The sequence below is a fragment of the Vibrio olivae genome (assembly GCF_042428525.1).
Taxonomy (GTDB): Bacteria; Pseudomonadota; Gammaproteobacteria; order Enterobacterales; family Vibrionaceae; genus Vibrio; species Vibrio olivae.
Window position 1 is genome coordinate 1 of the sequence record NZ_JBHMEP010000008.1, and the last position, 115,343, is coordinate 115,343.

Here is a 115,343-nt window from a genome sequence, read left to right on the forward strand (position 1 = left end):
CTCGTGTTGCGGTGGAAGCTGGTATTGCTGATTACTGGTACAAGTACGTGGGTCTTAACGGCCGCGTTGTGGGCATGACAACCTTTGGTGAGTCTGCGCCAGCTGGTGAGCTATTCAAACTGTTTGGCTTTACGACTGAGAATGTGGTTAAAGTTGCCAAAGAAGTTCTCGCATAAGCGCAAAAGTACTGACGAAAGCCCCGCCTTTGCGGGGCTTTTTATTTGTCGTTCAAAACTACATGCTCCACTTGTTTTTCTTCGCACCCGACGCCCCCGTTAACTCAACATTCTAAAAATGATCTTTAGGAACAAAGCTCATGTGCCTAACATTGACATGACCTTTAAGACAACGTACATAAAATCCGTTTTTGTCAGACGCAAAACTTAAATCTGTTATGCAAAACTCTCCCTGCTGAAACAGCAATTCGCTAGAACACCGGTCAATAACGGCAGTCAATTGAATACTGTCTGCCTCCGGTATAGATAAACTCACTTCATGAGCAAAATGGTCCTGATAGTTTTTTTCGCCTTCTATACCAATTGTTCGTTTGGTTGTGATTAAATAGCCCCCTTCAAGACGCTGTAAGGTATAAACTAAAGATGCATTCCCCAAAGGCGAAAAAATCATTGTCGTTCCATGACTTAATACAAATTCACCCTCGAGTATCCCAGTTTGATGATGCTGATTTGCGAACAGGCTTTCTCCAATTCGCAACGTATGATCTTGCATTATAATAGAGCCTTGCTGATTGCCCCAATTCTGAGGTAACGAAGATAAAAGTCGCAGTCCTGATGGCGTTTGTGCCAGTTTTAACTCTCGAGGGATAGTCATAGCACTTCGCCATGCTTTAGTAGGCACATCGTTCGCATACAGCCAATTACTCATCCAAGCGATTGACGTTCGATGCCCATTACCGGTATCAGACCAAGTTTGTGCTGCATAGTAATCATGACCATAATCCAGCCACAAAACGGTTTTCGCATCGTTAAGATTGGTAAACCCTTCCCCATCAAATTGTCCAATAAAATATTGAGTGCCAGAGCCGCCTGCGTAACTACCCCGCTGCACACCAACAATTAATACCCAATAACACATATCTGAATCTTCCAATTGGATTGGAAATAGATCCGGACACTCCCATGGTAATTCATCATGCTTGCCATCATTCAAGCCAAAGTTAGACGTTTTATCCCAATGTTTAAGGTCTTGTGAGCGGTAGAACCCTATCTCCTGTCCTTCGGTAACCACCATAACCCAATGTTGAGATGGCGAGTGCCAAATGACTTTCGGATCACGAAAATCATTTAATCCCGGATTGGGAAGAATGGGATTATCACTAAATTTCTCCCAGCTAAATCCGCCGTCTTTGCTATACGCAAGACTCTGCATTTGATCGCTATCTCGTCCATTGTCATGAGCAATACATGCGGTGTAAAACGCCAGTACTCCAGGCTGCTCAATGTTATCAAATAGCCCACTCGTATTGTGCCAATCCACTATAGCGCTACCTGAAAAGCACATTCCATTGGCATCAGGTACAAGCGCTGGCGGCAGGTGCTGCCAATGACACAGATCGACGCTGACAGCATGTCCCCAATGCATCGGGCCCCACTTATTTGCGTATGGAAAGTACTGATAAAATAAGTGATATTCGTTATTAACGTAAACCAAACCATTTGGATCATTCATCCAACCAAATGGTGGAGTAAAGTGTATGTTCGGTCGAAAAGGGTCCGCGACTAATTTTTGCATATCATTACTTCCAAGTATTGGCCTATACGATTGAAAAAAAGATGAGTCTAAGCGGCAATCTCAAACGCAGCTTTAATCAGTTTTTGTGTGTATTCCATTTGTGAATTTTCCAGCACGTCAATCGTTAAGCCTTCTTCCACAACTTCACCATGTCTCATCACCAAGACCCGATGACAAAGTGATTTCACCACGCGTAAATCATGGCTAATGAACAAGTAGGATATCCCTCTTTTGGTTTGCAACTGCTTAAGTAACTGAACGATCTGATTCTGAATGGTTAAATCCAAAGCCGATGTTGGCTCGTCCAATAGAATTACTTTAGGATCGAGAACAAGAGCTCTGGCTATTGCAATTCTTTGCCGCTGACCACCGGAAAATTCATGCGGATAGCGATTGAGGATATTCGCGGGTAACCCTGCGTCCAGTAACGCTTTTTCAAGTTTGATCAGGCGTTCACTGGGATCTGTGCATAACCCATTAACTGTCAATCCCTCTTCAAGTATTTGCTTGACCGAAAGACGAGGATTGAGAGAGGAGAACGGGTCTTGAAATACAACTTGGAGTTCTTTGCGCAAAACACGAAGTTGCTCGTTGGTGATAGTATTTAAACACTGCCCTTCATAAGTCACATTCCCCCTAATCTCACCCGTATTGAGTAGCTGGAAAATCGCCATGGCGAGTGTTGTTTTGCCTGAACCACTTTCACCAACAATACCTAATGTTTCGCCACGCTTGAGGGAGATAGATATATCATCAACTGCCAGCAGTTTTTTCTCTGGCTTGCGACTGAACCAGCCTTGATGGCCTAATTTAAATTCAACACTCATGTTGTCAGCATGCAAGATCACAGGCGACACCTGAGGCACAGGCAGAGCAGTGCCTTTCGGCTCGGAATCAATTAACATCTGGGTATAACTATGCTCTGCTTTGGTGAAGATCTTCTCGGTTAATCCATGCTCAACCACTTCACCACGCTTCATGACATAGATATAGTCCGCAAACTGGCGAACAATGGTTAAATCATGCGTAATCAACAAGACACTCATGCCAATATCTTGTTGTAAGTTCTTTATGAGACGTAATATATTTGCCTGAACAGTGACATCAAGTGCGGTCGTAGGTTCATCCGCGATGAGTAAGTCGGGGTTATTCGTCAATGCCATCGCAATCATAACCCTCTGGCGTTGTCCTCCAGAAAGTTGATGAGGGTACTGATCAAAACGTTCTTGAGGATGCGGAAGTTGTACCGCTTCAAACAGTTCAATCGTTCTTTTTTTTGCTTCAGCCTTCGATATTTTTTGGTGAATTAAAATCGCTTCACTGACCTGTTCACCTAGCGTATACAGTGGGTTCAATGAAGTCATAGGCTCCTGAAAAATCATGGACATCTTGTTACCACGTAACTTGAGTAACTGACGTTCGCTTGCCGTGGTGATGTCAACGTCGCGATAGCTAATTTTGCTTTGTTGCCCCACTTTGGCATGATTAGGTAGTAGCCCCATTAACGAGCGAGCTGAGACCGATTTCCCAGAACCACTCTCACCCACTAGTGCGACCATTTCCCCTGCTTTAATGCTGTAACTCACCCCGCGCAGTGCTTGCACCAGACCATCTTCTGTTTTGAACCCAACATTAAGGTCTGCAACACGTGCGATAACCTCTCTGCTAATCGATTGATTATCAGATTTCATTCTATCTCTCATCTTATTTCCTCAACATAAGCGCTTAATTGGAGTAAGGATCAACCGCATCTCGAAGACCATCACCCAAAGCGTTAAAACCTAATACCGCCACTAAAATGAAACCAACGGGATAAAGTAACCATGGATAGGAACCAATTGTTTGGAATTGTCCTGCCGCGTTAAGTAACGATCCCCAACTAAACATGGGAGCTTTAACTCCAACGGCCAAAAAACTAAAGAAACTTTCGGTAAGTACGATAGTGGGTAACATAATTGTCGCTAGCACCACCACATTGCTGGTGACATTAGGCAGAATATGCCGCAGTACAATACGCATATCTTTGGCTCCGACCGCTTTGGCTGCTTTGATATAATCAAGATTGCGCATCGATAAGGCTTGAGCCCTTACCTGACGGGCGACAAACGCCCATTGCAGCGAAGATAAAATAATGATCAGCATAATAAATACGTTTAATGAGTCCGCTGTTTTGGGCAGTACAGCAATTAACGCTAAATAAAGTGGCACAGCCGGAAAGGCCAATGCCAGTTCTGCTATTCGCTGAACAACGAAATCAAACCGTCCACCATAGTAACCAGATAGAATGCCGACAACCGTACCAACGGCGATCACGATAAATACAACAGTAATCGCAAAAATCAATGTGATACGGCTACCAAAGAAACAACGCGCGAGCAAATCTCGCCCCAAATTGTCGGAGCCCAGCAGAAATAAAGGCGCATCATTTTCTAATCCAACCAAGTGAGTTGTGAAGGTCATACCAAGAAAGTCATACTCCCACCCCTGATGAAAAAACGTTAGGCTAATACGCTGCGCCCTATTTTCTTTAACAACTGGCAAAAAAGTCGTTGGGTCAAGTTCAATGACTTTTTCATAGACGAATGGTCGTAAATGAAAATCGCCCTCTGAGTCAAAAAACCGAATGTTAGCAGGCGCATCGTAAATATGTTCGCTAAAGCGAACCTTTGGGTTATTCGGTGAAAAAAAAGGGGCAAAAATAGAGGTTAAACCAAGTAGCGTAAGTAAAACCAAACTCGTCAGTGCCATTCTATTTCGTTTAAAACGTATCCAAACTAGGCTGGAATAACTTTGTGATTGTTTCATGATGACGACCTACGATAAGCGAATTCTGGGATCAAGGATGGCTAGCAACAAATCAGAGATTAAATTGCCAACGATAAGTAACGCAGCGACGAGCAGCATGATTGTTCCGATCACGTAAGTATCCTGCTCAGCCATAGCCGAAATGATAAGAGGCCCAATCGTCGGAATACCCAATACCATCGCGGCTTCCATTTCTCCAGTAATCATGTAAGGCAAGGCGACGCCTTGATAAGAAATCAAACTATGTAGCGCGTTCGGAACTGCGTGTTTATAAATCACTTTGCTTTCACGTAACCCTTTCGCTCGGGCTGTTTCGATATATTGCATTCTTAAAATATCGAGTAAGTTGCCGCGCATTAATCGAAGATTGAACGCCATGCCACCAAAAGCGGCAATAAAAATGACAGGCCATATATGAAGCAAAGTGTCGAAGAACTTGTTCCAAGACATGGGCGCAAATAAATACTCGGGAGAGTTCATTGCCCCAATCGAGCCGATATCCCAAGCAAATATCATGAAATAAACAATAATGATGGCCATCACAAATCGCGGAACTGTCATCGCAATAAAAGACAGCAACGTTGCAACTCGATCTCCAATTCTATTTTGATTGGTCGCGGCAAATATTCCCGCAAATACACCTAGTAACGTCGCTCCGATGTGGCACCCGAGAGCGATAAAAATCGTTCTAGGTAAACGCTCTCCAACGACATCCATGACGGGTTTGTTGTAAGCAAATGAATACCCAAAATCAAAATGGAAAACGATATTTTTTAACCAATTAGCGTACTGAGTTAAGATCGGTTGGTCTAAACCGTAACGTGCCCTAGCAGCATCAGCCAAACGTTGTGCTTGTTCCGGAGAGGCCCCGCCCATAGAAATCGCTTGGTTTTTGATTAAATCACCATAATCCCCATCCGGGAGCTGGATAATAACGAACGTGATGGCACTCAGTATCAGCAGTAAACCGACCGTACTCAGTATCCGTTTAGTCATAAATTCAAACATGTGTATCCCTTAAGCCGGCGGGATTAGCTTCCCGCCCTATGCTGGTTTTACTCGTACTCTGGAACGGTATGTGGTTTCAAACCTTTTAGCTGCTGCTGTTTTGGTACCCAAAAACGCTCACGCATAACGGCATCTTCAGCCCATTGATAGGCCGTAATTGGTGCATTAGGCACATTACGAATACGTTTATTGACGAGTAGAGCACCAGGGTATGCAACTAACCCTACGTGATACACATTTTTGGTCATTTCATGGTTTAACTCACCAATAAGATCCGCTTGCTTTTTATTATCTCGCTCAGCGAAAATTTCATGTGCCAAGGTAACCATCTTCTGCTCAAACGGTTGCAGGACCTGCGGATTATTTGCCGTGCCTCTGTGCCATACCGGACCACTTTGTGCAATCGGCGCTAACCATTCCATGCGCTGCATTGGCACAATCAGTTCTTTATCACTACGGTTTAATCGCCAATCAAAATCGCCAGCATCACGCGCAGAATCGCCTTGAACACTATCGAGTAATCTTGGAATCAACTTGATACCGATATCTGCCATCATCGAAACTAAATTATCGTTAAACACACTGTCTGCGGTGCCATTGCCGCTATTGAACACAATTTCTAAATCGTCACCGTGATTAATATCGTCTGGGAAATTAACCACACCATTCCCATCAGAATCCACGAGTCCAAGTTCCGCCAGATATTGCTTGGATAGTCTTGGGTTATATGGGTAATACACAACATCACTTTGTCGATAGAACGCCGTCTCAGGATGCAAGCCTCCAGCGTATTCAGCCGTGAAAGGACCTTTTACCAACGCCTGCCCGAGACTTTTTCGATCAATCGCATGAGAGATCGCTTTACGAAACTTAAGCTTCCGATTCAATTGGCGAATCGCCGCCTCTCGATCATCTCTAACCGATAACGTCGGATTCATATTCATTTGAATTTGGAAAGCTAGATTGCGTGGGCCAAACATTGCACGCGTCGGGGAGTTAGAGGCAGCAAGTTTACGCAGTGTTTCGATGTAGATTGGAGGATTCTCCATATTCGAAAAGTCTGCACTACCGGACATTGTTTCCAGTGTTCTCGACTCCCAGGTCGAGAGTTTGTAACGCACCTCATCCATATAGGGCAATTGATTGCCCTTCTCATCCACTTTCCAATAATAAGGATTGCGACGAAGTAGTATGATTTGATCTTCTTTGTAACTCACGGGAACCCAAGGCCCCATGGTAACCGTAGGCACCTCATTCGCCGGCAATGCATTGCTAAAGTCTTCAAAGGTCGCTTGGTTGTTATATTTAGGATGTAAAGGTTTTAAAACATGGGCAGGGCCTGGACAAAACGTCATAAATGCCATGTTATAAAGTGCTTGGTTTTGAAATGGCTTATTGAAAGACCAGCGAATGGTATACTCATCGATAATAGTCAGCTTGGCGCCGTCACCCAGCGCATTTTGAGAAGAGAACGACGGAACTCTTGGCTCTAAAACCGTATCTTCCCAGTAAAAACGTACATCCTCTGAAGTAAATGGCACCCCATCAGACCACTTGGCACCTTTTAGCAGGTGCATAGTCAACGTCTTACCATCCTTTGACCACTCCCAGCTCTGGGCTAAGTTTGGCAACACCTGTAATTGATCCGTCTTGAGCTGATACATGGGACCTGTGCGGGTTAAACATTGCTGTACAATATAGTTAATACCACCCCAACCTTGAGAGTGAGCAGCTGACCAATTCCACCCCTGCGGACGCCCTCCGGTTACCTGGCGTAACACACCACCATAAACACCAACACCATCAGGCATTGAGGCGGTTTTCATGACCATAGGAGCCTCAGGTAAACGCTGCTCAACAGGCGGCAGTTTGCCTGTCTTTACGTAATTATCCGTGAGCCATTTCGGCTCTGAGTAATGGTCAAGTTTTTTAAACTCAAAAATTTGATCTGGAGAGAAATATTCGATCGACAAGCGGTTCGGGATTTCAGGCGTGCTCGGAATTTTTGTAGCCCCTTCTGGCAGCGCTTCCGATAAAACAGGAAAACACATAGATAAAATTGATAGTCCTAATAGATGCTTATTATAATTCATCATGCTCTATCCTTTGATATTTAATGTAGGTTACATGTTATTTGATTTATAGATTCAACTTATCCGACTCTTGAGCTGTCATCAATTCGAGTTGTATTCCGACGTCACCTTTTATTACTTTTCAAGAGTAAATAGGATCACTTTCTCATACCAAGAAAATTTTCTTATAAATAAAAAATCGAATAACCCCAAAGATTTTTAAAGTAAAATTAGTACGCCCTTAAACCTCATCTATAAACGTTGATAACGAAGATATCCATTTTCATATACGGGTGTATCGGTTTAGAGATGGAGGATATTTACTAATATCAATGAGTACGTTTAAATATTATATGCATAGTAGTTAATAATGAGTAATAAAATATTTATGATAAAAAATCATTTAATACGATAACAATCTATATAGAAAAATATGCCCATACGTAAAAATGAAAATTAATAAGCCATCATTGACCTGTAAAATTCAACGATGACTTAAATTCACATACATCTAAGTAAGGTTAAAACGCGTAATAGAGTCGAACTCGCATTCCATAATCGTCATCTTCTTTAAAATATTCATTCGGTAATGACTGCGTTAACTTACTGGAAATAGCCGTGTAATACGAACCTAAAAGGATGGAAAAGTCCTTAATATCCAGAGTATCCCTAAATGCATACGAAGCGTAGATTGTTGCAACTTCGACGTTACCATCAACCCAGCCTGACAACTCTTTATTATTGTATTCATTATCTGCATAGACATAGCCAATACCAACGTTATCCCAAACCATATTTATGCCAGAACTAAAATTCGTCTCATCTACGGCATCTAAATAGGCGACATTAACATTAATTGACCAATTTTCATTAGACCAGTTACCAGTGAGTCCATAACCAGTGCGCTGTGAAATATCTACTCCATTGGCAACGACCGAATTGGAAACCAAATTGGTTTCCATTGCAGCAGAGAAGCGGAACTGCCCCAAAGAGTAAGCAATAAGAGGACGAATTAAAAATGAATCTTTGCTTTTATCAATCTCATGGCCGTGATAGCTTCCATCAATACCGTCTCTAAATAAGTTAGATCGGTCCCCCATCATTGAACCCACTTCGATGTACAAATTGTCAAAAGTTTGGTGATACATTAATTGACCATCCGCTCCGCGGCCACGGGCTTCTTTCATTTGGTAAGTATAAGCCCAACCATCAGTGTAAAGATCGTTAGCCGTATCGCCCGAGTACTCTAGAAATACATCCAAGCCAACAGGAAACATGTCAGCAGCTTCAAAACGACCAGCTTTAACTGCCCACCCATCTTTTTTACCAAACTCAAAGTAGGCATCATCTAATACAACATTACCCGTACTTTCAAATAGGGGTTGAGCTTTGACACCAACAAAATAGTCATGATTGGAGTATTTTTCCCCCGCAAATTCAACAAGTACCCGCCCATCTTGGTTAAACTCTTGGTCGCCTGAAACATTTGACTCTCGATCTCGATAGTTAAAATTTAACTCAACATTACCAGCAATAGCAAAGTTACCTCGTTCATTGTCAATGATACTGATACCCGCGTTTGCTGATAATGAAAATAGTACAGTGGCAGAACCTAAAAATAATTTATGTGCTCTATTCATAATTTTACCTATAGTATTATTTTTTATTAGTTAATAAAATTTAGATAATAAAAACCTTGCCTTTATGTCAAAGGCCATTATTTCGTTATTTGGATAAAGTTATCGAAGTAGATAGTTAATTATAAACTTAAAATAGAATTTTCGAGTTATTTTCACCTCCTTTGGTTATAAAGGTACCTAATTTAATAATTCCACATTCACTTATCACATCGCTCGTATAGACTTAAAACCATACCTTAACATCGTTTCTTCAACTTTATTTTTATCAAACCCATTGTGCAGTCTATAGAATTTTTTATATATAATAATACTTGCTAACATTAATAATGTGGGTAGCCATATCATCATAAACTCTAATCCAGAGATAGTTTCTGTGGTTTGAACTGCATTTGGAATATATCCGACTAATGATAACCCGACACCAACAACAAACCCGCCAGCAGCTCCGGCAAACTTCACTAACATTGTTTGCACGGAAAAAATAACACTTTCACTACGATGTCCTGTCTTATATTCACCATAGTCGACAACATCCGCTAGCATGACAGTTTGAAGTGCGTTTGTTAATCCTACGCCAAATTTAATTGCCCCACCTGATAGCGCGACTAAAAAGACACTGCCCGGAAAATACGTGCACATAACCAATAGGGATAAACTTGATAGGATTGGAAAGCTCATCGCAAATAACCATAAATTTTTTCGCGGAATTATTCTTGCGATGCGAGGCAATAAAAATACCCCAGCAACTTCTGATATCCCTGAAACCATCATGTAGATAGAAAATAACTCCACTTTATTCAATGCGTAAGTAAAATAGTAAATGGCAAATCCACCTACAATCATATTCGCAATTTGAAAGGTCAACACAGAGCTAATTAAGGCTTTTAATTGATCATTAGACTTTAAAATATAAACAACATCTTTTAAGTTAAATCTCGCTGTTTTTTGGTCAACAGTAGTATTCTCTTTAACATTTCTCGCCACCAAAAAAGCACTCATAATAAATAAGACCGCCACTAACAATGCAAGATTCGAAAAACCTTCACCTTGATCGCCATTTCCCAACTTTTTGATTATCGTTAAACCATAAGTCCCCGTGACAAACCAAGCCATACTGGCAAAAATACGCGGCCAAACAACAAGTTTCTCTCTTTCCTGACGGGAACTGGATAGCGCAGGTATCATAGACCAAAATGGAATATCCATTATGGTATACGTTAATCCCCATAAAATATAAGCAGCCGCTGCATATATATAGAGAGGTGTGCCTTCAAAGGTATGAGTTCGGAACAAAGCAATAAGCACCACGGAGTTTAGAAGTGTCCCAATAACAATCCAAGGGCGAAACTTTCCAAATCTCGAGCGCGTATTATCCACGATCATTCCCATTATCGGGTCCGTCACCGCATCAATGACTCTCGCTGCGAGAAATATGGTCCCTATAAAACCTGCCGAAATGCCAGCGACATCGGTAAAATAAAACATTAGAAATATATAAATTGGCGCACAAGCAAAGTCTTTACCCAATGCTGCAAGCCCGTAGGACGCTTTGGTTTTTATGGTTAATTTACTAGACATGTTACTACCCCATGTTTGCCATCGATATACATATATCGATGGCACATTATGAACAACCAGTACTGCCTTCCTTTATTAAAATGGGCAGTTAACTGATTTTTTCAGCTTTAATTAATATTGCCGTTTCCGGGTCTAATATCGGCATACTTAATCCCACTTCCTTACACCATTCACCGCTCAATTCACATCCTTCTTTGCTCCACGGCGGTTGAAAAACCACAATATCGTTATAGTTTTTCGGTTTATCGAGAATATAAATTCGATACGTCGAATTACTATCTAGCCCAAGGATTCGAAGGTTACCGCTCAAAGAGTGTGTTGGCATTGCACTCTGTGTAACCATAACAACGGCTTGTGATTGATCCTCTGAAACCACCGACAACACCTGATGTGCTGGATCATCCGTTGGGGTGCGCCACATTGTTCCTGTGTGTAAAAGCGATCTTAATTGTTTGTGCAGTGCAACATAACGAGCAAAATGCGCTTTTTCCTCGCCATCTTCTTTAACCGGATCAAGCTCAATTCCCATATGGCCAAACAATGCTGTGACCCCACGGAACTCAATACTATGACGGCGGCGCGTACAATGACATTTGTCTGCACCAATATGGCTCCCCATGACTTCTGGCGGGAAGAAATAGCTCATTCCTCTTTGGATCCCTTGCCGTTCTAGCGCATCATTATTATCCGAAGCCCAAAAACGGTCGGTGCGTTTTAAGATCTCGTAATCAATGCGACCACCACCACCAGCACAAGACTCAATACTCACATGAGGAAACTTCGCTCTGATCTTGTCGACTAATTGATAATAACGTTCTGTCTGTTTACACCCAGACGCCACGCCATCGTGCGCAGGCTGAACAATTTCTCGATTCATATCCCACTTTATATAACCAATATTGTAAGCGCTTAGGAAATAATCCAATCGCTCATATAAGAAGTTGAAGGCATCATCATTCTGTAAATCAATAACATACTGATGTCGACCTGTGGGCTGTTCATAACCATCAACAGCAAGTAACCAGTCGGGATGCGCTCGGTATAAATCCGAATTTTTATTGATCATTTCGGGCTCAAACCATAGCCCAAACTCCATCCCCAACTGATTGACATGCTCGACAATTGGCAACAGACCGTTTGGATATTTAAGTTCGTCTAAAAACCAATCACCAAGCGCTGCCGTATCATCATTCCGACCTTTAAACCAGCCATCATCAATAATAAAGCGCTCAACACCTAACTCAGCCGCTTGCGAAGCCATTTCCATGATATATTCAGGTTCGTGATCAAAATAAATGCCTTCCCATGTATTTAGGTGTACAGGGCGGGGCTTATTTTTAAAATCATCAGCCAGAACCGATTCCCTTACATGATCATGAAAATGATGGCTCATTTGATTAAGGCCGTTTTCGCTATAACTGGCATACAACCATGGTGTAGATATGCTTTCCCCTTTTTCAAGCGAAATCTCTCCAGGAAAATAAATCACTTCAGCTTGCATCATTCGACGACCATCCGTTTTCACATCAGCGCGAAGTCGATGATTACCACTCCAAGCAAAATGAAATCCCCAAACCTCTCCCTGAATCTCACTAAAATTAGCCGTTCCGCAAACCATAGCGGGATAGTGTTCATGGGATGTACGACCACGTCTATTCTCTTGTTGATAACCATTGTGAAGTAACGGCTGACGTTGAGTTTGGAACTCTCTTGCCCAGCGTCCATGAAATGTCATCAACTCAGTGGTTCTTGCGGGTAATGGCATCGAGTTTGCAAAGCGATTGACAAAGTATTTCCCTGACTTGGTATTGATTAAAGTGTGGCGTGTTTTCACGACATCAAATTCATCAAGACAAATCTCAGTTAGCAAACTTAATCCGGCCCGTTGATCTTCGCTAGTAAGGCTCAGAATGTCGCCACTTTTCTCGACGTTTTTTAGGAAGAAGACAGGTGCCCAATGATGACCATCACGATGGCCTTCTAAGCCAGGGCTACTAAAGACACCACGACCTAATTCAGGCAATGTCGTCATGGCAACATCGTTATCTAAACGTCCATGGGGAATTGGACGATACAAAGACTGACGGAAACTTTCTAAGCTTCCAGAGATTTTCTTACCCCAATGGAGAATTTCTGCAAAATCACCGACCTCAACAACCAGCTGAGATGATGTGCCATTTAACTGGAACAGTGTTTTTTCTTTCATGACATCTTACTCGACATATGACCAACGATTAACGTGTAATCAAATTAAACGACTCTTGTTTTGTCATCAAATCGAGATAAAAGCTCAAGTCACCGAACCTTACTTTTTCAGATTCTTAAGATAAAAAGCTGAAACCCGTATCCTTGTTGTCGTGAAAATCTGCTTCTATGATTTCTTTTACTACAAAGGCCAAAGCAAAGATCGATCACATATTAACGAAATACTATCTGATAGGCTGAAACATAAAGCTTACTTTTTGGCACAATGAAAATGCTTTAGGGATAAATGAGCATGAATAATTTGAAAGTGTTTCAGTCTGAAAACGTCAACTATTTAGTCAATGACCTGCGCTTTGCGCCATTACTCGATGTCGAGACAGAGTTGAGTTTTGAACAACGCAAACCTTTTTATATGGCCGAATATCATTGGCATCAACAAATTGAGATTAATGTGCTTCACAAAGGCACTCTCGAATATGCAATTAATAATGCCAAGGTCCAAATCACGGCCGGAGAGATGGCCGTATTCTGGGCAGTGACACCGCATCGAGTAAGCAAAGTCAGTGAGGATGCTATGGTGGGTATTATCAATATCCCCTTGAGCGCTTTTCTGGGTTGGGTATTACCACAGGAGTTCATGCAACAAGTTATGCACGGTGGAGTCATTACATCATCAACCGATGGGGTTGTCAGTCTTGCTGAAAGTAATCGCTGGCTTAGTTGCTATCACAATGAAAATAGCGTGCGAAACCGAATAGTCAGTGATGAAGTTTGCTTAATGTTGCGACGCCTCTGTTCATTCGACTATAAGGTGGAAATGTTTAGTTTCCTTCGTAATGGCTCATCTCGCCACCCAAGTGATACTGGTTATAAGAACGTCCAGTTGATGTTAGACTACATTGCCAAAAATCATAATAAAGATATTAAAGTTGATGACATTGCGGCTCATGTAAAACTCCACCCCAAATATGCGATGGGATTATTTAAAAACATGCTCAGTGTCTCGATAAAACAGTATCTAATCATCATGCGAATTAATCATGCAAAAGTCCTGCTGAGTAATACGAGAAACCCTATAAAAAATATAACTAACGACAGCGGCTTCAAGCATCCAGGATCTTTTTTTGCTGCTTTTAAAAAACACGTCGGTATTACACCTCAGGAATTTCGCGATCAAACAATGTAAATAACTCGCATCTCTTTGAAGTATATTGATTCCCAAGAACCTGATACCGACTTGATAAATGAGCGGTTTCGCATAGGAATGGATGGCATTAATTGGTAGCCTACTTAAACACCCACTTCGTCAGCTTTCAGGAATTCACATGAATAACTTTACCTATTTTAACCCAACTAAAGCGCACTTTGGTAAAGGGCAAATAGCGACTCTCAAAGAAGAAATTGCAGCGAACAGCCGCGTTTTGCTCACTTATGGCGGCGGCAGCATCAAGCATAATGGCGTTTATGACCAAGTCATCGATGCGCTTAGCGAATGCACTGTTGTCGAATTTGGTGGCATTGAACCTAACCCGCACTATGAGACCCTTATCAAAGCCGTGGAGATCGCAAAACAGCAAGATATCGATGTGATTCTTGCGGTGGGCGGAGGCTCTGTGATTGATGGCAGTAAGTTTATCGCTGCAGCCGCCTGTTATGAAGGCGATTACTGGGACATCATCACGACAGGTGGAGGGTGTGTCACTCGAGCTTTTCCTTTAGGCTGCGTACTAACATTACCTGCAACCGGCTCTGAGATGAATCGAAACAGTGTCGTGACACGTGCCGCCACACAAGACAAATTGTCTTTCGGCTCTGATCTGGTTCGCCCTGCCTTTTCTATTCTTGATCCAGAAACAACGTATTCGCTTCCGCCAAGACAAATCGCGAACGGCGTTGTCGACAGCTTCGTTCATATCATGGAGCAATACATGACCTACCCGGTCAACGCTAAAGTGTCAGACCGCTTTGCAGAAAGCCTATTGCTTAATCTATTAGAAGATGGACCTGAGGCGCTCACTAAGGCCGAAGATTACGATGTGCGCGCCAACTTAATGTGGACCGCTACCATGGCGCTGAATGGAACGCTCAAAAATGGTGTACCAACGGACTGGGCCACTCATGCAATCGGTCACGAACTGACCGCCTTATATGGGCTTGACCATGCGCAGACTCTCGCGATAGTAATGCCTGCGCTGTGGCGCTACAAAAAAGCGCAAAAGAAACACAAGCTGCTGCAATACGCTGAGCGAGTGCTGAATATCACTGCCGGTACAGACGATGAGAAAGTGGCGCAAGCCATCAAAAAAACCGAGGATTTCTTTATCCAAATGGGTAATCCAGTGACATTAGCAGCGTACAATCTAAGCGCTGATGCTATCCCTGCGGTTAAAGAAAAACTCATTGAACACCGGCACCTTGCGATTGGTGAACATCAAGATATTACCCCGCAAGACGCAGCGGAAATTTTAACACTCGCTTTATAAGCGTATTCGCACCCAAGGTACTCGCCAGCCAGTTAGCGTATCTTGGGTGTTTTTGTACTCAGTGACATTTTAAGATAACTTCCCCTCATCCATGCTTATTCTGGCGAGTCTTTCTCGCTATCTCTCTGAACAAAGAGAAGATTTCACTAACAATGATTAAACCGAAATTGGCCGAATTTCGCCTAATGAATGTGGCAACTCTTTAATCGTCCTCCTATAGTTTATATAGCGATAAATTGGAATCATCGACGGTTAGGTGCACTCAATGGCAAACCCCCTGTTTTCAAAAAAATCAGTCCCTAAATCAGCACAAGCTAAAGTAACAGACATTAAGCTAGACGAAGCGCTTACCCCATGGAAAGTCGCGCTCATAGATGATGAAGATGATGTTATTTCAATTTCAGAGATGGTTTTAAAGCGTGTACTGGTCGACAGTCGCCCGCTCGAATTTTTGAAGGCCCATTCGGCTCAAGAAGCCAAAGACCTCTTTGAACAACACTCAGACATAGCGATAGCGCTTGTCGATGTGGTTATGGAAGACGATCATGCCGGGCTCGATCTTGTGAAATGGATACGGGAAAGTAATAAAAACACCACGACTCGACTCGTGCTGCGTACAGGGCAACCTGGCGAAGCGCCTGAAGAAGATGTGATACGTGATTACGACATTAACGATTACAAAAATAAGGCCGAGCTGAATTCCACCCGCTTAAAAACTACGATTTATGCCGCGATTCGCTCATACCGAGATATTCTCGAAGTTCAGCATGGGCAAAAAGGGCTTGAAGATGTGGTCAGTGCCACCACTCGTGTGCTGCAATCTGCTAATAGTGAAGAGTTTTGTATTCGAGTTTTCAAAGAAGCTAACGATCTGCTCGGGCAAGAAACGGGGGCTTTCTATCTTCACTATCACTTAATCAATGCTTTGGGCAATGAAGAACAGATCCAACTCGCGTATGATGGCTCGCGCTATCACATCGATACTCACCTTGAGCACGACATTTACCCAGACTCGGTTAAAAAGACAATGAGCCAAGCGATGTCCAGCCATAGTAATGTTGAGCAGGATGATAGGCTGTGTAACTTTACTCAGCTTTCTGAAACCAGTTCATGTGTCTCCTTGGTAAGCCTTGCTCATCCCACCACGTCACTCACACGCCGTCTACTCAATGTGTTGCTAACTAAAGTTTCTATTATCTTTGAAAATCTCACTCGCCTTGAAGATATTGAACGAACTCAGCAGGAACTAATGTACATTCTTGGCGAGGCGATCGAGAAGCGCAGTAAAGAGACGGGGTCACATGTTCGCCGAGTTTCGCTCATCTGTGAGTTTTTAGCGCAGCGTTTAGGTTTAGACGAGCACTTCGTCCAGCTTGTCAAACATGCAACACCGATGCATGACATCGGAAAGATAGCAGTACCAGAGCGTATTTTGCACAAACCAGGCAAATTGGACGGTGATGAGTGGGAAGTCATGAAAACACACGCCCAAGTCGGCTATGACCTACTGTGCAACTCCAAACGCGCTCTTCCTCAAATTGGTGCTCGCATCGCTTTATATCACCATGAAAAATGGGATGGTTCTGGCTACCCCTCCGGTCTTAAAGGCAAAGAAATTCCTATCGAAGGCAGAATCATGGCCATCGCAGATGTAATCGACGCGTTAGCCGCACGCCGCTCATACAAAGAGCCTTGGCCGCCACAACAAATTCTTGCTCTCCTTAAAGAAGAACGGGGGCGTCATTTTGATCCGGAAATCTGCGACATTGCGGTTGACCATTTTGACAACATTATGGCGCTAAGGGCGATTTACCCAGATGATGAATAGCCTAACCTCTAAAACATTCAACATAGAGAGGGGTCAAACCCTCTCTTTTACGTTGAATACTAATTTAAATTCCACACCTTGCCCTTCAATACTAAGGCACTCAATCGTGCCACCCAGTGCGTTTTTCACTATGTTGTAAGTCACATTCAAACCAAGCCCCGTCCCTCCATTCACACGGTTAGTGGTAAAGAATGGATCGAAGATACGAGGAAGGTTTTCTTTATTAATGCCTTTACCATCATCCTGATATGTGAGAGTAAAGCGAGTGTCACTCTGTTCTCTTACCGCAATAGTGATCCTGCCATCCGACTTTTTACTAAAGCCATGATAAATCGAATTGACGATCAAATTCGTGAGGACTTGAGAAATTAACCCGGGATTTGCGACGACATTGTAATGATTGGCGCAATCTAACTCGATATAAGCATTCGCTTTTCGGGTCACTGAACTTAAACTAAATATCACCTCATCAATATATTCTTTGAGATTAATCGCTCGATCTTCTTCACTGGTTTGATCGACAGCAATCTGTTTAAAGCCTCTGATTAACTGCGCCGTTCTCTCCAAGTTTTTATTGACGATATCGGACAGCTCAGTGGCACTATTTAAAAAGCTTTCAAACAGCGCTTCATCCAGCTCCCCGTTTTGATAGCGCTTACGGATTGCACTAATTTCGTCGATAAACTGACTAATCCCCATTAACCCAACCCCGACAGGAGTATTGATTTCATGAACGACCCCTGCCACTAGCGAACCCAAACTGGCCATCTTTTCTGATTCGACCAGTTTGTCTTGGGTTTGCTTTAGGTTTTCAAGCATATGCTCAAGGTTAGTGTTTGACTGATCCAGCTCAGCATTACGATGATACAGCTTGAGTTCCAAACTTTTCTTCTCAGAAATATCGCGAATCACTGCATAAATCGAATCCACGCCATTGAGCGTCACTTTGGTAATAATCACTTCGGTCCAAAACTCTGTACCATCGGTTTTCTTATGCACCCATTCAAATCTCGCACTCCCTTTGTCTAACGAGTCCATAATTAACGCTTTTGCAGCATCTTTAGAGGGGGTTCCGTCTGCTTGAAAGTGAGGAGAGATATCTTTGGGATGCAAACCAATGACTTGCTCTTTACGCTCAAAACCAAACATGCTTAAAAACGCCTTGTTGCAATCGGTGTATTTTTGACCATCAAAAATGCTTAACCCATCCATCGACTCATTAAATAGGGTTTCAAAAATCTCTTTTTGCTCGGCCAGTTTCAGCTCAAGGTCTTTTTTCTCACTAATATCACGCCAATTGGCATGCACAACCACCTCACCTTCAAGGTTCATTCGCGTAATGATGACTTCACTCCAAAAGGGTTCGCCATTAGATTTTTTATGAATCCACTCGAAACGCACACTCCCTTCTTCATAACATTGGTTGATGTATTCCATTCCCTTCTCTACCGACAACCTACCATCGAACTGATATTCCGGTGAGAAATCAAAAGGCGTTCGGCCAACCAAGTGCTCTTTCTTTTCGAGTCCAACCAAGTCCAGCATGGACTGGTTACAATCCACAAAAACGCCATCCTTAAAAAGTGCTAAACCATCCTTGGAATGCCTAAATACGGTTTCAAAACCGCTTGCTTGCGTATCTATCTGCTTCATTTGCCATCCGAGTCCATGCAACACGTTGAAATAACGTATCTATTAAAGAAATTAGCAAAGAACGCTGATAATTCCACTCAAAATGCTAGGTTGTTAGACATCGGCAAAAGTACAGAGCGCAAAGCGTTCACGGTGCCCTAGACACTAAAAATCTAGCTTGAGATCTTTAGGCCAATAACACCACAGACAATCAATAGGATACTGACCAACTTGGTGACACTCAGCGCGTCTCCAAACAGCAATACACCAGAGAAAACTGTCCCAAGCATACCGATGACGACCCAAACGCTATACGCTAAGCTCATGGGTAAACTTTTCATCGATAGACCAAGCAAGCCGATGCTGAGAAAGAGGAAAAAAACAGTAAGGAAGGACAAAAACGGTTTGGTAAACCCTTGTGTATATTTAAGCCCAACAGCCCAAGCAATTTCACTTAAGCCTGCAAGAAATAAAATGAACCACGCCATATACGATTACCTCGTTATGGGGTCGTCCCCTAAAACAGATGTGACCCCTTAAGGTCGTCCTTATGGGGGTTAGTGAAATGATATTTTAACCAGTCACGAATGAAAATAAAATGGGCGACGCCCTCCAATGAGATTGAATCGCTCGGCCCTTATTAACAACACAATACAAGTTAAGTTACGCTAACGTAATTTTGTCCCTGAGATTCGTCGAAACGGCAAGTTGACCATCGACGGTAATCACCACCGCTTCAATACCCTCTATTCCATTGACGCTATCTAAAATGCGTTTGGGAGGCATTCCAAATAGCTTAGTGGTGTATATATCACAGTCCAAGGATGTCTTCGAGATAACGGTTAAAGATGCCACGTTGTTTTCAACAGGGTACCCCGTTTGACTATCAAAGATGTGATGGTATTGATTGCCATTGTACTCAAACGTTCTTTCGTAAATGCCCGACGTTACAACCGATTGATTTGTGATTTTAACTTTGGCGACACTGTGACCTCTGGGCAAGAAAGGGTTTTGTATTCCGACATCCCAATCTAGGCTATGTTTGGGAGACTCACCATAGACCAGCAGATTACCGCCGATATCAATCATCGCGGAAAGCGGATTTTTTTGCTTGAAGAAGTCCATAATTTTGTCACTGAAATACCCTTTGGCAATGGCACCCAAGTCGATTTCAACACCCGGTTTAGCGAAAAAAACCGATTGATGCTCATCGTCTAAGATAATATATGCTGGATCTAAACACGCGAGTACCGAATCAATTTCACTCTGGCTCGGAACTCTGGCTTCGTCAAAGCCCACTCGCCAGAGCTTGATCAAAGGGCCTATCGCGATGTTTAAGAAGCTATTCGGAGCAAGGCTGTGCGCTTTCCCAATCTTAATTAATTCGTACAACTCAGAATCGACAACAACCGGTTCCTTGACAGCTGAGTGGGTCAAAGCAGACAAAGGTGAAAAGGCGTTATTAGCACTAAATACTTGCTCATAACGCTTTAACATCGTACACGCCTCTGACACCCACCTATCGGCGAACTGACCTTTAAAGGAAAGACGAATCTTAGTTCCCATGAGCTCAATCGTTTTATGAGCTTCGGTCATCCACATTTCTTGAGACATCATTCTGCTCCAACCTCATCATCCCGCCAAAATGAATCAATCAGACCTTTATCAACCTCTGACAACACTCGATGGCTATTGTGAGCAATAAAATAATCCAAGTTTAACTGGTTAATTGGCAGTTCATAAATATTGTACTGCTCAGGACATGGTGCCAACGTCAAACTTTCAGGCACGAAAGTCACACCTATGCCAGCCATCGCTAGGCTTTTGACCGTGGCAATTTCGCAGCTCTCCACCACAATGTTGGCTTTTAATTTGTATATCCCGAGCAAGTGATCAATCTGCATTCGAATCGCAGAGCCTTTTGACGTCAGCACCAAATCCTGTTTCAGCAACGCTTCTATACAGATACTGTTTTTTTTCAGTACAGCCGTCTCTGGCTGGTAAAGCTCGCAGGTACGTGGAATCACCGCATAGTATCCATGTTTTCCCCATGACTTAACACACAGTGTTGGCGCTATACTGCTGGAATTCTGCCCTATCCAAAAATCTACTTCGCCTTTTAGCAACCTTTTTTCATTGTTTTCTGGGATGTCTTCCACCAGTTCGATTTGGCAGTCCGGATAACGCGCCATAAATTTTGGAAGAAACAGTGGAATAAGGTAAGTACCGATGCTGGATAAAATACCAATTTTGAGGGTCGTTTTTCCGCTGTCAGTGATGGCATCGACTGCTCGGCGCATATTGGAATACGCGGTTTCCAATGAGCCGAGGTAATCGTAGTAAACCTTACCGGGCTCAGTTAATCGATATGGCAACTCGCTACGATTGATTATCTGGCAATTCAGCTCAGTTTCAATGCGTTTAATCACTTGCGTCAGGTACGGCTGAGAAATATACAGAGATTCAGCAGCCTTACTGTAATTACTGAATTTAAGCAAAGCATCGATATAGCATAAGGGATTTTGACTCTTGTATTTTGACATGTTTTCTCTCTGAATCCCGCCTAAACTCAAACTATAACAAATTACTTATAAAGCATAAATAGATAGCTATTAGCCAGCCTTTGCAGACTGTGATAAAACAATAACCAGAATTTATTTATGGCTATTTAAAGATATAGGAAAACCTCTAATATGAAATACTTAGCAATTGTTGGCACCAATTCCAATGTGTCAACAAACCGCATGTTACTGCAGTTCATGAAAGAGCATTTCAAGCAAGAAGCACAAATAGAACTGTGTGAAATCAAAGATCTTCCTGCGTTCTACGAGGCGAAAGATGATCAGGTTCCTCAACAAGTCGAAGCGGTTTCTGAGCAAATTCGTCAAGCCGATGGCGTCATTATTGCCACCCCTGAGTATGATCACGCGATTACTGCAGCATTAAAAAGCGCCTTAGAATGGATCAGCTACACCAGCCAAGCGCTCACAGACAAGCCTGTGTTAATTGTCGGAGCGTCCCATGGAGCCTTGGGTTCGTCTCGCGCTCAAGCGCATCTTCGCCAAATTCTAGACTCACCCGAATTAGCAGCGCGAATCATGCCAAGTAGCGAATTCTTGCTTGGCAAATCACAGGCAGCGTTTGATGCTACCGGTCGTTTAATCGACGAGGATAAGCTTACCGAACTCGATGAGATTTTTAGAGAATTCATGTTATTCACTCAACTTATTACAAAATTGTTATCAGAAAAAACCACGACTAAAAAAGCCAAAAAATACGTATGGCAAACTCAGGAGGCATAACCACTATGAAATTTACTGCAATCGTCGGCACCACGTCTCCAAAGTCCCATAACCGTATGCTTCTTGAGTTCATGCAAGCGCACTTTAAACACAAAGCAGAGATTGAACTATTGGAAATCAATGAGGTTCCAATGTTTAATCAAGATACCCCCTCAAACCACCCTGCTCTGTTAGAAATTAATGAAAAAATCATCGCTAGTGATGGAGTGATTATCGCCACACCAGAATATAACCACTCGATTCCTTCCAGCCTCAAAAGTGTACTCGAATGGCTAAGCTATGAGCTTCATCCCTTAGATGGTAAACCCGTCATGATTTTAGGTGCTTCCATCGACTCGCAAGGTTCTTCACGAGCTCAATTACATCTACGCCAAATCTTGGATGCTCCAGGGGTCAATGCGAATGTGATGCCGGGTTACGAGTTCCTACTTGGCAATGCGCATAACGCTTTTGATGACAATGGGCAGTTAAGCAGTGAAGGCACCATTGATTTCCTAGAAATATGCTTCTTACGGTTTATGCGTTTCGCTAAGATCTCCAATCAGCTTAATGAAGAAGAAGATTTTTCATTCCAACCCGGCGTTTATGAAGTTAGCGCATTGGGTCACGGCGGCGCTCTGCCCATGAAAGTGGCGTTCAGCGATAAAAAAATTGAACGCATTGATATTGATACCGGAGGCGAAACAGAAGGCCTGGCGGACGTGGTGTTTGTTCGCATTCCAGACAAGATAATCGAAGGTCAAACCCTCAATGTCGATGCATTATCCGGCGCTTCAGAAACAAGTAATGCGGTTATTGATGGTGTCGCTAAAGCCGTAAAACTCGCAGGTGTTAATCCCGATATCTTAAAACGCCGCCCGAAACCGGCAAGCAGCTTGAACCGTGATGATGAAGAATACCATTGTGATGTGGTCGTGATTGGCGGTGGTGGTGCTGGTTTAAGTGCAGCTGCAACCGTATTACAGCAAGGCAAGAGGGCTATTGTTGTTGAGAAATTCCCCGCAGTAGGTGGTAATACCATTCGTACCGGCGGCCCAATCAATGCTGCAGATCCAGAGTGGCAACGTTCTTTTGAAGAAAACCCGGGAGAAAGACATACCATTGAAAGCTTAGTTAACACCGATGAAAGCGAAATCCACCAAGAATACCTTGCAGACTTTAGAGCATTGAAGCAAGAATTTGCCGCTTATCAACAGCAGTTTGGCGAGAATAAAGGCTACCTATTTGATTCTCCTCTGCTTCACCGTATGCAGACTTACTTTGGTGGTAAACGTAGTGATCTCCATGGGAACAGCATCTATGGTCAGTACGATCTGGTTAAAATCTTAACCGATAACGCATTGGAAAGTGTTCAATGGCTTGAGAAAATTGGGGTCGAGTACGATAAATCCGTGGTGTTTGCGCCAGTTGGCGCCTTATGGCGTCGTGGGCACAAACCTATCAAGAAATACGGCACTGCGTTTATTCTTGCGCTCAGCCAATATATTGAGGAAATGTCAGGCACCATTCTAACCGACAGCCCTGCGAAAGAGTTCCTTATCGAAAATGGCGAGATCAAAGGGATTATCGCTACGGGTGCAAATGGCCAAACCATTACCGTCCATGCCAACGCCGTTGTACTGGCCAGTGGCGGTTTTGGCGCCAATACCAAAATGCTCAAACAGTACAATACATACTGGAGCAACATTGCAGACGACATCAAGACGACCAACTCTTATGCCATGACGGGCGATGGTATCGTTCTAGGTCAATCCGTCGGCGCTGGATTAACAGGCATGGGCTTTACCCAGATGATGCCAGTTGCTGACCCAAATACCGGTGAACTGTTTAGTGGCCTGCAAGTCCCGCCCGAAAACTTTGTGATTGTGAATAAACAAGGAAAACGTTTCGTGAATGAGTTTGCCGGACGCGACGTATTAACCAAAGCGGCTTTGGCTGAAGGTGGCCTTTTCTATCTGATTGCCGATGATGAAATCAAGAAAACCGCCGCCAACACCAGTCAGGAAAAAATTGATCGTCAAGTGGAAGCTGGCACTCTGTTCAGAGCGGATACCCTTGAAGAATTGGCGGTTAAAGTGGGTATGGCTCCCGCAGTACTGAAAGAGACCATCGATAACTACAATCGCTATGTGGATGCAGGGTTAGACCCAGAGTTTCATAAAGATACATTCAGCTTGAAAGTGGAAAAAGCGCCGTTCTACGCAACGCCGAGACAACCCGCAGTTCACCACACAATGGGTGGACTTAAGATCGATACCGCCACGCGAGTATTGGACGAGAATAACCAGCCAATCAAAAACTTGTACGCAGCCGGTGAAGTCGCTGGCGGCATCCATGCTGGTAACCGCCTTGGGGGGAACGCCCTGGCAGATATCTTTACCTTTGGTCGGATTGCAGGTCAAACGGCCATTCAGGAAATGAACTAAATCTGCCACATTAAGTTTTACTTGATGCCACACCATAATTACAGAGGCTTCCCCACATGGGTTAGCCTCTTTTTTATTATCTAATCCTTGAAAAAACGTCGCTACCATCCACGCGAATGAAAGATACTATTCTATGATCTCTTTTGATTGACATTGGAAATTGTGACTAGGGAAAGCCCTATAACTCTGCTAGACTCCCTTCCCTTCCTAGCTTTATGGCTCTATTTGAATGCCCAGTAAAGCAAGGAAAGTACCACCGACATACCTCGTTTAAAGACTTAGGAACACGTTATGATGACAGATGAAGAAAGAATCGAATTACAACAAAACAATCCGTTACATGGCCTTAAGTTGGAAACATTAGTCGAAGAGCTTGCTGATTTTTATGGTTGGGACATTCTCGATGCGGCGATGCGCTTTAACTGTTTTCACACCAACCCATCGGTTGCGAGCAGTGTTAAGTATTTGAAAAAAACCGACTGGGCACGAGAAAAATTGGAAAACTTCTATTTATACCGGTTTAAGCGTATGCCCCGAGCGTCAAGCGAAGAGTATGATTTACCTCCGCGTGCTCGTACTTTTCCACATGGTTTAAAGCCGAAAGAGCCGATGGAATTAACGGTCGACTCTATTTTGAAATCACAAGCTAAAGCGGCGGCAGCGCATAAAGAGCGATCATCTCGTCCGCGTCATCGACGCTAAGATCTTTACTCACCTTTCTAGAGAACAGAACGTAGGCTTGACCTACTAAGTCAGGGTGAGGCGTTCTTGTGATACAAAAAAGCCGACATTCGTCGGCCTTCCTGACTACGTCATATCAATCAGGTTAATTTGAAACGATAAACATCACCTCAACGCGGCGATTACAGGCTTTGCCGTTGCGAGTTTGATTACTGCATTCTGGGACATATTCACCAAAACCACGCGTGTAGATAGCTTCGCGCGTCACGGCGCTGCTTAACAGGGTGTTTTTCACGGCGTCAGCACGTCGTTCTGACAGTTTGTCGTTAAACATCGGTGTGCCCGTATTATCGGTATGACCATTAATTACGATATCAATACCTTGCTGAGTAGCAATATAACGCCCAACACGCTGCAACCAACGGGCAGAATCAGGGGATACCCTTGCAGATCCCGTATTAAAACGAATCATATCCTTTACCTTAACCATCACATGGTTACCCGGTAGGACTTCATAATCGATGCCGTTGCTCATCAAAAAACTTTCCAGCGAGTCATAGTTTTCTCGCTTCATTGAGGAACGAGAGGTAGACGCTGTCCGATTATTAGTTGCGGTGCCAACGTAAACCGCAGCAGGCTTCTCTTTCACGCCCCATTCAGGGTGCATTAAGGCGTATTCATCTTTGGGCGCAACGTCCAAAAGATTACGCTCACCAAGTAAATTGAGATCAGACGGTAGTGATACACACCCTGATAACATTAATACTAAGAAAAGACTGGCAAATCTCATGCTCTCACCGCAAATTAACTATGACAAACACTGTATCGGTCACCTTTAAGAGTTCTTTAGTAAAGATTAACGCCTTCTGCTGTTTTATATCGCAAATTTTTACGTCAGTCATGACACAAATATTCACAAAAGATTTGCAACTGGCTGTGTTCTCCTTTGAATTTTCAGTCGTTAGAATACGGGTTCTTTTTTAAATCAAGATATTATTCTCATGAACAAAACACGTCGCCTGCTATTACTGGTCGTCTCGGCTTCCACTCTGCTCTTTGGTTGCAATAATAACGATATACCTCAAGAAGGAGAGCAGTACCAAACATTGACAACGAACTTAGCCACCTTTCGTATTCAGCCCGTCACCGAGATCTTTTCACTGACATGCAGCCATTGTCGAAATATGGAAAGTGTGTTACCCGAGCTTGAATCCCTCACCGAGCAAAAAATAGGTAAAGTTCATGTCACGTTTAACCAAGGCGCTAAGAGCGCAGCGGCGATTTACTACAGCGCTGTCATGCAGCTCAATCATAAGCCCAATGACGAAATGATGAGCGAGCTCTTTGCCGCAGTGCAACTTGGCAACGACAAGTCCCAACAAGAAAAGCAAGCCGCGATAGCCAACGTATTCACGAACCACGGGCTGATTCCCCCCGCTCAATTAAGCCTTGCGCAGCAAAAAACCTTGATGAATTACGTCAAAACCGCTGAAAAAATCACACAGCAAGGTAATATTCAAGCAGTGCCAACCTTTATCGTTGCTGGCAAGTATCAAATTCTGACGGAGGGGCATGACAACGTGAAACAGTTAGCCCACACCATCAATTACTTACTCAATCCACAATAATTAACGGAACACACCATGTCTAAGATTATCTTCCCTATTGTTATCTTGGTGCTCGCAGGCTTTTTTATCTACCGCACTTGGTCAACAGGTAAAGCGTCCGAAGAAAACTTCGCTCAAGGACAAGCGTTTCTCACTGAAAATGCCGCGAAAGAAGGGGTCGTCACCACACCGAGTGGACTGCAGTACTTGGTGCTGGAAAAAGGCCAAGGCGACGTGCACCCAACCACCAAAAATCGCGTTAAAGTGCATTATCACGGAACCCTGCTGGATGGCACAGTATTCGACAGCTCCGTTGAGCGTGGTGAGCCAATCACCTTTGGCCTGGGTCAAGTGATCAAAGGCTGGCAAGAAGGCTTAACTCATATGGTGGTGGGTGATAAGTTTCGCCTGTTCATTCCAAGTAATCTTGCTTATGGCAAAAAAGGCACGGGACCAATTCCACCCGGTGCGACACTGATTTTCGATGTCGAATTACTTGAGATTCAATAAACAGCGCTTTATCGATGCCAAAAAAAGAGCCACTCCTTAGTGGCTCTTTTTGATCGAACATTACGCTTTAGCGTCAAGCGGATAAAACACCAACTGATTGTTTTCGACCAAAACACAATCCATGCCAGCAGCATGAGCCGCTTGCAAACCCAGCTTGGTATCTTCGAATACCAAACAGCGCTCTGGGCTTAAATGAATTTGTTCAGCCGCGAGTAAAAAGGTGTCGGGGTTGGGTTTATGATTTTCCACATCATTGGCCGTCACCACTGCATCCAGCTTTTTTAAAATCCCATGCGTTTTCAATAACGGCAGAGCGCTGACTTTCTGACTACCAGTACCAACGGCAATAGGCTTCTTCCCAACATAGCGTTCTAACACTTCATTGGTCACATTAATGCGTTCGCCAGTATCTTCTAGGCTGGCAAAGGTCTTCATTTTGAAATCCGCCACCGCTTGAGCATCAAGACTTAGGTGATGGATTTGATTTATTTCATCGACAATTTTTTTGCTCGGCATTCCACCACGGCTATGCAACCAAGTTTGATCGTATGGAAAATCAAAAGCTTGTGATGCCTTTTGCCATGAGGTCAAATGCGCTGGCATGGTATCAATTAAGGTCCCATCCATATCAAAAATCAAACCGTCGTAATTGTCATAATTAATTAACATAACTGTCATACCATTCAATCTAAAGTTTAGCCTTGACGTTAGTGGCTTTGTAATACGTGTAGATCTTTTGTCGGTGATTGAGGAATCGCTACTTACTGACTACGCTCACTTTATAACTATAAAAATAAACTGGTAACCAAAGTAGGTATAATGTATGAATATTAGAAACAAACTATATTCATTGGGCGCGGTCCCCATTTTAGGTTTCGCCGCCCTTCTATTCTCCACCAGCCATTTTTCAGGGACAAAAGACACCCTTAATGAAGCAAAATATGTTGTCGCGAAACTTGAAATTAGGCTCTTGAACCTACGTCGAAACGAAAAAGACTTTTTGCTACGTAAAGACACTAAATATCTTGGAACATTCAATGACAATACCAAGATATTCCTTGATTTGGAATCGCAACTTAGTGGCATGCTCAAAGACCAAGAACTGCTTTCCACGTCAAAACTGCGTGCAGACTTACTTAATTACCAAAAGAGCTTTCAAGCACTGGTTAACGGTTACACTGAACACGGGTTAAGCCAAGAGGAAAAATTGCTTGGTGAATATCGAAAACAACTTCGAGCGCTCGAACAATCGGCTAACGCAGAACAGTTAGTCGCCCTTGACCGATTTGATGACAGTATACAAACCGGAGTATTCAACGGTGATGCGCTAAACGGAATGTCGGCTGATGCACTAAAAAGCACCGCGCAAGCTTTGGTCAATAAGAAGGTCGAGATCGGTCTTGAATACAATCAAGGGCTACTGGGTAATACGCGAGAACTTTCTCACACAGTCGAAGAGCAGTTTAAAACCTTCTCTACCGTCCTTGATAACCACATTGAAGAAACCCAGCATCAACTCAATTTGTTTAAAAACATCGTGGTGGGTGTGATTGTCCTGATCATCATTGGTTTTATCTATCAGATTGCCCGCTCGATTAACCTGCAAGTATCTAACTTATTAACGATTATTCAGAGCATTGCCGACACCAACAATGTCAGTATGCGTAGCACTCTGAAAGGCAATGATGAGTTAACCTCTATTGGTCGTTACTTTAACCATTTACTAGATAAATTTGAGGACCTAATCCGCGGCACACAGCAAAAATCACGAGATCTATCTGGCAGCACACTAAGTATGCATAATGAACTGCAACAAGTTATTGAGCAGTTCAATGTTCAGTCCGACCACACTGCGACGATGGCAACATCGGTTCAGGAGATGGTACACACAATTGCTGAAATATCAGAAAGCACTTCGGTCGCGGTAGATGGCGTCCATCAGGCGTCGTCCAATGCGAAAGACGGCCGTAGCGTGGTAGAGACGACCCTAAGCAATATTGATCAGCTTTCAACGATTCTCACCAACAGTCAGCAGTCCATCACCAATCTGAACGATCATGTCGATAAAATTGGCGATGCCGTGAATATCATTCAAGATATTGCCGAACAAACCAATTTGTTGGCGCTCAATGCCGCCATCGAGGCTGCACGTGCAGGTGAGCAAGGTCGTGGGTTTGCGGTGGTTGCAGACGAAGTCCGCGCACTGGCAAGCCGTACCCATAAATCGACTGAAGACATCACCAAAGTGGTCACCGCAATTCAAAACCAAATGCAGACGGTGGTCTCTGACATTGATAAGTGTACTGACCAAGGGCGGCAAACACTCGATGCATCGCACCTTCTTGATTCAAGTTTGCAACAAATCATTGATGATATGGAAACCATTCAAGCCAACTCTGAACGTATCGCCTCAGCGATTGAGGAGCAAGGTATTGTGATGAATCAGGTCAGTGAGTCGATTACTGAATTGAATGAAATTTCAGTCAACAATATGCATTCAGCTCAGCAGGTATTAACCGAAGTAGATAGCGTTTCAATTCAAGCCAAACAGATGGATGAAACCGTCGCCGAGTTTAAAACCGATGCATAAGTCTCCTTGACATGTAAAACGGCGCTCTAGGCGCCGTTTTTTTTATCCTCAGTTTGTTCCAGCCCGAGCTGCCTATCCAAATTAAGCGGCTTAAGCCACTTAGTTATCGACCAATGCCGTGAACGGCGACTCACCTGATTCCACAGTCGAATAAATGTATGTTTAGATTCATTGGCACAAGGAAGCTTGGAAGCGGGCAAATGATCTTTTAACGCAGGTAATCCAGTCTCATGACGCAGCTTCCTGTAGACTAAAGTCCGCGCTAGTGGCCACTGCTGATGTTTTAGTGCGCGGCGAAATTGTACTCTCATTGGTAATGGTCGGTCACGATAAAACCGTGAGACCGCCCAAACGGCGATGACCAATGTGATGACGATACAAATCATCATCACTATCCAAATGCCATATAGGCTAAGCCATGAGCCCATAGTATGCTTCACGCGGTAGTGAGCGGCAGGCAATGTTACCTGCTCTAGTTTATTGATTTGCGTATTCCACCAAAGCACATGTTGCTCAGGAAACTGAACCTCTCCACCATGCTGCAAAACATACGTGACCTCTTCATGCCGCGATGACTGATAACTGCCTCGATTTTGGGTATCAATCAACGTAGGCGGTTTGGGGTAGCTTTGGTAACCAGCGGCAGACTGTGACGTGTTCGGCGCGCTGAGTACGGCAGGAATTAACACCGACAGTGTATCCACCGCATTGATGGTGACGCGACGAGTCACACTATCTCCAACATGCAATTCGTCATGGGATGGCGTCCAAGTTTCCTTTACTGTTACCTGTGGCGAGGCAAGCCAGGATTCTTCTTGGGTCAACTCACCACTCGGTAACTGAGCGCTAAAGCTGAGAGGTTGAGTATACAGTGTTTTCTCGATACTTTTTCCATCACTGCCTGATACCGTCACCGTCACCGCAATGGGCGGAATGACATAATCTCCCGACACTTGAGGATACAACGTCAGCTCCCAGTGTTGACGAGACCACGTTTGATCATCAATACGTTCAGTGTAATTGGTCGCCAACGTATTGCGCTGCTTACTCATTAAATTAGGAACATCAATGGCACTAATTTGAGTACCGCCTGTAAACCAGCGCGTCGTGCCGACATCAATGACTAAAATCACTTGTTGACGCACGCTGTAGCTTTGTTCGCTTTGCTGCTGACTTCCCAACCACGCTTTAACCGAAAGCTCTTCGGCAGCATGAGCACCGGGCATAGCGAGTAATATCCATAATAATACCCCAAGCACTACTCGACGCCGATTCCCTGTTTGAATCATTGTTGCCGCTCCTTCGTTGCGCTCGATGGTTGGTCCCGCAATTGTATTTGAAACTTAGCTTGCAAGAACTTCTTAGGATCAGCCTCAACACGTTTTAACCAAGTATCAGCCATCGCTTGATCATTAATGATTTGGTCAGCAGTGAGCTGAGCCTGCTGAATATTGTCAGCGCTGGTTTGCTCATCGGCACCCTCGCCCGTTTGTGGCTGATCTTCCTCAAGTTCGATGGACGTTTCTTGCTCTAACCCACCTTGCTGGTCTTTACTTTGCTGATTCACTTCATCAATAAGCCCTACAATGACCTTCAAATTATGTTCAACATTGCGTTTTAGCTCTCCCGTTACCTGAGGGTTGTTGTTCAGCGTTGTGAGCATTCGCCTTGCCGCAACATACTCTCGCTGATGCGCCAGCGCGCTGGCCGCATAATAGTCTCCAAGTAAAGAGTCCGTTTCAATAAAGGCCGATTGAGCCAAGTTAAATTCACGTGCGTAGTAATAGGCGATCCCGCGGAGCATTGGATCCTGGTAATGCTGGCCAGCCGCAAGGTACTCTTGCTGATTAAAAAGCCTTGCGCCTTGTTGGTCAGGCGTTAGCCACAGATCTAACCACCACTGCCATAGTTTATCGGTTTGCGACACGGGCTCTGCAGAAGGCTTGCTCTCTTGATTCACCGAGTGTACTGGCTGCGCTGAAACGAGAGGCGAAAAACCACTACCAAGGCACAATGTTGCAACTACACACCACTGCACCAACCAACCTTTTCGAAACCACAGCAGCATAATGATGGCAATAGGCATCAACAGGTAATAACCACTGTCTTTCCAAGGCATCGCCGATTCACCGTTCAATTGCATGTGGCGTTCAATCAAGTGATTGATGGTTTGAATATCCCCATCATCGGCGCTCACCGTAATCACTCGCCCATTGGTTACCGAAGCAAGCTGCTTCAGTGCGCTAATATCCAATGGCTGTTGCGTTGCACGCTCTGTATTCCCCATGGCAAAAATAAGTAATTGGTAGTCATGCTGAGTAAAGTACATTTTGAAACGGTCAATCATTTGCGGCGCGATACCATCGGTTATCATGACGACACTGCCACCGCTATCCTGCTCCATTAACGGCTCCAGCATCGGTAAAATGGTATCCGGGCGCTTACCTTGTACGGGCATAATAGTCGGGTCAACGGCAGTCAAAAATGGCAAGTAAACTTGCTTGTCCTTGGTTAGCGGCATGGCAATATGGGCGCTGCCAGCAAACACCACCAACCCGGTTCGTCCCCCGTCTCGAGCGGCGACCAAATCCGTCACTTTTTGTTTTGCTCGCTCAAGCCGACTTGGCGCAATATCGTTTTGCAGCATAGATTCACTGACATCCAGAGCAATAACCAGCGGCGCTTTATCTTCACCAAATGGCGACGCTTGCCTCTGCCAGCTCGGTCCTGCACAAACCAGCACCGCTAAAAAAATCAGTAATGCCAGCAATTTTAAAGGTAGTAGCTTACTCCATCCTTGCTCACCCACCGTTAATGCTTTGCGCAAATGCGCTGGTAAATTTTGGGTCAGCGCTGGTTTCGAGTCTTGCTGCCAACGAAAATAAAAAATGATGCCAAGCGGTAGCAAGGCAAGTAACCACCAAGGACGAAGAAAGTGGAACTGAGAGAAAAACACTTGCCAAGCATCGCTATCCAACATCGCTTTCTCCCTGCTCTAATTGACGGCGTTTCACCAAGGTTGCTAGAGCAAACGCAACCAAATGAATCACCACAACCAACATTAAAAAATAGTGATGTAGACTGACCTTGGTGCGGAACGTGGTACTTTGATATAACGTTGGCTCAAGTTGGTTAATGGCCTCATAAGCCGCTGACAACTCATCACGGTTGAGCGCCTGAAAGGCCTGACCTCCCGATTGTGACGCAATTTGCTTAATGGTTTGCATGTCTATCGCTTGCTCACCGACCGTCTGCGGATCGCCCATCGCTATCACATGAATACGCACTTGTTTGGCTTTGGCGACTTTGGCTGCATCAATAGGCGCTACAAAACTACCGTTATCGTTCCCATCTGTCAGCACTATCGCCACTTTCTGCTTCGCCACTTCATCGCGCTGCTCCTCGAAGACTTTAATGGCTAAACCAATGGCATCGCCAAGATGAGTGCTTTGCCCCGCCATGGCCACGTCGGTTTGCTCAAGTAAGGTTAGCCACGCGTTATGGTCAGCGGTGAATGGCGTTTGCACAAATGCGGCATCACCAAATAAAATCAGCCCAAGCCGATCGCCTTCACGTTGCTTCGCAAACTCGCTCAACACCTGCTTAGCAGCCGCCAAACGGCTAATCTCTTCGCCAGTTGGCGATTGAAAATCGGGCTCTGCCATTGATCCCGAGAGGTCAACAACAACCATTACATCACGCCCAAACTGCTCACGAACTTGCGGTGGCCCGAGTCTCTGAGGCTGAGTCAGCGCAATGACCACACAAACCCAAGCCAAATAGCGAAGTGATTTTTGCCAAGGTCGAGAATTTAACTGGTGAGCGCCTTTTGTCGGTTCTTCACCTAACGCTTTCGCCAACATTAAAAAGAACGGGACTTTAAGCGCAGGCTCGATGGTGCGATATGCTGGTGCTAGCCAATAAATAAGGAAAGGCAGTGGTAAGGCTAATAGCCACATAGGATGCGCCAGTTCAATGTTCTCAAACATGCTTCACCTCCTGGTGGTGACGAAGCCAATAGTCACTGCGGTTAAGCAATTGCTGCACTTCATCAACGCTGAGCACGTTTTTAGGGTTGACTAAACTTTCTAGCCACGCAGCCCCCAATGCGTCTTGATAGCAGCCAGCAGGTTGGTAATCGTCAAGACGCACAAGAAAGGCATGCCCATAAGTTGCCGCATTTTTATCACTTAAATGCGTGAGAACGATTTTGAGTAAACGATATAATCGGTCGCCAGCTTTAGGATCGTCAGCACGCAGCTGTTTCAAACTCGCCAATGCTTCACGCCGATAACGGTTGTGCCACCAACATCGTCCCCACATCCCGACCAGCACTACACCAACCAAAAGCATCACTGACATAATGTAGTACCAACCGAAGGTTTGTGGCCACCAAGAAACCGCGTCAGGAACCGGCACTTCCAACAAGTGTCGCAGCGTATAGTTGCTAGGTGCAAGATGCTCAGCCATCAAACTCGCCCTCCAATGGCATGGCGAAGCTGATTTAAATGCGAGCCAGAGGTATTGAGTTCAATATAGGGGAGACGTTTCACCACCATTAACTCCAAAAGCCACTCGCGCTTTTGTTCAAGCTGCTGAGTGAGTTCATCATTGGCTTTTTCAAATTGACTCTTCGCGCTGAGATTAAGTTGGTATTCCCCATCACCGAGCACCCAGCTTTGTGACCCTGCAAGCTCGGGTAAACGCGCTTCAAGTGGATCAGTGATCATCACACTCAATACGTCATTGTGCTGCTGGAGATGCTTGAGGTGGGTAAAAGTGTCTTCGCTGGCATCTAGCCAGTCACTAAGGATCACAATCGTCGATGACCGTAGATGCATTCGCGCCAAACGCTGAACCATCTGCGGTAAACTCTGTTGCGGTTGGCTTTGGCTCGATACACTCAATGCTTGATTGATCGTCGTCAGTTGCTGTAACCAATTGAGCAATTGATGTTGAGAACGTGTTGGCTTGAATGATGTTAAGTGCTCATCGCTCATCAGCAGCATACCAACCCGGTCTCTCTCTTTTAAAACCTGCCAGGCACACAGCGCCGCAGTTTCAGCAGCAACGACAGACTTCATCACCTCTACCGAGGAAAAAAACATATTACTGCGCTGATCAACACACAAAATAATATTGCGGTCTTTTTCTTCCGTATAACTTCGCACATGAGGTTTTCCAGTGCGCATAGTGACTTTCCAATCAAGGTTACGAATGTCGTCACCCAATTGATAATGCCGCAACTCCTCAAAGTTCAGTCCGCGCCCACGCAACGTGGATTGATGACGCCCTGAAAAGGCATTTTTTGCTTTCAAACTGGGCAGAAAAGAAAATTGCCCAGCGTAAGCCTGCAGTCGCACTAACTGTGAGTAGCTAACATGAATTCTAGGGTCGTCGCTTGACGTCTCAGTGGAAAATACAGCCATACACCCTCACTTGGGGTTAACCCACATTGACGTAGTCAAGTAACTCATTCACCACATCGCGGCGCGTGATTGCATCCGCCAACGCATCATAAGACAGCGTCAAACGATGGCCTATCACTAGCGGTAAAATAGTACGTACATCATCCGGAGTGACATGGTCGCGTCCGTCAATCCACGCATTAGCGCGTGCGCATTTATCCAGCGCAATAGAGGCACGAGGGCTTGCTCCCACTTCGATCCAGCGCGCAAGCTTTGCTTGCGGATACCGATCAGGATGTCGCGTCGCCATGACCAAACCAACAATGTAGCGTTCAACCAGATCCGACACATGGATATCGGTAATTTCTCGTCGTGCTCGAAGCACATAATTGGCATCAATGGTCTGCGAATGAAAACCGCCCCCCGCAACCGATTCGGTCGCCGGTCGCTCTTCAGAGCGAACCAAGCGAATAATATCAATCTCGGCTTCATCTTCCGGGTAATCGACATCCACCTTGACGATAAACCGGTCCATTTGCGCCTCTGGTAAAGGGTACGTCCCTTCTTGCTCAACCGGGTTTTGAGTCGCAAGCACCATAAAAAGCTCAGGCAACGAATGGGTCTCATCACCGACAGTAATGGTCCCTTCCCCCATAGCCTCTAAAAGTGCGGCCTGAACTTTGGCTGGCGCACGGTTAACTTCATCCGCCAAAACAATATTGTTAAATACCGGTCCAGGCTGAAAATGTAACTGAGGCTTACCATCAACATCTTGATAGACCTCGGTTCCCGTTACATCGGAAGGCAGCAAGTCGGGGGTAAATTGAATCCGCCCAAAGTCGACATTCAGCACCGAAGCCAATGTTTTAACGGAACGTGTTTTTGCCGTACCCGGTAAACCTTCAAGCAGCACATGTCCATTGGTAAGGAGCCCAATGGTTAGGGCCCGAACCACATGACTTTGACCAATCACTGATTGTTCAACTTGCTCAATGAGTTGATGTATCGCTTGCTGAGCTTCGTTCATTACTGCATTTGACTCCATGATTCGTCCTTATCTGCTTGTTGTCTTTTCCCGCTGCAGCAGCACTGAAAGCCCGGTAAGCATGGGTAAGCTGTAATCAAAAAAGGCTTTAATCCCCGGGCACAAATAGTTGAGCCCGAGTTCGCCATCAGGGGTACGAATTAAGCGGTTTTTGGGGCATTCTCCCCAACACAACTTTAAGTACGGGCATGATTTACAATACTTAGGTAAGGCGTCACGCTTGGCCATACCGAAAGCTTGTTGGCGTATTGAGAATGCCATTTCATTCAACGCTTTTTCTTTTACATTCGCGAGTTTGTATTCCGGATAGACATAATGATCGCAGCTAAATACATCGCCGTTATGTTCAATCGCCAACCCTTTGCCACAAAACTCAGCGGTGATACATAGCTGGGCAGGCTTACCCATAACTTGCGCCACAGCGGTCTCAAACAAGTTAACCAATACGCGGCCTAAATCGTTGTTGACCCATTCTTCAAACACCGCTTTGAGAAACTCGCCCCAATCATCGGCATCCACCGACCATTCGGTCACCACTGACATCGGGTGACCCGGTTTGGTTAATTCACTGCCCACCTTAGGAATCATATTGTCATTCCAAAACTGGGGGGCGGTGGTTTTGAAGTCGCTAGGTTCGACGCACGGATTAAATTGAATATAAGTTACGCCCAACTCTTTGGTTAAAAAGCGATACAATTCAAGCGGATGTTTGACGTTGTGTCGGTTAACTACGACCAAAGCATTAAACGGAACACCGTAATGTTTGAGTTTTTCGACGGCGTGCATGACGAGATGAAAAGTAGGCTTACCACTTCGAGTAACGCGATAGCGATTGTGCATATCTTCTGGCCCATCAATCGATAAGCCGACCAAAAAACTATGTTGGGCCAGAAACTCGCACCATTCATCATTCAACAGCAACCCATTGGTTTGCAGGTCATTTTCAATGCGTACACCTTGCGGTTGGTATTTTTTCTGCAGCTCAACGATTTTTCGGTAGTAGTCAATGCCAAGCAGTGTTGGCTCACCGCCTTGCCACGAAAAAACGATCTCTTCACCATCTTGACTCTCAATATAACTCTTGATGAAAGCTTCTAGAGTTTCATCATCCATTTTCGGCTGCTTGGGCTGATGCAGCAGATCTTCTTTATGTAAATAAAAGCAATATTGGCAGTCGATATTACATTTCGCACCGCCGGGTTTTGCCATAACATGAAAGCGTCGTTCATAAGCTGGCGAATCACCTACATCTTTATAAGCGGTTTTTAAAGGAACCAGATCCAATCTGGTTGAGTCACGCATCGTGTGTTGGCTCATTCAAGCTCCATATCTGCTAGAAAGGCGCTCTAAACAGAGCGCCGTGAATTGCGGTTTGATCTCGAAAATCAGTCATTACATTTTCGGAACAAACGAGCCTGCTTCCATACGTGGTGGGAACTCTTTGAAGGTTTCCATGATTTCCGCCACTTTGGCCGATGCTGGCCCCATTAAGAAAGAGTGCTCATACTGCCAGGTGTCGTAACCCATACCGGTGTCACCTCGTTCAAACGGATCCACACTCAAATCAAAGATTTTCGGTACACGTAAACGAGTGAATGGTTTTTGCCAGATCGCCAAACCAGTTTCATTCTCTTGAATCAAGAAGTGATACTTGAACTGGTTATAACGTAATGCCAGTAAATCACCATCATCACTCCAGAAAACAAATTCTTTACGAGGCGACTCTTGCGTTTCACCGGTGATGTAAGGCAGTTGGTTATAGCCATCCAAATGAACTTTGTATTGGTTACCGTTGACCGTTTCACCATTGAGCAAGTCTTGTTTTACCGTGGTGTCACCCGCCGCAGCCAGCAAGGTTGGCATCATATCTTCAAGTGATGCGATACCGTTTAAGGTTGTACCCGGCTTGATATGGCCCGGCCATTTGATCATCGCAGGAACGCGGAAGCCACCTTCCCAACCGGTATTTTTCTCACTCCTAAACGGCGTCATACCCGCGTCTGGCCACAAGTTGATCATTGGGCCGTTATCGGTGGTGTAGATAATGATCGTGTTATCATCGACGCCGAGATCTTTGATTTTTTGCAGTAATTGCCCAATTTGGTCATCATGCTGCTTCATGCCATCGGCATAGAAACCGGCGCCGGTTTTACCTGCATATTCACTGGGAACGTGAGTGAAATTGTGCATGCGAGTGGTATTGAACCAAGTAAAGAATGGTTTATCCGCTTTCACTTGTTTTTCAATAAACTGCTCTGCAGCATCAAGGAATTCACCATCCACCGTTTCCATACGTTTGCGAGTTAACGCCCCAGTATCTTCAATTTTGCCATCCGCATACGAGTGGATGACACCACGAGGACCGAATTTCTTCTTAAATTCAGGATCCTTCGGATAATCGACATTTTCCGGTTCTTCTTCTGCATTCAAGTGGTACAAGTTACCAAAGAACTCGTCAAAGCCATGATTGGTCGGTAGATGTTCATCACGGTCTCCAAGGTGGTTTTTACCAAACTGACCTGTCGCGTAACCCAGTGATTTCAACATAGTGGCAATGGTTGGATCTTTCTCGCTGATGCCCTCAGGCGCACCAGGCATACCCACTTTTGATAAGCCAGTACGCTTTGGCATTTGTCCCGTGATGAACGCACTGCGTCCAGCCGTTGAACTTTGCTGCGCATAGAAGTTAGTAAACTTCGCCCCTTCTTTGGCAATGCTATCGATGTTTGGTGTGGTGTAAGCCAACATCCCTTGGTTATATGTGCTTAGGTTCCAGTAGCCAATGTCGTCACCAAAGATCACTAAGATGTTTGGTTTATCGGCGGCGTGCGCCCCTAGAGAAGCCGCTCCCATTGCCAATGCACAAGCATTGAGCGCGAACTTACCGGCGCCGCGTTTTTTTATCTGATTCATACCCACCTCGTAGGATTATTCGCATTATTCCGTCAACGTTCGTGAATGAAACGCTGTGAGGTATAAGATAGAAATGGATCCGAGAAGGATAAATAGAGCCAAAGTTTGTTAATACATAAATACAATTTATGAGAGTGCCCCCATGGACCTGAATTTGGTCAACACGTTTCTTATCGTTGCTGAGTATCAATCCTATACTCAAGCCGCACAGCATCTAGGTTTAACCCAACCTGCAGTAAGTTCAGCAATTAAACGTTTAGAGGAACAAATAGGTAAGTCATTGTTCGTTAAGCAAGGACGAGGAATTGCACTAACTCCCTCCGCAGTCCAATTAATGGGACATTTTCGCCACGGCATAGAAACAATTGAGAATGCGATCGACAATATCGAACGTTTCTATGTGAGCAGTGCTGAGCCACTACTGCATAACATTCAATCAATTAATGATGTCACTGTGATTGAATCCCCCAGTGACAAATACCAACTGTTCGAGGACCTACGTCAACAACGCATCGATCTGGCTATCGACCCAATGCCAGTCAAAGATTTGAGCTTCATCAGTGAGCCTGTTTACCAAGAAGACTTAGTGGTAATTTGTCGAAATAACCATCCACGCATTCAAGGGAGTATCAGTAAGGTAGAGTTTTATTCTGAGACTCACTGCTTATGTTCGGCCAAATGGAATAACCTAACTGGTGTTGAACAACTGACTCGTGAGCCGCTTCAAGAACGAAAGGTGGATATGATCGTTAGCTCAAATGCCAACATGATGCTGCGGGTGAGTCAAAGTGAGAGTTTGGCCGTCATCTCCTCGCTACTGGCAAAAACTTGGGCTCAGGTACTCGGATTCCAAATATTACCGAGCCCTCTTGCGTTAGATCCTGTGCGTTATCAATTTATCTACCATCGCCGAAATCTCAACAATCCAAATCACCAGCGGCTGAGAGCCGAGTTAAAAGCGAAAATTACCGAACTATGATCGAAAAAAGCCCAGTAAATATACCGGGCTTTTTGATGGGTAAAAGATAACTAGCAGTGCTGATATAGCACAAGGGCGTGTTCACTCAATGCGTCTAAGTCTCCCTTTTCCACAGCCTGTTTTAGGGTTGTAAAATCGACCTGCTGCTCATCGTAGAGCAATGTACATAACTCATCACCAGAGCGTAACGCGTGAGACTCGCCTTGCTCGGTATAACGCGAAGCGCCTAAAGAGATGACGATTTCTTGGGGATACCCCGCTTGTTCAAGCAATGCCAAAATCGAATGCAACGCCCCCTCATCCGATTGGAAATTAATCGTTTCGACTAACCAATTGAGTAATGGCTGGTAGAAATAGCTGTAATCGGCCACCGAGGCATCTTTACAGCATAAATACCACTGCTGATTTTGACGGTGAAAACTGCAAAATCGATATTGAGACAGATCGCTATCAAAGCCGTTCACCAAAGGGATACTTTCTTTACCAATGCCTTTACTCGCCTCGCCCCAGTTCTTTTTCTCCGCCAGTTTACTGACTTTGGCATTTCGGTAAGTGGCATCGTTAAGCAGCATCATATGCGTCGGATCAATGGTACTCACCTGCCCATTTTGATAATCAATCTTGGCGATCACCGCAACTTCAGACTCCATCTGCACCTTGGCATCAGCTTGAGTTGGCAAACTCAAAGCGCGGCTAGAGTATGGGTTAACGGTTAAATAGGTCTCTGTCGCGCTTGGCACAAAAAAGGGGAATATCGCCTGAGGCTTTTCATCGTCCACGGCTTGGCTAAGGCCCTTGGCCTCACCCGTTTGATTCAAATGGCCAGCAAAGTTACCGGCTATACCAATGCCAAATAGTGGCGTTGTTTCGACATTTAATGTCAACGTCTCTCTCCTTGAGTTAGAGGTAAAAAGGGAGTTCACTGCCCATTTTTGGGTTCAATACCTAGCCCGCGTAACACCATCTCGACAAGAAACTCTTGAGCCTCTGTAAATTCGTGATCGCTCATCGCCTGGCCTTTAATCAGCTTAATTTCCGTATCAAAATCGGCATAAAACTGTGTCGCACCCCAGATTAAAAACAGTAAATGTAGCGGTTCAATCGGGCGAATCAAGCCCTTCTCAACCCAAGCACTGATCACAGACGCTTTGCCTGTTGTCCAGCGGACCACTGGGTTCTCTATCGCATCGCGAATAATGGGAGCACCTTGAATGATTTCCTGAGCAAAGATTTTCGATTCTTGCGGATGAGTGCGACTGTACTGCATTTTTCCAACAATGTAGTTGCGTAGCACCACTTCAGGTTCAAGCTCCGCAGCTTGCTCAGAAAAGCCATCATTCCACATCGTCAGGATATCTTGCAACAGTGCCTTATACAGCCCCGACTTGGATTTGAAATAGTATAAAATGTTCGACTTCGGGAGACTGACACGATCCGCTATCGCTTGAACAGAAGTGCCTTTATAACCATTTTTCACAAACTCATCTGCCGCAGCCTGCAAAATTGCAGCCTCATTACGACGACGAATTTCCCCTCCTGCAGAGGCATTATTTGAAGCCAGAGCGATATCCAATTGAACTCCTTATTTAGTCGACATTTGGTTAGTAGTAATCCTTAGTTGTACTGCGCTTGTCAAGTGCATTGTTATGCACCAAAAGCGAACATCCGCACCATAAAGAATCATTCTCAAATTCGAAAATGGTCATCATCACCGGAAAACCATGAAGTTGAACATTTGGTCAAGTTTTTGCATTAGTTATGCCAAAAAATAAAAGAAAGGAATCTGCTCAACATGGACAAACCACTGCTCGAACTGTGGAACCTCAGTAAAGTGTTCCCGGGCGTCGTGGCTAACGACAAGGTGAACTTGCATATTCATGCGGGTGAGATCCTCGCGTTGCTCGGCGAAAATGGTGCCGGAAAATCCACTTTAGTTAAGATGATCTACGGTGTAAATCAGCCTAGCGAAGGGGCGATTTTATGGCAAGACCGCGAAGTCACTATCTCCTCACCCAATCAAGCCCGTGCGATGGGAATCGGTATGGTGTTTCAACACTTTTCCGTCTTTGAAACCCTAACCGTCCAAGAGAACATCGAGCTGGGTCTCGATAAAGAGTGCTTAGATAACATTGACGATCTCAAACAGACCATTATTGAAAAAAGTCAGCAATATGGTCTGCACGTAGAACCGGATCGCTATGTACACAGCTTGAGTATCGGAGAACGTCAGCGCTTGGAAATCCTGCGCTGCCTAATACAGGACGTAAAACTGTTGATTCTCGATGAACCAACATCGGTACTGGCTCCGCAAGAGATTGAAGGTTTATTTGCCATTCTCAATCAACTTTCCCAAGAAGGTTGTGCGATATTGTTCATCAGCCATAAGCTTAAAGAAGTCACTAGTTTATGCCACCGAGCGGTGATATTGCGCGGTGGCAAAGTTAGCGGTCAATGTGACCCTAAACAAGAAACGCCAACCTCTATCGCTCGTTTAATGGTAGGGGAAGATACGGTTCTTTCCGAAACCTATCCCAAAGCCAGTGGCGAAGAGCTAGTGCTGCAAACACTAGACCTCAACTTAGCGCCCTCCCACCCCTTTGGCTGCGGCTTAAAGCAAGTTTACATGAACCTCAACGGCGGCGAAATCTTTGGTCTTGCAGGTGTGGCGGGTAATGGTCAAGAAGATCTTCTCGCCGCATTAAGTGGCGAAGATACACGCAGCGCAGCAGATTCAATCCAGTGGCAAGGAACCGCTATCGGTCACCTCGATGCAGGTAAGCGACGCGCATTGGGTTTGGCTTATGTCCCCGCGAATCGTCTCGGACAAGGCGCGGTGCCGGATATGACATTAGAGGAAAACACCCTTCTCACTCACGCCAAAAGCCTCACGCGTAAGGGCTTTATTCAATTTGCGAAATTGGGTGAACTGGCAAGCTCATTAATCCAAAACCACGATGTGAAGTGTCGCAATGGTCGCTCGCAAGCGAAAAGTTTGTCCGGAGGAAATCTACAGAAATTCATAATGGGGCGAGAAACCAAACATCATCCCAAATTGTTGATTTGTGCTCACCCGACTTGGGGAGTGGATATTGGGGCAGCCAGTGCCATCCATCGCCAATTGATCGCGTTGCGTGATGCGGGCTCAGCCATTTTAGTCGTCTCTGAAGATATTGATGAACTGATGATGATTTGTGACCAAATTGCAGTGATTTATGAAGGCCATGTCTCTCCGGCCGTCAAAACCCAAGACATGACGATAGAACGCATCGGACACTGGATTACTGGTGGCTTTTTGACTCACAACAAGGAGGCGGTCAATGCTTAGTGTTCAGCCTCGCTTAGAAAACTCGCAACTGATGTCATGGTTATCGCCGTTTATTGCGGTAATTTTGACCCTTTTGGTCTCGAGCCTTCTGTTCTCATGGCTTGATGTTGACCCCGTTGAAGCCTTTAACGTCTTTATCATCCAGCCTTTTGCTGACAGCTACAACTTTGGCGAATTGCTGGTTAAATCCACGCCCCTCATGCTGTGTGCTATTGGTCTAGCGCTGTGTTACAGAGCCAACATTTGGAATATTGGTGCAGAGGGACAACTTCTGGTTGGTGCTGTCGCTAGCGGCGCTGTCGCTATCCATGCGACAGAAACCTCAAGCGCTTGGTGGCTCGTACTGGCACTCAGCGCTGGCGTTCTTGCGGGTATGGTTTGGGCAAGTATTCCAACTTGGCTCAATCGCCGCTTTCACACCAATATTATCTTAACCACCATCATGCTCAACTACATTGGTTTCTATGTATTAATGTGGGGCGTTCATGGTCCGCTTGCGGATCCTCAAGGGTTTGGTTTTCCAGAATCGGTGATGTTTGCCGACCCAGTATTGCTGCCGACACTGTTTGACTCCGGCCGCGCCTCTATCTCGATTGTAATTGCGGTAATCATCGCCATCGTTGCCGGCGTCATGCTTTACAAAACCTTGCCTGGCTTCAAATTGCGTGTATTAGGCTCCGAGCGAGCCGCCGCGAAATACGCCGGTTTCTCAGAAAACAAATTGGTATGGGGAGTCATGCTCGGGGCTGGCGCATTGGCTGGTTTTGCTGGTGCGGCTGAGGTTACGGGCCCCATAGGGCAGCTTATTCCTTCGGTTTCTCCTGGCTATGGGTACGCGGCCATCATTGTTGCTTATTTGGGTCGCTTAAATCCCATTGGGGTGATTGTCGCTGCGTTATTTATGGGCGCGCTTTATATGGGCAGCGATTTAGCCCAGATCGAGCTCGGGCTACCGACCGCCGTGACGGGGCTTTTCCAAGGGACTTTGCTGTTTTTCCTTTTGGCTTGCGATTTCTTTATCGCTTATCGCATCGTGCCGCATAGCGCTAAAGGACTTAGCTCATCAACTAAATCAACCATTCGCGAAGAAAAAGGAGCAGCATAATGGACGCGGTATTGATTCAATCTTTATGCATTGCTGCACTCAAAACCGGAACGCCATTACTGCTGATCGCGCTCGGTGAATTGATGTGTGAAAAATCCGGAGTCTTGAACCTTGGGCAAGAAGGCATGATGCTGATGGGCGCCATGGCCGGGTTTGCCGGGGCATTTTACAGTGGCAGCCTGATGCTTGGTCTCATGCTGGCTATGATTGCTGGTATCGCAATGGCAATGCTGTTTGGCTTGTTAACCCTGTCGCTCAGCACCAACCAAGTGGCAACGGGGCTCGCCCTGACAATCTTTGGGACAGGGCTAAGTGCCTTTTTAGGAGGTGGGCTGGTCGGCTCAACGATTGATGGCTTCAAACCCATTGCAATTCCGCTACTGAGCGACATTCCGTTTATCGGCCCGATACTATTTAATCAAGATATCATGGTCTATCTGAGCTTTGTGATTGTCGCCATCGCTTGGTGGGTACTGCACAAGACTCGTGCAGGTTTGGTTATTCGCGCGGTTGGTGAGAACCCTCATTCGGCCAATGCTCTGGGTATCAAAGTGATCGCCGTTCGTTACCTAGTTACCTTGTTTGGTGGTGCGATGGCAGGCCTTGCGGGTGCTTATATGTCACTGGCTTATACCCCGATGTGGATGGAAAACATGACCGCAGGCCGAGGCTGGATTGCGCTCGCCCTCGTGGTATTTGCCTCTTGGCGAATTGGATACTTGATGCTCGGTGCTTACCTGTTTGGCTTTACGTCCATCATGCATTTAATGATGCAAGGTATCGGTGTTGATATTTCATCAAACCTACTGGCCATGACCCCATATTTGGCAACAATCGTCGTGATGGTGATCCTGAGCTCGAATGAAATGCGCCAAAAACTGGCAACGCCAATGAGCCTTGGCAAGCCCTTCGATCCGAAGCGCCAATAACTCAATCAACAACCTATTTAAAAGGCAAAAGCTCAGTTTTTGCCTTTTTCTTCCACCTCAGGCGACGTTAACAAATTGAGCACATTTGCTTCACATTGGTGCGATAGTGCATAACTAAGCACCAATGTGAACCATTTCCTCCCCGTTACACCTGAGTAACACTCAAGCAACCAAGGCACGTTAAATGCCCTTAACACCTTGTAACATAAGGGGTGAAAGCCGTCACAAAAAATAATTTATCAAAATACGACCAAGTGGTCAGGTTTTTGCTAATTAATTCAATTATCAAGGGAAATGAAGTTTGGGTCATCGCACCCAATGCGTTAATTGATAACAACGACAAAAATGAAAATGGAGAATTTCATGAAAATAAATCAGTGGTTCAAAGTGGCAGCGCTTTCAGCGTCCGCACTGGTTTCATCCGTATCATTGGCAGAGGATGAGCCGATGAAAGTCGGCTTTGTGTATGTCGGGCCCGTTGGCGACCACGGTTGGAGCTATGAGCATGACCAAGGCCGCATTGAAATGGAGAAATATTTCGACGGCAAAGTCGAAACCACCTACGTCGAAAACGTGTCTGAAGGTGCCGACGCCGAGCGTGTGATTACACAGCTCGCCAAAGCAGGTAACGATGTAATTTTCACCACCTCGTTTGGTTTTATGAACCCGACAATCAAGGCCGCCAAGCGTTTTCCAAATGTAACATTTGAACATGCAACAGGTTATAAGCGCGGCAAAAACGTCTCAACTTACGTCCTTCGCACTTATGAAGGTCGTTACGTTTCTGGTGTCGCCGCCGCCATGGAATCGAAAACCAATACACTCGGTTATATTGCAACCTTCCCTATTCCAGAAGTCATTCGCGATATTAACGCCACGTACCTCGGCGCAAAAAGCGTTAACCCAGATATCAAACTTAAAATTGTTTGGGTAAATACTTGGTACGATCCAGGTAAAGAATCTGATGCGGCAAACGCACTGATGGACCAAGGCGCGGATGTGATCATTCAGCATACAGATAGCCCAGCGCCACTGATTGCAGCAGAAAAACGCGGCATGATGGGCATCGGCCAAGCCTCTGATATGGCCCACTTTGCGCCAAAATCTCACATGTTTTCTGTGCGTGACCACTGGGCGCCTCATTACATTAAGACCGTCGAAGCAGTCATGGACGGCACATGGAAACCGCAAGATTTTTGGGGCGGTCTAAAAGAAGACATGCTACAGATTGTCTCAATCAACCCCAATCTACCTGAAGATGTAAAAACAGCTATTGTTACGACTGAAGCTAAAATTAAATCAGGGGAACTCAAGCCGTTCACGGGCCCAATGAAAGACAACCAAGGTAACGAAGTGATTGCCGCGGGTCATTCGTTGACCGATGAAGAACTGGCTGCGGTTAATTGGTATGTAGAACGTATCGACGCCAAAATCCCACGTTAATCATCAAGAGACTCGTGACACTCTTGAGTGCACGAGTCTTTTTTCACACTAAGACCTGACCAATTGGACAAGTTTTAACAAGTACAGAGGAAGTTATGTTAGAGCTCATGATAAACAGCGAAATCACCAAGGTAGTGGATGCTAAAGCTGACACTATGTTGCTGAACTATTTACGCGAACAAAAGCAAATAACCGGCTCTAAAGAAGGTTGTGCCAGCGGTGACTGCGGAGCGTGTACCGTGGTTATGGTGGATTTAACCCCGCAGCAACAACTTCGTTATCGTCAAATTAACGCCTGTATCACCCCGCTACATGCTTTACATGGAAAACACGTCATCACGGTTGAACACCTTAAGCAGCCACAAGGGCTGCACCCTGTTCAACAAGCCGTTGTTGAGGAGCACGGCACCCAATGTGGTTTTTGTACACCTGGCGTTGTTATGTCACTGTATGCGTTGTCAAAGCAATCTCCTGCACCTAGCCATCCCGCAGACTATTTGGCCGGTAACTTATGTCGCTGTACAGGCTATGGACCACTGATTACGGCCGCGGAAAAAATAGCGGGAAGTGACATTGCCGACCCATTAGATAATGATGAACAAAAAGTGTTAGCGTGGCTCAAAACCGTTCAGCCGATTGAAGATAGGCACTACTTAAAGCCCAAAACACGTCAAGCGTTAGCGCAAGCCAAGCGTACCCTACCCAATGCCAAATTGATCGCAGGCGGTACAGATTTATCGCTAGAAATCACCCAGCAGCGCCATTCAATCGATGAATTCATCGATATCTCAGAGGTGGATGATATGCTGGAAATTACACCAACGGTGTCGGGCTGGCGAATCGGCGCTGCGATGCCGATGCATCAAGTTCACGAATTCGTCCGTGAGCATTTCCCAAGTGCTGATGAAGTCATAGAACGACTTGGCAGCCTCACTATTCGCCATCGCGCGACGCTGGGTGGTAGCCTTGGTCACGCCTCGCCCATTGGTGATATTGCACCACTTCTGATTAGCTTAAATGGGCACATTGAAGTTGACGATGGTGAAAACAAGACCTTATACGCACCAGAAGACTATATTACCGGTTACCGTGAAACCCTACTCAAACCAAACCAGTGGATAAGCGCAATTCACCTACCGCGCCTCGCGCCGAATCAACATCACGCGATTTATAAAGTCTCTAAGCGTTACGAAGATGATATCGCCACCGTCACTCTTGGTATCAATATGACCATCGGCAGTGATAGCCGTGTGAAATCTTGCATCATTTCAGCAGGTGGCGTGGCCGCTAAGTCAGTCCGTTTACGTCAATTAGAAGAAGTGTTTGTCGGCAAGCCGCTTAATCTTCCACTGGTCCATGCCGCGCAAGAGCAAGTTCCACAGGTGATTCATCCACTGAGTGATGTTCGTGCGACCGCGCAATATCGCGTTCGCTTGGTGCAAAACTTGCTGCAACGTTTTTATCTGCAAACTCAACAAATTGAAACAAGGTTGGTTCATCATGCGTAAGTTAACCGATATTGATGCGCAAACGTCAGCGCAAAAGGAAACCTTTAAAGTCGTCGGTAAAACACTCAAACATGAAAGCGCCGACAAACAAGTCTCTGGCGAAGCCCTTTTTGTTGATGACTATCCGACCCCTCGTGGCACGCTTCACGCAGCGGTCGTATTAAGTCGCATCGCCAAAGGTGAAATCACCAAACTGAATTTACACGCTGTGGAAAACGCCGAAGGTGTGGTTAGTGTCTTGACCTGTGATGCGATTCCCGGTGAAAAAGACATTGGCACAGTGTTCAAGGGTGATCCGCTACTTGTGCTCGACAACCAGATTCGTTACTACGGTCAACCTATCGCACTTGTTTTGGCCACCAGTCACGATCTTGCTTGGAAAGCCGCCACCCTAGCTGAAGTAGAGTATCAAACCGCTGACGAGGTCATTTTGACCCACCACCAAGCTCAGCACCTTGAGCATCTGTTGCCAACTCATCAAATGGGCCAACCTGTTGAACAACGCGTCTTTGAAAAAGCAGATGTGCATATTCAAGGTGATATGCATGTGGGAGGCCAAGAACACTTTTACTTAGAGACGCAGGCCAGCCTAACGGAAATGACCGAAGATGGTGGCGTATTTGTTCGTACTTCAACCCAAAACCCCACGGAAATTCAAAAGTTAGTAGCGGAAGTTCTCGCGCTCGATTTTAACCGTGTCACCGTTGATATGCGCCGCATGGGCGGCGGTTTTGGCGGTAAAGAAAGTCAGGCGGCACAATGGGCATGTTTGGCGGCTCTTGGCAGTTATCACACCGGACGCGCGATTAAAATCCGTCTGCCACGCAGCATCGACATGACCGCAACCGGTAAGCGCCATCCGTTTTATAATCGTTACCAATTGGCCGCAGACAGCCAAGGCAACATTCTCGCCGCAAACATGGAAGTGAATGGGCTTTGTGGTCACTCTCCGGATTTATCTGATGCCATTGTCGATCGCGCGATGTTTCATGCAGACAACAGCTATTTCCTAGGGAATGCCTGTATTACCGGTCATCGCCTTAAAACCGATATGGTCTCGCACACCGCTTTTCGCGGTTTTGGCGGCCCGCAAGGGATGATTGTGATTGAAAAAGCGGTGGAAGAGCTGGCGTTAAACGTCGGATTGGATCCTTTTGATGTACGCATGAAAAATCTCTACAACCAACAAAATCATGTTACGCCTTACGGTATGCCTGTTGAGCAGCATGAAGACATGAAAGAGATTTTACTGTCGCTGGAAGCGAGCAGCGATTACCGCGCCCGACGCCAAGCAATAAAGCAGTGGAATAAAGCGAATCCAATTTTGAAAAAGGGCATCGCGATTACCCCCGTTAGGTTTGGCATCTCGTTTACGGCCACACACTTAAACCAAGCAGGCGCACTGATTCACGTGTATACCGATGGCACGATTCAAGTTTCTCATGGCGGGACTGAGATGGGCCAAGGTCTGCACACTAAAATTCAGCAAATTGTCGCGCAAACCTTCGGCATTTCACAAGACAAAGTTCTGGTGACATCAACGCGCACAGATAAAGTGCCAAACACCTCACCTACTGCCGCCTCTTCCGGTGCTGATTTGAATGGCATGGCCGCGCACAACGCGGCAAAAGAAATCAAGCAGCGCCTGTTGGATTTTGCTCAAACCCATTATCAACCTCATGCTGAGCTCGACATTGAGCACGGTAAACTGGTTGGTTTGCAGCAAGAAGTTAGCTGGTCCCAATTAGTTCAACAAGCGTACATGGCGCGCGTATCACTGTCGGCTACCGGCTACTACAAAACGCCCAAGATTGGTTATGATCGTGAAACCGCAAGCGGTCGCCCATTCTTCTATTTCACCAATGGAGCATCATGCAGTGAAGTCACCATTGATACCCTGACCGGCGAGATGACCGTTGAGCGCGTGGATATTTTGCATGATGTGGGCAGCAGTCTAAACCCGGGTATCGACCAAGGGCAAATTGAAGGGGCATTTATCCAGGGGCTTGGTTGGTTAACCACTGAAGAGTTGGTTTGGCGTGAGGATGGCACGCTGCTCAGCAACAGCCCGATGAACTATAAAATTCCGACCATCGGTGATTATCCCAAGCAGATGCACGTTGAATTTTATGAAAAAGCCAATCCAGAGCACAGCATCTATCGCTCAAAAGCCGTGGGAGAACCCCCGTTTATGCATCCAATTAGCGCTTGGTGCGCGATTTACGATGCCGTTGCTGCGATTTCTGATCATCGTGTCGCGCCGCAACTGCACGCGCCTGCAACAGGCGAAGCGATCTTAACCGCGTGCGACCATCAATTTGCATGGCTCAAAATGCATGCGCAATCAGAGGAGAACAGTGATGTCGTTACCTCCTAATCTTCATGGCAGTGATTTTCTATCCAGCCCTTCAGTTCATTGGTTAGATGCCTGTCAGCAGCTTGAGCAAAAAGGTGAAGCCTATTGTATCGCGACTGTGGTCGCCGAAGTTGGCTCAGTCCCTCGCGCGAGCGGCGCTAAGATGGTGATCACCTCACAATACCAATTTGATACGCTCGGTGGTGGAAACCTCGAACATCAAGTGATCATCGCCGCTCGTGACGCGTTGAAATCGGGTCCAGCACAAGTCAGCGTCGAGCGCTTCTCGCTAGCCGCCGATCTCGGGCAGTGCTGCGGGGGCGCTGTACAAGTGATGTTTGAGTATTTTCATACTCAAACACCGAAAGTTATGATATTCGGTGCTGGCCATGTTTGCCAAGCGCTCAGCCCGATTTTGGCTGAACTTCCTCTGCATGTCACCGTCATTGATAGCCGCGCCGAGTGGCTTACTCCTTTGAGGGAAAGTGGTGTACAAACCGAGCAATGGACCAATCCGGTCGAAGCAATTGCTGAGCTTCCCGCAGAGAGTCACATCGTCATCATGACCCAAGATCACGCCCTCGATTTCGAATTGGCTCGTTTAGCCTTGGAGCGACGAGACATGGCGTTTATCGGCTTAATTGGTTCACAAGGTAAAAAACAGCGCTTTGAGTTTCGCTTAAACGAACAGTTATCAGACCCTGCGTTATTGCAAGGGCTGACTTGCCCTATCGGTCATCCCGATATCCAAGGAAAACTTCCCATGCAAGTGGCAGTATCCATCGCCGCACAGTTGATTCAAGTCACCAGTACACGTCCGACAGGTCACACTGCTTCGGAAGTTCAGTGGTCTCAAGCCAATCAATTACGCCAAGTTTTAAAGGAGGTAAAACAATGAACCAGCCCTGTACTGGCCTTATGTTAAGCAGTGAAGAGCTTAGCAAAATATGCACTAGCCATCACTGGCATTTAATGATGAAACTCGAGATGCCATTTAGTGATGGACAAGCACTTGTGAGTGCGGCTGACAAAGCGTTCGACGCCCTACGTGAAGAGGATTGGCTTGAAGCTTTCGCTGGCCACCCAATGATTGGCGATATTAAAACACTGCAAGCCAAATACGGCCAAGGGAAAGCGCTCAGTGAAAAAGAACAAAGCCAAGTTAAAAGCGCCTCTCAAGAGGAATTGGAAGAATTACTCGCGCTTAACCTCGCCTATCAAGACAAATTTGGTTTTATCTTTATTGTCTGCGCGACCAATAAAAGTGCTGACGAAATGTTGGCTCTGCTAAAAGAACGTCTTCCTCGTAGTCGCGAGGCAGAGCTAAAACAAGCGGCGATAGAGCAGCGAAAGATTAGTCGTATCAGAATGGAAGCTTATTTATGAATCAACTCAGTTGTCATGTACTCGATACCGCCACCGGTGTGCCAGCGTCGAATATTGACGTTGAACTGTACGCTTTAGACAGCGGTACGTGTATTGCCAGTTCAACCACCGACCAAGATGGTCGTGCCAAATTTGAAGACATCCGTTTAGAGGCGCAATCCTATACGTTGCGTTTTTTGGTCAAGCCCTACTGTGAAACGCATTTCGGCCAAGCTTTTTTCCCTATGGTGGATGTGCATTTTTCAGTGAATGATCAGCGTAATTACCACATTCCATTACTGCTTTCGCCATTCTCTTACTCCAGCTATCGAGGCAGTTAATATGGCGATACAGATTCATCGAGGTAGTTTATTGCATTTTCCTCAGACGACTCTGTCGCCAGAGAACAATTACCAATATTTTAATGATGGGGTATTGGTGGTTGAAGATGGTCTAATATCTCACATCGGCGAAGCCCAAGCTTTTTTCGCTGATGAGCATCATCAAACGCTGCTTCAACAAGGTAAAGTTACGATACATAGCGGTTTGTTACTGCCCGGCTTTATTGACTCTCACGTGCACTTTCCACAAGTTGAAGTGATTGCAAGTTATGGTACGCAATTGCTTGATTGGCTCAATACCTACACGTTTCCAGCCGAGGCCCAGTTTGCTCAGCAAGAATACGCCAATGTTCAAGCGCGTTATTTCATTGATCAGCTATTTGCTCATGGCACCACAACCGCTAGCGTTTATGCCACTGTCCATCCTCAGTCCGTCAACGCGTTTTTTCAGGCAGCAGAACAATCTAATGCACGCATGATTTGTGGAAAAATAATGATGGATCGCCACTGTCCTGATAACCTTCAAGACACGCCAGAGTCAGGCTACAGAGACAGCAAAACCCTGATTGAGCGCTGGCACAATCAAGGCCGTGCGTTATACGCCATCACACCACGATTTGCTCCGACAAGTTCACCGCAGCAACTGGCTTTGGCCGGGCAATTAGCGAATGAGCACCCTGATGCCTTTATTCAGACTCATATCAGTGAAAACCCAAATGAAATCGCTTGGGTTAAAGAGCTTTTTCCTCAATCTCGTGACTACCTGGCGGTTTATGAACAATACGATTTAGTTCGTGACCGAGCGCTATTTGGTCATGGCATTCATCTCAATTCACGGGAATTCGACGCCCTATCCGCTCATGGCGCCGCGATTGCGTTTTGCCCTTCATCCAACTTGTTTTTAGGCAGCGGTTTGTTCCCGTATCACCGCGCCAAAGACCGCCATATTCCCGTCTCTATCGCCAGCGATGTAGGTGGAGGAACAAGCCTCAGCTTATTTAAAAACCAAGCCGATGCTTACAAAGTTTTGCAGTTACAAGGCGAGAGCTTAAACCCGTTTGAATCTCTCTACCTCTGTACTCAAGGCGCGGCCGCGTCCATGGGGTTGCAAGACAAAATCGGTAACTTAAACCCGGGAAGCGAAGCAGACTTTATCGAAATAGATTTAACCGCCTTCCCGATTCTTCAGCAACGCATCTTGCGCTGCAATCAGCTTTCAGAACAACTGTTTGCCCTCATTACCCTAGGTGATGAGCGAGCAATTGAACGTACCTACGTTCACGGAAATTTAGTTTATCAAAAGGAAATGACGTTATGTGGCCACAACTCTACGAATGGTTTGCGCTCTTTATCAAATGGTTCCATGTAATCTGTGGCGTGGCCTGGATTGGCGCAAGTTTTTACTTCGCATGGTTGGATAACAGCTTAGAAACACCACCGAAATGGAAACAAGACAAAGGGATTAAAGGCGACCTTTGGTCAGTCCATGGCGGCGGTTTTTATGAAATCGCCAAGTACAAAGTTGGCCCAGAGCAGATGCCAGAGAAACTGCATTGGTTCAAGTGGGAAGCTTATACCACATGGATTACAGGCTCGACCTTGATGATTTGGATGTACTACTTCAATGCCCAGGCCTATTTGATCGACCCGCGTGTGATGGATCTGAGTTCATTTCAAGCGGTTGCTATGGGTATTGGCGGAGTCTTGCTTGGGGTTGTGGTGTACGAAATTCTGATGCGTTCACCTCTGAGTAAGTCATCGCTTGCGTTTGTCTCTGCAATCATTGTGTTTGGGACTCTGTTTTTCTACGGATTTACCCATATTTTCAGCGGTCGCGGCGCCTTTATTCATATGGGCGCATTGATTGGTTCAATTATGGCCAATAATGTGTTCCATAAGATCATTCCTGGGCAACACAAAATGGTCAAACAAGTCGCGGCAGGCGAGCCTGTTGACCCAGCACCGGGTCTGGAAGGTAAACGCCGGTCGATTCACAACAACTACTTCACTTTGCCGGTTATCTTTTTGATGATCAGTAATCACTATCCGATGATTTATCAGCATAGTGTGAGCTGGTTAGTCGGCATGCTAATTATGCTGATTAGTGCGTATATTCGTCACTACTTCAACCTCAAACATTCTGGTCAACAAAAGCCAGATGTACTGGTCTATGGCGCGACCGCAATGTTTTTGCTCGCCATCGTGATCAGCTGGCAAGCAACCGAAAAAATGCCAACCGCCATCACGGTTGAGAAAGCCCCTGTAGAAACCGATGCGCGCCAATTATCTATGGACCACCCAAAAGAGCTGGCTTTGCATATCATCAATAAACGTTGTTCAACCTGCCATAGCGCGAACCCGACTGACGATATCTTTAAAGCCGCACCGAGTGGTGTTCAATTTGACACTTGGCAAGATATCGAGCGTTGGAAATCACACATCATTACGCGAGCAGTCGACAACGGCGACATGCCGTTTATGAACAAAACTGAGATGACCGACCAAGAGCGTCAAGAATTGAAACAAGCGCTCAGCCAAATTCAATAATACGGATTCTGATGTGATAATTAAAAGCCACCTAATCGGTGGTTTTTCTTTTTTAAGCGAACCTAATCATTATCCCGGTGGAAAATTGTCATTATTCAACTTTAAGAAAAATGAACATTTCAATCATTATAAAAGTTATAGAACTACAATTTAACCATAAAACTCGCGCTGCGGTTTAGTGGTTCTTTAATATAAAAGATAATATTACTTGGTTAACTTAAACCTAACCGAGCAGAGATTTAAATAATAAAAATATCATGCCATTTGATTTTTCAAATCCGCTACCCTCTATCTAAATACATGATAAAAGGTAATAAATATGACGAGAATAGTAGGAACAACGAATACCGATGGAACCGGTAGTGCCACGAATTTGAATGTCAATAATGGTCAAGAGATAAGCTCTAGTAATTCCGCGCCCTATGTAAGCTATGAAGAAGATAATTACTTCTATAGTTCACTCTCTATCGAAAATACAACAGAGTGGAATGCAGATGGTCTCAAAGAAATCTCGATAACCGATTTAAATGGCGTTGAAGAGACGACAATTAATAACTTTGTCGATGTGTATATTACGGCTCATACTGACTTAACCAGTTCCGACGATGGAGAATGGAGTTCTCTGTTTTCTGATATCAGTATCTATAATGCGAAACGCGGCTATATTGATACAACGTCTGCTGACGATAGTACCAGTTATGATGACTATATTACGATTTCTCCCATCAGCAACGGCAGTTCTTGGAGCAATCTGTTTGAGATACAAACGGGTTCAGGACAAGACCAAGTTCAATTTGAATCCACAGACGGTTCGACACAGTATACCGAGTTTGATGTCGATCTTGGTGATGATTCAGATTTATTCGATTACGGCCTAGAAGCGGCAGCAAGTCAAAGTCAAACCCGCCATGTCGATGGTGGCAGTGGTGATGATTTCCTCTACCTGAGCAGCGATGCTGTGGATTTGGATTTTGAAAACTTTGAAGTCGTGTTCGGTCAAGATGATCGGTCGCTCACTCTGGATCAAGACATTCTCGCCAAGAATGACGGTTTACTGATCGATAAAGTCGCGATAGACATTGCCGATGATTACGATACGGTCTCTGTCACAGCACTGAGCGACGACCAGATTAGCTATATTGACCAGCTGTCTGATAGCAATCCATGGACTTACCTTTCCTCTGATGAGTATTACGCCGTCACCGTCACGTATGACGCTGAAGAATACACCATACTCACGAATGACATTGATAGTGATTGGTTGGTCAGTGCATAAACCTCTGATGATAGCAACTCACTGCAAGCTGGAAGATAATTTCCTTTGGGGAGGTATCCAAAACACTGTTGGTGATGAGTTTTATTAGTCAGTAACGTGCCATTAAGTCTTCGATAGCTCTATCGTTAGTCTGTTGGTGATGGCGCGTCAATTCGCAATACCGTCCCAAATAATAAAATCACCCTTTTCAGTTATAATACTTTCAGAGGTTGAGTCTATAACCTACCTACTCAAATACAACGTCCCTGATAACGCTCTATAAAACGTAAGTCTGTTTTAAAAAGCGTCACATCGAGAAAATTTGAACATGACTAGCGAATAAGCCGCTGACGATATCACGGTGTGAGCTCACTATTAGATAGGTAAGTAGAGCCCTTTCTTTGGTGTATCCAGCACCACATTGGTGGTGACACGCTTAATCTGTGGGTAGCGTGCCATTAAGTCTTCAATATATCTGTCGTAGTCTGTCGGTGATGGCGCGTTAATCACTAACATCAAATCAAAATGCCCGGTCACGTAAAACACCTGCTGAATCCAATGTTGGTCACTCGCCCATTGCTTGAATTGACCGATCACTGCGTAGTTATCTCGCTCAATTTCGAGCTCGGCAAGAAAACTCACACCGTGCGATGACACGTTACCATCAATAATCGCCACTTCTGCGGCAATGATCCCCTCTTCACGTAGACGTTTGATTCGTCTTTGTACCGCCGAAGCAGATAAACCAACTTGCCCCGCAATCTCTTCGCTGGCAACACGGCAGTTAAGCTGCAGAATATGCAGTATTTTTTTATCAAAATTATCAAGCGTTGATGACATGGTCTTCCCGTGCGGCTTTTCTGCAAACGATGGTGAAAAATGCGGTAAATCAGCATATTCAGCCATAGAATAGCCTAATTCCTTTGTGTAATAAAACCGATAATTAATACTCGGCTGTTATTTTCTCAACACAAAAAAATTGATTAATTATGCACAACAATGATCCTAAATCTAACGCCTCCCACGAGCTAAGCTTACAAACTCAGGCGCTGCATAGCGCGTTTCAAGCCGACCCACAAACCCATGCCATTGCGCCAAATATTGCGATGTCGGTCAATCATACCTTTAGCCCCGAGGGTGGAGCTTTTTCGGCCCAAGGGCTCGATGACATCAGTGACGGACCATTTCTTTATGCTGGTTGGACAAACCCTACCGTTCGTCAATTAGAACAGCGATTAGCCGTGCTTGAACAAGCGGAAGATGCACTATCAACGGCAACAGGTATGGCCGCGATTTCAGCCACGTTTTTGTCATTGCTTGAAGCCGGTGATCATTTGATCATCAGTGATGTCTGCTACGCAGGCGTATTTGAATTTGCCACTCAAGTGCTCCCACGTTATGGAATCGAAGTCTCTGTTGTCGACACTAGATGCACCACATTGGTTCGAGATGCACTAAAAGAGAACACAAAACTGGTGCATATTGAGACGCCGAGTAACCCGTTATTAAGGCTTACTGATATCAAAGCGTTATCGTTATTACTCAAGCAGAACAATATTCTGCTTAGTGTCGATTCGACGTTTTCTACTCCGGTTATTACCCAACCGTTAACTCTAGGGGCTGATTTGGTCATTCATTCGCTCACCAAATTCATCAATGGTCATGGTGATGTACTCGGAGGCTGTATCCTAGGTTCCAAGCCTGTGATTAAACGGCTTCGAGCCATTGGTGGCGTGTACCTTGGCGCTAGCTTATCCGCCCATAGTGCATGGCTTATTATGCGGGGGATGGAAACCTTGTATGCAAGAATGAAAACCCTCAGTGACTCGGCGTTAACCATCGCCAACTGGCTCGAATCACACCCTCGAGTGTGTAAAGTCCTCTACCCGGGCCTTGAGTCCCATCAACAATTTTCACTTGCTCAGCAACAAATGGCACTTTTTGGCGGCATAATTGCATTCCAAGTTGATGACATCGATTCCATAGAGCAGCGTTTTGCTCATGAGTCGGCAATGTTTTATTACGCGTTTTCGATTGGTCATCAACGCAGTTTAGCGGTGGTGATGAGAACGGATGATTTAGATGCATCAACGTACAGATTTACTCCAGAACAACGCACACAGTTTTGTCGTGATGCTGGGGCCGGCGTGGTTCGACTGTCCATTGGATTAGAATCCGCAGATGATTTGATTCGTGACCTAAAGCACCTGCTCAGATAATAATTGCATATTTATCCCTTCGAAACAGCTATAAATTCAATTTTTTGTTGAAATATTGCCATAAAGTGTCGCATTATCTGCACGCTTCTGATGTAACCTCGGTTGCTACGCAACCATTACACAGCGCAATCTATGTCATTGGAAGAACACAACAAAAAACAATATCTATATAAGGGATAATATGAAAACTTTGATCAAATCGACCGCTACTGGTCTTGTATTGGCTTGGTCTTTATTGGGTACCACTCAAGCCATGGCAGAATCTGCCCTTGAGAATGTACTAAACACAGGTGAACTAAAAGTTTGTTTTGATGCAGGCTACATGCCGTTTGAAATGAAAACCAAAGATGGCCGTTTCATTGGTTTTGACATCGATGTGGGTAAACAAATGGCGCGCTCAATGGGCGTAAAATTTACTCCGGTAAACACCGCTTGGGACGGCATCATCCCTGCTTTGCAAACCGGCAAATGTGACATCATTATGGGTGGCATGACAGTAACAGCAGAGCGCAACTTAAAAGTGAACTTTGCTGACCCGTATATCGTGATTGGTCAATCTGCGCTGATTGCACCTAAGCTTGCAGACTCGATTAAGAGCTACCGCGATCTTAACGATCCGAAATACACCATCGCGACCAAGCTAGGCACCACAGGGGCTGAAGCTGCTAAAAAATACATCCCTAAAGCGAAAATTGATCTTTACGACACAGAGATTGACGCTGCGCTACAAGTTTCTAGCGGTAAAGCGGATGCCTTTGTTTATGACTTCCCTTACAACGCGATTTACGCCGCTCAAAATCAAGACAAAGTTAATCATCTTGCAGAACCGTTTACCTATGAACCTCTGGGTTGGGCTATTCGTCAAGACGATCCTAACTTCTTGAACTTCCTAAATAACTACTTACGTCAGATCAAGGGTGACGGCACTTACGATCGTATTTACAATAAGTGGTTCAAAACTGACAGCTGGCTAAAAGACGTTCAATAATTACGTCAGCTCAAGTCAAATCAACTGGGCTGCCTCGGTGGCCCAGTCCATGTATAAACATAAAGAGAATCTGAGTGATGCAGTCTAAATCCTCAAATTGGTCAGGACACTTACTTTACGTCCTGATTATGGTCATGTTGGTGGGCGCCGTTTATTTTGCCGGGCGCAGTATCAACTACAACTGGCATTGGGACCGTTTATGGCCCTACGTCGTCAACACCGAAGCACAAGACATTCGTGCGAGCGGTGACGGTACGGCGCAAGTTAGTGACGGCCAATTAGTCATAGAGTTCGATAATGGCGCTGAGCCGCAAGTCATCAGCAAATTCACTACGCTAACCGTTCGCGATGGTGACTTAATTTTTCAAGGCGATACCGTCGCACAACTTAACGATTGGCAGTTTGGCCCTATCGCACATGGTTTATGGGTAACGATTGAAATATCGTTTATCTCCTTGCTGTTTGCCGTGGGCTTAGGACTGATTTTTGGCTTAATGCGTATTGCCAAAAACCAAACGCTTCGCAACCTCGCTTTAACCTATGTTGAATTGATTCGCGGGACACCGTTACTGGTCCAGATTTTTATCGTCTACTTCTTTATCGGTACCGTTCTCGACTTTGACCGCTTTACCGCGGGTGTGGTGGCACTTTCCGTTTTTACAGGCGCTTATGTTGCAGAAATTGTTCGAGCTGGGATTCAATCTATTCCGCCAGGGCAAATGGAAGCCGCGCGCTCACTGGGCATGACCTACCCAAAAGCAATGTGTTACGTTATTTTGCCACAAGCTCTCAAACGTACGCTTCCCCCACTGGCTGGGCAATTTATCAACCTCATTAAAGACTCCTCCTTGGTGTCGGTGATTTCAATTACCGACTTAACCAAAGCCGGCCGTGAAGTCGTCAGTGGCAGCTTTGCCCCGTTTGAAGTGTGGTTTACCGTTGCCGCGCTGTATTTAGTGGTAACGGGTACGCTGTCTTGGGCTATTCAACGTTTAGAGAAGAGGTTATCTGCCAGTGACTAATCAATACAATGGCGTTGATATGGTTTACGCCGACAACGTCGACAAATACTACCCCAACGGATGTCACGCATTAAAGTCTGTATCGACCTCCGTCAAACGCGGTGAAGTTGTGGTCATCATCGGCCCTTCAGGTTCGGGTAAGTCAACCTTTTTGCGTACCTTAAACCAGCTTGAAGAAATTTCTTCTGGCACCATCATCGTTGATGGTTTTGACATGTATGCAAAAACCACCGATATCAACGTGCTGCGCCAAAACGTCGGGATGGTGTTCCAGAGTTTTAACTTATTCCCGCACAAAACGGCACTTGGCAACGTGATGCTCGCGCCGCTGAAGGTATCAAAACGTTCTAAGTCCGAGGTCGAAGAAGATGCGAAACGTTTGATCAAACGTGTTGGTCTTGAAGAGCGCATGAACAACTACCCGTCACACTTATCGGGTGGTCAACAGCAACGTGTCGCTATCGCACGCGCGCTGGCGATGAAACCTGACCTCATGCTGTTCGATGAACCCACTTCAGCACTAGACCCAGAAATGGTTGGTGAAGTTTTGGACGTCATTAAATCGCTAGCCAAAGAAGGCATGACCATGGTCATCGTTACTCATGAAATGGGCTTTGCCCGTGAAGTAGCTGACCGAGTCCTGTTTATGGAAGAAGGCGAACTGCTGGTTGATGGTAGCCCGGAAGAAGTGTTCGAAACCTTGGAACACCCACGCCTGCGCCAGTTCTTGGCTAAAGTGTTATAAGCGAATTTCGCGAACGAAACGAGCCCTTGTGGCTCGTTTTTTATATCGCAAAACGAATTACCACAAGCTCCCTACGTAAAGTTTGGTAAACCTGAGAACGGTTTTCACTCAAAACCACTCTATACATGCGCTGAATTAACAGCATGTTTTAGAAGGAAATACCATGAAAACGTTCAAATCTTGGATCGCGCTGTCGGTCATCCTCTTATCGAACACGGCCCTTGCCCAAGACCGACCAAGCCCACCGGATAGTCCTGGTGGTCAACCGCCAAGTTTTAGCAAAATGGACACAAATGGCGATAGCGTCGTTACAAGTGATGAAGCCGATGGCCCAATCCTCGATCATTTCACAGAAATTGACACCAACGGCGATGGGAAAATAACCGAGCAAGAGTTTACCAATCACACGCCGCCTGGCCCGCCACCCAGTGTGCAATAACTTTGCGATCGCCAAAAAAAAGCCCTGAACACTCAGGGCTTTTCACCTAACTAGGTATTAATTTGCAAAAGATTGAATCATATCCGTAAAGCAATCTAGCGCAACCGCGACGTCGCTTTCCATCACGCTTTCCGCCGGATGGTGGCTAATCCCTCGGTCACAACGAACAAACAACATACCGATATCAGCAACATTGGCCATCACCATCGCGTCATGCCCTGCGCCACTGGGTAAAAAGCACGGTGTTTGCTGAGTGTGCTTTTCGACCACCGATGCCCAGCGTTGTTGCAAAGCATCATCACAAGGCACCGCTTGCGCTTGATAAAGCTGACGGTGAGAGAAGCTCAAGTTGCGCTGCGCAGCAATATTGGCCAGTTTCGCCAATAGCTCGTCACAACACTGCTCAAGTTGCACCTGAGAAAGGCTACGAATATCGAGCGTAAAGCGAACTTCACCAGGAATAACGTTGACCGCGCCGGGCAGTACATCACACTTACCAATCGTCGCAACGATATTATGAGACAACGCGTATGCTTCAATTTCACTAGCCATTTGTGCCATGCCGCAAAAGGCATCTTGGCGCAGGCTAATCGGCACCGTACCAGCATGTCCTGCCATGCCTTTTACCGTCATTTCGTAACGTTTTGCACCAGCAATACCCGTTACAACCCCCACAGGTAACTCTTTTGCTTCGAGCACAGGGCCTTGCTCAATATGCACTTCAAGATATGCCAAAATATCGCTGGCCACACGTGCATCATGCCCAGCGAGCGTTGGAGCTAAGCCAAAGTCATGCATTGCTTTGCCCATCGAGATACCTTGCGCATCCTCAACCTCCAGCCAGCTAGGCTGAAAACACCCTGCGACACTGCTTGAACCGATCAACGTGGTGTTAAATCGAGTACCCTCTTCATCAGCAAACGCAACCACATCAACGTGGTAGGGCAATTCTACATCTTTAAGCAAAGCCAGCGCTTCAAGCCCTAAAATGACCCCTAGGTTGCCATCGTATTTACCCGCGTTCGCCACAGTATCGCTGTGAGAACCTAAAAGCAGTGTCGGCATCGTTGGATTACTCGAGACTTTGCGCCCCCACTGGTTACCCACGCTGTCTTGCCACGTTTCGAGTCCAGCTTGCGTCATCCACTGCGCTAATTGATCGTGCGCATTGCGATGCTCAGGGGTCAAGTAAGCCCGTGTTAAATGCTCAGGGCTTTCACTGTAAGTCGCCAGAATGTCAGCGCGCGACATCACGCGCGCTGCACCACTTTCCATGTTCGTCATAGGCACTCCTTGCAAGCCTTAAAGGTAAAATTCCATTGCGGCTGCAACCGCTTGCCCTGGTTGGATTGCGGCTTTATGTTTCACTAAGATAGACTCCAGTGCCGCCAACGTGGTTAATACGCACTCTTGACGAGCGTTATATCCCATGGTGCCAATACGCCAAATCTTGCCGTGTAATGGGCCAAACGATGTACCGATTTCGATCCCAAAGCAGGTCAATAATTCACGTCGAATCGCATCTCCGTCAACGTTAGCAGGAATATAGACACCAACAACATTGTTCATTTTGTAGGTTTGATTGCCAAACAGCTCAAGTCCCATCGCGCGAAGGCCAGTTGCTAGAGCATCGCCAGCCTGTTTATGGCGGCCAATGACCTCGTCCGGACCTTCTTCAAGGAACAGACGCGCACATTCACGCGCGGCATATAACATGCTGGTGGCTTCAGTGTGATGGTTTAGGCGTTCCGGGCCCCAGTAATCCATGATCATTGCCAAATCGAAATAATTTGACTGAATCATCGCATCTTCACCTTGCTCATGGTGATCCGCTCGAATGCCCGCTTCAACGTGTTTACGACGATTGATTACCTCAGCGCAGCGGTCGCTTAATGTGATAGGCGCAGAGCCAGAAGGGCCGCCAAGACACTTTTGTAAACCTGCCGAAACCGCGTCTAAATGCCACTCATCAACTTTTAGATCGTTGCCCGCAATGGAGGCGGTTGCGTCACAGTAAAACAACACACCATGACGCTCACAGATTTCACCCATTTCTTTAAGTGGCTGATTCATCGTGGTTGACGTATCACCTTGAACGGTCGCCAACAGTTTTGGTTGATACTGCTTGATCGCTTTTTCAACTTGCTCTGGGCTACACACTTCGCCCCATTCGATATCGATGGTTTTCACTTCAGCGCCAACACGCTGAGCGATTTCACACAATAAGTGACCAAATCGGCCAATCACTGGAATAAGGACTTTATCACCAGGTTGAAGTACAGAGACCAATACCGCTTCAATCCCAGAACGCGCGGTGCCATCCACCAGCATGGTTTGTTTGTTTTCCGTTTGAAACACACCGCGATAGAGCGCTTGAACCTGATTCATATACCCTGTCATAACCGGATCATATTGGCCAATCAAGGATTGAGAGATCGCTTGATGAACACGAGGGTAAGCATTGATTGGTCCCGGACCCATTAACATACGTTGAGGTGGGTTTAAAGTTTCAAAAAGCGAAGTTTTGTCTGTCATGTCATTCTCCAAGTAAAAAGGTTCCATCGCTACGAGGATCGTTGGTGGCACATGCTTGTCCTTGAGCATCGAGCACAATTGCGCCGGCATGTCCCATTAATTCGTTATTATCATCAACAAACGTGACGTCATGGCCTCGCTCAATAAGCGCCTGTCCCATTTGTTGGTAAAGTGATTTTTCTAAGCGTAAGTTGTTGGTTTCATCGCCCCAAGTTCGGCCAAGTAACCAGCGCGGTAACGCCACTGCATCTTTTAAGCTTTTCTCTTGATAAAAGAAACGGCTAAACAAGCACGCTTGTGTTTGCGGTTGTCCTTCCCCGCCCATGGTACCGTAACTGATACGACGACCATCTTTTAGCTCCGCGTAGGCAGGGTTTAAGGTGTGAAACGGTTTTTTATTCGGCGCCAATACATTGTGATGAGAGGCGTCAAGCGAAAAGCTTTTCGCGCGTACGTTCCACAGCACACCGCTGGTAGGCAACACGACACCCGAACCAAATTCCCAATATATGCTCTGAATGAAGCTCACCATAGTACCGTCGCTGTCTGTCGCGCCCATCCAAATCGTGTCGCCCGGCTTGGCCACATGAGGCCATGGCTGCGCTTGCGTCAATGAAATACGCTCGGCACAGGCATCAAGAATCTCATCATCGAGCCAAGCTTGTAGCGGCTTTTCAAGGCATGTTTCATCACACACGACTTGGTCACGAATGATAAAGGCTTGCTTAGTTGCTTCAACAAGCAAATGGACATGATCCAGCTCGTTCGTCGCTTGCTTTGCGACGCGATCATAAATTGCCAAAATCAGCAGAGACGCCACCCCTTGTGTCGGCGCTCCAAAGTTAAACAAGGTTCCCTTTGAGGTTTCAACACGTAATGGCGCCATCACCTTAGCTTGGTGCTGATGAAAGTCATCTAAGCGAATCGGGCTGCCAAGCTGATTCAGTTCATCAGCCATTGACTTGGCCAGTTCACCGCGATAAAAATCGTCCAACCCATTTTCCGCCAAGGCTTCGAATGTTTGAGCAAGTGCGGGATTAGTTAACACGTCCCCAACTTGTAAAGTGCGGTCATTGGGTAAAAATAGATGTTTAAATCCTTCTAGCCCACTGAGGCGCTCAAAGGTTTTTTCGCTGGCGTTCACTAGGCTTTGCGTCACCTCAATCCCATTGCGCGCAGCATCAATGGCTGGTTGCAACAAAGTTTGAAGCGGCATGCCACTTGCATTGAGCTCTAACGCTTTGTCCCACCCGGAAATGGTTCCTGCCATCGTAATCGCAGCTTCGCCTCCCGCTTCGGGAAGTTCATCACTGAGTAAGCGATAATTGTCAACGTTAACCCCGCTCGCCGCCGCACCACAGGCATCGATAGTGATTGGCGCTTCACCTGGTTTAGCCATAATCCAAAAGCCATCGCCCCCAATACTGTTCATATGGGGATATTGCACCGCAATCATTGCGGCCGCCGCCACCATCGCTTCACTGGCTGTGCCGCCAGCATCAAGAATGTTTTGCCCAGCTTGCGCGGCTTTATGATGTGAGGCAGTAAAGGCAGTTTGGTGTTTCATTGGCTGTCTCCTAGTGCTTTTTCTGCTTGATACAACGCCATCGCCGTAGCAATTAAATCCCCTTCGCAATGGGCGCCGCCAAGCAGCGACACACCGCAAGGCCCTTCTTCAAGTTGATTCATGGGTAAATGCAACTGTGGCAGGCCAGTTAACCCTGCTACGCTGGTCATGCCCATTAAATGACTGCGATAAGTCGCAAGCGCTTGTGCTTCCATGGTTAAACTTGGTGGGCCAGATGGCGTGGTTGGCAACACCCAGACACCATCTAACTGCTCAAGCATGGCATCAATCTGTTGTTTAAACGCATGTTGGTCCGCTTTGGCTTGTTGGTATTGCTCTGCGGTCAAGGTTCTAGACCATGCGACACGCTGCGCGATTGCTGGATCTAAGCTGTCACCATAATGCGCTAGCCACTCACCATGCTGTTGAATTATTTCAAAGCCTTGGATAGTCCGAAATAGTTCGCTGAGCGCGGTTAAATCCCACCCCGCCTGTGCGATAACATCGCCGGTGATTAATTCAACATCCACGCGCTCGCACCACGCTTTTAGTCGTGTGAGACGCGCTTCTCCTATCAAGGGAGCAAATGCGTTATCAAGATACAGCGTCGACTGGATCGCCCCCGGCTGCGGTTTGCTGGCCAACGTTTCCAATACTTGATTTAGCATCGTCAGCGAGCGTGCAAAGATACCCGCAGTATCAAAGCTTCCCGCCAGTTCAAAGCAGTGACTTAAATCGAGCTTACCCAGTGTTGGGCGCAAGCCAAACAGCCCACAGTAGCTGGCCGGAACGCGAACCGAGCCGCCGGTGTCAGTGCCTATCGAAAAGTCGGCATCACCTGTCGCCACGGCGACGGCGCTGCCACTGGATGAGCCGCCAGGAATGCAACCTGGCGCCTTAGGATTTTCCGGCGTACCGTAATGAATATTTTGACCATTAAGACTGTAAGCGAGTTCATCGGTTTGCACTCGTCCTACACAAGTCGCCCCTTCGCCAAGCAGCGCCACAATCAGCGGTGAGGTTTTCTCCGCAGGTTGATGCGTCGTCAGCCAAGTGGGGTTCCCTGCTCCGGTGCTATAACCGCTGACATCAAACAAATCTTTAAATACAAATTTAGTATTGGACAGCGTACCGAGGCTGGTTGGCGCAATTGTATCTGGGCCTTGAGCGCAATAGACGCGAGCATCCTTACTCATAATATGTTCCTTTCTTCCAAGAGGTTAAGCTTATTTAGTTGCTACAGCCGCTTGGGTCTGTTCACTTTTTTGTGCGTATCGGTTAGCCAGTACCGCACAGTAGAAAATCTGAATCGGGTGATAAAGCATGATCGGCAGCAATAACATTCCAAGAGTTGGGTCAGCCCCAAAGATCACTTTTGCCATTGGTACCCCAGCAGCTAAGGTTTTTTTGGTGCCACAAAAAACGGCCGCCACTTCATCGGGCAAGTCAAACTTGGCGCGGCGCGCACTCCACTGAATAAAGTGCACCATAACCACCAACACCACGACACAAATAGCAATAGAGGTAGCAAGAAGGCCAACCGAGAACTCACTCCAGATACCGTTTGCCACCGAGTCACAAAACGCGTTGTAGACGATCATGAGAATGACGTATTTATCAATCTTATTGGTAATCGCTTTATGCTTCTCGACCCAGTTGATGAGGTATGGACGTAACACTTGGCCAACAATCATTGGAATAAGCAGCAATTTGGCAATAGAGATGACTGACGCCATCAAATCCAATTCAGCACCCTCAAAGCCCATAAATAGTTGAATCAGTAACGGCGTAATAAATACGCCAAGTACGCTAGAGAGCGACGCGTTAAAAATTGCGCCCGGCACGTTGCCTTTACCAACGCTGGTCATGGCAACAGAAGAAGAAATGGTGCTTGGTAGCGCAAACAAATAACAGAAGCCAAACGCTAACGCCGCTGGCATATACGCCATAAACGCACCATTGAAAACGACCCAGAGTAGCGGGTACAGCGCGTAAGTGGCTAACTGAATAAAAATGTGGAGACGCCAATTACTTAGCCCTGCTTTAATGGCTTGTGGAGACAACCCCAAACCATGCAGGAAAAACACAATAGCCACACCGATACCAGTGAGTTGTTCGAGGTGAATCACCCCACCCGAGCGACCGATATCTGGGGTCACGGTTGCAAGGCCGATGGCAACCACCATCCCGACCAAAAACCACTCTTTTTTTATTTTCGCTAATACACTCATGTTATTTATAACTTTATTGTTAGGTTGGACATTGCAGCTATTCCAATTCATTCATTTGCGAATAACTATGGCTGATACTTTGGCTTAGCTTAACCGCATTTTGACCAAGGTATCGGTATACCTTATTGACTAAATAAGAGATCAGACTCATTGGCACCGCGTAGCTATCAAGCGGCGCATGATTGTTCATATGGCAGATAATGACATTCGAGACTTGGTCGGCGTATTTCTGCCCAGATTGGTCGGTAATCAACAGCGTTCGATAAGGTTTCAACTGTGCGAGCATGTCGCTAAACCCGCTCGCCCGGCGTCGAATACCAATCACAATCACAAAATCTTGCTCAGACAAGGACGCTAGATCTTCACCCAACGTCTGACCAGGCACAGGTAGCAACTCGACGTGGCTTCGGCACTGCATCAATTGCTGACGCATGTGCATCGCCAACGGATAACTATTGCGATAGCCAATCACCTTAACTGTTTTGGCTTGAGCAATGGCGTCTATCAGTGCTTTGGAATCCATATTGTTTAATTGGCTCCAAAGCTGTTCAAGGGCGCGCATATCATGCTGAATCTCCGGGTCTTCAATCGAAGAGGTTAATACCGGAACGCCCTTTTCACGTTCAGTGATCAATTCCTGACGAAGCGCAACGTGATCATCGTAACCCAGTTGGCGAATAAACCGACTCACGCTGGTTTTGGATACATTACACGCCTCGGCAATTTGTCCGGTCGATAACATCAAAATATTTTCCGGATTCAACTGCAGAAAGTCTGCCACACGCCGACTGCTCTCGGTTAAACGAGCATAATGTTGCGTTATACGTTCACTTAACGAGTGGTGACTGTTTGGCATTCTAACTCCCATGGTTAATTAATCGTGGCGACACTTAACGTACCGCAGAAAGAAAACTCTGTAGCTCAGGGGTTTGCGGATTGGCAAACACCACATCACTTTGCCCCGTTTCCCACACTTTGCCTTGATTCATAAACACCACCCGGTCACCAACATCGCGGGCAAAGTTCATTTCGTGCGTAACGAGAATCAGCGTCATGCCTTCTGCTTTGAGTTGCTCTAACACCTTAAGCACTTCACCGACTAATTCCGGATCAAGGGCAGAGGTAATTTCATCACACAGCAGCACTTTAGGATTCATTGCCAAAGAGCGAGCAATGGCAACACGCTGCTGCTGCCCGCCTGACAGATTGGTCGGATAGGCATCAAATTTGTCCGAAAGCCCAACTTTTTCCAGCAGCTCACGAGCAAGAGTTTCACACTCTGAAGGCGTTTTTCTTAGTACCAACTTTGGTGCAAGCATCACGTTTTCTCCCACAGTCATATGTGGAAATAAGTTGAAGCTTTGAAACACCATGCCAACACTACGACTGAGCAAGCGCAGCTTGTACTCATCATTTTCGACCGCTTGGTTGTCGACGATAACCACCCCATCTTGATAGGTTTCTAACCCATTCATACAACGCAGTAAGGTGCTTTTCCCCGACCCACTGCGACCGATAATCGAGACCACTTCCCCCGGCTCAACTTTAAGGTCGACCCCTTTTAGAACGTGGTTTTCGCCATAATATTTATGGACTTGTTCAACACTAACCAGCGACATGATTGCGAGCCTCCAAATAACGCGCCAAAAGAGAAAGCGGGTAACAAATAACAAAGTAAAGCAGCGCGACTAACGCAAACACTTTAAACGGCTGGAACGTCGCGTTATTCAGCATGGTTCCTGCTTTTGTCAATTCGACGAAACCAATGATCGACGCTAACGCGGTGCCTTTAACAATTTGCACCGAGAACCCAACCGTAGGCGCGATAGCTAAGCGCGCAGCTTGTGGCGCAATCACATAACGCATGCTTTGCAGATAGCTCAAGCCCATTGTGCGGCATGCTTCCCACTGTCCTTTTGGCAGTGACTCGATACACCCACGCCATATATCGTGAAAAAAAGCGCTACTAAATAGCGTTAATGACAATGTTGCCGCCGTCCAAGGGCTCACTTCAATCCCAACCAGTGATAACCCAAAAAAGGCCAAAAACAGCTGCATTAACAACGGCGTCCCTTGAAACACTTCAACATACGCCTTAATCAAATAACCAAATGCGGGGTTACGTGTACTGCGTAAAAACGTCAATACCAATCCCAACAAACCACCGCAAACAAACGCAATCAAAGACAGTGCGATGGTCCAACGTGCAGCCAGCAACAAGCTACGTACGATATCCCAATCAGTAAATTGCATCATAACCGTGCCTCCTACAGCGATGGGTTTCTAAACGTAACGCGTTTAACCAGCGCAAAACACTGACGCATCACAATCGCAAGTACCAAATAAATCGCCGCTGTCATAATGTAAGACTCAAAACTTAAAAAGCTTCGTGACTGCACAAAGTTGGCGGCGAACGTTAAGTCTTCCACCGAAATCTGCGACACCACGGAAGAACCGAGCATCACGATAATGCATTGACTGACGATGGCTGGGTAAACCCGTTGATAGGCCGGTGGAATCACGATACGCATAAAAATTTGGCGTCTGGTTAATCCTAACGTTTTCCCCGCTTCCCACTGCCCTTTTGGTGTTGCTTCAATACCCGCTCTTAAAATTTCGGTTGAGTAAGCCCCAAGGTTAATGACCATGGCAATAAACCCAGCCTGCCACGCAGATAGCTTGAGCCCCAGCGCTGGTAAACCAAAAAAGATAAAGAACAACTGCACAATAAAAGGCGTATTTCGAATCACTTCAACATATAGCGAGCAAAGCCATCTCAGCCACTGGCTTTGACTGGTTTTTGCCGCAGCGCACAGCGTGCCCAGCCCTAGACCACACACCGTTGATATCAAGGTAAGCTCAACCGTGGTGCCAAGCCCTGCCACAAACTGCGGCAGGTAGGGAGTCAGCCCACTAAAATCTAGCTGATAACTCATAGTAAGCCCTATGCACCGAGATCTTTAGGAAACGGTGCTTTCAACCATTTCTGAGACAATTCCTCAAGCACGCCTTGTTGCTTCGCTTCATCTATGAGCGTGTTAACTTCTTCAACCAGCGCGGTTTCACCTTTAGCGACACCGACATAGCAAGGGGAGTTTTTCAGCAAGAACTTGGTTTCAGGCGCTTTACCCGGAAAGCGATTGGCAATTTCAGTCACCACTAGGTTCCCGGTTGCAATTAAGCTCACTTGACCTGATAAGTACGATGACAGCGTCGCGTTATTGTCTTCAAAACGCTTGATCACGGTATCGTCACCTACCAGTTTACTCAGCTCCAAATCTTCCACAGAACCTCGAGTCACACCGACGGTTTTACCGCTCAGATCACTAGGTGCAGACACTGATTCTTCATTCGCGCCAAACACGCCCAAATAAAACGGCGCGTATGCTTGAGTAAAATCGATGGCTTTCTCACGTTCTGGGTTTTTACCCATGCTTGAAATCACTAAATCCACTTTACCCGTTTGTAAGTAAGGAATACGGTTAGCGCTAGTAACCGGAACAAGCTCCAGTTTGACATCCATTTTGTCCGCTAAGTACGCCGCCATATCAATGTCGTACCCTTGTGGCTGCAAATCAGTGCCCACCGAACCAAACGGTGGAAAGTCTTGCGGCACCGCCACTTTTAGTACACCACGTTGTTTGACGGTCTCCAATTGGTCTGCTTGGGCATGGCTCACTCCTAGTAGCAACCCAAGCGCTATCATCGCTTTTGATATCACATTGCTCAATTTCACTCTGTATCTCCTTAAACTAAATGAAACGTTTGAAACAATTACCGTTAACATCGCAACGTTCGTGCCAAACCGAAGCAAAATAAAAACCGCAATGATATGAGTCAGTTAGTACCAAGTGCGGATTTATAATTTACTATTCAATTAATAAAGTGAAACTTTTGGTGCAACAATGAATCTTGTTGGTGCAATCGTTTCATTATCTCTGTTTGTATTCATATAAGCAAAGGCTGTCTGCATAAAACAGACAGCCTTACCATTTTTAGCCTTTTTGCTTCGACATTTCGAGCGTTGATAATTTTACCGATGATGACTGCATCATGATTCGATAAGACAGTGCTGCAACCGCACCACCGATGAACAATGAATAGTTCGCTAAATCAGTGACAATGAAGGTCGTGACAATCGCCACCAAACCAGCAAATACTAACGCGTATACGCTCTTCATATTGATACCATTCTCGTACCAGTAAAGCCCTTTAGGTGACTCGGTGTACAGTGAAGGAATGTCAATTTCGCCTTTCTTCACGAGGTAGTAGTCAACCAAGATAATGCCGTACAGTGGCCCAATCATCGCCGCCAATACATCCACTGTGTAGTGAATCACTTCTGGGTTATTAAACAGGTTCCAAGGCGTCAACAGTACGGAACCAAAAGCGGCAATAAACCCGCCCGCTTTAAAGCTGATCTTTTGTGGAGAAACGTTAGAGAAGTCAAACGCTGGCGCAACAAAGTTCGCCACAATATTGATGCCGACGGTAGCGAAGATAAATGTCATCGCACCAAGCACCGTAATTAAACCAGAATCAAGGCGTTTTACGGTTTCAACTGGATCAGTAATCATCTCACCAAATACAGGTAGAGAAGCCGAAACAATCACCACACTGAAAACAGAAAACAAAACAAAGTTCAGAGGTAGACCCAACCAGTTGCCTAATTTGAGCTTTTTGTAGCTACCACAGTAGCGAGAGAAGTCACTAAAGTTTAACGTTGGTCCAGCAAAGTACCCAGCCACCAAGGCAGATGCGATAAACATTTGGACAAACGCATCCCAACCTTCCAGTTTTTTAGAACTTAGGTTAAAGCTAATGTTGTCCCAACCAGCAAGGTTTATCATGTAAATACAAAGCGCAAACATTGCAATGTAAATCGCAGGCCCAGACCAATCAATCACTTTACGAATCGCATCCATACCAAACATGAAAACAATCCCTTGAATCACCCACATTGCGATGAAACCAACCCAACCTAAATAAGAAAGCCCTAAGAAAGTCGGCTCAGAAAGGCTTGCCATATTCGGGAAAAAGTAAAGTAAAAGAATGATGAATGAGCTAGAAGCCAAGAAGGTCTGAATCCCGTACCAAACCACCGCAATCAGGCCACGAATCACAGCTGGAATATTGGCTCCAAACACACCAAATGACATACGAGCGACCACCGGGAATGGCACACCGGCTTTTTGTCCAGGCTTGCCCATCAAGTTTGCAAACAGCATCACCACCATAATGCCGACTAACAAACTGATGAAGACCTGAATTCCGTTTAGCCCAAGGGCAAACAGACTCGCTGCGAACACATAGCCACCCACGCTGTGAACATCAGACATCCAAAAAGCAAAAATACTGTACCAACCCCACTTCTGTTCTTTATCAGGAGCGAGATCCTCGTTGCTTAAACGTTTACTAGGAGTAAAGTCCTTTTCCATTGTTTTATTTCCTTATCGCACATTGTATACAATCCTAAATACAAGTTGTGTGCCAAAACGTTAAAGCAACGTATTTTCTAGGTTTATCGAAAACTCAATAGACATTTTTAAGCGCAATTGCACTAAGATCGATCACAATTGCAACCTTGCGGTGCAAGGCTTTCTCGGTAAACGGTGAAAAGTCACGCTTTTACTGGAAATAGTAAGGTAAAAAAGTACTAATAAAATGGTATACATATTGCTAAGATATTTTGTATACAACCGTAGCAAAGAGAGTATCATGTCTAACGACGAGAAGATTTATCGAAAGATGTTGAAAGCCATCGTTGAGCACCAATTACCTCCTGGTGAGCGCCTTCCCGAAGATAAGCTATCTGAAGCGTTTGGAGTGAGCCGGACAGGCATACGAAAAGTGCTACAACGCTTGGCAATTGAACGCTTTGTCGTTATTCAACCCAACAAAGGTGCGCAAGTAAACCGCCCCAGCCGCCAAGAAGCGGAAGAGGTTCTCGAGAGCCGCATTATGTTAGAGCCGCTTCTATTACCCGATGTGATCGATAATTGGCAGCCACGTTGCCTTGACCATTTCGTGACGATGGTGGAAGAGGAAAAACGCGCCGATCGCGAAGGTGACCTTGCCAGCTCAATACACCTCACCGCCAAGTTTCACTATGAACTGGCTAAGCTGGGTAACAACTCCGTACTCGCTGAATTTATTGAGCAACTTTGTTACCGCTCGTCATTAGTGATTGCCGCCTACGGTACGCGTGAAAGCGTAAGCTGTGATTGTGGCGATCACCACGCTTTGCTGGAACTGATTGATAATGGAAAAATCGAACAGGCCCAGCACTGGATGACTCATCATCTCAAACAGATCAAAGCCTCTATCTCGCTTCGAGGTAAACGCGATGATCACATTGATTTCCAAAAGCTTTTCTCTGGAATGGAATAATTATGCGAATTCAAATTATCAACCCTAATACCTGCCAAGGGATGACCGATAAAATAGCCCAAAGTGCACAGAGCGTTGCCTTACCAACGAGTGACATTCTTGCCCGCTCACCTGCTCATGGGCCTGAAAGTATAGAGAGTGCTTTTGATGAAGCCATTGCTGGTGCCGCAGTATTGGATGTTATCGCTGATGGCGAACAGCAAGGCGTCGATGCGCATATCATCGCCTGTTTTGGTGATCCTTCTATTGATGCGGCGCGCGAAATTGCTCATGCCCCCGTTATCGGCATCGCGGGTGCCGCGTTCCAACTCGCGAGCCTTGTTGCTCATCGCTTTGGTGTGGTGACGACCATGAGCAGAACCTTGCCAGCGGCCCACCATCTGTTGGATCGTTACGGTTACGCGCATCTTTGTTCTGGCGTTCGTGCCACCGACATTCCGGTATTAGATTTAGAACACGTAGAACACAGTATCTATCAACAACTGTTGGACGAGTGCCGTGCAGCGATTGAACAAGATGGCGCCGAAGCCATTGTGCTCGGCTGTGCAGGAATGTCTGATTTGGCCAATGAATTAAGCCTTGAGCTGCAAGTCCCCGTTATTGATGGGGTTGCCGCCGCAGTCAAACTGGCAGAATCACTGCATCAACTCAAACTGACAACGTCAAAAAGCGGGCAATACGCTGCGCCATTAAGCAAAGCCTTCATTGGACGCTACGCACATTTAAGCCGCTAATTAAAACAACAAGGAACTCAACATGGACGTAAATAACCCACGAGATTATATCGGCTACGGTCGAGACAATGTGCCAGACGCCAACTGGCCCAATAAAGCCAAAATTGCCGTACAGTTTGTATTAAATTACGAAGAAGGTGGTGAAAACTGTGTCTTACATGGTGACCCACACGCGGAAACTTTCCTTTCAGAAATGGCAGGCGCAGAACCCTACCCCGCTCGCCATATGAGCATGGAATCTTTGTACGAATACGGGTCACGTGCCGGGGTTTGGCGCATTCTCAATGAGTTCAAAAAACGCCAGTTGCCACTGACCATTTTTGGTGTTGCAACCGCATTGCAGCGCAACCCTGAAGTTTTGAAAGCAATAATGGAAGATGGACACGAGATTGCGTGTCACGGTCTGAAATGGATTCACTATCAAGACAAGTCGATGGAAGAAGAGCGTCAGCATATGCATGAAGCGCTTGAGATCATTGAAAACTTGACCGGGAAGCGTCCTATTGGTTGGTATACTGGCCGTGATTCACCGAATACACGCTTATTGGTCGCCGAGCAAGAAGGCCTACTTTATGACTCTGACTATTATGGTGACGACCTGCCGTTTTGGACTGACGTTCCTAATGGTGAAGGTCAAACCAAACCACACCTCGTGATTCCTTATACTCTTGATACCAACGACATGCGCTTCGCGTCGCCGTACGGTTTTAGCCATGGGGAAGAGTTCTTCCAATATTTGAAAGAGAACTTTGACTGTTTGTATCAAGAGGGTGAAACCAAGCCTAAGATGATGAATATCGGTATGCACTGCCGAATTTTAGGTAAGCCAAGTCGCTTTATGGCGCTGAAAAAATTCCTTGATTACGTGCAATCATTCGATGATGTGTGGGTAACCACTCGCGAGCAAATCGCCCATCACTGGATAGAGAACCATCCGCCGAAATAATGGTTGAAGGCGTTTTTTAAATCGTTCCAATCCTTTCACCAAGCCAAAGCCACTCGCCCCTTCCTGAGAGTGGCTTTTTTTATGCGCCTAGCCTCTTATCCCAATTTTGGTGCAAAAGCTCTAGACCAGAACCGCATCATTAAACCTAAGCTTCTAATAAATAAAGATAAATTTGAATAACACAGCATGGCATATAGCTTGCTTAAAACTAATACAATAACGAAAACAACATTGTATACAGGAAAGTATTATGTCTAAACAAGGAAGTGACGAGCTGATTTATGCGCTCGATGACAAACCCGAAACCGTGCCTGCCTTTTACGCCGGTTTGCAGCATGTTCTTGCGAGTTTCGTTGGAATTATTACCCCGACGCTGGTGATTGGCGGCGTGCTTGGTTTGGGATCTCATGTCCCGTATTTAATTAGCATGGCACTCATTGTCTCTGGTGTCGGCACGTTTATTCAAGCGCGGCGTATCGGTCCCATTGGCGCTGGGATGATATGCGTACAAGGTACCAGTTTTGCGTTTTTGGGCTCTGTTTTGGCGGCCGGTTTTATTGCCAAATCGAAAGGTGGCGGCCCTGAAGAGATCTTATCGTTGATCTTTGGCGTGTGTTTTGTCGGTGCATTTATTGAAATTTTTCTGTCCCAGTTTATTGGCAAGCTTCGCAAAATTATTACTCCGATCGTTACTGGTGTCGTTGTTACCACCATTGGTATTTCACTGATTAAAGTCGGCATGACAGACTTAGCGGGTGGAATGAAAGCGCCGGATTTCGGTCAGTGGCATAACTTGGCGCTCGGCGCCGTGGTACTGGTTACGATTATCCTAATGAACCGTTCAAAAAACCTCATGGTGCGTTTGTCATCAATCCTGGTGGGTATGGTGGTTGGCTACGCGATCGCGGCATTAATGGGGATGGTAAATCTTGAGGGCGCGTTTAACCAGCCCATGGTCAGTATTCCGGTGCCCTTCAAATACGGTTTTGATTTTGATTGGTATGCTTTCGTCCCAATCGCGGTTATTTATGCCATTACAGCGATTGAATCGACAGGCGATTTAACCGCAAACTGTATGATCACTAAACAGCCAGTCACAGGGCCGACTTATCTGCGACGCATTAAGTCCGGCATTTTAGGGGACGGGGTCAACTCACTCATCGCATCGGTATTTAACACTTTTCCCAACACCACGTTCAGCCAAAATAACAGTGTGATTCACCTTACTGGTATTGCGAGTCGTTATGTCGGTTATTTTGTGGCTCTGATCTTATTCGTTTTAGGTCTGTTTCCCATTATCGGCGGCATTTTAACGACAATCCCTAAACCGGTGATTGGTGGTGCAACCTTGGTGATGTTTGGCACTGTGGCGGCCGCGGGCATTAAAATTATTGCTCGTGAGCAGCTTGATCGTAGAAACTTAATGATTCTAGCGGTTTCGTTTGGCATTGGGCTGGGCGTTATGCTGGTTCCTGACATCGTGAAAGAGATGCCAAAACTGCTGCAAAGTGTTCTAGGCTCGCCAGTCACCACCAGTGGTATCGCGGCAATAATTATGACGCTGATTCTATCGGAAGAGGAAGAGACTCAGCCACAAACCAAACAAGCCTGGAGTGAGGAACACAGCTAAGCGCAAGCGTGGATAAAAAAACACCCAGCCATTGTGCTGGGTGTAAAGTATGCAGCCTGTGACGGTTAACACCCCAAGCAATAAAAAGAAGCGCTAGCCGACATGGAAAGCGCTCCCTTTGGGGGTGTTTGCTGCATAAAATCGGTTAATCGTGGCTAAACCTCGTGGCGTCAAACATGTTAAGAAAGCGGTGCACAATATAGGTAACAAGTAATGTAACAACGATGGCAAACAATACACTGCTCACTCGATATAGCGCACTAAACACTAGGTCGCCGTCTGGCGCGAGATACTGTCCAAACAGAATTCCCAGCGTGGTCAGCCCACCGAATCCGGCACCAGAACCACTGGATTCTTTAACGTGCATGTAGCTAAACACCATGGTGCCAATCCAAAGCAGTGGGACGACAAACAGCAGTAATCCAGACCAGTCATAAAGAAATAACTGCCCCACCATACCGAAGCTCACCCCCATCAAAGTGCCCATTGCCCGTTTGCGCGCGTACCCTAATGCGCCATTCCAATGCATGGGAAAAAGCAATAGCAACGTCGTCGCTTGGGCCGACATGGAATCACTAAGGTCAAAAATCTGAAACACCAAAAATGATAATGTGGCGATGGTCGCGCCCATCAACGCTTCATGACGCATACGGTGCGATTTTTTCGGCTCGGTTGGCCTTGGTGGTGGCTGACGCGGTTCGACATCGGGAATCAAATAGGTCATCAAATACGCAATACCAATCGAAAGAATATTGGCAAGCAAGTTACCCATAATTAATTCATTGAGATCCGTCGACTGATAGCTGGCAAAATGCAACATAATACTCAAGCTGATGACACTGTTTGCCCCAAACAGGAACAAACTGCCTTTAGACATGGCTGCGAATTTGCCAATGAAAAGCAGGAAAACGATCATCGTCATCATCATTGGGTGACTACCGAAATAGCCACCAAGCAGTCCCACTTCCAGACCGCAGACCACACCAGCCGCAAGCAGTTGCTTCGCTGCACTCATGCTCATGACAGGCACCATTCCAAGCAGCAACATAGGTGTGACGGTAAAAAAGACACCGTTATTCCAACCAAACAACTTGCAGATAGTAAACCCGAGCGTAGAGCCACACGCGATACGCAAACATTGTCTGAAGTCATTTTCAGACATCGAATGGTCCCAAAGTTTCATACCGCCTCCGTTAGTAAATGTAGTGGAGGATGCTCAAGAAACGAATTTGCACACGGGCTAAAAAGCCAAAGAAAAAGCCGTCTGGTACTAATTGAACACTGGCGCGTGCTCCTGATGGCATGTTCTCTGCAATATCGGACTCAAGGATATCAACGTGCAGGCGCATACGCTGAGCATCTCGAACCCAACGGTTAGATGTTGTTGGCGCGGCTAAACGGCCATTAGCTTCAATCTGTCCGTCGCTAACCCCGGCATCAATACTGCTGACTGCCGCTTCAAACACTTGGCCTGGTTTGCTGTCAAACGCCACCAACGCTTTGCTGTCCGTGGTAAAGTGACGCAGACTTTTTTCACGAAAATCGGCAATCACATCCACTTTATTTGAGACCAACGCGACCAAAGGGGTTCCCGCGGCCGTGTACGTTCCCGATTCCAGTTGTAAGTTAGTGACAATCCCATCACTCTCTGCCACAGCTTGTGTGTATGAAAGATTTAATATCGCCGAATCTAACTCGTTACGAGCAACACGAATATTAATGTTGTTATCGGATGTGTCTCCGCGGCTTACAATCAGCTGTTTTAAACGCGCTTTTGAGGCGAGCAAATTGGCTTTGGCTGCGGTAGCCTCACTAACGGCATCATCACGTAACTGCTGCGAAGTGCCCTTACGATTAAACAGCGTATCAAGACGGTTTGCTTCACGTTGTCTTTGGGCAAGCGTCGTTTCCGCCGCAACCACGTCCGCACGCGCCGCTGCGATAGAAGCATCAAGTTGAGCGTTATTTTGTTTTACCGTTTCTAAGTTGAGCTTTGCTTTTTCTACTGCCAACTCATATTGCTGAGGATCGATTTCAAACAGCACATCACCTTTATGGACAACTTGGTTGTTGTGGACATAAATGTTGGTGATTTGACCACTAACACGAGGCGCGACTTTGGTCGTCACTCGAGTCGCCATCGCTTGTGGTGTCACTGGCATCGCCAAATCAGCAATCAGAAAATAAACAAATAAAGCAAGGAATACCGAGCAGGATATTTTAATCCAGCGGGTAAATTTCTGATCTGGGGTCATAGAACATTACTTCTCTTTAATACAAATAGGATGACTTATTCACTAAGTACGGCAGTGGCGTTGAGAGAAATTCTTTCAAGGATTGAACGCATTAATTGCATTTCTTCTTCACTGATACCCTGAAGAATTTGACGACGAACATTGAAAATACGCTGCTCCAACTGCTCAAGGATTACGTTACCTTGCGCAGTTAAGCGAACATTACGGACACGTTTATCATGCTCACAACAGTGACGCGTCACCAACCCTTGTTCTTCAAGTTGATTGAGTGTACGCATTAAAGAAGCGAGCTCGATTTCTAGTGCATCGGCTAATGTCTTCTGGCTTACGTTGTCGCCTAGCCGTTTTAACTTCCACAACGCAGTCCAACGCGAATGGGTTAAACCGAGTGGCGAAAGTTCTTCGTCGGCCACGGTTTTCCACAATCGAGTTGCTCGACTCATCTGTTCGACAGGCGACAATTCATTTGCGTTATGGATGTCTAACTTCATTATTTGGCTACACCATTACTTAGCAGGCTAAGCAATGTATAATACTTAGCATGCTAAGTAAAGTTTTTGTGACTAAATTCTCATTATTAGTGTAATAAAAGCCATTAACCATTCCCAATGTAAGGAAAAACATTATAAGCGTCGCACATTTTCCCTTGGCATATTTCAAAACAATTACTCAATGTTTACCACCTGACAACAACACGTTAAGCACATGTCCCAAACGCACTGCGAAAAATGGCGCGGGTCACGATGCTCCGCCCGGCATTATTTCTCATGGAACAACGCGCTCATTGTCTAGAGTTATTGCTAAAAGTTCAGAAAAGGTGTTTGATTGATAGAGATGTTGTTAATGAAGGATTCTTCCTATGTGCCGCTGGCTTGCTTATCAAGGCAGTCCTATTTACCTTGATGAATTGGTATATGAACCAGAGTATTCACTCATCCATCAGAGTCTCGAAGCTCGCAAGGCGATTACTCGAGTCAACGCTGATGGTTTTGGCCTGGGTTGGTATACCGAGCGAAGTACTCCTGGGCAATTTCATGAAGTATTACCCGCTTGGGGTGACGAAAACTTAAAGTCCCTGACACACCACATTCGCTCACACCGTTTTATGGCACATATCCGTTCTTCAACAGGAACCCAAGTATCGCGCAGTAACTGCCATCCGTTTATCATTGGCAATTGGATGTTCTTACACAATGGACAAATTGGCGACTTTACAAAGGTCAAATACGAGTTAGAACGCCGATTACCGGAATACCTGTATATTGAAAAGCGCGGAACAACAGACAGCGAATTAATCTTTCTATTGATGATCAAAAATGGTCTGCGTCATACACCAGTCAAAGCTATACGCACCACGATTGCTGAAATTGAATCAGTCATCGAAGAAAAGCAGGCGGGTGAGCATCCATTTAAAGCCTCAATGTGCATTTCTGATGGCGACCAATTCTGGGTTGTCAGATACAGTACCGATGAGCAGCCACCAACCATTTTCGCGAAACCGCAACAAGATGCCATGGTTTTAGCCTCAGAACCCCTCGACAGTGATCCACAGTGGAAAATCATTAAACCGCAAACCATCACGCATGTGGTCGGCAATAAGACCATTGCCTACCCGATTGAAGAAACCAGCGCATTCACTCTTCAACAAAAAGCCACCTCTTAGGTGGCTTCATTTCACTTTATTGCTCGGATTAAAGTGCCGATTTCCATGCCGATTCTGGCAACAGATACAAGCCCGCTTGGTGGCTTGAACCTTGCCCGACAATATGCCCAATGCCACTTGCCATCACTGCAAGCGTCACATCAAACGCATTGAGGCTGTCGCCATACCCTGCCGTTAAATTAAACATTGAACCATCGGCCAAAAGGTAGACCGTTTTACTATTCCATTGATAAGCGTCAACATGAGGCATCGGCTGAGTGTGCGTCGCCACTTGCTTGAGATACTCAACATTAATTTCTTTTGCCACATGCCCGACATTCAAGACAAAGACACCATCTTTCATCGCCTGCAAGTGAGTCGCACTGACCACATCATCCGCGCCTGTCGCGGTGGCGATCACATCGGCATACTGGGCAGCTTCGGCGAGCTCAACGACTGGCCAACCATCGTATTTAGCTTGCAGTGCACGCGCCGGATCTAACTCAACGATCTGCACCTGTCCGCCATAAGCCTTTGCAGAGGCCGCAACGCCCTGCCCGACCAACCCATAGCCGATCACGACCACAATTTTTTCATGTAAGGTCAGGTGTGTGGTTTGAAAAAAGGTATGCCAAGCCGTTAGTCCTACCATGTGTCGATTATGCAGCCCCTCTTTAACGGGTAGATCATCCCAGTTAAAAATGGGGTAATCAGGCGTAACCCCACCTAAACGACTAATGCCTGACCCCGTAGCTTCTAGGCCAGCTTTAATCTTATGTTGACGTGGCATTTGATGCAGGCGAGAAGTTAAGTCCGCGCCCATTTCGCACAAATGGCTCGGCTGCCAATCCAAGGCTTTATCGAAAGAGTCAAACCAATCCTGCTCACTCATATCACGCCATGCGTGAGCACATGCCCCCTTGTGTTTGAGATAATCGACGACGTCATTTTGGACTGTGGTTGGGTTGCACGTGGTGAGATAAATTTCCGCGCCTTTATCGAGGAGTCCGCCAACTAACGGCGCCATTTTCAAATCCAAATGCATGTTGCACGCAAGTTTGACCCCATTTAAATCAGGCAAGGCGGCAATCGCCGCGTGAGTTCGGGGCATATGACGGGCAGCCCATGCTAATTCTGCAGAAAAATCCTTGTACATATCATCAAACTCCAGGAATAAATTTCAATTTATCTTACTGAAATAACGGCGTTTTGATAGTGTTAAACGAGATAAATCATTTCAATACTATGAGTATCCCACTCCACTTCAGTATCAAGTTACGCCCATAAAAAAACGGCGATGCTAAGCATCGCCGTTTGGTTCACCCAATAATTGGATTTATTAGAATTTCTTAGTCTACGCTCAGTGAAGACATATCAATCACGAAACGGTGTGCTAGGTCACCTTGAGCTAGACGCTCAAATGCACCATTGATACCGTCCATCTTGATCATTTCACATTCTGGGTAGATGTCGTGCTTAGCACAGAAATCGATCACTTCTTGAGTCTCTTTGATACCACCGATGAGAGAACCTGCGACACTGCGACGGTTGAACACAAGTGGTACTGACATAAGCTCTTCTAGTGGGCCGACTTGACCAACGATAACAAGAGAACCGTTAACGTCTAGCAGTGGCGTGTACACGTTCACGTCGTGTTTTACTGGTACGGTGTCGATGATAAGATCAAACGCAGCACCATTTGCTTGCATTTCATCAGCATCAGATGAAGCAAGGATGCCTTTAGCACCGAGTGCTTTTGCTTCTTCTTCTTTTGATTTAGAACGGCTGATAACGGTCACTTCTGCGCCCATTGCAACAGCAAGTTTTACCGCCATGTGACCAAGACCACCAAGGCCAACAACACCGACGCGAGAACCTTCTTTCACACCCCAGTGACGAAGTGGAGAGTAAGTCGTAATACCTGCACATAGAATAGGTGCTGTACGAGATAGATCCATGCTTTCTGGAATGCTTAGAACGAACTCTTCACGAACGACGATGTGTTTAGAATAACCACCTTGAGTGATTTCACCAGATTGACGATCAGGTGCACCGTACGTTGGTGTCATACCGTGACGGCAGAATTGCTCTTCATGATTATGGCATTGATCACACTTTTGACAGCTATCGACCATACAACCAACAGCAACTTGGTCACCCACTTTGTAGTTTTTCACATCTGAACCAACAGACAGTACTTTACCTACAATTTCATGACCAGGAACGAGTGGGTATGGTTGATCACCCCAGTCGCCGTTTACTGTATGCAAATCTGAGTGACAAACACCAGAATACAAAATTTCAATTGCTACATCATTTGGACGCAATTCTCGGCGTTCAAAGTGGTAAGGAACGAGATCTGAGTCAGCTGAATGAGCTGCATATCCTAATGTTTTCATTAATTTATAACCTTTTTCTATTGAATAAGTGTCAAGATTATTGCCGTTAAGGCAGCGAGTACTATTATCAAAGATAGTTGACCCTTTTAGTATGCTCAATTCTCTCTGAAATATGCACGATTCTACAAAAATCAGTGAGGAAAGCGTCTCTAAGCCAAGGTTTGATGATTAATTGTGCTCTCTGGAATATTTTGCGTATTACGGTCAAGTGACGGGGCGACACCAAACGTACGTCCGTAATCGCGGCTAAATTGTGATGCACTTTCATAGCCAACGCGGTACGCCGCGGAGGAAATCTCCATACCTTGCATAATCAAACGACGCGCTTCGTACAAACGCAACTTCTTTTGAAACTGCAAAGGCGACAGCATGGTGATGGTTTTAAAGTGCTGATGCAAAGAAGAGACGCTCATGTTCACTTCATTCGCTAAGGTTTCAACCTTAATTGGACAGTGGAAGTGTTCATTTAAATATTGCACAGCGCGCATGATTTTACTGCTGGATGAATCATAAGAGCATAAGTGGCGAAGACGCGCCCCCATCGGGGTATTGAGCAACCGATAGGCGAGCTCTCGTTCAAGCATTGGATATAACACCGGCACATCACTTGGATTATCGAGCAAGTCTAACATGCGTCGCATCACATCCATCAATTCATCGGTTGGTGAATTAATCGTCACAGCTGGCATGTCCGCCGCTTCAGTTTGCGGATTGACCTGAATCGTTGGCATCACACTGACTAACACATCCATGTCCAATTCAAACACCAGGCATAGATACGGTTTTTGTTCAGATGCATCGACGATATTGGACGTAATCGGCATATCAACCGACGCCACTAAACACTGCCCAGCGACAAACTCTTGATTCTCACCTTGCAAAGATAAACTTTTAACCCCTTGAAGGGTAAGAATAAAACTGGGTTTATAGATATTTGCATCGCATCGGGTAGGACGAGACGCTCGAAAGAAACTCAGCGCTTTAAGCTCAGTCGTATTCATGCCGTCATGTTCGATATGGACGGCAACTTGCTGTGCAAACCTCTGAGTTAACTCATTCATTTTGGTAATCCCTTTATAAAAATGACGCAAATAAGTGAATTGTTACGAGCCGTAAAATTTTCTTACATCTTTAATTGACGGCAAACTTAGCTTTGTAGAATCAAGCAAGTGTTTTGGAGAAACGTGATATTGGTATCGTCAGCCTGTATCTAGACTAGTAACAATACCATCTATGCTGTTGAAAGGTAACTACAGTTAAGTAAGCAAAGGTATCCATTTTTGTTCAATGATATAGAGAATTAGGCAAACATCATCCGGTTAATACCCCCGATCATGTTGCTATTGAGATGGTAGTGAGCAGTAATACCTTCTATACAGAAACCTTTGTTACAGGTTACAGCAACAACAGCAGAAAACGATCACCCCCAAACCGTCAGTGGAAACCAACTTGGCGACCTCTGACGGTTTATTCAGACCATTGCACGAAGATACGCTAAAAACAAGGAACTTTAGTCTATGAAAAAAAGATACCAAATCCCTTTGCTTGTCTCGCTCCTTTCCGCCTCTGTCTATGCTGCAGATAGCAGCTCAAGCAAGGCGATGCTCGAAACCGTTTCACCAAAGATGGCACAAACGCAAGAGTTTATGGACAACGAGCTTTGGAAGCGTTCTGAACTGTCACCAAAAGAGCGTAGCCTTGTCACCTTTGCCGCAGCGATAGCGCGCGACCAAACTGCAGTGATGAGCGAACAAATCGAGCAAGCGCTTGATAATGGTGTAACGCCAAAAGAGTTGTCTGAAACTATGACCCACCTGGCTTTTTATGCTGGCTGGGGTAACGCAATGTCAGCCGTCAAAGCGGCAGAGCCTATCTACAAAGCTCGTGGTATAAAATCTAGCGACATTGAACCTGCAAACATCAAACTTTTACCGATTAACGAAGAAGCAGAAAAAGCACGTGCTGATTTCGTTGATGAGCGTTTTGGCGACGTTTCGCCGGGTGTTGTCCAATACACCACAGACAAGCTATTTAAAGACTTATGGCTTCGTCCAAACCTTGCGCCAAAAGATCGTAGCTTGGTAACCGTCAGTGCGTTAGTGGCGTCCGGTCAAGCAGAGCAAGTGCCTTTCCATTTAAACAAAGCAATGGATAACGGCTTAACCAAAGAACAAGCGTCAGAAATCTTAACCCAACTAGCCTTTTACTCAGGTTGGCCAAAAGCATTTTCTGCCCTACCCGTATTTAAAGAAGTGTTTGAATCACGCGACTAAGCGAAATATAAAGGAGAGACCATGAAAAAAATGACTTATACCGCAATTGCTGCGCTATTCCTTACTTTGTCGGCCGGTTCAATCGCCAGCGAAGAACTTAAAACCACCGTCATTAAAAGTGGCGACAACCAATCGTTTGTTGGCCCAGAAGATTACTTCACAGGCCAGGCGAATGTTGACATGCTTTTCAAGCCTGCCGATGACATCTCAGCCTCAGCTGCTTACGTAACATTTGAAGCAGGAGCTCGCTCTGCTTGGCACACTCACCCTGCTGGACAACGTTTGATCGTAACAAAAGGGACAGGTCTTACCCAGGAATGGGGAGGTCCAGTTCAAGTCATTCATGAAGGTGATGTTGTGGTATGTCCACCTGGAGTAAAACACTGGCATGGCGCAAGCCCAGACTCAGCAATGACTCATATTGCTATCACGGGTGATAAAGACGGCAAGAACGTAACTTGGATGGAAAAAGTCAGCGACGAGCAATACAACGCAAAGTAATGTCCTAAGCTCAATCATCTACTGAGCAAAAGCCCTGCACAATAATGTGCAGGGCTTTTTTATTAACTGATGGCGTAACATCAATAACGATCGCCGACGACCTCAATTTTTGCCATACCTTGCGCAAGCTGTTGTAAGTCTTCAGTGCTCAATTGAATGTCCGCTGCCGCCATGTTTTCTTCTAGGCGTGACAACGTTCTCGACCCAGGAATAGGAACAATCCACGGCTTTTGTGCCAATAACCAAGCTAGGGCAATTTGTGCCGACGTCGCGTTGTGCTTTTCACCAATACTTGCCAGTAAGTCGATGACGACCTGATTCGCGTCAATCGCCTCAGGCGTAAATCTTGGGTTCCAGCCTCGAAGGTCACTTTTATCATAGGTCGTCTGCTTGGTAATCGCGCCAGTGAGATAACCGCGGCCAAGTGGGCTGTATGGCACTAAACCTATACCCAGTGCTTCACATGTCGGTAGAATCTCTGTTTCAATCTCACGCCACCAAATAGAATACTCACTTTGTAGTGCTGAAACAGGCTGAACCGCATGAGCACGGCGAATAATGTCGGCACTGGCTTCAGATAAACCAAAGTGTTTGACTTTTCCTTCACGGATCAAATCCTGTACAGCACCTGCAACGTCTTCTATCGGCACATTGGGATCGACTCGATGTTGGTAAAAGAGATCAATACACTCGACGTTAAGCCGCTTGAGTGACGCTTCAGCCACCCGTTTTATTTGTTCTGGACGACTATCAAATTCGCCAGGTGTCGGACCGATGTTGGGTTGGTGCTTAAAACCAAATTTCGTCGCGATCACTAAGTCACTTTTGTCTAACTGCTGAAAAGCTTCACCAATCAACGTTTCATTGGTGAACGGACCATAGACTTCGGCGGTATCAAAAAACGTCATCCCCGCTTCAACCGATTGGCGTAAGAACGTCAGCATTTGTTGTTTATCGGTTGGTTTGTCGGAGTAGCTCATCCTCATGCAGCCTAAACCGAGAGCGGACACTTCAAGCCCGTTGCCTAATTGTCTTGTTTTCATATCGTCACCTTTTCTAATCAGTGTACTTTCGAATACAAAAATGGGGGAGACTCGCGTCTTCCCCCATATCAACTCCATGATTACTGCAGAAAAAAGAAATGTGTGGTCAAAACAAACTTACCCCCGACCACACATTGTAGAAACCTGCGGTAACATCAAACTGCGCAAATACGCATTGAGCGTTCGAGTGAGGCCAAAGACCTTCAACCCGTCGATTATTCGGCAGATTCAATCGTGACGTGAGAAGAACCTTTGGTGAAACGCTCAAGGCCGCCATCTAGCTTACCTAACGGGATTAGCCCAGAAGCGTAGCCAAAGCTCTTATAGAAGATCACGAGGTTGCCCCAAGGCGCATAGTAGGCAATATCACCAGCACTTGAACTGCTACCCTTTGGTGCGCCTTCTGTCGTTAATTTACGAGGCAGGTAAGCAATTTTTTCCGTGCTTGCATAATCTTCAAGATCGAAAGTCAATGGCAGCTGAGACACAAAATCGCGCGTACTTGGCGTATCATCTAAGGTCGCCTCAACCGTACGGTCATCAAACACAAAACGTATTTTCATCTTATTGGCTTCTCTATTAGTTTTTTCAAGTTGAGTTGGCGAAGCATTATTACTCTGCTCCGCACGGCTAATACTAGGGATGGCAAAGGTGACACACGCAAGCATGGTCAAAAGTAATGCGAGAAAAATGGGTTTATTTTTCACCGTCCCTTCACAGGTATCACAGCCCAAATCAATAGGTTTGCTCCTGCCTTTTTTCATTTCCAACATCTTCGCCCCCTTTTTTACATGATGCTGGTTAACCCAAAACGCTTTTTAGGCGATTGAGTCCGTCTTCAAGCACACGGCGTGGACACGCCATATTCAAACGAATATACCCTTCACCAAAATCACCATAGATGGTGCCTTCACTAATGTGCAAATGGCCCTTTTCTTTCAGTAACTGACTGATTTCGTGCGAAGTGAGTTTCAAATTTCGGCAATCAATCCATGCAAGATACGTCGCTTCTTGCTGCGTTAACGTAAGCTCTGGCAGATGCTGGGTTAAAAACGCTGCGACAAATTGGTAGTTACCGTATAAGTAATCCCGCAAATCATCTAACCACTGCTCGCCTTGCGTATAAGCGGCGATTAACGCCTCAACGCCGAATGGGTTAACGTCACACACTTCATGGACGTTAATTGCTTTATCGACACGCTGGCGAATGGTGGGCTCGGCCGCGATGATATTCGCAATTTGTAACCCTGCGATATTGAACGATTTACTTGGCGAATTACACGTCACAGAGTTCATCAAAAACGTCTCACCAAGCGCAGCGAATGCCTGATGTTTCTGCCCAGGGAAAACCAAATCACAATGAATTTCATCGCTGATGACTTTGACATCATGCTTGAAGCAAATCTCTCCGACACGGCGAAGTTCGTCTTCTCGCCAAGCTCGCCCTACTGGATTATGTGGGTTACATAAGATCATGACGGTGACATCAGGGCGCTTGGCCTGTTGTTCAAGCAAGTCAAAGTCCATCTCATAGTAGCCATTCACATTACGCAGCGGGCTATCAATCAAGTGGCACTCCGTATTTCGAATTGAACTAAAAAAGCAATTGTAAGCCGGAGTTTGCACAATAACGCCATCACCCGGTTGTGTGAGCGCTTTTAAAATTGCCGACAACGCGGGCACCACACCAGACGTGTAAATCACCCAGTCCCGTTCAATGGGCAACTGATGACGACGAGTAAACCAATCATTTAACGCCACGTAGTAAGTGTCAGGCACTTTGGTATAACCAAACACACCGTGTTCGACTCGGCGCGCTAATGCCGAAAGAATCGCAGGCGCGGTTTTGAAATCCATGTCAGCCACCCACATAGGTAACATTTCTGGATCCTCAGAAAGATCCCATTTCGCACTTCCTGTACCACGTCTTGGCGTGATTTCGTCAAAGTTATACCCTTTCATACCCGGCTTAGTCCTCTTGTGTCTCAATCACACAGCCACCTGGATTTTGGCAATGTTCATCGATAATAATCTCACCAATCGCTTTGGCTTTGATATGCCCAGCTTTTGGATTTTTAACACTAATGATGTCTGAAACAATCTCTGCTTCGAGTGTTGCGTATTCAAAACATAAATCGGTATCAACCATTTTACAGTTGATCATGACCAAGTCTTTCGCATAACACAAAGGCTGTTCACCACGAATGGTGCAATTGACCAACTTCAGGTTTTTGGAGTGCCAACCTAAGTATTCACCCTCAATCACACTGTCGTAAACCGTCACATTTTCCGTTCCCCAGAACGCATCTTTAGAGTTCAGGTAGGAGTTACGGATGGTCACGTTCTTCGCGTCTTGGAAGGAGTAATTACCTTGCAGTGTGAAGTTATCAATTTCGATGTTTTCACAGTTCATGAAGACATAATCGGCGCTCTTCATTTCCACATTGGTGAGGCGAATGTTGTCACACAGCCATAACGTTTCACCTGCACTCGTAAAACGCGAGTTTTCAATGGTTAAATTGGATACACGGCGAAACATTTTTGGGGCTTCTACCACACTATCTCTCATGGTCAGATTTTGGGTATACCAAATGGCCGCACGTGCGTAGACAGTAAATAAACACTTATCCAGCTCGATATTTTCGCTATGCCAGAACGGGTACTTACCCATAAACTCACACTGAGTAGCAGTGACATCACTTGAGTGTTTGAGTGCAGACTCCCCCGGGTAAAAACGAACTTTATTCAGGCGCTGATTTTTCAACGCAAATAAAGGGCGTTCCCCTTCGTAGAATCGGTCATAGATTTCATTACTTTCTAGAATCTGGTCGAGCATAAATAACTTGCCTAAAAATAAAACAGAAAAGGCGCCAGCGCATTGGCTGGCGCAGTATTACGATTAGAATGCGTCTTTGAAGAACGCTTCAAATTTGTCAAAAGGAATCACGTCAGTTTTGTCGTAAAGGTCAACGTGGTTTGCGTTTGGAATCACCAACAGTTCTTTCTCATCACCCGCTTGCTGATACACATCTTCACTGAAATAGCGTGAGTGCGCGTGTTCACCGATAACCAACAAAATAGGTCGAGGTGAAATCCAATCAAGATGATCAAGAATTGAGAAATTCATCATTGACGGTGCACTGGTCATGGTAAATTGCGTGATGGAATTTGGATGGTAACCACGTGGTGTGGAGTAAAATTCACCAAATTCTTTACCAATGTCGTCTGTGTTTTCATCAAAACCGATTGGTGCGCCGCGATCCGTTAGCGCAGGTGCATTGCCTTCAAACTCCGCGTAACGCTGCTCTGCAATAGAGTCAAGCCACGCTGCGCGCTGCTCATCAGTTAATGAATCACCAAAACCTTTTGCGTGCATCCGAGTAATGTCATACATGCTGGTTGTTGCAACCGCTTTAATTCGGCGGTCCACCTGCGCCGCGCTAAGGGCAAAGCCACCACTACCACAAATACCGATGACCCCAATTTGCTCACGATTCACAAAAGGACGTGTACCAAGGAAATCGACAGCAGCGCTGAAGTCCTCAACGAAAATATCTGGGGACGATAAGTGACGAACTTCACCGGAGCTGTAACCGTTGTATGACGGATCAAAGGTCAATACGGCAAAGCCACGCTGTGCGAGTTCATTTGCGTAGACTCCTGGGCCTTGTTCTTTAACGCCGCCATAAGGTGCACCAACAACCAATGCGGGTAGTTGGTCACTTTCGTTCAAACCTTTCGGCAAATACAAATCCGCAGAGATGTTAATCCCGTAGCGAGTTTTGTAAGACACAGGTTTACGAGTGACGTTCTCGCTCAGTGTGAAAATATAATTATCAACCGTTGCCATAATCATTCTCCTCGAGTTTGGTGTATTGAATTCCACACAACAGACTGTTGCGTGTCGCTCGATAACAATTGAACTGAATGTTCATCGAGTAATAAAAGAGCTGAGCACCAGAAAGGCAGTGTAAAACGGTACTCAGCTTCGTTTGCTTTAGAGACCAGTACTTAGGACTAAAGGACAGTACTAATCGAGCAAACCATATTCTTCGTCAGAGACAGGCTCTAACCACTCATTGCTTTTGCCTTCGGCTGGCACATCAATTGCGACGTGAGAAAACCAGCTATCTTTGGCCGCGCCATGCCAGTGTTTGGTCCCAGGCGCGATATAAATCACATCCCCTGCTTTCATTTGCTGAGCAGGTTTACCCGCCTCTTGGTACCAACCACGGCCACCTGTTCCGAGCAAAATTTGACCACCCTTATGGTGAATATGCCAAAAGTTGCGGCATCCAGGTTCAAAAGTGACATTACCAACACCAACCCCTTCCTTATTTAGGATGTCGAGGTAGCTGGTGCCAGTAAAGTAATCCGCATACGCGGTATTTTCTTCACCGATTGGAAAAATACCAATGCCATCAAATTGTTGTTCATCAAGCTCTGCTGGAATTTTTACGTTTTTTTCTGTGCTCATAGTTCCTCCTTTAAAGGTGAGGTACTGAAGCCCAAAGTACGATTTCCATCTCTACTTCGCGGCTCTTGTTATAAGAGAGTGAAGTCCTGATTCACGGACAATAAACGCGGCAAGTTAACTTAAAACGTTTTGCAACACTTGATTTGCGTTATCGGCGATATCATCACCACAATGCTTGCGTAGGCTGCCAATAAACTGCTCAAGTAGTGTTGGGTTGATACCGTTATTGAGGCTGATACCAATATGTGAGCCAAGCTGGCTATTGACACCATCGATGTTCGCTAGCGCAGCAATGGTGGCTAATTCACGGTCTTGCCAGCTCAAAACATCACGTTCAAAGATATCGCCAAACAAATGCGCTTTTAAGAAGTGGTCAATCTCTGGGCAAAAATCAAACATCGGCCCAGCGACAGCTTGCCCGACTAACTTAGTTTGGTTGTCGGTACCAAACTCTAAGCTAGTTTTGTCTGTAGGAAACGGGGATGCGTCTTTACCTTGATCGTCTTCAATGCCGCGCTGTTTACGCTCTTCAACCACGCTCATTAAGGTGCCAATCCCATTCAAGCTGCGAGGAAAACCAGCATAGGCGTACAGCTGAACCAGAACTTCTTTGACTTCGTTGATCGATAACCCTGCGTCAAGCCCCTCATTCAAACTGGTTTTCAGTTTTTCAATGTTGCCACTCGCTGTGAATGCTGAAATAGGAATAATGGCTAGTTGCTTTTCGCTAAATTCTGTTTGCATGGACAATGCCTCCGACATAGTGGTTATAAGTAAAAAAGAATAAACGCAATGGGGTTAATCTTTATTACGCTCTGCGTTCAAACAGTATGGATACTTTACGACGACTCTGCTCAAAATGGTTAGCCTGATCCTTGCCAATTTTTGCCTATTCCTCCAAATGAATAAAATTATTGATAAGTAAAAATTGGTTAATCACTCTAAATTTAAAGTCATAGATTAATGACAGCCTTTTGACATTTGCTTGAAAATACTGGGCTACGAAGGTATAAATTGAATAAAAAGAACAGAGTTCATTTTTTGAATCAAGGTAACAACCCCTATCAGAATTGCCTAATATTCTTCTTTTTTAGACAAATTAGATGTTATAGTCTATCCTCTCAACCATATCGAGACTCGCAGGTAACTTGGAAATGAACAGTAAACCATCACCAGATATGGCCGCCGCTTCCGCGAAGTTGGCTCACTACGTAGCAAAGTTCGCTCAGCAAGCCAATTACTTTGAAACTGACATTCCTGGTCTAAAACTTAGTCGTTGGTGTTCACCGACTGAACCCACCAGTTATACCCATAACCCCAGTATCTGTTTGATCGCCCAGGGCTCGAAACGCCTGTTGCTTGGTGAAGAAAATTACGAGTATGATGCGACACGTTTTTTGATCTCCTCTGTCGACTTACCGTTGATCGCGAGAATTACCGAAGCATCAGAAGAAAAACCTTATCTTGGTGTGATATTGGAGCTGGATCTTCAAGAGATCGCTCAGCTTATCATCGACAGTAAGTTAACCTTCAATCAAGGTAAGAAGACACAAAAAGGAATTGCTGTCGGCCAACTTTCTACCTCTTTGCTGGATGCCTTTGTTCGACTGCTCGCCCTGCAAGATGAACCTGAGAACGTTAAAATTCTCGCTCCCGTTATCAAACGGGAGATCTTTTATCGCCTTTTAACCTCTCCTCATGGGCAGCAGCTCTACCATATCGTGACATCAGGTAGCCACAGTAATCAGATCTCTAAAGCCATTGAGTGGTTGAAGAGTAATTATATTGAAAGCTTGAACGTGGGCTTGTTGGCGGATTACGCGGGCATGAGTAAATCAGCGTTTTACAGTCACTTTCGAGAAATGACGTCGATGACGCCACTTCAGTTTCAAAAGAAACTTCGTCTCAATGAGGCCCGTCGCCTGATGCTAACGGAAAACTTGGACGCGATGGCGACTACCTTTAAAGTCGGTTATGAAAGCCCGTCTCAGTTTAGCCGTGAGTACAGCCGCCTATTTGGTGCGCCACCTGCAAAAGACATTAAAAATTTACGCTCAGCGTATGCAATGTAAGTCGCTTATTCCACAGAAACGACGTAGTGAAACACACCAAAGGTCGTAGTATCCATATTGTTAAAAATCACCGCTTGGCATTTATTATCCTGTGCTGTAAATGCCAAGCTGACTATTACGCTAATCAATAGCTCACTCTATGTCCAATACCTATATCAAATGCAATATTATGCCTTTTAAGCATAATTTGTTTATTTAAAGCCTCCCCCGAGTTCGCCAAATCATCGTCTGGTTACGCCAAAACAATGCCTTTTAGGCATCCTGTCCTATTCCTAATAACGATTAGACATAACAAAATCGGCTTTTTATCATCAAAGCTCGGTTTAAAGTTCAAATTGCGAATGGAGGCGTAATCATGAACCCATCTCTAACCCACTCTCTGCTCCCAGCGGTAATGTTAAGTGGCATGGCACTGTTTATCACAACTACGGCGACTGCGGCTCAAAGCCCGGTGGCGTTCAAGCAAGATTATCAGCAAGACATCCACTACTTTACAAAACATCGCGGTGGCATCACTGAAGAATTATATGCCAGCCAAGCAGCAATAAACGCCGCCAAGCAAGATAAGCCACTCCCCGTCGGGACGTACATTATGATGGAAGACTTTCGCTCAGGTGAGCTGTATCGTTATGTTGCGATGGAAAAGGTTGCAGGCTATGGTGATACTCGAAATGGGTCAAGTAACACCGGAGACTGGGCATTTCAGACCTTTTCCCCTGATGGCGAAATTAATCACAATGAAGATATTAGCCGCTGTCACTCATGTCACAGCTCGCAGGAAAGCAACGATTACGTCTTTAGCTATCAGCAGCTTAAAGCGACCAAGAGCGAATAAAAACGCAAATAAGCTGGCTTCTTTCATTGGCTAAACGGTAAGCTATCTATTAGATCCCCCATGACAAGTAACACATCTAATGGATATTCGCGTTTTACGATACTTTCTCACTATTGTTCGGGAAGGCAGCTTCTCTAGAGCGGCAGAAACTTTATTTATTACTCAGCCTACGTTGAGCCGGCAAATCGCCCAATTGGAGAACGAATTGGGCACAAAATTGTTTCTTCGTGATAAACAACTCACGTTGACAGACTCCGGTCTGATGCTAAGGCGCAGGGCCGAAGAAATGCTTGAATTGATGGATATCATTAAAAGCGAGTTTCAATCAGGTGATGAGCTGAGCGGTAAAATTTCCATTGGTTGTGGCGGACTACGCTCGGTCAATGTGCTGATGGAAGAGATGGCGCGTTTTAAGCAGTTATACCCAAAAGTCACTTTTGAGCTTTACACTAACAGTGCAGAAGATATCAAAGAAAAGCTCGACCGCGGCCTTCTCGATTTTGCTATTTTGCTCGAACCGATTGAAATTCAAAAGTATCACTATTTAAGGATTGAGACGAAAGAGCGTTGGGGTTTGTTCATGCCTAGCTCTAGCCCTCTTGCTGCGCAAGCTGAGATCACCAAGCGCGATTTAATCAATCTTCCGCTGATTATGAGCAATCGCCAAGCGTTGCAAAAAGAAATCGCGCATTGGCTTCGACTCGATTGGGACGAGCTTAAGATTGTGGCTACCTACAATATCATTACCAACGTCGCCGAAATGGTCAGCAACAACCTCGGTTATGCCATGACGATTGAAGGCGCCGTAGAGCAATTTGATCCAGCTCGGTTTACATTTACGCCATTCACTCCTCCCCTTGAAATGACGTCTGTCATCGCATGGAAAAACGCGCATCTTCTTTCAATGCCGCGGATACCTTTTTAGCCCATTTAAAGAGCTCAAATTTTGTCGAAAAAACCCAAAATCAATAGCCTCGATTCAAACAGCGCTAACCATCTATGCGACGGCTGACCAACGCGAGATCATGAATTACCAAGGGGCGTGGCTAATTTCTTGACGAGTCACTCCCCGCGCCTGTAATCGCTTAGCATCAACCGACGGCGCAATGCCATACAAGCGAGAATATTCACGGCTAAACTGCGATGGACTCTCGTATCCGACAGCGTACGCCGTTTCACTCACATCCTTACCCTCAACAAGCAATTTTCTGGCTTCTTGCAAACGAATGGTTTTCTGAAACTGCAGCGGCGTCATGCCGGTTGCCGAACGGAAATGGCGATGAAGCGATGCTTGACTCATTCCGGCTTGCTCGGTTAATCCCTTTATACTCATTGATTCGGCATAGTGCTCTTTTACCCAATTGATCACGTCTCGAATTTTATTAACGCGATAATCATTCCCGGTAATCTGCCTCAATATCTCTTGCTGGTCACTTTGCAATAAACGATAAAGAAGTTCTCGTTCAATCATTGGCGCGAGAAAGGCAGCATCATCCGGAGTATCGAGTAATTCAAATAAACGCGATAACGGTGCTAAAAGATCCTCGGAAGCTTTTGATAAGACAAAGCACTCTCGCTGGGCAGGCTCTCGTTTCTCCATACCAGATTCGGTGATCACTTGCGCCAGCTTATCTGGGTCTAGCGTGATACTCAGCGAGATATACGGCGTATCCTGACTGGCTTGGATGATCTGAGTGGCAATGGGTAATTCAATCGAGTTGATAAAAAAATCCCCGGGCGTGTAACGAAAAACTTGTTCTCCCACGGTGACTTCTTTCTCCCCTTGTAACACCAAACACAGCATGGGTTCGTACAATGTCGTTACCGGGCACGTCGCGTTGCTCGACCAGAAAACACTGTAATTGGGATACACGCTTTTACTACCGCCGACCGTGACATGAGGATGCAATAAATTAATAATCTCGTGCAGTTTTTGCTCCATAACCATAAACCTTACTAGCCTACCCACAATTTGGCGAAATAAATTAGGTTGATAGTATTGAGCATGTGATTGAGACAATCAAGTAAGTGCACGTTTATCCGCTACGATACACTAAATCAGTCATCAGGCTAGGTAGGAACATGACGATACTTACCAAACCGAAAGACCTATTTTGATAGTATTAGGAGAATTTATGTCAACAGCTCAAAACTTGAAAGTCGGCTTTATTGGTTTAAACCCAGATAGCCACTGGGCCGCAATGGCGCATTTGCCTGCACTTCAATCTATGCCTGAAAAGTTCACTATTGTCGGCGTAGCGAACAGCAGCCTTGAAAGCGCTCAGCGAACCGCCGAAGCCCTAAAATTGCCTCATGCCTTTGCCAGTGCTCAAGATCTGGTTAACTCGCCTGAGATTGACGTGGTGGTCATTACGGTAAAAGTCCCGTATCACTTTGAACTGGTCTCTGCAGCGCTTAACGCAGGTAAACACGTTTACTGTGAATGGCCATTAGGGAATGGATTAGAAGAAGCTCGTCAATTGACAGCGTTGGCGAAACAAAAAGGTGTGGTTGCGGTTGCAGGTACTCAAGCACGTGGCGCTTTAGAAATTGAACACCTTGCACAACTCATCAAAGAGGGTTATGTCGGCAAAGTTCTATCAACCACTCTTATTGGCTCTGGCGGGAATTGGTCCGGCGAAACCGTGAGTGAGTATTACTATCTGTTCGAAAGCAAAAATGGAGCGACCATGCAGTCGATCCCACTCGCTCATACATTAGCGGCGATAAAAGACGTTTTGGGCGACTTTGCAACGCTTGATTCCCAGTTCGTTTTCAACTTCAACGACGTGAAAATCACGGATACAGGAGAAACAAAAGAGAAAACGGCCCCGGACCAAGTATTGGTTCAAGGTACAATGGCAAGCGGTGCTGCTCTCTCTATCCATTACCGTGGTGGCGCAAACCGCGGTACCAACCTGCTATGGGAAATAAATGGTACTGAAGGCGACATTCAAGTCACCGGCGATCTTGGCCACGCACAAATGATCCAACTCACCGTGAAAGGCGCAAAAGGCGAAGAGAAAGAACTGCAACCACTGATGCCAGAAAAGGCTGTTTATCAAGGGCTACCAGAATTCCCGGGGGCTCGTAATATCAGCCGCCTGTATAGCCGTCTGTACGATGACATCACAACAGGTAGCCAGACTGCGCCTTCATTTGAAGATGCCGTAAAACTGCATGAAGTCGTTGATGCGATTGAGACATCTGCTCAATCCAAATAACCCTTGATCTAAGGTCTAAACAGCGCGGCTAGCCACCGGGCTAAAATCGAATTTTTGTCCATATTTTATTTCGGCGGCTAAGGTTACCGTAACTCCCTTAGCCGCTGTTTTTTATAGCTAATATTTGATCACAGTAACGTCGATAACCAAGCTTCCCACGATTGCGGCTGAGAGTAATATTGGCTATGTGGTAATCGAATCCATCTCCCGTCAATATCTGCAAACAAAGTCGGATAGCCTCGCACTTGATGCTCAACCATCAACTGATGAGTCTCATTGACCCAATCGACAGACGCCGCGCCCTGTAAGTCCATCTCATGTTGCCATTGTGTTTCGTCTGCCCCCAATTCTATTGCGATACGCTTGAGTGTTTCTCCCTGTTCAACGTTTTGCCCTAGCTGATAGTGCGCACGTTGAATCGCTTTTAACATGTCAAAGCCACTCAAACCAATTCGCGATGCTACATAGAGCGCACGGATAGCAAGAAACGAATCCAATACCAACGGTAACTCACTGTTAACACGGGATAAATAAGCCTCACCAAATGTAGCGCCGGTTTCAAGCGCGATGCGTTTGTCTGCTTGTACAATGTGCTGACGAAAACTAACCTCGATGGGTTGGCGCTCTATCATGCCTCCAGGGTGGAGGACTAACTCAAACTCACTGTGGTTTTGAATAATGTCGACTAATTGCGTTGCGCCAAAACACCAGCCACACATTGGGTCGAAAAAGTAATGTACTTTGAGCATGTTGTTATTTCCTGTTCAATTCCACGAAAGGCTCATCGATGGCATTGAGTTTAGAAAATTGATTAGATAAGAAAAATAGCCAATAATAAGCATCATTATTTCATATTCCGAGCAAATAAAGATGGACCGACTGACCGCTGCTGAAGTCTTTGTGGATGTCGCCTACACAAAAAGCTTTACCGCAACCGCTCAGCGCCTCGAGATGTCTCGCCCAATGGTTACTCGCTATATTGAAGCGATGGAAAGCTGGCTGCAAACGCGTTTACTGCACCGCACGACCCGCAAAATTTCATTAACCTCTGAGGGAGAACGCTACTTAAGAGAAGTGGAGATTTGGCTCAATCAAGCCAAGGCGATGACAACGCTAAGGCCAAACAGCTCACATCTTTCAGGAACCATTCGTTTAGCGGCCAGTATGTCATTTGGTTTTTCAATACTCGCGCCTATTGTGAGCCAATTTATGGCCATGCATCCACAGGTCTCCATCGATATGGATCTGCAAGATAGTGTGGCGGATTTAGTCGAGCAGCGCATTGATTTAGCGATTCGCATCGCCTCCCACCCAGCCCCGTCACTCATTGGTAAACCGATAGGGGTATGCGATTCTGTCCTAGTCGCCTCACCCGATTATCTCATGATGTCGCCGGCTCTCAATGAACCAGAGGACCTGCGCCGCCATCACTGTTTAGGGTATCGTAATTTTGACATTCCAGTATGGCATCTCTATCGCCAACAGCGGCTCAGCTCAATTGAAGTTCACTGCCAACTGACGGCGAATGAGGCAACGACACTCCTTCACGCCGCTATCAATGGCGCTGGTGTCGCTCAGCAACCGTTGTATCTGGCAAAACCATTAATAGACAATGGTCAACTTATCCATGTTTTACCTGAGTGGGCGCCTAACCCAATGCAGATATACGCTTTGTATTCATCACGCAACTATTTATCACCTAGCGTCCGCGCCTTTATTGATTTTGCTGAAAACGCTTTAAAAACCGCCTTACCGACCAAATAATAGAGTGTAATAGGCGTTAAGTATTCACTGCGCTTGTGTAGGATTAGGCAAAAATAAAATAGTTTTGTCTCTACCAAAATGGGGGGAAATTGGGTCAAATGAGATTAGTGATCAATCTAAGATCACACGACGAGCCCCATGACTCTCCATTTATTTTAAGGTAAATAATGTACAAGAGCCCCTCGCCTACTGTTCGTGAAAATCCGGCTAACGCCACAAATTCAAAACGTCATAAATCATTTAGGTGTTCAGTAATGATCTATATTTCAATACTTATTGTTATTGTCGCTGTTGGCGTATACGTCTACTTGCAACGTCCGCAGTTCGACGCACCCAGCGTTGAAGAGCAATCTTACCAAGGCAAGTATTACCAAGGACAATTCCACAACGTGAATGAAGTCCCCGTGACAACATCCGACGATAATTTCTTTGTTGGCTTGTATAAGTTTCTGACAGACAAAACTCAAGACGCAAAACCAGCGGCAGAACTGCCATCGCAAAAAACAGATCTCTTGGGTTTGGATCCCAACGAAAATATCGTAGTGTGGATGGGACATTCATCCTACTTTATGCAACTTGATGGTCAGCGTTATCTGATTGATCCTGTGTTTAGCGACAGCGCCTCCCCGGTCCCCGGTACCAATACCGCGTTTGCAGGAAGTAACGTGTATCACGCCAAAGATATTCCCGAGATAGATTATTTACTTATCACCCACGATCACTGGGACCACCTCGATTACCCGACATTGGAAGCTCTGCGTGACAAAGTGGCTCAAGTGGTCACCCCAATAGGTGTGGGTTCTTATCTTACACAGTGGGGTTATACCAATGACACAATATTTGAACGCGATTGGTTTGAAGTATTCAATGCCCATCAAAGTACTGATATTTATGTATTGCCAGCACAACACTTCTCAGGACGCATGTTACAGCGTAACCAAACACTTTGGGGATCGTTTGCGATTGTGACGCCAAATCACAAAGTTTACTTTGGTGGCGATAGTGGCTATGGCCCCCACTTTAAGCAAATTAATGAGCAGCTTGGTGGGTTTGATTTAGCGATATTAGAAACTGGGCAATACAGTAAAAATTGGCCATTTATTCATATGATGCCAGAAGAAACGGCGCAAGCCGCCGAGGATCTTGAAGCTCAAGCGGTATTACCTTCGCACAATAGTAAGTTCCGCTTATCCAATCACAGCTGGTATGAGCCATTAGATCGATTGAGTGAGGCAAGTCGCGATAAACCATATCGATTGTTGACGCCGCTAATAGGACAAAGCGTTCGCTTAGATGATGAGGGTCAAGTGTTTAATGCCTGGTGGCAACCACTTAAAAGTGAATAAATAAAAAAGCCCCCGCGGGATAAGCGGGGGAAGCGTAAATCTTATCAATCCCTCTACCGAGGGATTTTTTTATGGTAAATAAGCGCCACCACAAACTGGCGTATAGGTTCCCGTGACGTGACCGCTGTTTTCATCACATAAGAATTTAACCGTGTTGGCAACACCTTCTGGCGTTGCAATCTTTTGCGTTGGCGTATGTAAGCGGATCATTTCTTTAAACTCTTCAGGCGCATCTTTAGTCGCATCGGTAGCAACCAGTCCTGGCGCGACAATGTTAGAGGTGATACCAAATGGCCCCAGCTCTTGAGCTAAGTACTTATTGAAGCTATCCAACGCACCTTTCGCTGAACCATGAGCAATGAAGTTAGGTGCCGGGCTTTCAGAAAGCGTACTCGAAATAAACACTAAGCGGCCAAACCCTTTGGCTTTCATCGAAGTCGCTGCAAGTTGCGCTGAGGCATAGGCTGCGTGCATTTCATCGTTAAGTTTCTGTGCGAACTCTTCCCACGTCTGCTCCATAAATGGCTTTGACGTGAAATTCATATTCGCGTTAGACACCAAAATATCCACGCCACCATGCTGTTCCACCGTAGCAAACATCGCTTTTAGTTGAGCATCGTCGCGAACGTCAGCTTGAATAATATGAGCTTCCCCTCCGTTGCGAGTGATCTCTTCAGCGAGATCGCTGGCAACTTGATTGCTGTTTACAAAGTTAATAAAAACTCGGTTTCCAGCAGCAGCTAAGGCTTTCGCTGAAGCAGCACCGATACCTCGAGCTCCACCAGTAATAAGCACGTTACGTTTTGTCATAATAAGCTCCATATAGGATTGAGGGTTAATTGTTCGCGAAACCGCGAATGTTCATTCAGACCGCATTACGCGACTGTTAATTATGGTTCATCTGCCTTAAGTTCTTAATCACATGACCAAGCATTTGCTGGCTGTTTTCCAGCACTTGCTCTGAGACACCTCGCTGGGCTTCATCGAGCAATTGAGAAGCAATTTCAGCGCATCGCGTCGCAATTTCGGCGGTTTTCTGCGTTGCGGACACTCTTTTCTTGCGACTATCGTTTGGATCTTTGGCTCTTAATATCCAGCCTTTTTTCTCAAGACCATCAACACAGCGACTCACGCTCGATTTTTCCAAATACAGCTTCTCTCCGAGCTCAGCTTGGGTCATCGATTGATGTTCGATGAGGACCACCAACACTCCCCACTGTTCTGGCGTCATGTCGATTTGCGCTTGTTGAAAGCGAACCGCAAGTTGGTTATTAAACAGCCGGCTGGAAAGACCCGTTAGGAAACCCAGCGAATCGGTATGGTCATACAAAGACATATAAGCTCTTTTACAGCATCGAATAATTATAGTTGTATACACAACCATAATCCTAACTGTCAAGTCGAATCGAAATCTATTCTCATTTAACTGCAAACTCGGTAAGAGATAATAACCAGCTTGAACTCCTCATCAAACAAGCTTGTATGGGCTTTTCCACCTTCAGTAACCTTGGTTTCCAGCGCTAAGTCGTATCGATCGATTTATTTACAAAAGTCCATAATTGAACTATATTTCAAAATAAATCCATATTGAGACTTAACTATGAAAGTGACAAAAACCGAACAACACAACGGTCAATCACTTGCCATCGCAGGGTTTAAAGCCGCTGATAATATTCTCGCCTCTTGGGGATGCTCCGCGCTGCAAAGCCAACAAATTCTCAAGTTGTCCAAGTCGTCTTATCACAAATACAAAGCGAATCCTGAAACAACACGGCTCAGCGATGACCAACTTGAACGCGTTAGTTACCTACTTAACATCCATCAGGCACTGCGCATCGTGTTCAGTAATCCTCAAAACGTCAGTGGATTTATGAAAATGAAAAACCACAACGACTACTTTGCAGGTCGCAGCCCACTTGAGATTATCGAATCCGGAAAATTTGGCGATCTGTATGAAGTTGCGCGACGTGTTGATGCGTTAAGAGGTGGGTTGTGGGGATAAAAGAGGTAAAAGCGTCGCAGGGTTACCGTTTAGTTAACACCAAGTATCCACCAATTTCACTCTTCGATGATGTGGCTGATGCAGAGGATTTTGACAAATTATACGCAATTCAAGCGATGACCAACCCACGCTTACGCGACGAGGTGGGTGATGTAACACTGATAGCGCCCGACGAAATACCTTATCAGTGCCAACGAGGAAGGAGCTTTGCTATTGCGCCTTTTACCCACATTAATCCGTCAGGCGGTCGCTTCAGCGATGGACTTTTTGGCGCGCTGTATATCGCTTCAACCGAGCAAACGGCAGCACTAGAAGTACGTCATCATCAACAGCAATATTGGCAAAATGTCGAAGGGCTCGGTTATGATCGGTTTTTGTTTCGAGGTTTAATTGTCACTCACCAGGCAGCACCGATTTATCATATTGATACTTCTCAAGAGGCGGTGCTCAATCCAAGCAGTTACATCGACTCACAACAACTGGCTCGCGAGCTTAAGCAGCAAGATTTCCAAGCGGTACATTACCCTTCAGTGCGAGATGAAAACGGCGAATGCTGGGCGTTATTTACTCCTAAACCCGTATCGGATGTCGTCCAAAGCTACCTTTTAGAAATGATTTGGGATGGTGACAGCATTTCAGAGGTGAATAAAGTGGATCACCTTTGTTTGTAATCAGAGCCACAATAATGTGGCTCTTTGATGATCATTCCGCCGTGGCGACAGAGACTGATTTTCGGCTACTGGCATAAATAAAGTACAAAGCGGCCGCTAAGCAGATAATGGCACCAATTCTAGGGGCAGAGAGTGTGATTTCGCTATTCCCAAACCACCCAAAGTTATCAATTAACATGCTCATTAGAAGCTGACCAAAAATCACCGCAACGGTCGATACCGCGACACCAATTCGTTGTACTGCGATGACCATAATGACAATATAAGGCACCCCGCACATAGCGCCCAATAACTGCCATTTAGGCACATCCATCAAGGTGACGGCATGATTCGGCTCAAAATAAAAGATCAGCAACGCCGTTACCAAGGCTCCGACTGAAAATGTCAAAAACGCACAGCGAAACACCCCAACTTTATTCCCTAACTGACCGTTAATAGCCGCCTGAATACTCAATAAAGCACCACCGATGATGCTCAATACAATCATTAGAATTGTCATATTACTCTACCCTTGCGCTATGAGGATTAACGCTAACACAATAAAACCCATCGCAATTAGCCGATGACTATCGACTTTGCGGCGCTCTGTACCCAGTAATCCGTAGTGGTCAATGATGACACTTTTGCCGATCTGCCCTGCCAAGATCCCAATCATGGTCATTGCGATACCAATCGCTGGTGTGACCACCGTCAAAATGACCACATAGCCAGCTCCCAAAAGGCCGCCAAGTAACTGCCATGAAGGCTGTTCAAAAAACGAAGGGCTGTTACGCGGGCTAAAAAACAGCATCAATAAAAATGTCAATGCAGCGCCTACGCCAAAGATGCTAAGCGTCGCCCAAAGGTGACCCACTTGTTCGCCAAGCGGGCCCAGCAAACCAGCCTCGACGGAAAGTCCCATCCCCCCGATGATGACGATAAGAATAAGTAAAAATTGCATATCAATGCGCCATGTAATGAAAAAACCCGTGAATGATACATTGGCTAATTAGCAAGAAAAACGACATAATCTAGCAATCACCTTTGCAAAAAATGCACAAATGAACCGTACTAATACTATTGATATTCGCGCGTTACGCTTTTTTATCAGCGTGTTTAATGCTCAAAACTTTTCGGTGGTCGCGAGGCGAGAAGACGTCTCTGCGTCAATGATATCGCGAACGATTCACCAGCTTGAAGATGCGCTTGGGCAGCAACTTTTTTATCGCAATACTCGAGCCGTGATTCCGACAGAGGCAGGTAAGCTGTTTTTTGACTATGCAAAAAATGTGGTAGAGCAGCTCGATGAAGCGCAGGAGCAACTGCAAGATCGCGTCGCCGAACCTACTGGTCTCGTTCGAATCAATGCACCGGTATTTTTTGGTCAACGCCACATCGCACCATGGCTAGCCAATCTTTATGAGCGTTACCCTAAGTTATCCGTAGATTTAACGTTAACAGACGAGTTTATCGACCCATTAAAAGAAGGCGCTGATTTGATGTTTCGGATTAGCAAACTGGGCGACTCTTCGTTTCATGCCAAGATTCTGGCCAGTCAGCATTACTATTTAGCGGCATCGCCACGCTACATTGCTCAGCATGGTCAACCTGAGACACCCGAAGAGCTATGTGAGCATCAATGTTTAGTCTACAAGGGGTTTCAAGGTCCGAATCGCTGGCTGGTACAAAACAAGAATGAGGGTTGGGTACAGTGCCCTATCACTTCGTATCTCACTTCAAATAACTCCGACAGCCTACTCACCGCCGCGTTACAGGGAATGGGGATCATCCTTTTTCCTGACTGGTTGATCGGCAATGAATTAAAAAACGGCCAGTTGTGTAAAGTATTACCGGATCATCAAGCAGCGATTCATACTCAGCCGCAGCATGTCGCGGCCATTTATCCCAATGTTCGCCACCCACCGCTTAACGTTCGGACCGTGATTGATTACTTTACAGAAGTCTACGGCTCACCCGCTTATTGGCAACTATGAACACCATGTGAGTGAGTTAACGGATTAAATTTGATACCAAATTATAAAAATCTATCGGTCTATTTCACCGTCACGACGCTGACCAGCCAATCCATAAATGCGCGAACGCGCCTAGGCACATAATGTCTCGACTCATAAAGCAGCGTCAATGGCATTGACTGACATACAAACTCAGGGAGGATTTCGATCAACTCTCCGCTCGCGAGCTCACTTTCAACGCCGTGCCTAGGCAGCTGGACAATTCCCAACCCAGCAAGGCAAGATGCTAAATACGCATCGGTCGTACTCACTGAAACCAGACTCGGTACTGCCAAAAAATGTGTCTTTCCATCATCAACATATTCAAAAACACTCTTCTGCTCACGGCCTGAGGGTTGGTAATCGACCACATAGTGATTCGGTAACTGCTCTAAGGTTTTTGGCACGCCATAACGTTTCGCATAGCGGGCACTGATACAATTGATCATGACTACTTTTCCTATCGGTCGAGCAACCAATTCACTATCTTCGAGCTCACCGACTCTCACCACACAATCGACACGCTCTTTGACGGGATCAATGCGAAAATCCGCCCCCATTAAACGAATGTTCGTGTTCGGATGCATGGCAAACCATTCATGCAAACGTGGCGCAACAACAGCGCTATAAAACCGACCTGGCATATCAACCCGAATGACACCTTCGACTTGCTCGGTCTGCTGCTGAAACTGCTCTTCGAGCGCATCAAATTCTTCAAGTAGCTTAATGCATTGCGGTAGATACTGCTCCCCTGCCGCACTCAAGGTGACACGACGGGTACTTCGATGTAACAACCGTGTATTGAGTAGAGCCTCCAGTTGCGTAATCGCATTTGAAATAGCCGATTTAGGTACATCCAACCGCTCTGAAGCGCGTGTGAAACTGCAAGTTTGTGCGACCACAACAAAACGCTTCATGCATTCGAGTTTATCCATTCTTTGTTCTCTTTAAGTGAACGGTGATATCAAATTGGTCATATATATCAAATCAATCATCTCGTTTAGTCTGGTTCTCGTCAACCACAAAGAGGAAGCATCATGACACAATTAGCATTAATTACAGGCGGGAGTCGTGGCTTAGGGCGTAGTAGTGCACTGGCGTTAGCCGAACGTGGCGTCGATATTGTTATCACTTATTTACAAAACCAAGAGGCGGCGTTAGAGGTTGTCAAAGAGGTAGAGAAACGCGGACAAAAAGCATCGGCGATTCAACTTGATACGCGAAACTTCAACGCCTACCCCGGCTTTGTTCAACAACTCGAGACTGTGCTCAGCCAAACATTTTCGCGTCAAGACTTTAATTACTTGCTTAACAACGCGGGGACCGGCCTCCATCGCTCCTTTTCTGAAACCAGCATGGATGAATTTGACGACTTATATCGAATCCATCTCAAAGCGCCCTACTTTTTAACTCAAGCACTGCTTGGGCATCTCAGTGATGCTGGACATATACTGAATATCTCGTCGGGTTTGGCCAGATTTAGTGTTCCCGGCTCGAGTGCTTATGCGATGATGAAAGGTGGCGTTGAAGTCATGACCCGCTACTTGGCTAAAGAATTGGGTTCAAGAGGGATTAGTGTCAATACTCTCGCGCCAGGCGCTATCGAGACTGACTTTTCGCAAGGAAGAGTACGCGATGACAAACAAATGAATGCGTTTGTTTCAAGCGTTACTGCGAAACAACGAGCCGGTTTACCCAATGATATAGGAGGCGTGGTTGCTCAGCTCCTTAGCGAGAATTGTTATTGGGTGACAGGACAACGCATTGAAGCATCTGGTGGCATGTTCTTATAGCTCCCACTAACAGGTGCGTTTTATTAATAAGCCGAGCATCGACGCTCGGCTTAACTGAGCGTTAAGAAATATTCAGCCTCTTAAAAGGTCTTCCTCATGGTCAACATCACGCAATATTCCGTCATCGTTAACGTCGACGTAAACACAACACTGCTGATAACGCTGGATAATGGCTTTACCACCTTGATCGCCATCTAACTGCTGCAACTCGTTCCAAAACTCACGGCCAAACACAACCGGGTGCCCCTTTTTTCCTTGATGACACGGGATAACAATTTTGCGGGTTTCGGCTTGTTGAACAAGCATTTTCTGTGTGTGTGATGATATCCAAGGCATATCACCAAGAAAAATCGCTACCGCGTCTGCATCCGAGGTTTGAAGCTCAGCCACACCAACGGCAAGGCTAGCTCCCAGCCCGCGTTCAGATTGATCTGAATAAATGATTTCTGTCTCTCGACTTAAGCCAAGATTGGCTGGAACGTCTCCTCGGCGCAGCACCACACGGCGCTGACTGAAAATCGAATCTATATGCTTAACGCTTGCGGCGATAAGTGTTTGCTCATCCGAAAAACGTGCTGCGCGTTTGTCACGACCAAAACGGCGCCCAAAACCTCCGGCAAGAACCAAAGCGATGCATGATTTAGCGTTCATTAACTAACAAACCTTTGCGTATCTCAAGTAACACCAACTGATAATCAACACCGACGGCTGAATTAACCAAGCTTTGACTTTAGCGACTGCTTCGTCAATTGCGAGCGTATCACCGGATCTGGGTCGTGAATTTTATCTTGCCTAAATTTAAGGCTTTTACCATTACGCCCGTAACTGTTTGCAGTGATCTCACCGAGAATGGCGATCGCGACACTCTCTGGCGTATCCCCACCCAGATCAAGGCCTACGGGGTAATGCAATTTGGTCAGCGCCGGTAACAAACCATATTGCTCTTCTATTTGCTGCAACAGCTTTTCAGTGCGGTCTCGCGGCCCAAGTTGGCCGATATATACCGGATCACTGTGAAGCGCGGCTTGTAGCCAATAGGCATCCTGCACCAAGCTGTGACTCATCACCACCACTGCCGCTCCCTCGAAGAGGCTTTGATACTCAAAAGGTTGCTCGACATCCGTGACCAGGATGTTATCCACTTCCATAAAGCGCTGACGGTTTGCAAAATGTGAACGCCCATCCAACACACTCACATGCCAGCCGAGCATTTTGGCTGTTTTAGCGAGAGGCTGAGCATCATAGCCAGCGCCACAAATAACCAATTTTGGTACCGGTCGAACATACTCAACAAAGACTTCGACTTGTTGGTCACCCAACTGATAATAATGCAGTGATGAACGTTGCCCTTGCATCGTGACCTCGAGATCCTGCATCAGTTTCGGCATTAACTCCGGCTGGTTAAAATCACCAACCGCTGGTTCGCCTTTTACTTTCAACAAACGCTGGCCGATACTGAGACCAGTGTCGGCGCCTGGGTTAATCACGGTCGCAACTACCGCAGGGACATCCTCATCAACAACCTGCGATAATGTGTCAACCAATAGATGGTTATCTGCCAAGCTCACACGTTCAAAGAGCACATGGACAGTTCCGTTACAACCTAAGCCAAAACTCAGAGCGACATCGCCGTCTTCATCTTCTTCGGCCGTGCTATAAGCGCGGATCACTGGACCGGATTCGGTCAACCACCAAGCGGTTTTAGCAACCTCCGATTCAAGGCATCCTCCGCTAATTGCCCCTTGAGTGCCGAATTGAGAAATCACCATTCTCGCCCCCGGGCGTCGGTACGCTGACCCCTCAACTTTCACGACAGTCGCAAGGACAGCTTCATTCCCCGTGCCAATATCATTGTGAATGGCTTTAACCAAGGCACTAAGTCCTGACATAAACGCTCTCCCATTTTGCTCAGTAAACGTGTTCAAAACCAAATCCGTTGCCGATTTGAGCCAAGTACATAATTCCAACATTTTGAACAAGCTTTTTTATCAGCCTATTACAATACTCAAACAAACTAAAGCTGGACGCGACTCGCTTGAAATAAAAAATAAAAGGCGATAATTACGAATGATTCTTATTAAATAAAATCAAATACTGACAAACAGGTAGGAGGAGAAATAATCAATCCATGAGTAACTCTGCGGTAAATGAAGCGAAAAAAATATGTTCAAAATTTTTAAATTACAAATAAAACAAAGTGTTAACCAACATAAACCAGCGAGTATCTTTAATTTAAAAGTGCAAACTTAAGACAGAGAAACCCCTCAACTTATTGCAGATTTCAGTCTCCTAATGCCCTTATCATCAAAAGTATTTTTTAGAAAAAAGAAATAATTACCGTGAATTACTAATAGGACTAATAAGCCTGGTTAATCAATAGAGCAATTGTAATTCCCCCCTAATGTTTGTTAAATGTTTATAATAACTATGTATTGATGTGATCATGGTTCTTAAACATACAGCAACACCTTTTTATCATATCGACATTCAAATATGTTGGCTAAACTTATAGCCAACCACACTCAATTCGACGCATGAAAAATTAGACACCGGATCTAACTCTATACATTTAAAACAATAATAAGTGTGTCGAACTTACACGGAGCAATGATGACAACATGAAATTACAGATTAATAACCAAACATACGATGTAGACGTGGCAGAAGATACACCGTTGCTTTGGGTTATCCGTGACAATCTGGGCCTTACAGGCACTAAATTTGGCTGCGGTTTAGCTCAATGCGGTGCATGCTCTGTCATGATCGACGGCGAAGTCATGCGTTCATGCGTGATGCCAGCGTCACTCGCTGAAGGAAAATCGATCACCACGATTGAAGCGATTGAACAAGACGATGTTGGTAAACGTGTTGTCTCTGCATGGACCAAGCATCAAGTACCACAATGTGGATACTGCCAATCAGGTCAAGTCATGGCAGTGACTTCTCTTTTGAAGTCAAACCCGAATCCAAGTGAAGACGAAATCAACGCTGTCGTCAGTAACCTGTGCCGTTGCGGTACGTATAACGCTATCGACGTTGCGATCGAAGATTTAACTGGTAAACCATCAGGGAGCAATGCATGAAAAAGCCAATAGAGGATCAAGCCCTCTCCGAGGTCAATCAGGAGAACCCCGTTAATGTTTCACGGCGTCGTTTTCTTCTTTCTTCTGCGGGTATCGCAGCCGGTGCTTTTGTGCTTGGTGTTGGTATTCCGCTGCGTCAAGCGCGCGCTGCTCAGCAAGATAACATGCCTGCAGGCACTCGCGTTCCAGCCTTTTTGCGCATCACACCCGATAACCAAATTTATTTTCAAAGCCCGTTCGTCGAAGGTGGGCAAGGTATTTTCACCGCCATGGCCCAGATTATCGGTGAAGAGCTCGATGCCGATCCAGCCAACTTTATCGTAGAAAATGCGCCAACCGGTCCTGACTTCAAAGTCATGACCAACGGTGCTGGCCGTATTACTGGCGGCAGTATGTCGGTACGTTTTAGCTACCCAGTGATGCGTAAGCTCGGCGCCCTAGCCCGTAACATGCTGCTTCAAGCTGGTGCTAAACACATGGGTGTCGGTATTGAAGAACTGACGACTGAACCAGGTAAAGTCATTCACGCGAAAACGGGTCGTTCGTACACTTATGGTCAATTGGCTGAATTGGCCATGGAAATTTCGGTTCCAGATCCTGACAGCATTGAGCTTCGCGATCCCAAAGACTTTCGTTGGATTGGTTCATCGGTTGACCGTCTCGATGTCTACATGAAATCGACAGGTAAAGCCGATTACACCATTGATATGAAAGTCGACGAAATGATGCACGCCGCAGTGCAACATGCGCCTCGTCTGGGTATGAGTGTCGGCGAGATTGTCAACATGGATCAAGTCAAAGCCATGCGCGGTGTTCACTCTGTCCACAAACTTGACGGCGCCGTCGCCGTAGTCGCTCAGCACTGGTGGGATGCTAAGCGTGCAGCCGAAGGGGTACAGGTGAAATGGCTCGAATCAAAAGGTGATGAGAAGAACGGCGCTCGACACATGCCGAGTGACTTCTCCACTGAAGCGTTTAACGACATGCTTGCTAGCCGTACAGAAAAAGGCATCGATGCAGAAACTAAAGGTGACGCACCAAAAGTGTTAGCCGACGCTTCCGATGATTCTTTGTTAACGGCCACTTATCGCACGCAATATGTTCACCATGCACAACTTGAGCCACCTTCGGCACTCGCTCGCTTTAACTCTGATGGCACCTTAGACGTTTGGATGCCAAACCAGGCGCCAGATGTATTCCTTGGTGATATTGCAAAACGCACAGGGTTATCAGAGGATAAAATCAATGTTCACTCATCCATTTTGGGTGGCTTCTTTGGTCGTCATTTCTTGTATCCAAATGGCAGCCCTTACCCTCAAGCAATCGAACTTGCTAAAGCGGTTGGTAAACCTATCAAGCTGATTTGGAGCCGTGAAGAAGAGTTCTTGCGCGATCCACTTCGCCCGATGGCAGCCGTAAAAATGCGCGCAGCCATTAACGACAATAAACCTCAAGCCCTGGAAATCATCTCCTCAACCGAAGGGCCAACCGATGGTATATACGGCCATACTGATGGCAAAGTGGATCCTACTGCGGTTGAAGGTCTCAGTGGAAAAGCTTATGACATTCCGAATGTTCGCATCGGTTATGACTATGTGAAAAACCCAGCCATGCTTGCTTACTGGCGTTCTGTTGGCAACTCAATGAATGACTTTGTCTACGAGTGTTTCTTTGATGAAATTGCCGACAACGTTGGCAGCGACCCTTATGAGTTGCGTAAAGAGTTACTGCAAGATAACGCTCGACTTTCTCATCTACTGGATGTGGTGGTTGAGTCATCAGGCGGCTGGAAACGAGGTCCTTATACCGCAGAAGATGGCACGACACGTGCGCGTGGTATTGCAATGGCATCTCCATTTGGATCACACGCGGCATCGATTGCTGAAGTCTCTATAGACAATGGTCAAGTTCGTGTTCACAACGTTTGGGAAGCCTTGGACCCTGGTTCAATCGTCAACCCTGCGATTGTCGAAGCGCAGGTTAAATCTGCCGTCGCTCTGGGTGTTTCGCAAGTTTTAATGGAAGAAGCGGTTTACACCAATGGTAAACCTCAGGCTCGTAACTACGATATGTATCCGATTCTTCGCCCAACTCAAATGCCAGATGTACATGTGAGTATTGTTGAAAGTGGCGCAGAAATGGGCGGGGTTGGTGAACCTGGACTACCATCCGTTCCACCCGCAGTGATCAATGCCGTGTCCCAGCTATTGGGCCGACGTATTCGTAGCATGCCGTTATCAAGTGTGTCACTTGAGGCTTAGAGACTCAAAAACGTTATCTAAACACTGGAATTTGAACCTCGAAAAAGACCAAAAGAAGAGGGATTTGTGAAAAAATCAACCATCATAATCGCAGTGATAGTCGTGTTGGCGGCTATCACTAGCTGGTTTGTGACACGTACGCCTGAGTCGGCCTTTGAGTCGACACAAGCCGAAAGCAAACCCGCGTCAGCAGAGCTGATTGAACGTGGTCAATATGTCGCCCATTTGGCCGACTGTGTGGCTTGTCATACGGTGCCTAATGAGCCGGCTTTTGCCGGTGGCTTACCAATGGGCACCCCAATTGGCGCCATTTACAGTACCAATATTACGCCTGACCCTGAAACCGGTATCGGCAACTACAGTTTGGCTGACTTTGATCGAGCGCTGCGTCATGGCGTTGCCAAAGATGGCGACCGTTTATACCCAGCGATGCCATTCCCATCGTATGAAAAAATGCCAGATAGTGATATCGAAGCGCTATACGCTTATTTCATGAATGATGTGGAACCCGTGAAAAAGCCCAACCAAGAAACCGATATTCCTTGGCCACTTAACATGCGCTGGCCACTCGCCTTCTGGAGTGTCATGTTTACTGACTCAGGCACTTATGAGCCGAAAGCGGACCAAAACGAGCAATGGAATCGTGGTGCTTACCTCGTACAAGGACCCGGGCACTGTGGTAGCTGCCATACGCCTCGTGGTTTCGCGATGCAAGAAAAAGCATTGGATGAAAGCAGTGACCAATTCGTCTCTGGTGCAACACTTGATGGGTGGTACGCGCCAAGCTTGCGCAACGATCCTAACTCCGGGCTAGGACGTTGGAGTGAAGAAGACGTCTATCAATTCCTGAAAAATGGGCGTAATGAACACGCTGTTGTTTATGGTTCAATGACAGATGCGTTCAATAATTCAACTCAATTTATGACTGACGATGATTTGTACGCGATTGCTCACTACTTGAAATCACTCCCTGGTAATCCAGAAAAAGATGGCGAACCTTGGCAGCACAAACCACAAAAAGTATCTGGTGAACTAGCGAAACTGCCAGGCGCAGAAACTTACATGACACGTTGTAGCGCATGTCATGGCAGTGATGGCATGGGGCACAAACCTTGGATTCCACCTCTGGCTGGGGCAACGTCCATGCTGGTGTCTGATGATTCTTCAGCCGTTAACGTCACATTAAATGGCTCTGGACGCGCAGTCGCGCACGGTGTGCCAGATGCTTATCGTATGCCTCCGTTCCGTCAACAGTTGTCAGACAAAGAGATCGCTGAGGTCTTGTCGTTTGTCCGCACAACATGGGGTAACAATGGGGGCGAAGTCAGTGTTGACGATGTGAAGGCAATGCGTGAAGACACAGACCCTGCCAGCAGTGAAGTGATTATTTTACAAATGCGCTAATTGAATAAATTAAGGTATTTGAAAGGGAATACAGTTTGTATTCCCTTTTTTAGACGCCTAAACAACGAGATCCCAACCTTCATTTAGACTGTCTGTTAATACGTAATAAGCAGTATCAGCATTGTTCCCCGACAACAACTGCTCATCCAATGAAGATTCAATCATTTAATTAACAATATTATGAATAGTTGCACACACAACCCTGCTGGTCGAGTTGACTCTA

106 protein-coding genes are annotated in these 115,343 nt (G+C 45.8%); 48 read left to right on the top strand and 58 right to left on the bottom strand.

The window, feature by feature from the left end:
• On the top strand, positions 1-176 hold a 176-nt coding region (locus tag ACFFUV_RS18250; RefSeq protein ID WP_446697917.1), incomplete at its 5' end, for a transketolase-like TK C-terminal-containing protein.
• A 112-nt stretch (positions 177-288) separates the two neighbouring features.
• On the opposite strand, the gene ACFFUV_RS18255 is transcribed toward ACFFUV_RS18250, so the two are convergent.
• The 8 genes from ACFFUV_RS18255 to ACFFUV_RS18290 all read right to left on the bottom strand — a co-directional run bounded on the left by ACFFUV_RS18255 (position 289) and on the right by ACFFUV_RS18290 (position 13,061).
• Entirely contained in the window at positions 289-1,752 is a 1,464-nt protein-coding gene (locus ACFFUV_RS18255; protein ID WP_390195569.1) for a glycoside hydrolase family 32 protein, read from the bottom strand.
• Between the two features lie 47 nt (positions 1,753-1,799).
• The gene (locus ACFFUV_RS18260; protein WP_390196002.1) at positions 1,800-3,422 is read right to left on the bottom strand and encodes an ABC transporter ATP-binding protein; all 1,623 of its coding nucleotides are present in this window, start codon (positions 3,420-3,422) and stop codon (positions 1,800-1,802) included.
• A gap of 55 nt (positions 3,423-3,477) precedes the next feature.
• Entirely contained in the window at positions 3,478-4,557 is a 1,080-nt protein-coding gene (locus ACFFUV_RS18265; RefSeq protein ID WP_390195572.1) for an ABC transporter permease, read from the bottom strand.
• A gap of 9 nt (positions 4,558-4,566) precedes the next feature.
• Positions 4,567-5,565 (bottom strand): ABC transporter permease, encoded by a 999-nt coding sequence (locus ACFFUV_RS18270; protein ID WP_390195576.1) that lies wholly within the window; start codon positions 5,563-5,565, stop codon positions 4,567-4,569.
• Positions 5,566-5,612: 47 nt separating this feature from the next.
• Positions 5,613-7,661: an ABC transporter substrate-binding protein gene (locus tag ACFFUV_RS18275; RefSeq protein ID WP_390195579.1), complete on the bottom strand. Its 2,049-nt coding sequence runs from the start codon at positions 7,659-7,661 to the stop codon at positions 5,613-5,615.
• 497 nt (positions 7,662-8,158) lie between these two features.
• The gene (locus ACFFUV_RS18280; RefSeq protein WP_390195581.1) at positions 8,159-9,277 is read right to left on the bottom strand and encodes a carbohydrate porin; all 1,119 of its coding nucleotides are present in this window, start codon (positions 9,275-9,277) and stop codon (positions 8,159-8,161) included.
• Positions 9,278-9,481: 204 nt separating this feature from the next.
• On the bottom strand, positions 9,482-10,855 hold the full coding sequence (melB, locus tag ACFFUV_RS18285; RefSeq protein ID WP_390195583.1) for a melibiose:sodium transporter MelB: 1,374 nt from the start codon (positions 10,853-10,855) through the stop codon (positions 9,482-9,484).
• Positions 10,856-10,943: 88 nt separating this feature from the next.
• Positions 10,944-13,061: an alpha-galactosidase gene (locus ACFFUV_RS18290; protein WP_390195587.1), complete on the bottom strand. Its 2,118-nt coding sequence runs from the start codon at positions 13,059-13,061 to the stop codon at positions 10,944-10,946.
• A gap of 291 nt (positions 13,062-13,352) precedes the next feature.
• Here ACFFUV_RS18290 and melR point away from each other — a divergent pair, with 291 nt between their 5' ends.
• The 3 genes from melR to ACFFUV_RS18305 all read left to right on the top strand — a co-directional run bounded on the left by melR (position 13,353) and on the right by ACFFUV_RS18305 (position 17,371).
• The gene (gene melR / locus ACFFUV_RS18295) at positions 13,353-14,246 is read left to right on the top strand and encodes a transcriptional regulator MelR (RefSeq protein ID WP_390195591.1); all 894 of its coding nucleotides are present in this window, start codon (positions 13,353-13,355) and stop codon (positions 14,244-14,246) included.
• Between the two features lie 139 nt (positions 14,247-14,385).
• Complete coding sequence (locus ACFFUV_RS18300) at positions 14,386-15,543, top strand: iron-containing alcohol dehydrogenase (RefSeq protein WP_390196005.1); 1,158 nt, start codon at positions 14,386-14,388, stop codon at positions 15,541-15,543.
• A gap of 265 nt (positions 15,544-15,808) precedes the next feature.
• On the top strand, positions 15,809-17,371 hold the full coding sequence (locus ACFFUV_RS18305) for an HD domain-containing phosphohydrolase (RefSeq protein WP_390195594.1): 1,563 nt from the start codon (positions 15,809-15,811) through the stop codon (positions 17,369-17,371).
• Positions 17,372-17,404: 33 nt separating this feature from the next.
• On the opposite strand, the gene ACFFUV_RS18310 is transcribed toward ACFFUV_RS18305, so the two are convergent.
• The 4 genes from ACFFUV_RS18310 to ACFFUV_RS18325 form a co-directional block, all read right to left on the bottom strand.
• Positions 17,405-19,024: a PAS domain-containing sensor histidine kinase gene (locus ACFFUV_RS18310; protein WP_390195596.1), complete on the bottom strand. Its 1,620-nt coding sequence runs from the start codon at positions 19,022-19,024 to the stop codon at positions 17,405-17,407.
• Positions 19,025-19,176: 152 nt separating this feature from the next.
• Positions 19,177-19,491 carry a DMT family transporter gene (locus ACFFUV_RS18315; protein WP_390195599.1) on the bottom strand — a complete coding sequence of 105 codons (315 nt, stop codon included), beginning with the start codon at positions 19,489-19,491 and terminating at the stop codon, positions 19,177-19,179.
• Positions 19,492-19,666: 175 nt separating this feature from the next.
• Positions 19,667-20,620 (bottom strand): FAD:protein FMN transferase, encoded by a 954-nt coding sequence (locus tag ACFFUV_RS18320; protein ID WP_390195602.1) that lies wholly within the window; start codon positions 20,618-20,620, stop codon positions 19,667-19,669.
• Entirely contained in the window at positions 20,617-21,546 is a 930-nt protein-coding gene (locus tag ACFFUV_RS18325; RefSeq protein ID WP_390195604.1) for a LysR family transcriptional regulator, read from the bottom strand. The genes ACFFUV_RS18320 and ACFFUV_RS18325 overlap by 4 nt, the downstream gene beginning before the upstream one ends.
• Positions 21,547-21,696: 150 nt before the next feature.
• On the opposite strand from ACFFUV_RS18325, the gene ACFFUV_RS18330 reads away from it, so the two are divergent.
• The 3 genes from ACFFUV_RS18330 (at position 21,697) to ACFFUV_RS18340 (ending at position 25,433) form a co-directional block, all read left to right on the top strand.
• Complete coding sequence (locus ACFFUV_RS18330) at positions 21,697-22,305, top strand: NADH:(hydroxy)cinnamate reductase subunit CrdA (RefSeq protein WP_390195607.1); 609 nt, start codon at positions 21,697-21,699, stop codon at positions 22,303-22,305.
• 5 nt (positions 22,306-22,310) lie between these two features.
• Positions 22,311-24,731, top strand: a complete 2,421-nt coding sequence (locus tag ACFFUV_RS18335) for an NADH:(hydroxy)cinnamate reductase subunit CrdB (RefSeq protein WP_390195609.1) — start codon at positions 22,311-22,313, stop codon at positions 24,729-24,731.
• A 291-nt stretch (positions 24,732-25,022) separates the two neighbouring features.
• The gene (locus ACFFUV_RS18340) at positions 25,023-25,433 is read left to right on the top strand and encodes a VF530 family protein (protein WP_390195612.1); all 411 of its coding nucleotides are present in this window, start codon (positions 25,023-25,025) and stop codon (positions 25,431-25,433) included.
• A gap of 124 nt (positions 25,434-25,557) precedes the next feature.
• On the opposite strand, the gene ACFFUV_RS18345 is transcribed toward ACFFUV_RS18340, so the two are convergent.
• Complete coding sequence (locus tag ACFFUV_RS18345) at positions 25,558-26,202, bottom strand: OmpA family protein (protein WP_390195615.1); 645 nt, start codon at positions 26,200-26,202, stop codon at positions 25,558-25,560.
• Between the two features lie 211 nt (positions 26,203-26,413).
• Here ACFFUV_RS18345 and ACFFUV_RS18350 point away from each other — a divergent pair, with 211 nt between their 5' ends.
• Both ACFFUV_RS18350 and bamJ read left to right on the top strand, forming a co-directional pair.
• Positions 26,414-27,040, top strand: coding sequence for a thiol:disulfide interchange protein DsbA/DsbL (locus ACFFUV_RS18350; protein WP_390195619.1), 627 nt, complete (start codon positions 26,414-26,416; stop codon positions 27,038-27,040).
• A gap of 15 nt (positions 27,041-27,055) precedes the next feature.
• Positions 27,056-27,529: a BamJ family beta-barrel-assembly machinery protein gene (gene bamJ, locus ACFFUV_RS18355; protein ID WP_390195621.1), complete on the top strand. Its 474-nt coding sequence runs from the start codon at positions 27,056-27,058 to the stop codon at positions 27,527-27,529.
• A gap of 60 nt (positions 27,530-27,589) precedes the next feature.
• Here the strand turns inward: bamJ and ACFFUV_RS18360 are convergent, their stop codons facing one another.
• Positions 27,590-28,198: a beta-phosphoglucomutase family hydrolase gene (locus tag ACFFUV_RS18360; protein WP_390195624.1), complete on the bottom strand. Its 609-nt coding sequence runs from the start codon at positions 28,196-28,198 to the stop codon at positions 27,590-27,592.
• Positions 28,199-28,352: 154 nt separating this feature from the next.
• Between ACFFUV_RS18360 and ACFFUV_RS18365 the strand changes: the two genes are divergently transcribed.
• A complete protein-coding gene (locus ACFFUV_RS18365) occupies positions 28,353-30,119 on the top strand; it encodes a methyl-accepting chemotaxis protein (RefSeq protein WP_390195626.1) in 1,767 nt (588 codons plus the stop codon).
• A gap of 26 nt (positions 30,120-30,145) precedes the next feature.
• On the opposite strand, the gene ACFFUV_RS18370 is transcribed toward ACFFUV_RS18365, so the two are convergent.
• The 8 genes from ACFFUV_RS18370 to ACFFUV_RS18405 all read right to left on the bottom strand — a co-directional run bounded on the left by ACFFUV_RS18370 (position 30,146) and on the right by ACFFUV_RS18405 (position 39,485).
• A complete protein-coding gene (locus tag ACFFUV_RS18370) occupies positions 30,146-31,408 on the bottom strand; it encodes a hypothetical protein (RefSeq protein WP_390195629.1) in 1,263 nt (420 codons plus the stop codon).
• A complete protein-coding gene (locus ACFFUV_RS18375) occupies positions 31,405-33,099 on the bottom strand; it encodes a VWA domain-containing protein (RefSeq protein WP_390195632.1) in 1,695 nt (564 codons plus the stop codon). Before ACFFUV_RS18375 ends, ACFFUV_RS18370 begins: the two co-directional genes overlap by 4 nt.
• Entirely contained in the window at positions 33,089-34,108 is a 1,020-nt protein-coding gene (locus tag ACFFUV_RS18380) for a vWA domain-containing protein (RefSeq protein WP_390195636.1), read from the bottom strand. Before ACFFUV_RS18380 ends, ACFFUV_RS18375 begins: the two co-directional genes overlap by 11 nt.
• Complete coding sequence (locus tag ACFFUV_RS18385; RefSeq protein WP_390195641.1) at positions 34,101-34,589, bottom strand: DUF4381 domain-containing protein; 489 nt, start codon at positions 34,587-34,589, stop codon at positions 34,101-34,103. Before ACFFUV_RS18385 ends, ACFFUV_RS18380 begins: the two co-directional genes overlap by 8 nt.
• Positions 34,589-35,548, bottom strand: coding sequence for a DUF58 domain-containing protein (locus tag ACFFUV_RS18390; RefSeq protein WP_390195644.1), 960 nt, complete (start codon positions 35,546-35,548; stop codon positions 34,589-34,591). The genes ACFFUV_RS18385 and ACFFUV_RS18390 overlap by 1 nt, the downstream gene beginning before the upstream one ends.
• A 16-nt stretch (positions 35,549-35,564) precedes the next feature.
• Positions 35,565-36,554, bottom strand: coding sequence for an AAA family ATPase (locus ACFFUV_RS18395; protein WP_390196008.1), 990 nt, complete (start codon positions 36,552-36,554; stop codon positions 35,565-35,567).
• Positions 36,555-36,581: 27 nt separating this feature from the next.
• A complete protein-coding gene (locus ACFFUV_RS18400; protein WP_390195647.1) occupies positions 36,582-37,889 on the bottom strand; it encodes an anaerobic sulfatase maturase in 1,308 nt (435 codons plus the stop codon).
• Positions 37,890-37,964: 75 nt separating this feature from the next.
• The gene (locus tag ACFFUV_RS18405) at positions 37,965-39,485 is read right to left on the bottom strand and encodes an arylsulfatase (protein ID WP_390195650.1); all 1,521 of its coding nucleotides are present in this window, start codon (positions 39,483-39,485) and stop codon (positions 37,965-37,967) included.
• Positions 39,486-39,627: 142 nt separating this feature from the next.
• Between ACFFUV_RS18405 and ACFFUV_RS18410 the strand changes: the two genes are divergently transcribed.
• Positions 39,628-40,464 carry a LysR family transcriptional regulator gene (locus ACFFUV_RS18410; RefSeq protein WP_390195653.1) on the top strand — a complete coding sequence of 279 codons (837 nt, stop codon included), beginning with the start codon at positions 39,628-39,630 and terminating at the stop codon, positions 40,462-40,464.
• A gap of 50 nt (positions 40,465-40,514) precedes the next feature.
• Here ACFFUV_RS18410 and ACFFUV_RS18415 read toward each other — a convergent pair whose 3' ends face one another.
• Both ACFFUV_RS18415 and ACFFUV_RS18420 read right to left on the bottom strand, forming a co-directional pair.
• Positions 40,515-41,348 carry a DUF5718 family protein gene (locus ACFFUV_RS18415; protein WP_390195656.1) on the bottom strand — a complete coding sequence of 278 codons (834 nt, stop codon included), beginning with the start codon at positions 41,346-41,348 and terminating at the stop codon, positions 40,515-40,517.
• A gap of 35 nt (positions 41,349-41,383) precedes the next feature.
• Positions 41,384-42,037, bottom strand: a complete 654-nt coding sequence (locus ACFFUV_RS18420) for a TetR family transcriptional regulator C-terminal domain-containing protein (protein WP_390195660.1) — start codon at positions 42,035-42,037, stop codon at positions 41,384-41,386.
• A 219-nt stretch (positions 42,038-42,256) separates the two neighbouring features.
• On the opposite strand from ACFFUV_RS18420, the gene ACFFUV_RS18425 reads away from it, so the two are divergent.
• From ACFFUV_RS18425 to ACFFUV_RS18480, 12 genes are all read left to right on the top strand, one after another.
• Positions 42,257-43,789: an ABC transporter ATP-binding protein gene (locus tag ACFFUV_RS18425; protein ID WP_390195663.1), complete on the top strand. Its 1,533-nt coding sequence runs from the start codon at positions 42,257-42,259 to the stop codon at positions 43,787-43,789.
• Complete coding sequence (locus tag ACFFUV_RS18430; protein WP_390195667.1) at positions 43,782-44,894, top strand: ABC transporter permease; 1,113 nt, start codon at positions 43,782-43,784, stop codon at positions 44,892-44,894. Before ACFFUV_RS18425 ends, ACFFUV_RS18430 begins: the two co-directional genes overlap by 8 nt.
• Positions 44,894-45,823: an ABC transporter permease gene (locus ACFFUV_RS18435; protein WP_390195670.1), complete on the top strand. Its 930-nt coding sequence runs from the start codon at positions 44,894-44,896 to the stop codon at positions 45,821-45,823. The genes ACFFUV_RS18430 and ACFFUV_RS18435 overlap by 1 nt, the downstream gene beginning before the upstream one ends.
• A 363-nt stretch (positions 45,824-46,186) precedes the next feature.
• Entirely contained in the window at positions 46,187-47,266 is a 1,080-nt protein-coding gene (locus ACFFUV_RS18440) for a BMP family ABC transporter substrate-binding protein (RefSeq protein ID WP_390195673.1), read from the top strand.
• Between the two features lie 95 nt (positions 47,267-47,361).
• Positions 47,362-48,774 carry a xanthine dehydrogenase small subunit gene (xdhA, locus tag ACFFUV_RS18445; RefSeq protein WP_390195676.1) on the top strand — a complete coding sequence of 471 codons (1,413 nt, stop codon included), beginning with the start codon at positions 47,362-47,364 and terminating at the stop codon, positions 48,772-48,774.
• Complete coding sequence (gene xdhB / locus ACFFUV_RS18450; protein ID WP_390195678.1) at positions 48,767-51,151, top strand: xanthine dehydrogenase molybdopterin binding subunit; 2,385 nt, start codon at positions 48,767-48,769, stop codon at positions 51,149-51,151. Before xdhA ends, xdhB begins: the two co-directional genes overlap by 8 nt.
• The gene (gene xdhC / locus ACFFUV_RS18455) at positions 51,135-52,028 is read left to right on the top strand and encodes a xanthine dehydrogenase accessory protein XdhC (RefSeq protein ID WP_390195681.1); all 894 of its coding nucleotides are present in this window, start codon (positions 51,135-51,137) and stop codon (positions 52,026-52,028) included. Before xdhB ends, xdhC begins: the two co-directional genes overlap by 17 nt.
• Positions 52,025-52,516: a 2-oxo-4-hydroxy-4-carboxy-5-ureidoimidazoline decarboxylase gene (uraD, locus tag ACFFUV_RS18460; protein WP_390195684.1), complete on the top strand. Its 492-nt coding sequence runs from the start codon at positions 52,025-52,027 to the stop codon at positions 52,514-52,516. The genes xdhC and uraD overlap by 4 nt, the downstream gene beginning before the upstream one ends.
• Positions 52,513-52,836, top strand: a complete 324-nt coding sequence (uraH, locus tag ACFFUV_RS18465; RefSeq protein WP_390195687.1) for a hydroxyisourate hydrolase — start codon at positions 52,513-52,515, stop codon at positions 52,834-52,836. Before uraD ends, uraH begins: the two co-directional genes overlap by 4 nt.
• A 1-nt stretch (position 52,837) precedes the next feature.
• Positions 52,838-54,205, top strand: coding sequence for a guanine deaminase (guaD, locus tag ACFFUV_RS18470; RefSeq protein ID WP_390195690.1), 1,368 nt, complete (start codon positions 52,838-52,840; stop codon positions 54,203-54,205).
• Entirely contained in the window at positions 54,151-55,383 is a 1,233-nt protein-coding gene (locus ACFFUV_RS18475; RefSeq protein WP_390195693.1) for a urate hydroxylase PuuD, read from the top strand. Before guaD ends, ACFFUV_RS18475 begins: the two co-directional genes overlap by 55 nt.
• A gap of 319 nt (positions 55,384-55,702) precedes the next feature.
• Complete coding sequence (locus ACFFUV_RS18480; RefSeq protein WP_390195695.1) at positions 55,703-56,659, top strand: hypothetical protein; 957 nt, start codon at positions 55,703-55,705, stop codon at positions 56,657-56,659.
• A 354-nt stretch (positions 56,660-57,013) separates the two neighbouring features.
• Here the strand turns inward: ACFFUV_RS18480 and ACFFUV_RS18485 are convergent, their stop codons facing one another.
• Positions 57,014-57,544: an Lrp/AsnC family transcriptional regulator gene (locus tag ACFFUV_RS18485; RefSeq protein ID WP_390195697.1), complete on the bottom strand. Its 531-nt coding sequence runs from the start codon at positions 57,542-57,544 to the stop codon at positions 57,014-57,016.
• 83 nt (positions 57,545-57,627) lie between these two features.
• Here ACFFUV_RS18485 and ACFFUV_RS18490 point away from each other — a divergent pair, with 83 nt between their 5' ends.
• The 5 genes from ACFFUV_RS18490 to ACFFUV_RS18510 all read left to right on the top strand — a co-directional run bounded on the left by ACFFUV_RS18490 (position 57,628) and on the right by ACFFUV_RS18510 (position 62,051).
• The gene (locus ACFFUV_RS18490; RefSeq protein ID WP_390195699.1) at positions 57,628-58,857 is read left to right on the top strand and encodes a trans-sulfuration enzyme family protein; all 1,230 of its coding nucleotides are present in this window, start codon (positions 57,628-57,630) and stop codon (positions 58,855-58,857) included.
• A gap of 181 nt (positions 58,858-59,038) precedes the next feature.
• The gene (locus ACFFUV_RS18495) at positions 59,039-59,845 is read left to right on the top strand and encodes a transporter substrate-binding domain-containing protein (protein ID WP_390195702.1); all 807 of its coding nucleotides are present in this window, start codon (positions 59,039-59,041) and stop codon (positions 59,843-59,845) included.
• Positions 59,846-59,922: 77 nt separating this feature from the next.
• Positions 59,923-60,867, top strand: a complete 945-nt coding sequence (locus tag ACFFUV_RS18500; protein ID WP_390195705.1) for an amino acid ABC transporter permease — start codon at positions 59,923-59,925, stop codon at positions 60,865-60,867.
• Positions 60,860-61,612: an amino acid ABC transporter ATP-binding protein gene (locus ACFFUV_RS18505; RefSeq protein WP_446697916.1), complete on the top strand. Its 753-nt coding sequence runs from the start codon at positions 60,860-60,862 to the stop codon at positions 61,610-61,612. Before ACFFUV_RS18500 ends, ACFFUV_RS18505 begins: the two co-directional genes overlap by 8 nt.
• Positions 61,613-61,775: 163 nt before the next feature.
• The gene (locus ACFFUV_RS18510; RefSeq protein WP_390195707.1) at positions 61,776-62,051 is read left to right on the top strand and encodes an EF-hand domain-containing protein; all 276 of its coding nucleotides are present in this window, start codon (positions 61,776-61,778) and stop codon (positions 62,049-62,051) included.
• A 57-nt stretch (positions 62,052-62,108) separates the two neighbouring features.
• On the opposite strand, the gene ACFFUV_RS18515 is transcribed toward ACFFUV_RS18510, so the two are convergent.
• The 11 genes from ACFFUV_RS18515 to ACFFUV_RS18565 all read right to left on the bottom strand — a co-directional run bounded on the left by ACFFUV_RS18515 (position 62,109) and on the right by ACFFUV_RS18565 (position 73,822).
• Positions 62,109-63,335, bottom strand: coding sequence for an allantoate amidohydrolase (locus ACFFUV_RS18515; RefSeq protein ID WP_390195709.1), 1,227 nt, complete (start codon positions 63,333-63,335; stop codon positions 62,109-62,111).
• Positions 63,336-63,353: 18 nt separating this feature from the next.
• On the bottom strand, positions 63,354-64,586 hold the full coding sequence (locus tag ACFFUV_RS18520; RefSeq protein ID WP_390195711.1) for a (S)-ureidoglycine--glyoxylate transaminase: 1,233 nt from the start codon (positions 64,584-64,586) through the stop codon (positions 63,354-63,356).
• Between the two features lies 1 nt (position 64,587).
• Positions 64,588-66,153: a gamma-glutamyltransferase family protein gene (locus tag ACFFUV_RS18525; protein ID WP_390195714.1), complete on the bottom strand. Its 1,566-nt coding sequence runs from the start codon at positions 66,151-66,153 to the stop codon at positions 64,588-64,590.
• Positions 66,150-67,349: an amidase gene (locus ACFFUV_RS18530; protein WP_390195716.1), complete on the bottom strand. Its 1,200-nt coding sequence runs from the start codon at positions 67,347-67,349 to the stop codon at positions 66,150-66,152. Before ACFFUV_RS18530 ends, ACFFUV_RS18525 begins: the two co-directional genes overlap by 4 nt.
• 30 nt (positions 67,350-67,379) lie before the next feature.
• On the bottom strand, positions 67,380-68,384 hold the full coding sequence (locus ACFFUV_RS18535) for a bile acid:sodium symporter family protein (protein WP_390195718.1): 1,005 nt from the start codon (positions 68,382-68,384) through the stop codon (positions 67,380-67,382).
• A gap of 37 nt (positions 68,385-68,421) precedes the next feature.
• A complete protein-coding gene (locus tag ACFFUV_RS18540; RefSeq protein ID WP_390195722.1) occupies positions 68,422-69,240 on the bottom strand; it encodes a MurR/RpiR family transcriptional regulator in 819 nt (272 codons plus the stop codon).
• 34 nt (positions 69,241-69,274) lie between these two features.
• On the bottom strand, positions 69,275-70,003 hold the full coding sequence (locus tag ACFFUV_RS18545) for an amino acid ABC transporter ATP-binding protein (RefSeq protein WP_390195725.1): 729 nt from the start codon (positions 70,001-70,003) through the stop codon (positions 69,275-69,277).
• Positions 69,990-70,640 carry an amino acid ABC transporter permease gene (locus ACFFUV_RS18550; RefSeq protein ID WP_390195727.1) on the bottom strand — a complete coding sequence of 217 codons (651 nt, stop codon included), beginning with the start codon at positions 70,638-70,640 and terminating at the stop codon, positions 69,990-69,992. The genes ACFFUV_RS18545 and ACFFUV_RS18550 overlap by 14 nt, the downstream gene beginning before the upstream one ends.
• An 11-nt stretch (positions 70,641-70,651) precedes the next feature.
• The gene (locus ACFFUV_RS18555; protein ID WP_390195730.1) at positions 70,652-71,320 is read right to left on the bottom strand and encodes an amino acid ABC transporter permease; all 669 of its coding nucleotides are present in this window, start codon (positions 71,318-71,320) and stop codon (positions 70,652-70,654) included.
• A gap of 8 nt (positions 71,321-71,328) precedes the next feature.
• Positions 71,329-72,120 (bottom strand): transporter substrate-binding domain-containing protein, encoded by a 792-nt coding sequence (locus ACFFUV_RS18560; RefSeq protein ID WP_390195732.1) that lies wholly within the window; start codon positions 72,118-72,120, stop codon positions 71,329-71,331.
• A gap of 259 nt (positions 72,121-72,379) precedes the next feature.
• Positions 72,380-73,822 carry an NCS1 family nucleobase:cation symporter-1 gene (locus ACFFUV_RS18565; RefSeq protein WP_390195734.1) on the bottom strand — a complete coding sequence of 481 codons (1,443 nt, stop codon included), beginning with the start codon at positions 73,820-73,822 and terminating at the stop codon, positions 72,380-72,382.
• A gap of 280 nt (positions 73,823-74,102) precedes the next feature.
• On the opposite strand from ACFFUV_RS18565, the gene ACFFUV_RS18570 reads away from it, so the two are divergent.
• The 4 genes from ACFFUV_RS18570 (at position 74,103) to ACFFUV_RS18585 (ending at position 78,084) form a co-directional block, all read left to right on the top strand.
• Positions 74,103-74,774 (top strand): GntR family transcriptional regulator, encoded by a 672-nt coding sequence (locus ACFFUV_RS18570; protein WP_390195736.1) that lies wholly within the window; start codon positions 74,103-74,105, stop codon positions 74,772-74,774.
• Positions 74,775-74,776: 2 nt separating this feature from the next.
• The gene (locus tag ACFFUV_RS18575) at positions 74,777-75,508 is read left to right on the top strand and encodes an aspartate/glutamate racemase family protein (RefSeq protein WP_390195738.1); all 732 of its coding nucleotides are present in this window, start codon (positions 74,777-74,779) and stop codon (positions 75,506-75,508) included.
• Between the two features lie 22 nt (positions 75,509-75,530).
• Positions 75,531-76,454 carry an allantoinase PuuE gene (puuE, locus tag ACFFUV_RS18580; RefSeq protein ID WP_390195740.1) on the top strand — a complete coding sequence of 308 codons (924 nt, stop codon included), beginning with the start codon at positions 75,531-75,533 and terminating at the stop codon, positions 76,452-76,454.
• Positions 76,455-76,704: 250 nt separating this feature from the next.
• Positions 76,705-78,084 carry a nucleobase:cation symporter-2 family protein gene (locus ACFFUV_RS18585; RefSeq protein WP_390195742.1) on the top strand — a complete coding sequence of 460 codons (1,380 nt, stop codon included), beginning with the start codon at positions 76,705-76,707 and terminating at the stop codon, positions 78,082-78,084.
• Between the two features lie 145 nt (positions 78,085-78,229).
• Here ACFFUV_RS18585 and ACFFUV_RS18590 read toward each other — a convergent pair whose 3' ends face one another.
• Genes ACFFUV_RS18590 through slyA form a run of 3 tightly spaced genes read right to left on the bottom strand, consistent with a single transcriptional unit; the run spans position 78,230 to position 80,830 of the window.
• Positions 78,230-79,267: a DUF2955 domain-containing protein gene (locus ACFFUV_RS18590; protein WP_390195744.1), complete on the bottom strand. Its 1,038-nt coding sequence runs from the start codon at positions 79,265-79,267 to the stop codon at positions 78,230-78,232.
• A 10-nt stretch (positions 79,268-79,277) separates the two neighbouring features.
• A complete protein-coding gene (locus ACFFUV_RS18595; protein ID WP_390195746.1) occupies positions 79,278-80,339 on the bottom strand; it encodes an HlyD family secretion protein in 1,062 nt (353 codons plus the stop codon).
• A gap of 35 nt (positions 80,340-80,374) precedes the next feature.
• Complete coding sequence (gene slyA / locus ACFFUV_RS18600) at positions 80,375-80,830, bottom strand: transcriptional regulator SlyA (RefSeq protein ID WP_390195748.1); 456 nt, start codon at positions 80,828-80,830, stop codon at positions 80,375-80,377.
• A 368-nt stretch (positions 80,831-81,198) separates the two neighbouring features.
• On the opposite strand from slyA, the gene ACFFUV_RS18605 reads away from it, so the two are divergent.
• On the top strand, positions 81,199-82,002 hold the full coding sequence (locus ACFFUV_RS18605; protein WP_390195750.1) for a class II glutamine amidotransferase: 804 nt from the start codon (positions 81,199-81,201) through the stop codon (positions 82,000-82,002).
• Between the two features lie 28 nt (positions 82,003-82,030).
• On the opposite strand, the gene ACFFUV_RS18610 is transcribed toward ACFFUV_RS18605, so the two are convergent.
• From ACFFUV_RS18610 to ACFFUV_RS18620, 3 genes are all read right to left on the bottom strand, one after another.
• Positions 82,031-83,137: an adenosylhomocysteinase gene (locus ACFFUV_RS18610; protein ID WP_390195752.1), complete on the bottom strand. Its 1,107-nt coding sequence runs from the start codon at positions 83,135-83,137 to the stop codon at positions 82,031-82,033.
• Positions 83,138-83,330: 193 nt separating this feature from the next.
• Positions 83,331-84,380 (bottom strand): NAD(P)-dependent alcohol dehydrogenase, encoded by a 1,050-nt coding sequence (locus tag ACFFUV_RS18615; RefSeq protein WP_390195754.1) that lies wholly within the window; start codon positions 84,378-84,380, stop codon positions 83,331-83,333.
• Between the two features lie 149 nt (positions 84,381-84,529).
• Positions 84,530-85,441, bottom strand: a complete 912-nt coding sequence (locus tag ACFFUV_RS18620) for an AraC family transcriptional regulator (protein ID WP_390195756.1) — start codon at positions 85,439-85,441, stop codon at positions 84,530-84,532.
• Between the two features lie 456 nt (positions 85,442-85,897).
• On the opposite strand from ACFFUV_RS18620, the gene ACFFUV_RS18625 reads away from it, so the two are divergent.
• Complete coding sequence (locus ACFFUV_RS18625; RefSeq protein WP_390195758.1) at positions 85,898-86,653, top strand: carboxymuconolactone decarboxylase family protein; 756 nt, start codon at positions 85,898-85,900, stop codon at positions 86,651-86,653.
• A 21-nt stretch (positions 86,654-86,674) separates the two neighbouring features.
• Complete coding sequence (locus tag ACFFUV_RS18630) at positions 86,675-87,154, top strand: (R)-mandelonitrile lyase (RefSeq protein WP_390195760.1); 480 nt, start codon at positions 86,675-86,677, stop codon at positions 87,152-87,154.
• Between the two features lie 80 nt (positions 87,155-87,234).
• Here the strand turns inward: ACFFUV_RS18630 and ACFFUV_RS18635 are convergent, their stop codons facing one another.
• From ACFFUV_RS18635 to ACFFUV_RS18665, 7 genes are all read right to left on the bottom strand, one after another.
• Positions 87,235-88,197: an aldo/keto reductase gene (locus ACFFUV_RS18635; protein WP_390195762.1), complete on the bottom strand. Its 963-nt coding sequence runs from the start codon at positions 88,195-88,197 to the stop codon at positions 87,235-87,237.
• 215 nt (positions 88,198-88,412) lie between these two features.
• Positions 88,413-88,970, bottom strand: a complete 558-nt coding sequence (locus ACFFUV_RS18640) for a cyclophilin-like fold protein (protein WP_390195764.1) — start codon at positions 88,968-88,970, stop codon at positions 88,413-88,415.
• 28 nt (positions 88,971-88,998) lie between these two features.
• A complete protein-coding gene (locus ACFFUV_RS18645) occupies positions 88,999-90,159 on the bottom strand; it encodes a MalY/PatB family protein (RefSeq protein WP_390195766.1) in 1,161 nt (386 codons plus the stop codon).
• 7 nt (positions 90,160-90,166) lie between these two features.
• The gene (locus ACFFUV_RS18650) at positions 90,167-91,033 is read right to left on the bottom strand and encodes a DUF3737 family protein (RefSeq protein WP_390195768.1); all 867 of its coding nucleotides are present in this window, start codon (positions 91,031-91,033) and stop codon (positions 90,167-90,169) included.
• A 63-nt stretch (positions 91,034-91,096) separates the two neighbouring features.
• On the bottom strand, positions 91,097-92,047 hold the full coding sequence (locus tag ACFFUV_RS18655) for an alpha/beta hydrolase (RefSeq protein ID WP_390195770.1): 951 nt from the start codon (positions 92,045-92,047) through the stop codon (positions 91,097-91,099).
• A 180-nt stretch (positions 92,048-92,227) separates the two neighbouring features.
• The gene (locus ACFFUV_RS18660) at positions 92,228-92,674 is read right to left on the bottom strand and encodes a cupin domain-containing protein (protein WP_390195772.1); all 447 of its coding nucleotides are present in this window, start codon (positions 92,672-92,674) and stop codon (positions 92,228-92,230) included.
• Between the two features lie 114 nt (positions 92,675-92,788).
• Positions 92,789-93,418 (bottom strand): carboxymuconolactone decarboxylase family protein, encoded by a 630-nt coding sequence (locus tag ACFFUV_RS18665; protein ID WP_390195774.1) that lies wholly within the window; start codon positions 93,416-93,418, stop codon positions 92,789-92,791.
• A 410-nt stretch (positions 93,419-93,828) separates the two neighbouring features.
• Between ACFFUV_RS18665 and ACFFUV_RS18670 the strand changes: the two genes are divergently transcribed.
• The 3 genes from ACFFUV_RS18670 (at position 93,829) to ACFFUV_RS18680 (ending at position 96,506) form a co-directional block, all read left to right on the top strand.
• A complete protein-coding gene (locus ACFFUV_RS18670; protein WP_390195776.1) occupies positions 93,829-94,746 on the top strand; it encodes an AraC family transcriptional regulator in 918 nt (305 codons plus the stop codon).
• 355 nt (positions 94,747-95,101) lie between these two features.
• On the top strand, positions 95,102-95,581 hold the full coding sequence (locus ACFFUV_RS18675; protein ID WP_390195778.1) for a cytochrome P460 family protein: 480 nt from the start codon (positions 95,102-95,104) through the stop codon (positions 95,579-95,581).
• A 79-nt stretch (positions 95,582-95,660) separates the two neighbouring features.
• Positions 95,661-96,506, top strand: coding sequence for a LysR family transcriptional regulator (locus tag ACFFUV_RS18680; RefSeq protein ID WP_390195780.1), 846 nt, complete (start codon positions 95,661-95,663; stop codon positions 96,504-96,506).
• Between the two features lie 105 nt (positions 96,507-96,611).
• On the opposite strand, the gene ACFFUV_RS18685 is transcribed toward ACFFUV_RS18680, so the two are convergent.
• Positions 96,612-97,523 carry an AraC family transcriptional regulator gene (locus ACFFUV_RS18685; RefSeq protein WP_390195782.1) on the bottom strand — a complete coding sequence of 304 codons (912 nt, stop codon included), beginning with the start codon at positions 97,521-97,523 and terminating at the stop codon, positions 96,612-96,614.
• A 193-nt stretch (positions 97,524-97,716) separates the two neighbouring features.
• On the opposite strand from ACFFUV_RS18685, the gene ACFFUV_RS18690 reads away from it, so the two are divergent.
• Positions 97,717-98,805: a Gfo/Idh/MocA family protein gene (locus ACFFUV_RS18690; protein ID WP_390195784.1), complete on the top strand. Its 1,089-nt coding sequence runs from the start codon at positions 97,717-97,719 to the stop codon at positions 98,803-98,805.
• A gap of 128 nt (positions 98,806-98,933) precedes the next feature.
• On the opposite strand, the gene ACFFUV_RS18695 is transcribed toward ACFFUV_RS18690, so the two are convergent.
• Positions 98,934-99,554, bottom strand: coding sequence for a DsbA family protein (locus tag ACFFUV_RS18695; RefSeq protein WP_390195786.1), 621 nt, complete (start codon positions 99,552-99,554; stop codon positions 98,934-98,936).
• Positions 99,555-99,675: 121 nt separating this feature from the next.
• On the opposite strand from ACFFUV_RS18695, the gene ACFFUV_RS18700 reads away from it, so the two are divergent.
• Both ACFFUV_RS18700 and ACFFUV_RS18705 read left to right on the top strand, forming a co-directional pair.
• Positions 99,676-100,569, top strand: coding sequence for a LysR family transcriptional regulator (locus tag ACFFUV_RS18700; protein WP_390195788.1), 894 nt, complete (start codon positions 99,676-99,678; stop codon positions 100,567-100,569).
• A gap of 254 nt (positions 100,570-100,823) precedes the next feature.
• Positions 100,824-101,915: an MBL fold metallo-hydrolase gene (locus tag ACFFUV_RS18705; protein ID WP_390195790.1), complete on the top strand. Its 1,092-nt coding sequence runs from the start codon at positions 100,824-100,826 to the stop codon at positions 101,913-101,915.
• A gap of 69 nt (positions 101,916-101,984) precedes the next feature.
• Here ACFFUV_RS18705 and ACFFUV_RS18710 read toward each other — a convergent pair whose 3' ends face one another.
• Both ACFFUV_RS18710 and ACFFUV_RS18715 read right to left on the bottom strand, forming a co-directional pair.
• On the bottom strand, positions 101,985-102,725 hold the full coding sequence (locus ACFFUV_RS18710) for an SDR family oxidoreductase (protein ID WP_390195792.1): 741 nt from the start codon (positions 102,723-102,725) through the stop codon (positions 101,985-101,987).
• 76 nt (positions 102,726-102,801) lie between these two features.
• On the bottom strand, positions 102,802-103,251 hold the full coding sequence (locus ACFFUV_RS18715) for a MarR family winged helix-turn-helix transcriptional regulator (protein WP_390195794.1): 450 nt from the start codon (positions 103,249-103,251) through the stop codon (positions 102,802-102,804).
• Between the two features lie 264 nt (positions 103,252-103,515).
• Between ACFFUV_RS18715 and ACFFUV_RS18720 the strand changes: the two genes are divergently transcribed.
• Positions 103,516-103,917 carry an MbcA/ParS/Xre antitoxin family protein gene (locus ACFFUV_RS18720; protein ID WP_390195797.1) on the top strand — a complete coding sequence of 134 codons (402 nt, stop codon included), beginning with the start codon at positions 103,516-103,518 and terminating at the stop codon, positions 103,915-103,917.
• Positions 103,908-104,588: an RES family NAD+ phosphorylase gene (locus ACFFUV_RS18725; protein WP_390195799.1), complete on the top strand. Its 681-nt coding sequence runs from the start codon at positions 103,908-103,910 to the stop codon at positions 104,586-104,588. The genes ACFFUV_RS18720 and ACFFUV_RS18725 overlap by 10 nt, the downstream gene beginning before the upstream one ends.
• 31 nt (positions 104,589-104,619) lie before the next feature.
• On the opposite strand, the gene ACFFUV_RS18730 is transcribed toward ACFFUV_RS18725, so the two are convergent.
• Positions 104,620-105,087: a DMT family transporter gene (locus ACFFUV_RS18730; RefSeq protein ID WP_390195802.1), complete on the bottom strand. Its 468-nt coding sequence runs from the start codon at positions 105,085-105,087 to the stop codon at positions 104,620-104,622.
• A gap of 6 nt (positions 105,088-105,093) precedes the next feature.
• Entirely contained in the window at positions 105,094-105,528 is a 435-nt protein-coding gene (locus tag ACFFUV_RS18735) for a DMT family transporter (RefSeq protein WP_390195806.1), read from the bottom strand.
• 100 nt (positions 105,529-105,628) lie between these two features.
• Between ACFFUV_RS18735 and ACFFUV_RS18740 the strand changes: the two genes are divergently transcribed.
• The gene (locus ACFFUV_RS18740; protein ID WP_390195808.1) at positions 105,629-106,561 is read left to right on the top strand and encodes a LysR family transcriptional regulator; all 933 of its coding nucleotides are present in this window, start codon (positions 105,629-105,631) and stop codon (positions 106,559-106,561) included.
• A gap of 59 nt (positions 106,562-106,620) precedes the next feature.
• Here the strand turns inward: ACFFUV_RS18740 and ACFFUV_RS18745 are convergent, their stop codons facing one another.
• Positions 106,621-107,514: a LysR family transcriptional regulator gene (locus ACFFUV_RS18745; RefSeq protein ID WP_390195811.1), complete on the bottom strand. Its 894-nt coding sequence runs from the start codon at positions 107,512-107,514 to the stop codon at positions 106,621-106,623.
• A gap of 102 nt (positions 107,515-107,616) precedes the next feature.
• On the opposite strand from ACFFUV_RS18745, the gene ACFFUV_RS18750 reads away from it, so the two are divergent.
• On the top strand, positions 107,617-108,372 hold the full coding sequence (locus ACFFUV_RS18750) for an SDR family NAD(P)-dependent oxidoreductase (protein WP_390195813.1): 756 nt from the start codon (positions 107,617-107,619) through the stop codon (positions 108,370-108,372).
• Between the two features lie 72 nt (positions 108,373-108,444).
• Here ACFFUV_RS18750 and ACFFUV_RS18755 read toward each other — a convergent pair whose 3' ends face one another.
• Both ACFFUV_RS18755 and ACFFUV_RS18760 read right to left on the bottom strand, forming a co-directional pair.
• Entirely contained in the window at positions 108,445-109,023 is a 579-nt protein-coding gene (locus ACFFUV_RS18755) for a nucleotidyltransferase family protein (RefSeq protein ID WP_390195816.1), read from the bottom strand.
• 62 nt (positions 109,024-109,085) lie between these two features.
• Complete coding sequence (locus tag ACFFUV_RS18760) at positions 109,086-110,261, bottom strand: XdhC family protein (RefSeq protein ID WP_390195818.1); 1,176 nt, start codon at positions 110,259-110,261, stop codon at positions 109,086-109,088.
• Between the two features lie 729 nt (positions 110,262-110,990).
• On the opposite strand from ACFFUV_RS18760, the gene ACFFUV_RS18765 reads away from it, so the two are divergent.
• The 3 genes from ACFFUV_RS18765 (at position 110,991) to ACFFUV_RS18775 (ending at position 115,120) form a co-directional block, all read left to right on the top strand.
• The gene (locus ACFFUV_RS18765; protein ID WP_390195820.1) at positions 110,991-111,455 is read left to right on the top strand and encodes a (2Fe-2S)-binding protein; all 465 of its coding nucleotides are present in this window, start codon (positions 110,991-110,993) and stop codon (positions 111,453-111,455) included.
• Positions 111,452-113,716 carry a xanthine dehydrogenase family protein molybdopterin-binding subunit gene (locus ACFFUV_RS18770; protein ID WP_390195823.1) on the top strand — a complete coding sequence of 755 codons (2,265 nt, stop codon included), beginning with the start codon at positions 111,452-111,454 and terminating at the stop codon, positions 113,714-113,716. Before ACFFUV_RS18765 ends, ACFFUV_RS18770 begins: the two co-directional genes overlap by 4 nt.
• 66 nt (positions 113,717-113,782) lie before the next feature.
• Positions 113,783-115,120 (top strand): c-type cytochrome, encoded by a 1,338-nt coding sequence (locus ACFFUV_RS18775; protein WP_390195825.1) that lies wholly within the window; start codon positions 113,783-113,785, stop codon positions 115,118-115,120.
• The last annotated feature ends 223 nt before the right edge of the window (positions 115,121-115,343 follow it).

Bases quoted from the DNA above. Each gene is read 5' to 3' on its own strand.
- ACFFUV_RS18255 (WP_390195569.1), bottom strand. From the start codon at position 1,752: ATGCAAAAATTAGTCGCGGACCCTTTTCGACCGAACATACACTTTACT.
- ACFFUV_RS18265 (WP_390195572.1), bottom strand. From the start codon at position 4,557: ATGAAACAATCACAAAGTTATTCCAGCCTAGTTTGGATACGTTTTAAA.
- ACFFUV_RS18270 (WP_390195576.1), bottom strand. From the start codon at position 5,565: ATGTTTGAATTTATGACTAAACGGATACTGAGTACGGTCGGTTTACTG.
- ACFFUV_RS18275 (WP_390195579.1), bottom strand. From the start codon at position 7,661: ATGATGAATTATAATAAGCATCTATTAGGACTATCAATTTTATCTATG.
- ACFFUV_RS18280 (WP_390195581.1), bottom strand. From the start codon at position 9,277: ATGAATAGAGCACATAAATTATTTTTAGGTTCTGCCACTGTACTATTT.
- melB (WP_390195583.1), bottom strand. From the start codon at position 10,855: ATGTCTAGTAAATTAACCATAAAAACCAAAGCGTCCTACGGGCTTGCA.
- ACFFUV_RS18290 (WP_390195587.1), bottom strand. From the start codon at position 13,061: ATGAAAGAAAAAACACTGTTCCAGTTAAATGGCACATCATCTCAGCTG.
- melR (WP_390195591.1), top strand. From the start codon at position 13,353: ATGAATAATTTGAAAGTGTTTCAGTCTGAAAACGTCAACTATTTAGTC.
- ACFFUV_RS18300 (WP_390196005.1), top strand. From the start codon at position 14,386: ATGAATAACTTTACCTATTTTAACCCAACTAAAGCGCACTTTGGTAAA.
- ACFFUV_RS18305 (WP_390195594.1), top strand. From the start codon at position 15,809: ATGGCAAACCCCCTGTTTTCAAAAAAATCAGTCCCTAAATCAGCACAA.
- ACFFUV_RS18310 (WP_390195596.1), bottom strand. From the start codon at position 19,024: ATGAAGCAGATAGATACGCAAGCAAGCGGTTTTGAAACCGTATTTAGG.
- ACFFUV_RS18315 (WP_390195599.1), bottom strand. From the start codon at position 19,491: ATGGCGTGGTTCATTTTATTTCTTGCAGGCTTAAGTGAAATTGCTTGG.
- ACFFUV_RS18320 (WP_390195602.1), bottom strand. From the start codon at position 20,620: ATGATGTCTCAAGAAATGTGGATGACCGAAGCTCATAAAACGATTGAG.
- ACFFUV_RS18325 (WP_390195604.1), bottom strand. From the start codon at position 21,546: ATGTCAAAATACAAGAGTCAAAATCCCTTATGCTATATCGATGCTTTG.
- ACFFUV_RS18330 (WP_390195607.1), top strand. From the start codon at position 21,697: ATGAAATACTTAGCAATTGTTGGCACCAATTCCAATGTGTCAACAAAC.
- ACFFUV_RS18335 (WP_390195609.1), top strand. From the start codon at position 22,311: ATGAAATTTACTGCAATCGTCGGCACCACGTCTCCAAAGTCCCATAAC.
- ACFFUV_RS18340 (WP_390195612.1), top strand. From the start codon at position 25,023: ATGATGACAGATGAAGAAAGAATCGAATTACAACAAAACAATCCGTTA.
- ACFFUV_RS18345 (WP_390195615.1), bottom strand. From the start codon at position 26,202: ATGAGATTTGCCAGTCTTTTCTTAGTATTAATGTTATCAGGGTGTGTA.
- ACFFUV_RS18350 (WP_390195619.1), top strand. From the start codon at position 26,414: ATGAACAAAACACGTCGCCTGCTATTACTGGTCGTCTCGGCTTCCACT.
- bamJ (WP_390195621.1), top strand. From the start codon at position 27,056: ATGTCTAAGATTATCTTCCCTATTGTTATCTTGGTGCTCGCAGGCTTT.
- ACFFUV_RS18360 (WP_390195624.1), bottom strand. From the start codon at position 28,198: ATGTTAATTAATTATGACAATTACGACGGTTTGATTTTTGATATGGAT.
- ACFFUV_RS18365 (WP_390195626.1), top strand. From the start codon at position 28,353: ATGAATATTAGAAACAAACTATATTCATTGGGCGCGGTCCCCATTTTA.
- ACFFUV_RS18370 (WP_390195629.1), bottom strand. From the start codon at position 31,408: ATGATTCAAACAGGGAATCGGCGTCGAGTAGTGCTTGGGGTATTATTA.
- ACFFUV_RS18375 (WP_390195632.1), bottom strand. From the start codon at position 33,099: ATGTTGGATAGCGATGCTTGGCAAGTGTTTTTCTCTCAGTTCCACTTT.
- ACFFUV_RS18380 (WP_390195636.1), bottom strand. From the start codon at position 34,108: ATGTTTGAGAACATTGAACTGGCGCATCCTATGTGGCTATTAGCCTTA.
- ACFFUV_RS18385 (WP_390195641.1), bottom strand. From the start codon at position 34,589: ATGGCTGAGCATCTTGCACCTAGCAACTATACGCTGCGACACTTGTTG.
- ACFFUV_RS18390 (WP_390195644.1), bottom strand. From the start codon at position 35,548: ATGGCTGTATTTTCCACTGAGACGTCAAGCGACGACCCTAGAATTCAT.
- ACFFUV_RS18395 (WP_390196008.1), bottom strand. From the start codon at position 36,554: ATGAACGAAGCTCAGCAAGCGATACATCAACTCATTGAGCAAGTTGAA.
- ACFFUV_RS18400 (WP_390195647.1), bottom strand. From the start codon at position 37,889: ATGAGCCAACACACGATGCGTGACTCAACCAGATTGGATCTGGTTCCT.
- ACFFUV_RS18405 (WP_390195650.1), bottom strand. From the start codon at position 39,485: ATGAATCAGATAAAAAAACGCGGCGCCGGTAAGTTCGCGCTCAATGCT.
- ACFFUV_RS18410 (WP_390195653.1), top strand. From the start codon at position 39,628: ATGGACCTGAATTTGGTCAACACGTTTCTTATCGTTGCTGAGTATCAA.
- ACFFUV_RS18425 (WP_390195663.1), top strand. From the start codon at position 42,257: ATGGACAAACCACTGCTCGAACTGTGGAACCTCAGTAAAGTGTTCCCG.
- ACFFUV_RS18430 (WP_390195667.1), top strand. From the start codon at position 43,782: ATGCTTAGTGTTCAGCCTCGCTTAGAAAACTCGCAACTGATGTCATGG.
- ACFFUV_RS18435 (WP_390195670.1), top strand. From the start codon at position 44,894: ATGGACGCGGTATTGATTCAATCTTTATGCATTGCTGCACTCAAAACC.
- ACFFUV_RS18440 (WP_390195673.1), top strand. From the start codon at position 46,187: ATGAAAATAAATCAGTGGTTCAAAGTGGCAGCGCTTTCAGCGTCCGCA.
- xdhA (WP_390195676.1), top strand. From the start codon at position 47,362: ATGTTAGAGCTCATGATAAACAGCGAAATCACCAAGGTAGTGGATGCT.
- xdhB (WP_390195678.1), top strand. From the start codon at position 48,767: ATGCGTAAGTTAACCGATATTGATGCGCAAACGTCAGCGCAAAAGGAA.
- xdhC (WP_390195681.1), top strand. From the start codon at position 51,135: ATGTCGTTACCTCCTAATCTTCATGGCAGTGATTTTCTATCCAGCCCT.
- uraD (WP_390195684.1), top strand. From the start codon at position 52,025: ATGAACCAGCCCTGTACTGGCCTTATGTTAAGCAGTGAAGAGCTTAGC.
- uraH (WP_390195687.1), top strand. From the start codon at position 52,513: ATGAATCAACTCAGTTGTCATGTACTCGATACCGCCACCGGTGTGCCA.
- guaD (WP_390195690.1), top strand. From the start codon at position 52,838: ATGGCGATACAGATTCATCGAGGTAGTTTATTGCATTTTCCTCAGACG.
- ACFFUV_RS18475 (WP_390195693.1), top strand. From the start codon at position 54,151: ATGTGGCCACAACTCTACGAATGGTTTGCGCTCTTTATCAAATGGTTC.
- ACFFUV_RS18480 (WP_390195695.1), top strand. From the start codon at position 55,703: ATGACGAGAATAGTAGGAACAACGAATACCGATGGAACCGGTAGTGCC.
- ACFFUV_RS18485 (WP_390195697.1), bottom strand. From the start codon at position 57,544: ATGGCTGAATATGCTGATTTACCGCATTTTTCACCATCGTTTGCAGAA.
- ACFFUV_RS18490 (WP_390195699.1), top strand. From the start codon at position 57,628: ATGCACAACAATGATCCTAAATCTAACGCCTCCCACGAGCTAAGCTTA.
- ACFFUV_RS18495 (WP_390195702.1), top strand. From the start codon at position 59,039: ATGAAAACTTTGATCAAATCGACCGCTACTGGTCTTGTATTGGCTTGG.
- ACFFUV_RS18500 (WP_390195705.1), top strand. From the start codon at position 59,923: ATGCAGTCTAAATCCTCAAATTGGTCAGGACACTTACTTTACGTCCTG.
- ACFFUV_RS18510 (WP_390195707.1), top strand. From the start codon at position 61,776: ATGAAAACGTTCAAATCTTGGATCGCGCTGTCGGTCATCCTCTTATCG.
- ACFFUV_RS18515 (WP_390195709.1), bottom strand. From the start codon at position 63,335: ATGACGAACATGGAAAGTGGTGCAGCGCGCGTGATGTCGCGCGCTGAC.
- ACFFUV_RS18520 (WP_390195711.1), bottom strand. From the start codon at position 64,586: ATGACAGACAAAACTTCGCTTTTTGAAACTTTAAACCCACCTCAACGT.
- ACFFUV_RS18525 (WP_390195714.1), bottom strand. From the start codon at position 66,153: ATGAAACACCAAACTGCCTTTACTGCCTCACATCATAAAGCCGCGCAA.
- ACFFUV_RS18530 (WP_390195716.1), bottom strand. From the start codon at position 67,349: ATGAGTAAGGATGCTCGCGTCTATTGCGCTCAAGGCCCAGATACAATT.
- ACFFUV_RS18535 (WP_390195718.1), bottom strand. From the start codon at position 68,384: ATGAGTGTATTAGCGAAAATAAAAAAAGAGTGGTTTTTGGTCGGGATG.
- ACFFUV_RS18540 (WP_390195722.1), bottom strand. From the start codon at position 69,240: ATGCCAAACAGTCACCACTCGTTAAGTGAACGTATAACGCAACATTAT.
- ACFFUV_RS18545 (WP_390195725.1), bottom strand. From the start codon at position 70,003: ATGTCGCTGGTTAGTGTTGAACAAGTCCATAAATATTATGGCGAAAAC.
- ACFFUV_RS18550 (WP_390195727.1), bottom strand. From the start codon at position 70,640: ATGATGCAATTTACTGATTGGGATATCGTACGTAGCTTGTTGCTGGCT.
- ACFFUV_RS18555 (WP_390195730.1), bottom strand. From the start codon at position 71,320: ATGAGTTATCAGCTAGATTTTAGTGGGCTGACTCCCTACCTGCCGCAG.
- ACFFUV_RS18565 (WP_390195734.1), bottom strand. From the start codon at position 73,822: ATGGAAAAGGACTTTACTCCTAGTAAACGTTTAAGCAACGAGGATCTC.
- ACFFUV_RS18570 (WP_390195736.1), top strand. From the start codon at position 74,103: ATGTCTAACGACGAGAAGATTTATCGAAAGATGTTGAAAGCCATCGTT.
- ACFFUV_RS18575 (WP_390195738.1), top strand. From the start codon at position 74,777: ATGCGAATTCAAATTATCAACCCTAATACCTGCCAAGGGATGACCGAT.
- puuE (WP_390195740.1), top strand. From the start codon at position 75,531: ATGGACGTAAATAACCCACGAGATTATATCGGCTACGGTCGAGACAAT.
- ACFFUV_RS18585 (WP_390195742.1), top strand. From the start codon at position 76,705: ATGTCTAAACAAGGAAGTGACGAGCTGATTTATGCGCTCGATGACAAA.
- ACFFUV_RS18590 (WP_390195744.1), bottom strand. From the start codon at position 79,267: ATGAAACTTTGGGACCATTCGATGTCTGAAAATGACTTCAGACAATGT.
- ACFFUV_RS18595 (WP_390195746.1), bottom strand. From the start codon at position 80,339: ATGACCCCAGATCAGAAATTTACCCGCTGGATTAAAATATCCTGCTCG.
- slyA (WP_390195748.1), bottom strand. From the start codon at position 80,830: ATGAAGTTAGACATCCATAACGCAAATGAATTGTCGCCTGTCGAACAG.
- ACFFUV_RS18605 (WP_390195750.1), top strand. From the start codon at position 81,199: ATGTGCCGCTGGCTTGCTTATCAAGGCAGTCCTATTTACCTTGATGAA.
- ACFFUV_RS18610 (WP_390195752.1), bottom strand. From the start codon at position 83,137: ATGTACAAGGATTTTTCTGCAGAATTAGCATGGGCTGCCCGTCATATG.
- ACFFUV_RS18615 (WP_390195754.1), bottom strand. From the start codon at position 84,380: ATGAAAACATTAGGATATGCAGCTCATTCAGCTGACTCAGATCTCGTT.
- ACFFUV_RS18620 (WP_390195756.1), bottom strand. From the start codon at position 85,441: ATGAATGAGTTAACTCAGAGGTTTGCACAGCAAGTTGCCGTCCATATC.
- ACFFUV_RS18625 (WP_390195758.1), top strand. From the start codon at position 85,898: ATGAAAAAAAGATACCAAATCCCTTTGCTTGTCTCGCTCCTTTCCGCC.
- ACFFUV_RS18630 (WP_390195760.1), top strand. From the start codon at position 86,675: ATGAAAAAAATGACTTATACCGCAATTGCTGCGCTATTCCTTACTTTG.
- ACFFUV_RS18635 (WP_390195762.1), bottom strand. From the start codon at position 88,197: ATGAAAACAAGACAATTAGGCAACGGGCTTGAAGTGTCCGCTCTCGGT.
- ACFFUV_RS18640 (WP_390195764.1), bottom strand. From the start codon at position 88,970: ATGTTGGAAATGAAAAAAGGCAGGAGCAAACCTATTGATTTGGGCTGT.
- ACFFUV_RS18645 (WP_390195766.1), bottom strand. From the start codon at position 90,159: ATGAAAGGGTATAACTTTGACGAAATCACGCCAAGACGTGGTACAGGA.
- ACFFUV_RS18650 (WP_390195768.1), bottom strand. From the start codon at position 91,033: ATGCTCGACCAGATTCTAGAAAGTAATGAAATCTATGACCGATTCTAC.
- ACFFUV_RS18655 (WP_390195770.1), bottom strand. From the start codon at position 92,047: ATGGCAACGGTTGATAATTATATTTTCACACTGAGCGAGAACGTCACT.
- ACFFUV_RS18660 (WP_390195772.1), bottom strand. From the start codon at position 92,674: ATGAGCACAGAAAAAAACGTAAAAATTCCAGCAGAGCTTGATGAACAA.
- ACFFUV_RS18665 (WP_390195774.1), bottom strand. From the start codon at position 93,418: ATGCAAACAGAATTTAGCGAAAAGCAACTAGCCATTATTCCTATTTCA.
- ACFFUV_RS18670 (WP_390195776.1), top strand. From the start codon at position 93,829: ATGAACAGTAAACCATCACCAGATATGGCCGCCGCTTCCGCGAAGTTG.
- ACFFUV_RS18675 (WP_390195778.1), top strand. From the start codon at position 95,102: ATGAACCCATCTCTAACCCACTCTCTGCTCCCAGCGGTAATGTTAAGT.
- ACFFUV_RS18680 (WP_390195780.1), top strand. From the start codon at position 95,661: ATGGATATTCGCGTTTTACGATACTTTCTCACTATTGTTCGGGAAGGC.
- ACFFUV_RS18685 (WP_390195782.1), bottom strand. From the start codon at position 97,523: ATGGAGCAAAAACTGCACGAGATTATTAATTTATTGCATCCTCATGTC.
- ACFFUV_RS18690 (WP_390195784.1), top strand. From the start codon at position 97,717: ATGTCAACAGCTCAAAACTTGAAAGTCGGCTTTATTGGTTTAAACCCA.
- ACFFUV_RS18695 (WP_390195786.1), bottom strand. From the start codon at position 99,554: ATGCTCAAAGTACATTACTTTTTCGACCCAATGTGTGGCTGGTGTTTT.
- ACFFUV_RS18700 (WP_390195788.1), top strand. From the start codon at position 99,676: ATGGACCGACTGACCGCTGCTGAAGTCTTTGTGGATGTCGCCTACACA.
- ACFFUV_RS18705 (WP_390195790.1), top strand. From the start codon at position 100,824: ATGATCTATATTTCAATACTTATTGTTATTGTCGCTGTTGGCGTATAC.
- ACFFUV_RS18710 (WP_390195792.1), bottom strand. From the start codon at position 102,725: ATGACAAAACGTAACGTGCTTATTACTGGTGGAGCTCGAGGTATCGGT.
- ACFFUV_RS18715 (WP_390195794.1), bottom strand. From the start codon at position 103,251: ATGTCTTTGTATGACCATACCGATTCGCTGGGTTTCCTAACGGGTCTT.
- ACFFUV_RS18720 (WP_390195797.1), top strand. From the start codon at position 103,516: ATGAAAGTGACAAAAACCGAACAACACAACGGTCAATCACTTGCCATC.
- ACFFUV_RS18730 (WP_390195802.1), bottom strand. From the start codon at position 105,087: ATGACAATTCTAATGATTGTATTGAGCATCATCGGTGGTGCTTTATTG.
- ACFFUV_RS18735 (WP_390195806.1), bottom strand. From the start codon at position 105,528: ATGCAATTTTTACTTATTCTTATCGTCATCATCGGGGGGATGGGACTT.
- ACFFUV_RS18740 (WP_390195808.1), top strand. From the start codon at position 105,629: ATGAACCGTACTAATACTATTGATATTCGCGCGTTACGCTTTTTTATC.
- ACFFUV_RS18745 (WP_390195811.1), bottom strand. From the start codon at position 107,514: ATGGATAAACTCGAATGCATGAAGCGTTTTGTTGTGGTCGCACAAACT.
- ACFFUV_RS18750 (WP_390195813.1), top strand. From the start codon at position 107,617: ATGACACAATTAGCATTAATTACAGGCGGGAGTCGTGGCTTAGGGCGT.
- ACFFUV_RS18755 (WP_390195816.1), bottom strand. From the start codon at position 109,023: ATGAACGCTAAATCATGCATCGCTTTGGTTCTTGCCGGAGGTTTTGGG.
- ACFFUV_RS18760 (WP_390195818.1), bottom strand. From the start codon at position 110,261: ATGTCAGGACTTAGTGCCTTGGTTAAAGCCATTCACAATGATATTGGC.
- ACFFUV_RS18765 (WP_390195820.1), top strand. From the start codon at position 110,991: ATGAAATTACAGATTAATAACCAAACATACGATGTAGACGTGGCAGAA.
- ACFFUV_RS18770 (WP_390195823.1), top strand. From the start codon at position 111,452: ATGAAAAAGCCAATAGAGGATCAAGCCCTCTCCGAGGTCAATCAGGAG.